Annotated in this window: 111 protein-coding genes, 2 tRNA genes, 3 rRNA genes and 1 pseudogene (2 of these 117 running past the window's edge); 69 read left to right on the forward strand and 48 right to left on the reverse strand. The window is 37.3% G+C overall.

Features of this window, described 5'->3' with window-relative positions:
- The 3 genes from F981_RS05565 to F981_RS05575 form a co-directional block, all read right to left on the reverse strand.
- Positions 1-853: the 5' end (the start) of a sensor histidine kinase gene (locus tag F981_RS05565; protein ID WP_004719401.1), read on the reverse strand. 1,088 nt of this gene lie to the left of the window's left edge; the window shows 853 of its 1,941 coding nt (coding positions 1-853); it begins with the start codon at positions 851-853; the stop codon falls past the left edge of the window.
- Positions 799-1,491, reverse strand: a complete 693-nt coding sequence (locus tag F981_RS05570; RefSeq protein WP_004719404.1) for a LuxR C-terminal-related transcriptional regulator — start codon at positions 1,489-1,491, stop codon at positions 799-801. Before F981_RS05570 ends, F981_RS05565 begins: the two co-directional genes overlap by 55 nt.
- Positions 1,492-2,261: 770 nt before the next feature.
- Positions 2,262-3,713, reverse strand: coding sequence for a SulP family inorganic anion transporter (locus F981_RS05575; RefSeq protein ID WP_004719405.1), 1,452 nt, complete (start codon positions 3,711-3,713; stop codon positions 2,262-2,264).
- Between the two features lie 214 nt (positions 3,714-3,927).
- Between F981_RS05575 and F981_RS05580 the strand changes: the two genes are divergently transcribed.
- From F981_RS05580 to F981_RS05590, 3 genes are all read left to right on the forward strand, one after another.
- Positions 3,928-4,539, forward strand: a complete 612-nt coding sequence (locus tag F981_RS05580) for a glutathione binding-like protein (protein ID WP_004719407.1) — start codon at positions 3,928-3,930, stop codon at positions 4,537-4,539.
- Between the two features lie 201 nt (positions 4,540-4,740).
- Positions 4,741-5,322 carry an NAD(P)H-dependent oxidoreductase gene (locus tag F981_RS05585; RefSeq protein WP_004719408.1) on the forward strand — a complete coding sequence of 194 codons (582 nt, stop codon included), beginning with the start codon at positions 4,741-4,743 and terminating at the stop codon, positions 5,320-5,322.
- A 49-nt stretch (positions 5,323-5,371) separates the two neighbouring features.
- Entirely contained in the window at positions 5,372-5,686 is a 315-nt protein-coding gene (locus tag F981_RS05590) for a putative quinol monooxygenase (RefSeq protein ID WP_004719410.1), read from the forward strand.
- A gap of 109 nt (positions 5,687-5,795) precedes the next feature.
- Here F981_RS05590 and F981_RS05595 read toward each other — a convergent pair whose 3' ends face one another.
- From F981_RS05595 to F981_RS23215, 8 genes are all read right to left on the reverse strand, one after another.
- The gene (locus tag F981_RS05595; RefSeq protein ID WP_004719411.1) at positions 5,796-6,503 is read right to left on the reverse strand and encodes a hypothetical protein; all 708 of its coding nucleotides are present in this window, start codon (positions 6,501-6,503) and stop codon (positions 5,796-5,798) included.
- A 182-nt stretch (positions 6,504-6,685) separates the two neighbouring features.
- Positions 6,686-7,390, reverse strand: coding sequence for a hypothetical protein (locus F981_RS05600; protein ID WP_004719414.1), 705 nt, complete (start codon positions 7,388-7,390; stop codon positions 6,686-6,688).
- Entirely contained in the window at positions 7,390-8,070 is a 681-nt protein-coding gene (locus F981_RS05605; protein WP_004719417.1) for a hypothetical protein, read from the reverse strand. The genes F981_RS05600 and F981_RS05605 overlap by 1 nt, the downstream gene beginning before the upstream one ends.
- A gap of 77 nt (positions 8,071-8,147) precedes the next feature.
- A complete protein-coding gene (locus F981_RS05610; RefSeq protein WP_004719418.1) occupies positions 8,148-8,948 on the reverse strand; it encodes a thiazole synthase in 801 nt (266 codons plus the stop codon).
- A gap of 14 nt (positions 8,949-8,962) precedes the next feature.
- Positions 8,963-9,160: a sulfur carrier protein ThiS gene (thiS, locus tag F981_RS05615; protein WP_004719420.1), complete on the reverse strand. Its 198-nt coding sequence runs from the start codon at positions 9,158-9,160 to the stop codon at positions 8,963-8,965.
- Between the two features lie 50 nt (positions 9,161-9,210).
- Entirely contained in the window at positions 9,211-9,576 is a 366-nt protein-coding gene (locus F981_RS05620; RefSeq protein ID WP_004719421.1) for a DUF423 domain-containing protein, read from the reverse strand.
- Positions 9,577-9,752: 176 nt separating this feature from the next.
- The gene (gene rpoH / locus F981_RS05625; protein ID WP_004719424.1) at positions 9,753-10,622 is read right to left on the reverse strand and encodes an RNA polymerase sigma factor RpoH; all 870 of its coding nucleotides are present in this window, start codon (positions 10,620-10,622) and stop codon (positions 9,753-9,755) included.
- 138 nt (positions 10,623-10,760) lie between these two features.
- Positions 10,761-11,000, reverse strand: a complete 240-nt coding sequence (locus tag F981_RS23215; RefSeq protein WP_004822372.1) for a sulfurtransferase TusA family protein — start codon at positions 10,998-11,000, stop codon at positions 10,761-10,763.
- 382 nt (positions 11,001-11,382) lie between these two features.
- Between F981_RS23215 and F981_RS05630 the strand changes: the two genes are divergently transcribed.
- Together F981_RS05630 and rhlB are read left to right on the forward strand one after the other, a co-directional pair.
- On the forward strand, positions 11,383-11,574 hold the full coding sequence (locus F981_RS05630) for a cold-shock protein (RefSeq protein WP_004719427.1): 192 nt from the start codon (positions 11,383-11,385) through the stop codon (positions 11,572-11,574).
- A gap of 106 nt (positions 11,575-11,680) precedes the next feature.
- Positions 11,681-12,832, forward strand: a complete 1,152-nt coding sequence (gene rhlB / locus F981_RS05635; RefSeq protein WP_004719428.1) for an ATP-dependent RNA helicase RhlB — start codon at positions 11,681-11,683, stop codon at positions 12,830-12,832.
- Positions 12,833-12,925: 93 nt separating this feature from the next.
- Here rhlB and F981_RS05640 read toward each other — a convergent pair whose 3' ends face one another.
- The gene (locus tag F981_RS05640) at positions 12,926-13,306 is read right to left on the reverse strand and encodes a hypothetical protein (RefSeq protein ID WP_004719430.1); all 381 of its coding nucleotides are present in this window, start codon (positions 13,304-13,306) and stop codon (positions 12,926-12,928) included.
- 324 nt (positions 13,307-13,630) lie between these two features.
- Here F981_RS05640 and F981_RS05645 point away from each other — a divergent pair, with 324 nt between their 5' ends.
- The 9 genes from F981_RS05645 (at position 13,631) to F981_RS05685 (ending at position 22,799) form a co-directional block, all read left to right on the forward strand.
- The gene (locus tag F981_RS05645) at positions 13,631-14,206 is read left to right on the forward strand and encodes a nitroreductase family protein (RefSeq protein ID WP_035371016.1); all 576 of its coding nucleotides are present in this window, start codon (positions 13,631-13,633) and stop codon (positions 14,204-14,206) included.
- A 74-nt stretch (positions 14,207-14,280) separates the two neighbouring features.
- Positions 14,281-15,354 (forward strand): NAD(P)H-dependent glycerol-3-phosphate dehydrogenase, encoded by a 1,074-nt coding sequence (locus tag F981_RS05650; protein ID WP_004719434.1) that lies wholly within the window; start codon positions 14,281-14,283, stop codon positions 15,352-15,354.
- A 91-nt stretch (positions 15,355-15,445) separates the two neighbouring features.
- The gene (locus F981_RS05655; protein WP_004719435.1) at positions 15,446-15,901 is read left to right on the forward strand and encodes a SixA phosphatase family protein; all 456 of its coding nucleotides are present in this window, start codon (positions 15,446-15,448) and stop codon (positions 15,899-15,901) included.
- Positions 15,902-15,939: 38 nt separating this feature from the next.
- Entirely contained in the window at positions 15,940-17,082 is a 1,143-nt protein-coding gene (gene gspL, locus F981_RS05660; RefSeq protein ID WP_004719438.1) for a type II secretion system protein GspL, read from the forward strand.
- A complete protein-coding gene (gspM, locus tag F981_RS05665) occupies positions 17,082-17,561 on the forward strand; it encodes a type II secretion system protein GspM (RefSeq protein WP_004719439.1) in 480 nt (159 codons plus the stop codon). Before gspL ends, gspM begins: the two co-directional genes overlap by 1 nt.
- A gap of 89 nt (positions 17,562-17,650) precedes the next feature.
- Positions 17,651-18,655: a quinone-dependent dihydroorotate dehydrogenase gene (locus tag F981_RS05670; RefSeq protein WP_004719442.1), complete on the forward strand. Its 1,005-nt coding sequence runs from the start codon at positions 17,651-17,653 to the stop codon at positions 18,653-18,655.
- Between the two features lie 3 nt (positions 18,656-18,658).
- Positions 18,659-19,252, forward strand: coding sequence for a CvpA family protein (locus tag F981_RS05675; RefSeq protein WP_004719444.1), 594 nt, complete (start codon positions 18,659-18,661; stop codon positions 19,250-19,252).
- 24 nt (positions 19,253-19,276) lie between these two features.
- Positions 19,277-20,821 (forward strand): amidophosphoribosyltransferase, encoded by a 1,545-nt coding sequence (gene purF, locus F981_RS05680; RefSeq protein ID WP_004719445.1) that lies wholly within the window; start codon positions 19,277-19,279, stop codon positions 20,819-20,821.
- A gap of 85 nt (positions 20,822-20,906) precedes the next feature.
- Positions 20,907-22,799: a M48 family metalloprotease gene (locus F981_RS05685; RefSeq protein ID WP_004719448.1), complete on the forward strand. Its 1,893-nt coding sequence runs from the start codon at positions 20,907-20,909 to the stop codon at positions 22,797-22,799.
- Between the two features lie 111 nt (positions 22,800-22,910).
- Here F981_RS05685 and bioB read toward each other — a convergent pair whose 3' ends face one another.
- Together bioB and queG are read right to left on the reverse strand one after the other, a co-directional pair.
- Positions 22,911-23,900 (reverse strand): biotin synthase BioB, encoded by a 990-nt coding sequence (gene bioB, locus F981_RS05690; RefSeq protein ID WP_004719449.1) that lies wholly within the window; start codon positions 23,898-23,900, stop codon positions 22,911-22,913.
- 290 nt (positions 23,901-24,190) lie between these two features.
- Positions 24,191-25,300, reverse strand: a complete 1,110-nt coding sequence (queG, locus tag F981_RS05695; RefSeq protein ID WP_004719451.1) for a tRNA epoxyqueuosine(34) reductase QueG — start codon at positions 25,298-25,300, stop codon at positions 24,191-24,193.
- Between the two features lie 46 nt (positions 25,301-25,346).
- On the opposite strand from queG, the gene F981_RS05700 reads away from it, so the two are divergent.
- Genes F981_RS05700 through F981_RS05715 form a run of 4 tightly spaced genes read left to right on the forward strand, consistent with a single transcriptional unit; the run spans position 25,347 to position 28,375 of the window.
- Positions 25,347-26,834, forward strand: coding sequence for a bifunctional ADP-dependent NAD(P)H-hydrate dehydratase/NAD(P)H-hydrate epimerase (locus tag F981_RS05700; protein ID WP_004719453.1), 1,488 nt, complete (start codon positions 25,347-25,349; stop codon positions 26,832-26,834).
- On the forward strand, positions 26,834-27,106 hold the full coding sequence (locus tag F981_RS05705) for an acylphosphatase (RefSeq protein ID WP_004719454.1): 273 nt from the start codon (positions 26,834-26,836) through the stop codon (positions 27,104-27,106). Before F981_RS05700 ends, F981_RS05705 begins: the two co-directional genes overlap by 1 nt.
- A 50-nt stretch (positions 27,107-27,156) precedes the next feature.
- Positions 27,157-28,041, forward strand: coding sequence for a hypothetical protein (locus F981_RS05710; RefSeq protein WP_004719457.1), 885 nt, complete (start codon positions 27,157-27,159; stop codon positions 28,039-28,041).
- Complete coding sequence (locus F981_RS05715) at positions 28,034-28,375, forward strand: hypothetical protein (RefSeq protein WP_004719458.1); 342 nt, start codon at positions 28,034-28,036, stop codon at positions 28,373-28,375. The genes F981_RS05710 and F981_RS05715 overlap by 8 nt, the downstream gene beginning before the upstream one ends.
- A gap of 130 nt (positions 28,376-28,505) precedes the next feature.
- Here the strand turns inward: F981_RS05715 and ruvC are convergent, their stop codons facing one another.
- A complete protein-coding gene (gene ruvC, locus F981_RS05720) occupies positions 28,506-29,051 on the reverse strand; it encodes a crossover junction endodeoxyribonuclease RuvC (RefSeq protein WP_004719459.1) in 546 nt (181 codons plus the stop codon).
- 311 nt (positions 29,052-29,362) lie between these two features.
- Here ruvC and F981_RS05725 point away from each other — a divergent pair, with 311 nt between their 5' ends.
- On the forward strand, positions 29,363-29,932 hold the full coding sequence (locus F981_RS05725) for an FxsA family protein (protein ID WP_004719460.1): 570 nt from the start codon (positions 29,363-29,365) through the stop codon (positions 29,930-29,932).
- A gap of 144 nt (positions 29,933-30,076) precedes the next feature.
- Positions 30,077-30,706, forward strand: coding sequence for a LysE family transporter (locus tag F981_RS05730; protein ID WP_004719461.1), 630 nt, complete (start codon positions 30,077-30,079; stop codon positions 30,704-30,706).
- Here F981_RS05730 and F981_RS05735 read toward each other — a convergent pair.
- Positions 30,703-30,891, reverse strand: coding sequence for a hypothetical protein (locus tag F981_RS05735; RefSeq protein WP_016539348.1), 189 nt, complete (start codon positions 30,889-30,891; stop codon positions 30,703-30,705). The two genes, F981_RS05730 and F981_RS05735, sit on opposite strands and share 4 nt — an antisense overlap.
- Positions 30,892-31,187: 296 nt before the next feature.
- Here F981_RS05735 and F981_RS05740 point away from each other — a divergent pair, with 296 nt between their 5' ends.
- Positions 31,188-31,439: a hypothetical protein gene (locus F981_RS05740; protein ID WP_004719463.1), complete on the forward strand. Its 252-nt coding sequence runs from the start codon at positions 31,188-31,190 to the stop codon at positions 31,437-31,439.
- Between the two features lie 256 nt (positions 31,440-31,695).
- Here the strand turns inward: F981_RS05740 and metK are convergent, their stop codons facing one another.
- Positions 31,696-32,862 carry a methionine adenosyltransferase gene (gene metK / locus F981_RS05745; protein WP_004719464.1) on the reverse strand — a complete coding sequence of 389 codons (1,167 nt, stop codon included), beginning with the start codon at positions 32,860-32,862 and terminating at the stop codon, positions 31,696-31,698.
- A gap of 568 nt (positions 32,863-33,430) precedes the next feature.
- Here metK and tkt point away from each other — a divergent pair.
- The 5 genes from tkt to F981_RS05770 all read left to right on the forward strand — a co-directional run bounded on the left by tkt (position 33,431) and on the right by F981_RS05770 (position 40,597).
- Positions 33,431-35,419 (forward strand): transketolase, encoded by a 1,989-nt coding sequence (gene tkt, locus F981_RS05750; RefSeq protein ID WP_004719465.1) that lies wholly within the window; start codon positions 33,431-33,433, stop codon positions 35,417-35,419.
- Between the two features lie 2,108 nt (positions 35,420-37,527).
- Entirely contained in the window at positions 37,528-37,755 is a 228-nt protein-coding gene (locus tag F981_RS05755) for a hypothetical protein (protein ID WP_004719466.1), read from the forward strand.
- 232 nt (positions 37,756-37,987) lie between these two features.
- Complete coding sequence (locus F981_RS05760; protein ID WP_004719467.1) at positions 37,988-38,245, forward strand: hypothetical protein; 258 nt, start codon at positions 37,988-37,990, stop codon at positions 38,243-38,245.
- Between the two features lie 984 nt (positions 38,246-39,229).
- Positions 39,230-39,787, forward strand: a complete 558-nt coding sequence (locus tag F981_RS05765) for a recombinase family protein (protein ID WP_228129036.1) — start codon at positions 39,230-39,232, stop codon at positions 39,785-39,787.
- Between the two features lie 594 nt (positions 39,788-40,381).
- On the forward strand, positions 40,382-40,597 hold the full coding sequence (locus F981_RS05770; protein ID WP_004719469.1) for a hypothetical protein: 216 nt from the start codon (positions 40,382-40,384) through the stop codon (positions 40,595-40,597).
- 207 nt (positions 40,598-40,804) lie between these two features.
- Here F981_RS05770 and F981_RS05775 read toward each other — a convergent pair whose 3' ends face one another.
- Positions 40,805-41,215 carry an OsmC family protein gene (locus F981_RS05775; RefSeq protein WP_004719470.1) on the reverse strand — a complete coding sequence of 137 codons (411 nt, stop codon included), beginning with the start codon at positions 41,213-41,215 and terminating at the stop codon, positions 40,805-40,807.
- Between the two features lie 310 nt (positions 41,216-41,525).
- Here F981_RS05775 and F981_RS05780 point away from each other — a divergent pair, with 310 nt between their 5' ends.
- A complete protein-coding gene (locus tag F981_RS05780) occupies positions 41,526-42,104 on the forward strand; it encodes a YceI family protein (RefSeq protein WP_004719471.1) in 579 nt (192 codons plus the stop codon).
- 232 nt (positions 42,105-42,336) lie between these two features.
- On the opposite strand, the gene F981_RS05785 is transcribed toward F981_RS05780, so the two are convergent.
- From F981_RS05785 to F981_RS05805, 5 genes are all read right to left on the reverse strand, one after another.
- Positions 42,337-43,020, reverse strand: a complete 684-nt coding sequence (locus F981_RS05785) for an Lcl C-terminal domain-containing protein (RefSeq protein ID WP_004719474.1) — start codon at positions 43,018-43,020, stop codon at positions 42,337-42,339.
- 204 nt (positions 43,021-43,224) lie between these two features.
- A complete protein-coding gene (locus tag F981_RS05790) occupies positions 43,225-44,259 on the reverse strand; it encodes a DUF6670 family protein (protein WP_004719476.1) in 1,035 nt (344 codons plus the stop codon).
- Between the two features lie 33 nt (positions 44,260-44,292).
- On the reverse strand, positions 44,293-44,916 hold the full coding sequence (locus F981_RS05795) for a sterol desaturase family protein (protein WP_004719477.1): 624 nt from the start codon (positions 44,914-44,916) through the stop codon (positions 44,293-44,295).
- Positions 44,917-45,030: 114 nt separating this feature from the next.
- Positions 45,031-46,029 (reverse strand): AraC family transcriptional regulator, encoded by a 999-nt coding sequence (locus F981_RS05800; RefSeq protein WP_004719480.1) that lies wholly within the window; start codon positions 46,027-46,029, stop codon positions 45,031-45,033.
- A 210-nt stretch (positions 46,030-46,239) separates the two neighbouring features.
- Positions 46,240-46,632 (reverse strand): helix-turn-helix domain-containing protein, encoded by a 393-nt coding sequence (locus F981_RS05805; protein ID WP_004719481.1) that lies wholly within the window; start codon positions 46,630-46,632, stop codon positions 46,240-46,242.
- 66 nt (positions 46,633-46,698) lie between these two features.
- Between F981_RS05805 and F981_RS05810 the strand changes: the two genes are divergently transcribed.
- Entirely contained in the window at positions 46,699-47,931 is a 1,233-nt protein-coding gene (locus F981_RS05810) for an MFS transporter (protein WP_004719484.1), read from the forward strand.
- Between the two features lie 75 nt (positions 47,932-48,006).
- On the opposite strand, the gene F981_RS05815 is transcribed toward F981_RS05810, so the two are convergent.
- Together F981_RS05815 and F981_RS05820 are read right to left on the reverse strand one after the other, a co-directional pair.
- Positions 48,007-48,561, reverse strand: a complete 555-nt coding sequence (locus tag F981_RS05815; protein ID WP_035371850.1) for a lipocalin family protein — start codon at positions 48,559-48,561, stop codon at positions 48,007-48,009.
- Positions 48,562-48,636: 75 nt separating this feature from the next.
- Positions 48,637-48,846 carry a hypothetical protein gene (locus F981_RS05820; RefSeq protein ID WP_016539352.1) on the reverse strand — a complete coding sequence of 70 codons (210 nt, stop codon included), beginning with the start codon at positions 48,844-48,846 and terminating at the stop codon, positions 48,637-48,639.
- A 250-nt stretch (positions 48,847-49,096) separates the two neighbouring features.
- On the opposite strand from F981_RS05820, the gene F981_RS05825 reads away from it, so the two are divergent.
- Positions 49,097-49,351 carry a hypothetical protein gene (locus F981_RS05825; protein WP_151027080.1) on the forward strand — a complete coding sequence of 85 codons (255 nt, stop codon included), beginning with the start codon at positions 49,097-49,099 and terminating at the stop codon, positions 49,349-49,351.
- Positions 49,352-49,409: 58 nt separating this feature from the next.
- Here the strand turns inward: F981_RS05825 and F981_RS05830 are convergent, their stop codons facing one another.
- The 4 genes from F981_RS05830 to F981_RS05845 all read right to left on the reverse strand — a co-directional run bounded on the left by F981_RS05830 (position 49,410) and on the right by F981_RS05845 (position 52,063).
- A complete protein-coding gene (locus tag F981_RS05830) occupies positions 49,410-49,928 on the reverse strand; it encodes a ClbS/DfsB family four-helix bundle protein (RefSeq protein ID WP_004719493.1) in 519 nt (172 codons plus the stop codon).
- Between the two features lie 201 nt (positions 49,929-50,129).
- Positions 50,130-50,399 carry a putative hemolysin gene (locus tag F981_RS05835; protein ID WP_004719494.1) on the reverse strand — a complete coding sequence of 90 codons (270 nt, stop codon included), beginning with the start codon at positions 50,397-50,399 and terminating at the stop codon, positions 50,130-50,132.
- A 313-nt stretch (positions 50,400-50,712) separates the two neighbouring features.
- Positions 50,713-51,429, reverse strand: a complete 717-nt coding sequence (locus F981_RS05840) for a glutamine amidotransferase (RefSeq protein WP_004719497.1) — start codon at positions 51,427-51,429, stop codon at positions 50,713-50,715.
- A gap of 67 nt (positions 51,430-51,496) precedes the next feature.
- Complete coding sequence (locus F981_RS05845) at positions 51,497-52,063, reverse strand: TetR/AcrR family transcriptional regulator (RefSeq protein WP_004719498.1); 567 nt, start codon at positions 52,061-52,063, stop codon at positions 51,497-51,499.
- 95 nt (positions 52,064-52,158) lie between these two features.
- On the opposite strand from F981_RS05845, the gene F981_RS05850 reads away from it, so the two are divergent.
- Together F981_RS05850 and F981_RS05855 are read left to right on the forward strand one after the other, a co-directional pair.
- On the forward strand, positions 52,159-52,905 hold the full coding sequence (locus F981_RS05850) for an SDR family oxidoreductase (RefSeq protein WP_004719501.1): 747 nt from the start codon (positions 52,159-52,161) through the stop codon (positions 52,903-52,905).
- 155 nt (positions 52,906-53,060) lie between these two features.
- The gene (locus F981_RS05855; protein ID WP_004719504.1) at positions 53,061-53,654 is read left to right on the forward strand and encodes a 2-hydroxychromene-2-carboxylate isomerase; all 594 of its coding nucleotides are present in this window, start codon (positions 53,061-53,063) and stop codon (positions 53,652-53,654) included.
- A 162-nt stretch (positions 53,655-53,816) separates the two neighbouring features.
- On the opposite strand, the gene F981_RS05860 is transcribed toward F981_RS05855, so the two are convergent.
- Positions 53,817-54,734, reverse strand: a complete 918-nt coding sequence (locus tag F981_RS05860; protein WP_004719505.1) for an AEC family transporter — start codon at positions 54,732-54,734, stop codon at positions 53,817-53,819.
- A gap of 147 nt (positions 54,735-54,881) precedes the next feature.
- On the opposite strand from F981_RS05860, the gene F981_RS05865 reads away from it, so the two are divergent.
- The 3 genes from F981_RS05865 (at position 54,882) to F981_RS05875 (ending at position 56,656) form a co-directional block, all read left to right on the forward strand.
- Complete coding sequence (locus F981_RS05865; RefSeq protein WP_016539355.1) at positions 54,882-55,754, forward strand: LysR family transcriptional regulator; 873 nt, start codon at positions 54,882-54,884, stop codon at positions 55,752-55,754.
- Positions 55,755-55,806: 52 nt separating this feature from the next.
- Positions 55,807-56,226 carry a hypothetical protein gene (locus tag F981_RS05870; RefSeq protein ID WP_004719511.1) on the forward strand — a complete coding sequence of 140 codons (420 nt, stop codon included), beginning with the start codon at positions 55,807-55,809 and terminating at the stop codon, positions 56,224-56,226.
- 91 nt (positions 56,227-56,317) lie between these two features.
- Positions 56,318-56,656 carry an immunity protein Imm33 domain-containing protein gene (locus F981_RS05875; protein WP_004719512.1) on the forward strand — a complete coding sequence of 113 codons (339 nt, stop codon included), beginning with the start codon at positions 56,318-56,320 and terminating at the stop codon, positions 56,654-56,656.
- Between the two features lie 129 nt (positions 56,657-56,785).
- Here the strand turns inward: F981_RS05875 and exaC are convergent, their stop codons facing one another.
- Positions 56,786-58,297, reverse strand: a complete 1,512-nt coding sequence (exaC, locus tag F981_RS05880) for an acetaldehyde dehydrogenase ExaC (RefSeq protein WP_004719517.1) — start codon at positions 58,295-58,297, stop codon at positions 56,786-56,788.
- A 349-nt stretch (positions 58,298-58,646) separates the two neighbouring features.
- On the opposite strand from exaC, the gene F981_RS05885 reads away from it, so the two are divergent.
- On the forward strand, positions 58,647-59,828 hold the full coding sequence (locus F981_RS05885; RefSeq protein WP_004719519.1) for a sigma-54-dependent transcriptional regulator family protein: 1,182 nt from the start codon (positions 58,647-58,649) through the stop codon (positions 59,826-59,828).
- A 58-nt stretch (positions 59,829-59,886) separates the two neighbouring features.
- On the opposite strand, the gene F981_RS05890 is transcribed toward F981_RS05885, so the two are convergent.
- The 3 genes from F981_RS05890 to mdh all read right to left on the reverse strand — a co-directional run bounded on the left by F981_RS05890 (position 59,887) and on the right by mdh (position 63,108).
- Positions 59,887-60,849, reverse strand: coding sequence for an alpha/beta hydrolase (locus F981_RS05890; RefSeq protein WP_004719521.1), 963 nt, complete (start codon positions 60,847-60,849; stop codon positions 59,887-59,889).
- 40 nt (positions 60,850-60,889) lie between these two features.
- Complete coding sequence (locus tag F981_RS05895) at positions 60,890-61,732, reverse strand: SDR family oxidoreductase (RefSeq protein ID WP_004719524.1); 843 nt, start codon at positions 61,730-61,732, stop codon at positions 60,890-60,892.
- Between the two features lie 203 nt (positions 61,733-61,935).
- A complete protein-coding gene (gene mdh, locus F981_RS05900; protein ID WP_004719526.1) occupies positions 61,936-63,108 on the reverse strand; it encodes an iron-dependent methanol dehydrogenase in 1,173 nt (390 codons plus the stop codon).
- Between the two features lie 673 nt (positions 63,109-63,781).
- Between mdh and F981_RS05905 the strand changes: the two genes are divergently transcribed.
- Positions 63,782-64,900 carry an OmpW/AlkL family protein gene (locus tag F981_RS05905; RefSeq protein WP_004719529.1) on the forward strand — a complete coding sequence of 373 codons (1,119 nt, stop codon included), beginning with the start codon at positions 63,782-63,784 and terminating at the stop codon, positions 64,898-64,900.
- Between the two features lie 177 nt (positions 64,901-65,077).
- Here the strand turns inward: F981_RS05905 and F981_RS05910 are convergent, their stop codons facing one another.
- Positions 65,078-66,616: an acetyl-CoA C-acetyltransferase gene (locus F981_RS05910; RefSeq protein ID WP_004719531.1), complete on the reverse strand. Its 1,539-nt coding sequence runs from the start codon at positions 66,614-66,616 to the stop codon at positions 65,078-65,080.
- A gap of 311 nt (positions 66,617-66,927) precedes the next feature.
- On the opposite strand from F981_RS05910, the gene F981_RS05915 reads away from it, so the two are divergent.
- The 3 genes from F981_RS05915 (at position 66,928) to F981_RS05925 (ending at position 70,711) form a co-directional block, all read left to right on the forward strand.
- The gene (locus tag F981_RS05915) at positions 66,928-68,319 is read left to right on the forward strand and encodes a 3-oxoacyl-ACP reductase (protein WP_004719532.1); all 1,392 of its coding nucleotides are present in this window, start codon (positions 66,928-66,930) and stop codon (positions 68,317-68,319) included.
- A gap of 191 nt (positions 68,320-68,510) precedes the next feature.
- On the forward strand, positions 68,511-69,365 hold the full coding sequence (locus tag F981_RS05920) for a MaoC family dehydratase (protein ID WP_004719535.1): 855 nt from the start codon (positions 68,511-68,513) through the stop codon (positions 69,363-69,365).
- Positions 69,366-69,445: 80 nt separating this feature from the next.
- Positions 69,446-70,711: a serine hydrolase domain-containing protein gene (locus F981_RS05925; RefSeq protein ID WP_004719536.1), complete on the forward strand. Its 1,266-nt coding sequence runs from the start codon at positions 69,446-69,448 to the stop codon at positions 70,709-70,711.
- Between the two features lie 115 nt (positions 70,712-70,826).
- Here the strand turns inward: F981_RS05925 and F981_RS05930 are convergent, their stop codons facing one another.
- The gene (locus F981_RS05930; RefSeq protein WP_004719539.1) at positions 70,827-71,414 is read right to left on the reverse strand and encodes a TetR family transcriptional regulator; all 588 of its coding nucleotides are present in this window, start codon (positions 71,412-71,414) and stop codon (positions 70,827-70,829) included.
- Positions 71,415-71,528: 114 nt separating this feature from the next.
- Between F981_RS05930 and F981_RS05935 the strand changes: the two genes are divergently transcribed.
- The 5 genes from F981_RS05935 (at position 71,529) to F981_RS05955 (ending at position 80,352) form a co-directional block, all read left to right on the forward strand.
- Positions 71,529-73,016, forward strand: coding sequence for an MFS transporter (locus F981_RS05935; protein ID WP_004719541.1), 1,488 nt, complete (start codon positions 71,529-71,531; stop codon positions 73,014-73,016).
- Positions 73,017-73,340: 324 nt separating this feature from the next.
- On the forward strand, positions 73,341-75,575 hold the full coding sequence (gene dnaX, locus F981_RS05940; protein WP_004719543.1) for a DNA polymerase III subunit gamma/tau: 2,235 nt from the start codon (positions 73,341-73,343) through the stop codon (positions 75,573-75,575).
- A gap of 525 nt (positions 75,576-76,100) precedes the next feature.
- The gene (locus F981_RS05945) at positions 76,101-76,823 is read left to right on the forward strand and encodes a hypothetical protein (RefSeq protein WP_004719545.1); all 723 of its coding nucleotides are present in this window, start codon (positions 76,101-76,103) and stop codon (positions 76,821-76,823) included.
- A 49-nt stretch (positions 76,824-76,872) separates the two neighbouring features.
- Positions 76,873-79,620, forward strand: a complete 2,748-nt coding sequence (gene mgtA / locus F981_RS05950; RefSeq protein ID WP_004719547.1) for a magnesium-translocating P-type ATPase — start codon at positions 76,873-76,875, stop codon at positions 79,618-79,620.
- 12 nt (positions 79,621-79,632) lie between these two features.
- On the forward strand, positions 79,633-80,352 hold the full coding sequence (locus F981_RS05955; protein ID WP_004719550.1) for an MgtC/SapB family protein: 720 nt from the start codon (positions 79,633-79,635) through the stop codon (positions 80,350-80,352).
- Between the two features lie 65 nt (positions 80,353-80,417).
- Here F981_RS05955 and F981_RS05960 read toward each other — a convergent pair whose 3' ends face one another.
- From F981_RS05960 to F981_RS05970, 3 genes are all read right to left on the reverse strand, one after another.
- A complete protein-coding gene (locus F981_RS05960) occupies positions 80,418-80,849 on the reverse strand; it encodes an acyl-CoA thioesterase (RefSeq protein ID WP_004719551.1) in 432 nt (143 codons plus the stop codon).
- Between the two features lie 226 nt (positions 80,850-81,075).
- The gene (locus tag F981_RS05965; protein ID WP_004719553.1) at positions 81,076-81,879 is read right to left on the reverse strand and encodes an OmpW/AlkL family protein; all 804 of its coding nucleotides are present in this window, start codon (positions 81,877-81,879) and stop codon (positions 81,076-81,078) included.
- 630 nt (positions 81,880-82,509) lie between these two features.
- The gene (locus tag F981_RS05970) at positions 82,510-83,664 is read right to left on the reverse strand and encodes an iron-containing alcohol dehydrogenase (RefSeq protein ID WP_004719554.1); all 1,155 of its coding nucleotides are present in this window, start codon (positions 83,662-83,664) and stop codon (positions 82,510-82,512) included.
- A 120-nt stretch (positions 83,665-83,784) separates the two neighbouring features.
- On the opposite strand from F981_RS05970, the gene F981_RS05975 reads away from it, so the two are divergent.
- The 12 genes from F981_RS05975 (at position 83,785) to F981_RS06030 (ending at position 96,691) form a co-directional block, all read left to right on the forward strand.
- On the forward strand, positions 83,785-84,288 hold the full coding sequence (locus F981_RS05975) for a low molecular weight protein-tyrosine-phosphatase (RefSeq protein ID WP_004719557.1): 504 nt from the start codon (positions 83,785-83,787) through the stop codon (positions 84,286-84,288).
- Between the two features lie 40 nt (positions 84,289-84,328).
- A complete protein-coding gene (gene murB / locus F981_RS05980) occupies positions 84,329-85,357 on the forward strand; it encodes a UDP-N-acetylmuramate dehydrogenase (RefSeq protein WP_004719558.1) in 1,029 nt (342 codons plus the stop codon).
- 13 nt (positions 85,358-85,370) lie between these two features.
- Positions 85,371-86,519 carry a YdcF family protein gene (locus F981_RS05985; RefSeq protein ID WP_004719561.1) on the forward strand — a complete coding sequence of 383 codons (1,149 nt, stop codon included), beginning with the start codon at positions 85,371-85,373 and terminating at the stop codon, positions 86,517-86,519.
- Positions 86,519-87,550: an alpha/beta hydrolase gene (locus F981_RS05990; protein WP_004719563.1), complete on the forward strand. Its 1,032-nt coding sequence runs from the start codon at positions 86,519-86,521 to the stop codon at positions 87,548-87,550. Before F981_RS05985 ends, F981_RS05990 begins: the two co-directional genes overlap by 1 nt.
- 413 nt (positions 87,551-87,963) lie before the next feature.
- Positions 87,964-89,502, forward strand: a 16S ribosomal RNA gene (locus F981_RS05995).
- A gap of 59 nt (positions 89,503-89,561) precedes the next feature.
- Positions 89,562-89,638 (forward strand) — tRNA-Ile (locus F981_RS06000).
- A gap of 44 nt (positions 89,639-89,682) precedes the next feature.
- Positions 89,683-89,758: transfer RNA gene (locus F981_RS06005), tRNA-Ala, on the forward strand.
- A gap of 337 nt (positions 89,759-90,095) precedes the next feature.
- Positions 90,096-92,986, forward strand: a 23S ribosomal RNA gene (locus F981_RS06010).
- Positions 92,987-93,221: 235 nt separating this feature from the next.
- Positions 93,222-93,336: ribosomal RNA gene (gene rrf / locus F981_RS06015) — 5S ribosomal RNA — on the forward strand.
- Together the 16S, 23S and 5S rRNA genes with 2 tRNA genes alongside form the textbook arrangement of a ribosomal RNA operon.
- 404 nt (positions 93,337-93,740) lie before the next feature.
- Positions 93,741-94,133 (forward strand): putative signal transducing protein, encoded by a 393-nt coding sequence (locus F981_RS06020; RefSeq protein WP_004719566.1) that lies wholly within the window; start codon positions 93,741-93,743, stop codon positions 94,131-94,133.
- Between the two features lie 502 nt (positions 94,134-94,635).
- The gene (locus F981_RS06025) at positions 94,636-95,835 is read left to right on the forward strand and encodes a leucine-rich repeat domain-containing protein (protein ID WP_004719567.1); all 1,200 of its coding nucleotides are present in this window, start codon (positions 94,636-94,638) and stop codon (positions 95,833-95,835) included.
- 292 nt (positions 95,836-96,127) lie between these two features.
- Positions 96,128-96,691 (forward strand): DUF4256 domain-containing protein, encoded by a 564-nt coding sequence (locus F981_RS06030; RefSeq protein ID WP_004719570.1) that lies wholly within the window; start codon positions 96,128-96,130, stop codon positions 96,689-96,691.
- A gap of 337 nt (positions 96,692-97,028) precedes the next feature.
- Here the strand turns inward: F981_RS06030 and F981_RS06035 are convergent, their stop codons facing one another.
- The 5 genes from F981_RS06035 to F981_RS06055 all read right to left on the reverse strand — a co-directional run bounded on the left by F981_RS06035 (position 97,029) and on the right by F981_RS06055 (position 101,129).
- Positions 97,029-98,141: a porin gene (locus tag F981_RS06035; RefSeq protein ID WP_004719573.1), complete on the reverse strand. Its 1,113-nt coding sequence runs from the start codon at positions 98,139-98,141 to the stop codon at positions 97,029-97,031.
- Positions 98,142-98,362: 221 nt separating this feature from the next.
- Positions 98,363-98,779, reverse strand: coding sequence for an HIT family protein (locus F981_RS06040; RefSeq protein ID WP_004719575.1), 417 nt, complete (start codon positions 98,777-98,779; stop codon positions 98,363-98,365).
- A 28-nt stretch (positions 98,780-98,807) separates the two neighbouring features.
- A complete protein-coding gene (locus F981_RS06045) occupies positions 98,808-99,074 on the reverse strand; it encodes a YARHG domain-containing protein (protein WP_004719576.1) in 267 nt (88 codons plus the stop codon).
- 81 nt (positions 99,075-99,155) lie between these two features.
- Complete coding sequence (locus tag F981_RS06050) at positions 99,156-100,028, reverse strand: NAD(P)-dependent oxidoreductase (RefSeq protein WP_004719579.1); 873 nt, start codon at positions 100,026-100,028, stop codon at positions 99,156-99,158.
- A 9-nt stretch (positions 100,029-100,037) separates the two neighbouring features.
- Positions 100,038-101,129, reverse strand: coding sequence for an alpha/beta fold hydrolase (locus tag F981_RS06055; RefSeq protein ID WP_004719581.1), 1,092 nt, complete (start codon positions 101,127-101,129; stop codon positions 100,038-100,040).
- 141 nt (positions 101,130-101,270) lie between these two features.
- Between F981_RS06055 and F981_RS06060 the strand changes: the two genes are divergently transcribed.
- The 11 genes and pseudogenes from F981_RS06060 to F981_RS06110 all read left to right on the forward strand — a co-directional run bounded on the left by F981_RS06060 (position 101,271) and on the right by F981_RS06110 (position 112,527).
- A complete protein-coding gene (locus F981_RS06060) occupies positions 101,271-102,458 on the forward strand; it encodes an O-succinylhomoserine sulfhydrylase (RefSeq protein WP_004719584.1) in 1,188 nt (395 codons plus the stop codon).
- Between the two features lie 112 nt (positions 102,459-102,570).
- Positions 102,571-102,900 carry a YbaB/EbfC family nucleoid-associated protein gene (locus F981_RS06065; RefSeq protein WP_004719585.1) on the forward strand — a complete coding sequence of 110 codons (330 nt, stop codon included), beginning with the start codon at positions 102,571-102,573 and terminating at the stop codon, positions 102,898-102,900.
- A gap of 10 nt (positions 102,901-102,910) precedes the next feature.
- Entirely contained in the window at positions 102,911-103,507 is a 597-nt protein-coding gene (gene recR, locus F981_RS06070; RefSeq protein ID WP_004719588.1) for a recombination mediator RecR, read from the forward strand.
- A gap of 347 nt (positions 103,508-103,854) precedes the next feature.
- Positions 103,855-104,997 (forward strand): annotated as a pseudogene (locus F981_RS06075) (ribonuclease D).
- Positions 104,998-105,181: 184 nt separating this feature from the next.
- Positions 105,182-105,487, forward strand: coding sequence for a YcgL domain-containing protein (locus F981_RS06080; protein WP_004719593.1), 306 nt, complete (start codon positions 105,182-105,184; stop codon positions 105,485-105,487).
- Complete coding sequence (locus F981_RS06085; protein ID WP_016539240.1) at positions 105,480-105,893, forward strand: hypothetical protein; 414 nt, start codon at positions 105,480-105,482, stop codon at positions 105,891-105,893. The genes F981_RS06080 and F981_RS06085 overlap by 8 nt, the downstream gene beginning before the upstream one ends.
- 20 nt (positions 105,894-105,913) lie before the next feature.
- Positions 105,914-106,765: an AAA family ATPase gene (locus F981_RS06090; RefSeq protein WP_004719598.1), complete on the forward strand. Its 852-nt coding sequence runs from the start codon at positions 105,914-105,916 to the stop codon at positions 106,763-106,765.
- Between the two features lie 15 nt (positions 106,766-106,780).
- Positions 106,781-107,968 carry a vWA domain-containing protein gene (locus F981_RS06095; RefSeq protein ID WP_004719601.1) on the forward strand — a complete coding sequence of 396 codons (1,188 nt, stop codon included), beginning with the start codon at positions 106,781-106,783 and terminating at the stop codon, positions 107,966-107,968.
- A gap of 123 nt (positions 107,969-108,091) precedes the next feature.
- Positions 108,092-109,300 carry a tryptophan synthase subunit beta gene (gene trpB, locus F981_RS06100; RefSeq protein WP_004719602.1) on the forward strand — a complete coding sequence of 403 codons (1,209 nt, stop codon included), beginning with the start codon at positions 108,092-108,094 and terminating at the stop codon, positions 109,298-109,300.
- A gap of 220 nt (positions 109,301-109,520) precedes the next feature.
- A complete protein-coding gene (locus F981_RS06105) occupies positions 109,521-110,954 on the forward strand; it encodes a molybdopterin-binding domain-containing protein (protein WP_004719603.1) in 1,434 nt (477 codons plus the stop codon).
- Positions 110,955-111,093: 139 nt separating this feature from the next.
- Positions 111,094-112,527, forward strand: coding sequence for a molybdopterin-binding domain-containing protein (locus F981_RS06110; protein WP_004719604.1), 1,434 nt, complete (start codon positions 111,094-111,096; stop codon positions 112,525-112,527).
- A gap of 88 nt (positions 112,528-112,615) precedes the next feature.
- Here the strand turns inward: F981_RS06110 and F981_RS06115 are convergent, their stop codons facing one another.
- From F981_RS06115 to F981_RS06125, 3 genes are all read right to left on the reverse strand, one after another.
- Positions 112,616-113,047 carry a CBS domain-containing protein gene (locus tag F981_RS06115; protein WP_004719605.1) on the reverse strand — a complete coding sequence of 144 codons (432 nt, stop codon included), beginning with the start codon at positions 113,045-113,047 and terminating at the stop codon, positions 112,616-112,618.
- A gap of 147 nt (positions 113,048-113,194) precedes the next feature.
- Positions 113,195-113,572, reverse strand: a complete 378-nt coding sequence (locus tag F981_RS06120; RefSeq protein ID WP_004719606.1) for a DUF2750 domain-containing protein — start codon at positions 113,570-113,572, stop codon at positions 113,195-113,197.
- A gap of 181 nt (positions 113,573-113,753) precedes the next feature.
- Entirely contained in the window at positions 113,754-113,987 is a 234-nt protein-coding gene (locus F981_RS06125; protein WP_004719607.1) for a hypothetical protein, read from the reverse strand.
- 222 nt (positions 113,988-114,209) lie between these two features.
- On the opposite strand from F981_RS06125, the gene F981_RS06130 reads away from it, so the two are divergent.
- Positions 114,210-114,566, forward strand: a complete 357-nt coding sequence (locus F981_RS06130) for a hypothetical protein (RefSeq protein WP_004719608.1) — start codon at positions 114,210-114,212, stop codon at positions 114,564-114,566.
- Between the two features lie 278 nt (positions 114,567-114,844).
- Positions 114,845-115,171 carry a hypothetical protein gene (locus tag F981_RS06135; RefSeq protein ID WP_004719609.1) on the forward strand — a complete coding sequence of 109 codons (327 nt, stop codon included), beginning with the start codon at positions 114,845-114,847 and terminating at the stop codon, positions 115,169-115,171.
- Positions 115,172-115,181: 10 nt separating this feature from the next.
- Here the strand turns inward: F981_RS06135 and F981_RS06140 are convergent, their stop codons facing one another.
- Positions 115,182-115,343 carry the 3' end of a M16 family metallopeptidase gene (locus tag F981_RS06140; RefSeq protein ID WP_004719610.1) on the reverse strand. The gene runs 1,449 nt beyond the window's last position, so only the last 162 of its 1,611 coding nucleotides appear in the window; its start codon lies off the right edge, out of view; it ends in the stop codon at positions 115,182-115,184.

Below are 115,343 nucleotides of genomic sequence, written 5' to 3' on the forward strand. Positions count from 1 at the left end.
ATAAACAGAGGCAGTAGGTATATCCAACTAAAAACACCAGATTTAGACGTGCTGTTAAGATACTGTCGGTAAAAGGAATAGGAATGGTCGAAATAATATTATAGGCAAACAATACCCATAAAAATGAAGTTAAACCAAACCACCCAAAGGCTTTTTCTTGGCGTCGAAATAGCCAAATGGTAAAACCTGTAGTTCCCACCACAAAGGTAATAATAATATTGATAAAAAATAAAGTTCGCCGTTCAAAAACCAACTGATCTTGTTGAATGGCGATATCTTCGGCCTGACCAAATTTAATTTTTCCTAGACCTGAATGTTGTGATGCAACCCCTACAACACGGACTAAAATTTCATTTTGTTGGTTTTGAATAGATGTAGCCGGAAGCACCCAATACCTTGGCATATTCCAACTTCTAGACAATGGCTCTACTAAGGATTTGTCTTTCCATAACAGTTCATTATTGCTATAGACAGCTCCTGCAATATTGATTCGTTCAATCAGTAAGGCGACAGGTTGATTTTCCTGATCACACTGATATTGCCATTTGATTTTATACCAAGCAGTGCCTGTGTAGTTTTTCCAGCGCGTTTCCCAGTCATCTGGCAAGGTGACTGTTTTCCATCCCTGTTGGGGAACCTGTTCAAGATTTGCAAGCGCTTGAGCAACTTGTATGCTTTGGATTTGAAAATGACAGGCTGCATCTGTTGTATTGGACTGAGCTGTTAAGGCAGCACCAGCAAAAGCAAAATGCTGGGTCAAACTTAGCATAAGACCGAACAACCCGATTAATTTTAGAATTAGTCGAGTAATCCTAAGTTGCGTGCTGTATCGATGGCTTTGGCTCTGTTGCATACCGCAAGTTTCCGATAAATATGTTTAATATGAGATTCAACGGTATAACGGGATAAATTGAGTTGATCTGCAATTTCCTTATTGCTTAAGCCTTGAGAAACCAGTTCTAAAATTCCCAATTCTCTTTTGGATAATACACTGTCCTGATCAGTGACTCTCTGGCAGGGTGCAGTTTTATTTGAATTATTTTTTTCATTAAAATGTAGTTGTTTTAAAATTTTTTGGGCAATAAATGGATCAATCGGCGCTCCACCGCGTAAGACACTTTTGATCGAAAGAGAAACTTCTAAGTCATCTCTTTCTTTGAGCACATAGCCTGTTGCACCAGCACTTAATGCATTGAGGATCGCATCCTCAGTGCTCCATGCAGAGATCACTAAAATCATGATGGTTGGATCATAGTTTTTTAAAATTTCAATAAACTCAATTCCATTTCCATCAGGCAAGCCTAAATCAACCAATGCAAAAGAGGCTGAGTGTATACTGAGTTGTTCTTTGGCTTGAGCTAAACTTTGGGCAAAACGTAAATCTGAAATTGAGTATCCTAGATTAATTAATATGTCAGTCAGTCTTTTTTGTATAAGCGGCTCATCTTCTACGATGATGACTGGAACAGGTAAACTTAACTCATTGTTCATGATGTAAAAAACTCGCCCATGTCTATTGGACTTAGTTTTTCAGATATTGATGGCTTTATCTATACCTGATAATAGGTATTTTTAGTATTTAATAAGGGTCTGTTGATATTTCATAAATGGCTTGCGTTGTAGGTTAAAATTGAGCAGGCAAGGCGTGAAACGAAGAGAATAGCGAGACTATTTTCAAGTTTCATAACGAAGGCTGAGATAATTTTAACCACAACCCTGAGCAAGAACAAAGCACAGCTTTGTTTGCAGCGCAAGGCGCAGCGGGGACTAGAGTGTTTTTGCCGCTACGTTGTTACCTTGCGAAACGATGTTTCTCATCATTTAGAATGACTAAATTTCATATTTCGCGCCTAGTATCACCTAAAAAACACACGTAGTCGCAAACATAGACGAATTGTCAACAGACCCAAAGTGATTAGGAATGAATATTCAGTTTATTACAATCGAGTTTTAACGCACTTACTGAGTATCAAATAATGCCTAAAGTCAATTTATTGAGACCAAGTTAACTTTTTAAGATAAGGTTATTGAGACAAGTTAAGTAAATATTCAAATTTTAGTAGATAAAAATCACAATTTAACAGCAAAATATCGGTTATATTCGCTGAATAATGGATTATTTTTATAATGGATGTAGCTTACGATGATTAAATTCCTTAGAAATTTGGCAGTGATACAATGTATTGCGATTACCATTTTGGCTATTGCTCTTTACCTGTATTAAATGCTGATCATCACTGCCTTAAGAAAAATAATGCTGTTTATTTTACCGCACTATATTGATCAACTAAGCTACGACTTGCTTCATTCATCCCTATAATTTCAACCTGAATGTTATTTTGCAGAAACTTGTTTTGTACCTGATTGAGCATACTGACAGAGGTAATATCCCAAATATGGGCATGGGTTAAATCGATAATGACATGATCAACAGATTTATTAAAATCAAAAAACTGAAAGAATTTTTCTGAACTGCTAAAGAAAATTTGCCCATAAATTTCATATTTTCGGGTCGTGCTGTTCAAAAGATGAGATTGGACACGTACTGCATTTTCTAATTTATTGACCAAGAAAAGTGCAGATAAAAGTACACCAATCAACACGCCTAAAGCTAAGTTATGCGTCATCAGTACAATGACCACCACCGCAAGCATCACGCTATTGCTTTGTTTGGGATGTTTTGAAAAGTTTTTGACTGAGTCCCAGTTGAATGTAGTAAAAGCCACCATAATCATAATTGCCACCAGTGCAGCCATTGGAATATAAGACAGCCATTCTTTTAAAAAGACCACTAAACACAGTAAAAAAACACCAGCAACCAAGGTCGATAAGCGAGTTCGTGCACCAGAAGACACATTGATAATTGATTGCCCAATCATGGCACAACCTGCCATACCCCCCATAAACCCACTGACCATATTGGCGATGCCTTGACCACGACATTCTTTATGACGATTGCCTTCTGTTTGCGTCACTTCATTAACAATCGTGGTGGTCATCATGGTTTCGAGTAAACCTACGGTTGCCAAAGTGATGGCATAAGGAAAAATAATTTTTAAGGTATCCAAGTTAAGTGGAATGTCTGGAATTAAAAACAGCGGTAAAGTGTCTGGAAATTTTCCTAAATCACTGACTGTACGCATATCTGCACCCAAAAATAAGGTAGCTAAACTCAGTACAATAATGCATACCAAAGGTGAGGGAATGAGTTGACCAATTTTGGGAATATAGGGGAAAAGATAAACCACCCCTAAGCCAAAGGCGACAAATAGATAAGCCATCAGATCCATACGTTGTAATTCAGGAATCTGTGCCACAAAGATAAGAATAGCCAATGCATTGACAAAACCATAGACGACAGACTGTGAAACAAAGCGCATCAGTTTTGCAACTTTAAAATAGCCAGCAAGAATCTGAAGAATTCCAGTCAAAATTGTGGTGGCAAATAAATACTGTAAACCATGATCTTTGACGAGAGTAACCATCAGCAACGCCATTGCGCCCGTGGCTGCGGAAATCATTGCGGTACGTCCACCAAAGAAAGCAATGCTCACTGCAATACAAAATGATGCATACAGGCCGACTTGTGGATCTACGCCTGCAATTGCAGAAAAAGCGATTGATTCAGGAATAAGTGCCAAGCCTACGACCATTCCAGCAAGTACATCTGTACGAATATTGGAAAACCATTCCGCTTTTTTTAGACTAATCACTATAAACCTTTCATCATTCTTTAAAGATGCGTATGTTAAAACATCTCTTAGTGAAAAAGCAGTTAACTTTGACTTGAAAAAGTCTTCATTTTGTTGAATATTCAAGTTATAGCTGATTTTATAAATTTATGCTTTTTGCAATTTTATGTTTTACGACTTGAAATTGTGATCTGAGCCATTTACAACTTAAACAGTCATATAACAAGGATTAGATATGAAATTATATTATTCACCAGGTGCATGTTCTTTAGCTGCCCATATTTTACTCAACGAAATTAATGTTGATTTTGATCTAGAACGTGTTGATTTAAAAACGCATAAAACAGAAAAGGGCGCAGATTATTACGAAATCAATCCAAAAGGCTATGTACCCGCATTAGAAATCAATCCGGGTTTACTTTTAACTGAAAATGTTGCAGTACTGCCTTTTATTGCACAACACGATCCTAAACAGGATTTGATCCCACCATCAGGTTTGGGACGTGCTAAAGTTTTAGAATGGTTGGGTTATTTAAACTCAGAGTTGCATGATGAATACGCCGTCTTCTTTGACCCAGCGATCACTGAAGATGAAAAAGTACGTGGCTATGCAACCATAGATAAAATGTTGAAATATATAGATGACTATCTTGCAGAGTCTGAATACGATTATTTGGTCAATGACCGCTTTGGTCCTGCTGATGCGTACTTGTTTGTACTGACAAATTGGTCGAATTCAATTCATCATGATCTAACCCCATTTACCAATATTGTGGCATTACGCAATAAAGTCGCTGAACGTCAATCTGTACAGATTGCAATGCGTGATGAAGGTTTAATTCCTTAAGTATGCTTGAATCGATATACAAAAGCACCTACGGGTGCTTTTTTATTGAATTGATTAATGTGAAATGGGCAGAAAGAGGGAAAGATATTTATTGTTGATTTTTAGTCAATAATGTTTTGCTTATTTTTGCGTTTTTTGCGATAAAAATAAGCTCTATAGTTGCGCCATAAATCAAGCGTATTGGTAAAACATAGGTAAACAATGAGTAATATCTTAATCGTAAATGGTGCGAAACAGTTTGCACATTCAAATGGTGAATTAAACGATACCCTAACTGCTTTGGGTGAAGACGTGCTTAGCGATTTGGGACACAGTGTAAAAGTGACACGTACCGATGCAAATTACGATGCTCAAGAAGAAGTAGAGAAATATCTCTGGGCGGATGTTGTGATCTATCAAATGCCAGGTTGGTGGATGGGTGCGCCGTGGACCATGAAAAAATATATTGATGATGTTTTTACCACTGGTCATGGCAGTTTATATGCCAACGATGGTCGTAGCCGTTCTGATGCTGCCAAAAAATATGGCTCAGGTGGTTTGATTCAGGGGAAAAAGTATATGTTGTCGTTAACTTGGAATGCACCCTTACAAGCGTTTGATGATCCTGAGCAATTTTTCCATGGTGTTGGTGTAGATGGTGTGTATTTACCTTTTCATAAAGCCAATCAATTTTTAGGAATGCAAAGTTTAGAAACGTTTATTGTCAATGATGTGATTAAAGCACCACAAATTGCGCAATATGAACAGGCATATCGCCAACATTTACAGCAGCTTTTTGCTTAAGCAAATTGGAATTTTGAATATCTCGTTTAAAAAATTTAAGGAGTCTAAAATGTTGACTATTGTGGCTGAAATCCGTGCATATCCAAATGCATTACACAAAGATAAAATTATCCAAGCATTTAAGAAAATTACCCCGACAGTATTACAAGAGCAAGGCTGTCATGGTTATCAGCTATTGGTTGATGCTGGTGTTGATGTGAGTTATCAAAGCAAGGATTCTGATTTGATCGTGATGCTTGAAAAATGGGAAAGTATTGAACATCTCAATGCCCACTTGCAAACTGAGCATATGCAAGCGCATCAACTTGAAGTAAAAGAGCATGTTGCTGATGTTAAAATCCGTATTTTAGAACATGGATTTTAAAGCTAATTTATTGTTATAAGCTTCTTTCTCGCTTTGGGAGAAGGCTAGGGTGAGGGATTCTTTTATGTTGAATTATTGTTTTTAAAAAATAATTTATAAAAGACATCCATCATTGAACATAACGCTCAAAGTTGATTTGCTCAAGTTTGGGCAAAGGTGCTTTCTTTAATTTTGACCAGAATATCTTTGGTGTATTTTTGCGATCAAGTTCTTGCGTACTGGTGACATTTTTGATTTTCCTTGTTAAAAAATTAGTACTTTCAGTTCGACTGTCACCTGATGGTATATCGAAATAATGTAAATCATAGCCGATCAGATCGAATGATGGGTTTTGATAGCGGAAAGTATAAATATTATTAAAGACCTCCCATGAATTACAACGAAACGAGTAATTTAATGTGATCTTAAGTTGTCCATTCTGGATGATTGGTGAATTGTCTACAATCAATGGATCGATAAGGCAAGGGCGTTCATTGTTGCTTTCTCTAGGGAGTGAAGAATTACTGGTGATAAGGCGATAAGTTTGAGCGTCTTTAAATAGAACTAATAATTTTCGCTCATTTTGGTTAAGTAGAAGATTTGCTGGCTTTTTATGATTGAATTTATTTTTAACAATATTTACGGGATCCGTATTTTCAATAATCAGCACCATATCGGCCTGTTGATCACCATTTAAGTCACCTTGAACTTTGCTAAGTATTTTCCAATCTTTAGGAATGAAAGCTTGAACATCAGCTTCAGTATTGGTTTCTGCCCACACTAAGCTTGAGCAGACTGTTAATGTAAAAAATAGAAGTAATAGATTGTTATTCTTCATGGTTTTCTTCCAATTCACTGAATTGTAAATTTATGCCTATTTTTAGGCATGTCCCCAAACTATCACTTTTGATTACCTTGTCTTAGCTAATTTTTTATGGCAAATATCGAGTCCTCTTCGACACCTTTATTCTCAGAATAATATGGCATATTTATGAATTGTTGGTAGATACGAAACGCATTTTATTCAAACTCGCCGTAGTCTTTAAAATTGATCTGCTCAAGTTTAAGTGAATAACTGTTCTTTAATTTGGACCAAGAAACTTGCTTAGCTTGATCCTGATTTTCAAACTCACCACCACCTGTAGTGTTTTTAATTTTACCTGTTAGAAAATTGATACTTTTCGCACTGGTTTCACCAGATGCACGATGGAAGTAATCTGTATCGTAACCAATCAGCTTAAAAGACTGGTTTTGATAACGGAAAGTAAAAGCATTGTTATAGACAGACCATGAACCACAACTGAGCCAATAATGTAAATTAATTTTAACTAATCCATTTTTGATGGTGAGTGGATCGCCTTCACCTAGAGGGTCAGCAAGACAAGGTGATTCTTTATCTCCCTCAGTAGGAAGCGAGTAATTACTTGCAACAAGACGAAAGCCTTGAGGGGCTTTAAATAAAATTAATAACTTTCGATTGTTTAAATTCAGCTGGGGATTACCTAATCCATCATTTGTCACAATATTTTTTGGATCTGTATTTTCAATAATTAAGGCAAGATCTGTTTGCTTATCACCATTTAAATCACCTTGTACTTTACTCAACACTTTCCAGTTTTTAGGGATAAATGATTGATAGTCAGCTTTGGTGCTGGTGTCTGCCCAAACCAAAGCTGAGCATGTGGTTAATGCACAAAATAAAAGTAATTCAGTTTTGTTTTTCATTATTTTTCTCCAATAAATTGAACGCTAAAGTTATGAATAAATTGTTCGTTATCCCAAGGAATATTCTCCAAGGTATAGCTTGTCGATGTTTTCAGCGTTTTCCAAACAATTTTGGCTGGCGTTTCAACTTCTGCAAAGATATTTGGCGTTGTGGTCACTTTGGCTTTGTTGCTTAGAAAGTTAAGGCTAGTTTCTTTTTGTTTGCCACTAATTTTATCTAAATCATAAGCATCAAATCCAATCAGGTGGAATTGATTGTTTTTTAGTTTAAACCCATAGGTATACATCAAGCCATACGTATTGCTACAGGATGACATGGTATTGAATAACACATCTAAGCGTTGATTTTCGATCGTCAATGAGGAGTCATCTAGAGCATCTTCGATACAGAGTTCTTCTGAACGATAGGTCCAGTTAGGGATTTGTCGACTTAGCTTAAGTTGTAATTGTTGGCCTTTTTGAAAAAGCACTAAAAGCTTTCGATTGTGCTGACTTTCATTTTTAGGTTGGATGATGAGGGCAATATCCTTTTTACCATCTTGATTCAAGTCACCTTCTGCTTGAGCAAGAATTTCCCAATTGTTTGGGACAAATTTTTGTAATGAGGTAGAAGGCTGACTTGCAAAGCTTAGCGATGAATAAACGCTCAGGAGCAGGGCGGTATTTATTATTTTATTCATGACCTTTCTCAATGAATTTATCAAGATATTTTAAGCCTAAAAGGACTTCAAGAAATCCTTTTAGGCAATTCAAACGATTATTTAAAGAAATAACCTGTTTCTGGTGAACTCGCATTTGCCATTCGTTTACGTGGCATACGACCCGCCAAATAGGCTTCACGTCCAGCTTCAACCGCTTTTTTCATTGCTGATGCCATTAAAATTGGATGATGTGCAGCGGCAATCGCGGTATTCATCAATACGCCATCGCAACCTAATTCCATTGCGATTGCGGCATCGCTTGCAGTACCTACACCAGCATCAACCAAAACTGGCACTTTGGCATTTTCTTTAATAATTGAAATAGTATGCGGATTTAAAATGCCTAGGCCAGAACCAATTAAGCTACCTAAAGGCATGATCGCAACACAACCCATGCTTTCAAGTTCTTGAGCCACAATAGGGTCATCCGATGTATACACCATTACTTCAAAGCCATCTTCAATCAATGTGCGAGCTGCATCAAGTGTCGCTGTTACATTTGGATAAAGGGTTTTCTCATCACCTAATACTTCCAATTTGACCAGGTTATGGCCATCTAAAAGTTCACGTGCAAGCATACAGGTACGTACTGCGCTATTGGCGTCAAAACAACCCGCTGTGTTCGGTAAGATGGTGTATTTTTCAGGTGGAAGGATTGACAGTAAGTTAGGCTGATCTGGATTTTGCCCAATGTTTACTCGGCGAATCGCCACTGTCACAATTTCAGCGCCACTGGCTTGAATTGCTAAATCAGTTTCTTGCATGTCTTTGTATTTACCCGTACCCACGAGAAGACGAGATTGAAAAGTACGAGAACCGATAATAAGAGGGGAGTTTTCAGTAGGAAAATCTAGCATGGGAGAGCTCCAAATTAGCCGCCACCGACAGCGTGAATGATTTCAATACGGTCTTTTTCAGCAATAGGGGTAAGTTCAAGTTTACTTTTGGAAATGATCATTTCATTCATTTCTACGGCAAAGCGTTTACCTTCGAGTGAAAGTTCCTGAACCAGTTGTAAAAGATTTTGGCAAGCGGTTTCTTGAGGCTCACCATTTAAGAAAATTTGCATATACATTCCATTCGATTGCGCAAATTGTGATGTCTAAAATCAAAATAATTTTATTTAGCGTATTTCAATGCATTCCATGCAAGGACCAGCCAACCTGCAATCATCAGTGCTCCACCAATGGGTGTAATTGCACCTAAACCTCGTGGTAAACCCAGTGCCATGACATAAAGCGAACCGCAGAAAAATAAAATACCGATTTGGATGAGTAAGAAGCTGGCTTTGATTGGAAGTTGAGGGATGACTTTACTGAGAATAGCCAGTGCCAATAGGCCCAGTGCGTGGTAGAAAAAATAATCAGTTGCTGTTTGCCACCATGCCAACTGGGCTTCAGTTGCGTGAGCTTTTAAACCATGTGCGCCAAATGCACCTAAGATTACTGCAAGCGCTAAATTCAGTGCTGAAATTGCAATCCACATAAGCCAGTCATCTGCATAAATTTGCGCATAACATTAACACAATTTCGAAGCGGGATTAAAGGCAAAATCTATTAAGAATAAAGATTTGACAAAAATATCAGGCAAAATAAAAGGGCATGTCGCCCTTTTATTGAAAATATAAATTATTGGTCTGGTATACAGACCGTTTTGAAGATTTAGTTGGATGACATGGCAACTTTGATTTTGTCCATGGCATTTTTTTCTAACTGACGAATACGCTCAGCAGAGACATTGTACTCTGCAGCCAGTTCATGCAAGGTCGATTTATCATCATCTAACCAACGGCGCTGTAAGATGTTGCGTGAGCGATCATCCAACTGTTCCATAGCATTATGCAAAGCTGAAGTACTTTGTTCTTCGTAATCTTCTTCTTCGACTAAGCGAGCAGGGTCATAGCGGTTATCTTCGAGATAAAGCGCTGGTGCAACATGAGTTGAACCTTCGTCATCGTCATCACCTTGAGCTTCAAAAGCAGCATCATAAGCGGTTAAACGACCTTCCATTTCCAAGACTTGTTCTGCTGTTACATTTAAGTCGTTGGCAATTGATTGTGCTTCTTCAAGTGTAAGTTTTTTACTTGATTTTTTTAGGCTACGTAAATTAAAAAACAATTTACGTTGCGCTTTGGTGGTCGCAATTTTGACAATACGCCAATTGCGAATCACATATTCATGAATTTCAGCCTTAATCCAGTGCACAGCAAAAGACACCAAACGCACGCCCATATTGGGGTCAAAGCGTTTAACTGCTTTCATTAAACCGAGATTACCTTCTTGAATTAAATCACCTTGTGGCAAACCATAGCCCGCATAGCTGCGCGCAATATGCACCACAAAACGTAAGTGAGACATCACTAACATTTTCGCAGCATCTAAATCTTGATCGTAAAAATAGCGATCAGCTAACTCTTTTTCTTGTTCAGCTGTCAAGATTGGAATCTGATTTACGGTGCTGATATAAGCACCTAAGTTAACACCTGGTGCAGATAAGGACAGGGGCATCAACTGATTGCTGCTGTCACTCATGGGTTCTCCTTATAGGAATTTCGTTGTATAGCTAATGCATTCATCTTAATTCGAATATTGTACATAAGTAAGGAAATTTGGGTATCGAAATGTAAAAATATATGCAAATTTGCAAAAAATAATTTGAATTGAAAATAATTAAGATTCAATTAAGTAATGAAATTCATGCTCTGATCGTTTAGTCAATTGGCAAGAAATCTTGTTGATCTCGCAATAACGCGTAATATCAATTTCACTGTGCGGATCAGAGGACATTAAAAGAAATATTTGATGAGGCAATGCTCTTTTTAATTCACGCTTTAACATTAATAGAGGCATTGGACAGGGTTTACCCATACAATTTATTTCAATCGCTGTCTGGCCTAAAGGTTCATTCATTTTTTGGCAAGGTAACAACAGGGTTATGGAACACATATTTTACCAAGTTTATTGAAACACCCCAACAAAAATTGGAAGATTCTTCAACAAATAAAAAATAATCGTGAAGCTGTTTAAAAAACACGCTTGATATCGAAAATAATTATCAAAAAAAATTCTATTAATTGTCATAAACCCATGTTAAGCTCGTTGCGTATTTAGGATTTATCAGAAACAATTCTTGTTTTGAAACCCTATTACAAGATGGATGTAACCGGGATTTTGTTAATAGTTTTACAGAATGATTACAAGCTTTGAAATTAGAAAATATTTTAAAACTTTGTTTGCTCTGCTGTTTGCAACACCGGGTGGTCCCTTTTTCTTAATAACTGAGGATTAACTTATGACAGCTCGTGAACAAGGCGTAGTTAAATGGTTCAACGACACTAAAGGCTTCGGCTTTATCCAACGCGCAGGCGGTGATGACGTATTTGTTCATTTCCGTGCTATTCAAGGTGACGGTCAACGCGTTGAATTCAGTGTTGTGCAAGGTCAAAAAGGTTTTCAAGCTGAAGAAGTTCAGCCTTTAGACTAATCTTAAATTTTTAAAATTTAAGTGGCGCTCCAATTTCTTATAAATTGGGGCGTTTTTTGTTTATAATGGGCGCAATTAAAAGTGTCTACAGTTAGAGCTCGTATTTATGTCATCAGGTTTCGAAACCCTTAATTTACATCCGCAACTTAAACAAGCGATTGATGCTTTAGGGTTTAAAGAAATGACCCCAATTCAGCAAAAAGTATTGAAATATACTTTAGCAGGTCATGATGCAATTGGTCGTGCTCAAACCGGCACAGGTAAAACAGCGGCATTTTTAGTCAGTATTATTAATGATTTGCTCACAAACCCAATTAAAGAACAACGTTTCCGTGGTGAACCACGTGCATTGATTCTTGCGCCAACACGTGAACTTGCAATTCAAATTGAAAATGATGCAAAAGATTTGGTCAAATATACCAATTTAAATGTCGTGACTTTGGTTGGCGGCGTAGATTTTGATAAGCAAAGAAAACAACTGGATCAAGGTTTTGTTGATATTTTAGTGGCAACCCCTGGTCGTTTAATTGATTTCACAGAACAAAAAGAAGTTTGGTTAGATCAAATTGAATTTTTAGTGATTGATGAAGCTGACCGTTTATTAGACATGGGCTTTATCCCATCAGTTAAACGGATTGTGCGTTTTTCGCCACGTAAAGAGCAACGTCAAACCTTAATGTTCTCGGCAACATTTAGCTATGATGTTCTCAATCTTGCCCAACAATGGTTATGTGAGCCAGTTACAGTAGAAATCGAGCCTGAAAAGAAAACCAATGCTGATGTTGAACAGCGTGTATATGTGGTCGAAAAGAAAGATAAATATCGCTTATTGCGCGAAATTTTGGCAGATGAACCCATTGAAAAAGTGATGATCTTTGCCAATCGCCGTGATCAAGTGCGTAAACTTTATGATCATTTAAAAGCAGATGGTTATAAAGTGGTGATGCTATCAGGTGAAATAGCGCAAGATAAACGTTTGAAAATGTTGGATCAATTTAAAAATGGTCAACATAATATTATGATTGCAACAGATGTTGCAGGTCGTGGTATTCATGTTGATGGCGTATCTCATGTGGTGAATTTCACTTTACCTGAACAGTCAGATGATTATGTACATCGTATTGGTCGTACAGGTCGTGCAGGTACACAGGGTGTAAGTATTAGTTTCTTGTCTGAAGATGATGCATTTAATTTACCGACTATTGAGAAAGCGATTGGGCAAAAATTGCCTTTAACGCGATTAGATGGTTATTGCTAAGTTTTTTGTTTCTTTATCAAATTGTGTTTAAAAAACCCACTTATTTAAAGTGGGTTTTTTAATGACTATTTTTAGTTTAGAAGGCTAAACGGATTAACTTGCTTTACAGCTAAAGGTCAGTGTTGTTTGATAGTCCGTATCTTTTTCAATACCGTAGTTTTTGCCCATTACTGAACCTAATACACCGGCTGCTGCAGTGATCATTTTTCCAGTCTGTTCATCGACCACACCTTTTAAACTGCCATGGTATTCAGTTTTTTCATCCACCAAGACCGGTGCACCTTTTTTACCGCAAGCCTTGTTTGCTGCAGTAATGGCATTATTTTTTGCGGTAATTTGGTCTTTACCTAAGCCAGTGACTTCATACTGGTTATCTGCTTTTTGAATCGCTAAAGTTTGTGTTGGATTTGATGCACACGCAGTGAAGAGTAACGCTGAACTAGCAAGTAAAGTGATCGTTGTTAATTTATTCATATTGATTCTCAAATTCCTGTACTAAAAATTAAAAAGATACTGCTTTTAAATTAGTTATAATTTGAGCATAGAATGTGGGCTAAATATTGAGAAACATGTATAAATTTTGCAGTTTTTTTTAAGTTTATTGATGATTTGGCTTTATTTTCGAAGCCAAAGGGTATCGAAGGTATTTTTTGTGAGCAATCATGCTCATTGATAACCTAACAATAAGTTGTATGTAATATTGACAGATGCCAAGTAAATTTTGTCGGAGATAGCTTAATGATTTTAGATTATGCTAATCTTGAAACAAGTGAAATTAACCAGATAATAGATAGGTCAATGTCAGATTTAAACTTCAAAGCAGTACATGACAATATTCATCAACGTCAATCGATTGGCCATTTGGTTGAACCTGCACCTTCACACGCACAACTGAATATTGCATTTAAAGCCGCTTTAACAGCACCCGATCATCATCGTTTAAAACCCACACAATTTATTGTCGTGGATGTTGAGCAACGTGAAGCATTTGGTGCATTACTGGCACAATCTATTGCTGACTTAGGTGAATTAGATCCAGCCCAAGTTGAACGGGTAAAACTTCATCCTTTTAGAGCGCCTATTTTGGTGCTTGCCGTGACTAAATTTCAGGATCACCCTAAAGTGCCTTTTTTTGAACAAACGCTGAGTTCAGGGGCTGCAATTGAAAACTTTTTATTGTCGATGCAGGCACAAGGTTTCGCAACCATGTGGAGGAGTGGGGCGGTTGTTGAATCTAAATTATTAAAATCAGCACTGGGTTTAGCTGAACGAGATTTAATTTCAGGCATTATTTATGTTGGCACAGCGGCAAAAGCAATTGCCCCACGTGCAGAGATTGAAACAACACAATATGTTCATTTTTGGCAAGCTTGAGTCAAAAAGTTATTGATATTTTCAGATTGAAAAATCATTGGGTTATTAGGACAAGCATTTTAGGATAACAATAAATGTCGGATTTACAATTTAAAGATTTAGTTGAACCTATTGTATTGGGTCAGAAAACAGCGTTGCGTGTGACTGTACTGGGTGGTGGTAGTTTCGGTACAGCAATGGCAAATACAGCAGTACGTAATGGTTGTGACACCATGATTTGGATTCGCGATGAAAGTATCGCAGCTGAAATTAATGCGACTCATGTCAATAAACGCTATTTACCTGATTTTCAATTGGAGACGGGTTTACGTGCTGAGTCAAATTTAGAAGATGCAGTGCGTGATCGCGATATTATTTTGGTGGCAATCCCAAGCCATTCTTTTCGTGATGTTTTACGTCAAATTAAACCGTTTATTAGTGCACAAGCCGTTGTTTCATTAACCAAAGGCATCGAAGCAAAAACCTTTAGCTTTATGAGTGACATCATTCGTGAAGAGCTTCCTGAAGTTCCTTATGGTGTTCTTTCAGGACCTAACTTAGCCAAAGAAATTGTTGCAGGACAACCAGCAGGTACAGTGATTGCCAGTGATAGTGAATTAGTACGTTATGCCGTACAACAATCACTACATAGTGCATTGTTTCGAGTGTTTGGCAGTGACGATGTACATGGTGTTGAGCTGGGTGGAGCACTTAAAAATATTTATGCTGTTGCAATGGGAATGGCTGCTGCTTATAAAGTAGGTGAAAATACCAAGAGTATGATTTTAACCCGTGCTTTGGCTGAAATGAGTCGCTTTGCAGTTAAGTTGGGGGCAAATCCTTTAACATTCTTAGGTTTGTCTGGTGTGGGTGATCTTTTCGCAACCTGTAACAGCCCGTTGAGCCGAAATTATCAAGTTGGTTTTGCCTTAGGTTCTGGAAAGACACTGGAACAAGCAACCTCTGAATTGGGGCAAACTGCTGAAGGGATCAACACTATTGTACAAGTCAATGCACGTGCAAAGGAGTTGGATGTCTATATGCCAATTACCACTGCATTGTATGAAGTTATTTTTGAAGGTGCGCCGCCACTGAATATTGCCGTTTCTTTGATGAAGAATGGGCATCGTAGTGATGTAGAGTTTGTGCTTCCGCATAACGAAGTTTAATCGTGTGTTGTTGGCACAATATTCAAAACTTTAGAGATGGATTTGTAACAAAGCCTCGTTATAATCAGTGCAGTATTAAAAAGGAAATCTTATGCAACTGACTTTGGTGCGTCATGGTGAAGCAGCTCCACCCGTCAATGGGGTGGATAGTAAACGGCCTTTAACACAACGTGGGCATTTACAAGCACAACAAACGGCTAATTTTTTAAAAGAAATCGTACAGCCGGATGTATTTGTTGTCAGCACTTTATTGAGAGCACAAGAAACATTGGCGCACATACAGACTTACTTCCCGAATGTATCTGTATTGGTCTGTGACAAAATAAAGCCAGATGATGATGCAAAATTAGCAATCGAATGGTTGTCACAATTGCCATTTGAACGTATTGTGGTGGTATGTCATATGAATGTTGTGGCACATATTGCAGAACAACTGACACATGAGCATTTTAATCCTTTTGCCTTGGCAGAGGCTCGTATTTATGAGCAAACTGTGATTGCAAATGGTCTATCTACACAAGATAAAGCCTTTATTCCAACTGTATAAAAGCATTGTTAAAAGAACTTAACGGCAGAAAACGATAAATGTTGTACTTATGGATGCCTGAAGCCAATGGGGTTTGGCAGTGGTCTCGAGGAAGTGATTGGACTAAATCTTCGAGCCTAGAACAATTAATACAAGATATTAAACTTTACCAAGGTGAAGAAGCTGTGGTTTTCTTCCCAAGTCGTGAAGTGCAAATTCTTCAACAGAAATTTAGTAAAACTCAATATAAACAATTGGGTGTAGATGGTGTCAAATATTTATTAGAAGAATATGTGATTTTGCCGATTGATCAGATGAAAGTGTTTTCACACTTTCAACAACCCGATCAGGTTTCAATATTGGGGATTCATCAATATGCTGTCACCACAATGCAGCATTCCTTGTCATTGATTCCGTTAAAAATCGTCTCTTTATTACCTGACTTTTTGATGCTGCCTGTACCAGAAGTCGGACAGACGATTTTGGCCAATGTCAACGGACAGTTATTGGTTCGAGAAGGCGAGTTCCTTGGTAATTCGATTGATGATCTGAATGTATATTTGGATTTCGCTGATCGAGAGAAAAGCTATTTATATAGCGGATTGACAGATGAGCAAGCGGTCAGCTTATTTGCCATTGCTACAGCGGATCAGCGTGAGCCTTTTGATTATCAATTTAGTGAAATAAAAAAACCGAAACTACATCCTTATAATGTATTGCCAAAAGCCAAGCAAGCCAATCAAGGTGTTTCCCGTTATTGGCAAGCCTGTGCAGTTTTGGTGGTTGTTTTGATCATTGCGCAATTGAGTTACGATGCTTTGCGTTGGATTAAGCTGAAGAAAGTTGCGGATCAAACAGCTTTGATTGCAGTGGATCAGTACAAAAAATGGTTTCCAAATGAGCAACGGATTACAGAAGAGTCTGTAGAACGTCAGTTTAAAAATAAATTGGCTTTAAGTCAGAGTGCAAATACCCAAGCTTTACAATTACTCAGTCGTGTTGGGCCAATTTTAATGCAGCATCAGATTATTGCCAGTCGTGTAAATTATGATACAGCAGTGTTAAATATGGATCTGGTGGCGAAAAATGCTGAAGGCTTACAAACCTTGGTGACGCAACTCAATCAACAAGGCTTTAAAGCAGAATTAGGCAATGTTCAGACGCAAGGTGCATCTGTCGTTGGTTTGGTGAAGATACAATAATGAAAACAATGGAAAATGTGCAAAATCGACTGGATGTATGGTCTGAGAAAATCGCAGAGAATTTAGAAAAAATATCTCCACGTGAACGTGTCATGGTTATTTTCACCACGATTTTTGTCATTGTGGCAATTGTGGGTGCGGCGTTGTGGTACACCCATAAAGCTGCCGAAAAACAGCAAGCACGTTTAAATCAGATGAAAGATCTTGTGGTGTGGATGCAGAGTAATGTAGTGACCATGAAGCCCGCAGATGATTTGGCCTTAACCACTGCAGATAAAATTCAGCGTGTGGCACAACAACAAGGGCTTTCGGTTGCCTCGCAGCAAGTGGGTGAGCAATTTCAGATTATTGCACAACATCAAAACTATGCGGTTTTAGCTAACTTTTTAACCCAAATTGCCCAAATGGGTGTGAGTTTGGAAAAGATGGAGTTAGCCAAAGAAGGTGGGCAGATTAAATTAACAGCGACGGTACAGTAGTAGTGAAAATAAACACAGTTCAAGCATAGCCTTTTCAACATACTGTGCCTATAATATGGCAACTTAAAAAGCAGTAGACTTTTGTAGCTATGATGTATTCACTTGCTCGCCCTTTGTTGTTTTCTTTAGCACCAGAGCGTGCACATGAACTCACATTATCCATGCTTAAATCTGCCCATAAAATGGGGGCGATTCGTCAAACTGTAGCTGCCAAACCAGTCACTTGCATGGGAATTGAGTTTCCAAATCCAGTTGGTTTAGCAGCGGGACTGGATAAAAATGGCGCTTATATCGATGCCTTAGCGGGTTTAGGATTTGGTTTTATTGAAATTGGAACCATTACGCCTAAGCCACAAGAGGGCAATCCCAAGCCACGCCTTTTCCGTATTCCTCAAGCCAAAGCAATTATTAACCGTATGGGGTTTAATAATGATGGTGTGGATCAATTGGTTGAGAATGTTAAAGCCGCAAAATTTAAAGGCATTCTTGGTATCAATATTGGTAAAAATGCCACAACACCAGTTGAAGATGCAGTTTCTGATTATTTAGTTTGTCTTGAAAAAGTTTATAACTACGCATCTTATATTACTGTTAATATCTCATCTCCAAATACCAAGAATTTACGTTCTTTACAAAGTGGTCATGCGCTCACTGAACTTTTGGAAACACTCAAAAAACGTCAGTTAGAGTTGGCAGAAGAATTGCAACACTATGTTCCTTTAGTGTTGAAAGTTGCACCAGATCTAGAAGCTTCAGATATCGAATTTATTGCATCACAATTGTTGCAGTTTAAAATTGATGGATTGATTGTGACCAATACAACATTATCCCGTGAGGGTGTTGAAGGTTTGCCATTTGGTGATGAAGCGGGTGGTTTGTCAGGTGCGCCCGTATTTGAAAAGAGCACGGCATGTTTGGCGGCTTTTTCAAAAATTTTACAAGGTAAAATTCCTTTGATTGGTGTTGGTGGAATTTTATCTGGTGAACAAGCTGTTGCAAAACAACAAGCCGGTGCAAGCTTAGTCCAAATTTATAGTGGTATGATCTATACAGGTCCTACACTCATTAAAGACTGTGTTGACGCTATGATTTAAAATATGAATACCTTAGACATTATTATTCTGATTCTATTGCTCATTGGAGGGCTAAACGGTTTGCGACAAGGATTCGTGAAAGCCTTTGCGAACTTGATAGGATGGATTTTTGCACTGATTGTCGGTGCTAAATATGCCAATATCATCGCACCTTCAATGTCTGCACTCAGTCAGGATCCTGTGGTGCAGAAAATTGCTGCATTTGCTTTTATTGTCTTGGTCATTATTGTTTTAACATGGATTGTCACCGCCTTACTCAATCAGATTTTAAAAACTTTAAAACTCGGGCCGTTAAATCGTTTAGCTGGAAGTGCTTTAGGGACCTTGAAAGGTTTGTTCATCGTCCTCATTACTATGCAAGGTTTGGGACCGTGGGTTGAAAGTTCTCCAACGTGGAAACAATCCAAATTCATTCAGACGCTGTTACCATTTGCACCTTTGGCATCTGAAATCTCTAAAGATGCTGCAAATGAAGCATTACATCATATACATTCAGAAGATCGTTCCGATGATACTTCTGTAACTAAGGCTGATCGATCATCGGATACTCAAAGCGATGAAAAATCAGCACATTCGACAAAGAATCCGTTTTATTAGTCCTAGCTGGTCTGCGAGGTAGTTATGTGTGGAGTCGTTGGTATAGCAGGTAAAGCACCTGTAAACCAAATGTTATTTGATGCGTTGACGATGTTACAACATCGTGGGCAAGATGCGGCTGGGATTGTGACTTGTCATAATGGACGTCTTTTTCTAAGAAAAGATAATGGTATGGTACGTGATGTATTTCATACTCGCCACATGCGCGCATTACTCGGTAACTATGGTATTGGTCACGTGCGTTATCCAACTGCTGGTTCTTCAAGTAGTGCAGAAGCGCAGCCTTTCTATGTAAACTCACCTTATGGGATTACATTGGCGCATAATGGTAACTTAACCAATGCGGCTGATATTCACGATGACTTATTCAAAACTGACTTACGTCATATGAATACGGACTCAGACTCAGAAGTATTGCTAAACGTTTTTGCTCATGAATTGCAAAAATGTGCATCATTAACGCCAATGCCTGAAGATATTTTTCATACAGTTAAACGTGTGCATGAGCGTTGTAAAGGTGCTTATGGTGTCGTTGCAATGATCACAGGGCATGGTATCGTAGGTTTTCGTGATCCCAATGGTATTCGTCCACTGATCTATGGTTCACGTTTAACTGAAAATGGTGAAACAGAATATATTATCGCTTCTGAATCTGTTGCGATTACCGCGTTAGGTTTTAAAGTAGAACGTGATATTGAGCCTGGTGAAGCGATCTTTATCAATTCAAAAGGTGAGTTCTTTTCACAACAGTGTGCGGCAAATTCGCGTTACCGCCCATGTATTTTTGAATATGTCTATTTTGCGCGTCCTGATGCAACCATCGATGGTATTTCGGTATATAAAGCACGCTTGAAAATGGGTGAAACCCTTGCGAAGAAAATTCTTCGTGAATGGGGCGATATGCATGACATCGACGTGGTGATTCCAATTCCAGATACGAGCCGTACTTCTGCTTTAGAATTGGCGAATATGTTGGGTGTGAAATTCCGTGAAGGTTTCATGAAAAACCGTTATATCGGTCGTACCTTTATTATGCCGGGTCAGCAACAACGTACCAAATCTGTTCGTCAAAAGCTTAATCCTGTAGAGCTTGAGTTTAAAGGCAAGAACGTTTTGTTGGTTGATGATTCGATTGTACGTGGTACCACTTGTAATGAAATCATTCAAATGGCACGTGATGCGGGTGCGAAAAAAGTCTATTTTGCTTCTGCTGCACCAATGGTGAAATATCCAAATGTGTACGGTATTGATATGCCAGCAAAAGCAGAGTTGATTGCTTCACATCGTAGTGTTGAGGAAATTCAGGAGATCATTGGTGCTGATCGTTTAATCTTCCAAGACTTGGATGATTTAAAAGCAGCAGTAAGAACCAGTAAAGTACCTGTCATTCAAGATTTTGATTGTTCAGTATTCGACGGTGTTTATGTCACAGGCGATATTGATGAGCAATATTTAACTGATCTTGAGCAAAGTCGTAGTGATACTGCGAAAAAAGAAAAAGATGGTTATATTGATGTCAATATCGATGCAGCATCTGTGGATTTAAGCGGTATCAAAGAAGAAATGTAAGCAACTTTGATTTACTTTGAGAAAAAGCGGGAAGTTCCCGCTTTTTTCATTTATAGTATTTTGCAATGTAATGAGGAATTTTACATTGAAAGATGTCAGTCATTATTTGATAAAAAACAAGAATATGTTGTGGTCTGCAAGTATTTGCTTACTTGCGGTCATTTTGACCATTTTTATTCTAAATACTGTTTTAGGATTGCTGGTTCACTATGTGGATCCAGATCAAGAGATCTGGTGGAATATCCTCAGTCCTTACTGTGTCGGTTTGATCATTGTCATCATTGGTTGGTCAATCGCATATGAATTTTATGTGTTCCGTACAGGTGGTCACTCACTTGCAAAGCAATTAAAAGCCCGTCGTTTAAGTCAAATTGAAAGCACTCCGGAAGAAAGTGTGGCCTTAAAACTCGCAGATAAATTTGCAGAGACTTTTGAGATTGATGCACCTACATTATATGTATTGCCAGATGAAGTTGGGGTTAATGCTTTAACTGCTGGGTTTCATCCAAGAGATACGGTGATTATCTTGACTTGGGGCGCATTACAGAATCTGGATGAATTAGAACTTTATGGTTTATTAGGGCATGAGTTTAATCAAATTCTATCCGGTGAAGCACGAGAAAATACCCGACTTAAAATTTTATATAGTGGTTTAATTACCTTTAGTCAGTTGGGAAGCAAAATCGCAAAGCAGGGCTTTAATCGTTATAACGCCAAGGGAAATCAGCATAAATTTGAAACCAGTTTTGTCGCAGTGGGTGGGGTAATTTGGCTACTCGGCAGTATGGGGGTTTTAATTAATCGTTTGATTAAATATTTCACTTTGGGTGGGCGTACTTTTTATAACGATTATAAAACTAAAAAATTATTGCTCAATAATGCCAATGTACAAACCTTATTGCGTATCTATGTCCATCATGCAGGTTCTCAAATTCATAGTGAGTTTTCTGAAGCCATTGCTCATATGTGTTTTGCCAATTCCTTAAGTCCGCAAAGTTGGTTAAATATCCATCCAAGTATTGAAGACCGTATTTATGAGTTAAATCCGACACTGTTACAGGATCTACAGCTGGAAAATTTAAAAAAATTACGTAGTCAGCCTTTATTTAGTTTGTTACGCCCTTTGGAAGAATCAACAGGGGACGTTTATAACCCGTGGGTATCTCCACAGCCTTTACCTTTATTACGCTTATCCCCAATTAGTTTTGCCTTAAACGATGCAATTAAACCTTTAAATCCAGAAGTACGCCGTCAAATTGAGCGTTCAGAATTGATTCAGCGTGCTATGCAAACGGCAACGGGTTCTCGTGAGGTAATGGTCGCCATCTTAATGATTCGACAGTATCGCGAGTTTATTCCGTCTGATGCGGAGGTAAGTCGTGCCATTATTGACTCACTTTTAAATTTAGATGGTCGGGTACATATTCAAATTTTCCATGATGCCTGTGAAAACCTTGGTAATATGCCTGCGACCAGTGCACGTCAATTTGTCACCAAGCTTGCGAAAATTATTCAAGAAGATGGTGAGATTGGTTTGTTGGATGCATTGCTGATTGAGCGTGTAAAAGCTGAATTGCATTTGTTGCCGATGCATACACCGTCATCCTTGGAAACGGTGAAGCCGCAAATTGTGCGCTTGATTGATGCCTTGCTGCATGTACAGCAAATTAACAGTGCCAATCAGCTTGATGTCCGTTATGAGATTTTAGAACGGGTTTTGTCTAAGGATGAGTTAGAACTGTTTGAAGAAATCTCAGATGAACCTATTGATTTGGGTGAAATCTTAAATGATATTGCAGGGTTATTATTACGTGATCGCCTGAGTATTTTGGGTGTGGCTGAAATTTGTTTGTGGAATGATCGAATTATTACCCAAGATGAATTAGATGTACTGCAATTGCTGTATTGGCGACTTGGCTTTGCCACAGATGATATCGTAGATCAAATGCAGAAAAAGAACAGTGTGATGATTATTTAACAAGGGTAAAGTGAGTCGTAGAAAAAGTAATCATAGCAATGATAATAAAAAGAATTAGCTGGGAAGTGCTAACACCACTTGATCTCAAGTGGTGTTAGAAAAAACGCTAAATTAACTCGCCATCGCATCTACAGAAAGCTCAGCCACGGTTGGCTTGGCTTTTTCTGCTTTTAGACCTAGCTTATTAAACAATTGTTTGTCTTTGCCTTCACCAGCATTTGGTGTGGTTAATAATTTTTCACCACTAAATAGCGAGTTTGCACCGGCCATAAAGGCTAAAGCTTGATCTGAGTCTGTGAGAGATTCACGTCCAGCAGAAAGACGGATATAGCTGTGTGGCATAATAATACGCGCAACCGCAATCGTACGAATCCATTCTGTGACATCAAGTTTTTCAACATCTGCAAGAGGCGTGCCTTCAATTGGAACAAGCATATTGATAGGTACAGATTCAGGATGAACAGGCAGGGTTGCTAATTCATGTAATAAACCAATACGATCATTACGATTTTCACCCAATCCAACAATACCGCCACTACAGACTTTCATCCCCGCATTACGGACATGATCCAAGGTGTCTAAGCGATCATCAAAAGTACGGGTGCTGATGATATGTGAATAGTATTCACGCGATGTATCTAAGTTATGATTGTAATAATCTAGGCCTGCTGCATGTAAACGTTCAGCTTGTGATTGGTTAAGCATACCCAGTGTCATACAGGTTTCTAAACCTAATGCTTTAACTTCGCGCACCATTTCGAGGACATAAGGCATATCACGCTCATGTGGGTTTCGCCATGCTGCACCCATACAAAAACGTGAAGAACCTGATTCAATGGCTTCTTTTGCTTCACTGATCACTTTATCAACTGCAATACGTTTTTCAGCTTCTAATTTTGAATCATAGCGTGCAGATTGCGAACAATATTTGCAATCTTCAGGACACTTACCAGTTTTAATTGAAAGTAAAGTACTGACTTGAATGGTATTGGCATCAAAGTGTTCACGATGAGTTTGCTGTGCTTTGAAAACTAAGTCTAAAAAAGGCTGTTCATATAAAGCTTGAATTTCTTCACGAGCCCAGTCATTACGTACTGTCATTAATTAAATCCATGATAATCATTATCTATCCCTGTATATAATACATAATTCATGCCAATTCCATAGGGCAAAAAAGTCCAAATACGATGGTATCTTACGATTAAAAAGATCAAGAGTATAGAAAACTAAAATTATAAATATAGTTGCAAAGTTAACCACATTCCTTGTGATTTACTCACAAAATTTTAACTTTAATTTTTATTAACTTCAGTGTATTGGTGATTAAAATATTCAAAAATTACGAACTTTGCAACGATCTGAAAATTATCACTCGGCACAATTTAAGGGCATCAATGGGCTGAAATTTGGTGTTGTTTAGCGTTTTGCTCGGTAATTGCCCAATCAATATGGACTTGCACAACTTCATCATGTAAGGCTCTATTTTGGGTCAATGCTGCAATAATTTGAGCTGAATACGGTGCATTACCTAAGCCAATTGCAATATTGCGCATAAAACTTTGAAAGCCTGTACGTCGGATGGGGCTACCTTCAGTACAATTGAGGAAGGTTTGTTCATCCCATTGCCATAAATCCAATAAGTTAATATGGTCTAAGCTATGACGTGGGTTAAAGTCTTCAATCGAAGCTTTTTTGGCAAAACTGTTCCAAGGACAAATCAGTTGACAGTCATCACAGCCAAAAACACGGTTACCAATACCACGTCTTAACTCTTCAGGAATGATTCCTTTATATTCGATGGTTAAATAGGCGATACATCTGCGCGCATCCAGCATATACGGCTCAACAATCGCCTGAGTTGGGCAAATATCGATACAGGCTGAGCATGAACCACAATGATGCGTTGCTGGTTCATCAAAGGGCAAATCAAGTGAAGTAAATAATTCACCTAAAACAAAAAAAGAACCCGATTTTTTATGAATCAATAAAGTATGTTTACCAGTCCATCCCATACCCGCACTTTCTGCCAATGATTTTTCAAATACCGGCGCTGAGTCGGCAAAGGGACGGGATTCAAACGGACCAACTTTTTCTTTAATGAGGGTTGCCAAGGTTTTTAGCCGACCACGCATGATTTTATGATAGTCACGTCCACGTGCATAACGGGCAATAATTGCTGCATTGGGCTCATCTGGTACATAACGCGGTTTTGGTGTTTCCACCAAATAATTCATTCGTACACAGATGATACTTTTTGTGCCTGGAATCAGTAGTGTTGGATCCGCTCTTTTTTCTAAATTTTCTTCTAAAAACTTCATATCGCCATGGTATCCGCGTTTTAAATATTCTTTAAATCGTGGTAATTCAGCTTGAGCATCAGGACGAGCAATGACACAATCAGCAAAGCCCAGTTGCAAAGCCTGTTGTTTGATCCAAGATTTTAGTTCTTGAAGATCAAGCTGTTGCAAGGGAATGGATTGCGAAGTTAAAGTTGCCGACATAATGAATCAATGCGCTATAAAATAGTGAGAAGAAAAGGACAGAATGATGCATCAGCAAGTTTATCACAGCCGTGAAATACAAGCATGGGAAGCGCGTTGGTTTGCTCAGCAAAATAGCGTTTTTGGTTTAATGCAACAGGTGGCTTGGTCGATTGCGCAACGCTTAAATATTTTGTTTCAACAAGCTTCTCCCCAAATTACCACTGTTGCGCTGTGGTGCGGTGCAGGAAATAACGCAGGTGATGGCTATTGTGTTGCCCATTATTTGCATCAATACGGTTATCAAGTCGAAATATTTGCAACTGAAGCAGGGCATTCTCAGCAGTTAAAGGCGGCAATTGAGTTAGTACAGAAAGATAAAATCAAAATCCACCCACATTTTAATATCCAAAAGCGCTTTGATTGTCATATTGATGCACTGTTTGGTATTGGTTTAAACCGTGATTTGGATGATGCATTGCAAGCAATTATTCAACACTATAATGCTCAATCAGGTTTAAAAGTAGCGATTGATATTCCAAGTGGTTTAAATGCTAATACAGGACAACCATTACCTCTGGCGGTAAAAGCAGATCAAACATTGACTGTTTTAGGTCTTAAAGCGGGCTTGTTTACAGGACAAGGTCGAGAATATGCGGGTCAAATTGAGCTCATTTCAATTGTTCCTATAGACCCACAATTAAAAGCGGTCGCACAGTTGTCACCCACCCAGATTCAATTACCACAACGCCAAGCGTTCGGTCATAAAGGCAGTTATGGGCATGTTTTGGTGGTCGGTGGGCATGCAGAGATGGGCGGTGCAGTCATGTTAGCTGCTGAATCTGCATTTAGTGCGGGTGCTGGAAAAGTCACGATTGTATGTCATGCCAAACATCACACTGCAATTCTGGCACGCTCTCCTAACATCATGCTGAGAGATATCAACGCTTTAACTGATGTGGATATTCAAAATTTATTAAGCCATGTGGATGCTGTCAGTTTTGGAATGGGTTTAGGGCGTGATGCTTGGGCGAAACAACAATTTTCAAAATGGTTTTCACCCATTCATTTAACCCCACAGCTGCAAGTGGTTTTAGATGCTGATGCTTTGTGGTTTTTAGCTGAACAAGCTGTTCAACTCAATCAACGAACTTACCTGACGCCTCATCCAGGTGAGGCTGCTAAATTATTAAATTGCTCAGTGGCAGAGATTGAAAATGATCGTATTGCTGCGATTCAAAAACTTCAGCAAAAATATTCAGGACAATGGGTACTTAAAGGTTCTGGAAGTTTGATTTTAGAAAAGCATCTATGGATCTGTACTGCGGGGAATGCAGGCATGGGCACTGGTGGGATGGGAGATGTTCTTGCAGGAATGATTGCCAGTTTAAAAGCACAATTTGATGAAAATATTCACTTACATGAAATTGTCACCTTACATGCTTTGGCAGGTGATAGGCTCGCAAAAAACGGTATGCGTGGTTTACAGGCCCAGCAAATGCGTGATGCTGTGTATTATGTGGTCAATCTTTCATTGTCAGGAGTGAGTATGTGATGAAAGCGGTAAAATTGTTAATTCGTGGTAAAGTTCAAGCTGTAGGCTATCGTCGTTGGTTTGAAAAAGAAGCCTTACAATTGAATTTAAAAGGCTATGTGAAAAATCTAACTACAGGCGAGGTTGAAGCTGTTGTGGTCGGAGATGAACAAGCGATTTTAAGTTTGATTCGTCATTGCTATGTTGGGCCTTTACGTGCTGATGTTACTAGTATTGAACAACAAAACCTGAATCATGATTTAGACTATACTGATTTTAAGATGATCCGTTAAAGAGATCATTTAGAATAGCAACCACATACTGATATAAATCAATATTATCTATGATGATCAACAAAATTTTATTAAGCTGTATTTTGATGTGCGGTATTCATACTGAGCTTGTCGCACAACCAGTAGACGCTGTGACGAATAAGAATAAGATTGCTTTAAAAGATTTGGACTTTAAAACTGTGATGAAATCTTTTTATCAAAAACAGATCCAATATGTCAAAATCCCTCAATTAGATCAGAGCAATATACAGTATGTCGGGATTAAAAATGCCGAATATACCCATGTCTTTGATCGTAATGATGCTGTGATTGTATTTAGTCCTGCGAGTGCTTATCAAAATGCTCAAAATGAGTTGCGCTATCTTATAAGTACAACAGAAGTTTCGATAGATAAAAATAATGAATTACTAAACTTTTGTGGTGTATGCGCAACATTTACTAAAATCTACCTATTTAAGAAAAATGCTTTAGGTCAATTTGAGTTAGTGAGCCAGAGTCAGGATGAAAATAGTTGGATGAATGCAGATTTTAATTCTTTGCCTTATCCGACTGAAAATATAGTTAAAAATATTCGAAAAATTGGTCCGAGAATAAAAGGCTATGTTGAAGAACAAGCGTATAGTCGACAAGGCTATTCAACTAGCACGCTCTATATCATCCCATTTGATGAAAACCCTGCAATGGTCAAATTGGAAGTTGCAGAAATTGGGAATGACAATGAAGTGATAGGAAGTGATAAAATCTACAATACACAAGCTGATTATCGTTTTTTAAGCACTGAGCATGATGGTTTGTATGATATTGAAATTCACTATTCTGGTACGCAACAAATCTATGTTGGTGATATCGCTAAAATTGTGCCTATAAATGAAACCCATGTTTATCAGTATAATGAAAAACAGCAGAAGTATATTCGAGTGAAATTACATGATTGATAAATATTTAGTTGTTGGAATTGTATTTGCTGCGTGTTTGGTATTGATCATTTATACCCAACTCGATAGTGGAAAAAAAGAAGATAAGTCTTTGTCATTCAAAGCGAAGTTACAAAAGGAATTTCCAAATTATACTATTCTTGAACGGAATCAAAACTTTATAATTTGTCGTGAAGGGAGTAATCCACGTATCCCTGAAGAGTTGGTATTGATTCGTGTTGATTCTGAACAGAAGAAAAATCTAAGAACTTCTGGAAAAATGTTAATTGCAACCTATACGAAGCAGCCAAGTATTCGTGAGATTCGAAAAGATACTTTGCCTTATCTCACTTGAGATGGGCTCTACCATCTCAATAAATAGAAACCCTTTCAGATCATCTTGGTGATAGCGATAACTTGTTGATGATTGCAATAGCTTGGACTTTGACATGGGTAGAGTGAGGCGTTTTGGTGGTGTATATAAATTAACGTCGACGACTACTATTGCGACTCCGCCCACGAGCCATACCGCCTAAAGCATTCAGTACAGCTAATTTGCTCATACTGCCAGAAGCATGGGCATGGCAAATTGCTGCAGCGAGTGCATCGGCAGCATCTTGTTGGGGTTGGATTGATAAGTTAAGTAACTTCATTACCATCATCTGAACTTGTTCTTTGTCTGCAGCACCATAGCCCACAACAGATTGTTTAATTTGACGGGCCGTATATTCTGCAACTTGTAAGTCTAAATTGACCAATGCTGCAATTGCCGCGCCACGCGCTTGTCCAAGTTTTAAAGCGGAATCAGGGTTTTGTGCCATAAATACTTGCTCTACAGCAGCTTCTGTAGGGCCATGAAACTGAACAATACGTTCAACTCCAGCAAAAATTCGTTTGAGTCGCTCAGGCATTTCTGTTGTTTCAGTGCGAATTGTACCAGCATCAACAAAAGTAAGTTTTTGACCATCTTTTTCAATGATGCCATAACCTGTTAAACGTGAACCGGGGTCAATTCCAATAATTAAAGGCATAATACTGCTTATCGTAAGTCTTGCTTCAATTATATGATTCTAAAAATGAATTGTAAGTAAAATTTTAACTTAGTTGTATAATCAAAGTACACAACAGTATTATTTCCCTTAAGCACAACGCTAGGGTACTCATTATTTATAAAATCTTTGTCAATAAATCGCACAAATACATAAAATCGCTGTCAGAACACAAAATTACCCTTTAAAAATTTTTAACTGCCCATATAAATGATAGAAGCAACGAAATTCATTGTTTTTATATGTGAATTTTCAAGCTCACTTTTAATTTATCTTTGAGATGCCTTGTTTCGATGAAACTTTTTCCTATTATTTTAATTGGTACGATTCTTGAAATTGCTGTATGGATTGGTGTAGCCCAATTCATTAGCGGTTGGTACGTATTTTTCTGGTTTATCATTGCTTTTGTAATTGGTTTAAACTTGTTGCGTTCAAGTACCGCAACAATTATGCCGCAATTACAACAAATGCAAATGACAGGAATGATGGGAAATGATCCTGCAATTGCCAAAAAAATGGCGACAGCATTTGCGGGCATTTTGTTGATGATTCCAGGTTTAATCACCGATGTCTTGGCGTTACTGGTTATTCTTCCACCTGTACAGAATGCAATTAAAAATGCAGGTATGAAATATATGGCGAAAAAGCAACAAGCCATGATGAACAATATGATGGGTGGAATGGGGGACATGGGTGGTGCTCAAGGTCAAAATCCATTTGCAGATTTGATGCGTCAAATGCAGGATATGCAAAACCAGCAATCTGGTGGGCAATATCCTGATTCAACCATTATTGATGGTGAGGCGCATGAAGTTGAACCGCAGCATAAACAAATTGAATTGAAAGATGTAAATAAAAAGTAAAATATAATCTACGATATTGAATAGAACGCTGAATCAATGATTCGGCTTTTTTATGTCTGAAATCAACGGAAGCAAGCATAATTTCTTAAACATATTTTTGATCAAACGATATAATCACTGAGTCACAATTTCTAAGATTCTATTATGTCGATGTTATTGACCATTTGTGCACTACACTTTGTTGCACAGTTGAGTCCTGGTCCAGATGTATTACTTGTCGCTAAAAGCTCAGCATCGACAACACGTGCCAATACTTTAAAAATCATTCTAGGCATCTCTGCTGGTGTGGTGGTATGGGTTGCATTAACTTTGCTTGGTTTTACGGTTTTATTGGAACAATGGCCGTGGATTCAACAAGTCTTGATGCTGATCGGGGGCTTATTCCTTGCTAAAATGGGCTATGCAATGTTGAGAGGCGGCATTGCAACAGTTAAACAAAATACCAATTTAGATGGCGTGATAGAGCAGCCCCCTAAAAACTATTTTCTATTGGGGCTTTATACCAATTTAGCTAATCCTAAGATTGTGATTTATTTTAGTAGTGTTTTTTCATTGGCATTGAGTTCAACAGCAGGTGCAAATTTAAAACCGCAGTTGGCAGTGATTATTCCAATACAAACATTTTTAGTTTTCAGTCTGTTGATGATGATCATGTCAATTCCTAAAATTAAACGCGTTTATCAAAAATCAGGAAGTTATATCGATATTGTTTCAGGAAGCTTTTTCTTATTATTTGCCATTTTCCTTTGGGTCGATGTCTTGAAAATGTTTTAGTGGTCGGGATGTTGTTGAGGATTTACGGGTTGTTGTTGTGACTGTTGATCATTGCGACTATCGTTTTGATCTTGAGTGGTATAGCGATGTGGATCTAAGGTTTTAATATTATTTTCAGATTGCGTGTATTTACGACTGCGATTTGCACGCTCTCTTAAACCGCCTTTTTTAATCAGCTGTACCAAAATAATCTCCAAAACAATATCTTTCACTTTACAGATTATAGCTTGAATCAATGTAATACAGAATATTGAATGAATGATCCACAATTTGATAGGTGTTGATTTATAATCAATTATTTTTAGTATATAAAGTTAAGTTATTGAACTTACATGAGAATATATTGAAACAAATTTATCTTGTCAAAAGATACGAATCATGTACACTAAAAAAAGAAACAGATTTTTTGCATTACATATATGGATATAATTGTAGTGTAATAATTAAAAACAATAATAGCGCCATAAAAGGAGATCTGAATATGATTCTACAATATCATTGTGCTTGTTGTGATGAAGCGGTCAGTTCAACACAAAAAGTTTGTCCAAAATGTGGCTCTCAACATATTAAAAGCCCATATGGATTATGGACGTTTTGTCTGGCTGCTTGTTTGATTGCAGCAGTAACGTTTAAAGTGGGACATATTTATTTGCAAAATCACAATACAGAAACGCCAGCGCAAGTTTCTTTATTGAGTGTGTTACAGCCAGATGCTAAATCAGGTGGTCAATAAGTGCTGTAAATGATTGGTTGAATTGTGTAAAGGTTTGATTGGGCTTTGAAGAACAATAAAATTACATCATGCTAATGATTAAAATAAACAAACCATTAGATATGTTTTAAAGCTATAAATATCGATAAGATATTTAAGATATAGATATTAAGTGGAGTAGAGGAGGAAAAATTTTGAGGTATTCATCCCGATAACATTAATTCAATAAAAAAGCTCGCATTTGCGAGCTTTTTTAGATTTAGATCTTAGGCTAGAATTACAAATTTGCAGAAGCTTTAAGCGCTTCAACTTTATCTGTTTTTTCCCAAGTAAATGCAGTATCTGAACCTTCACGACCAAAATGACCATAAGCAGCAGTTTGCTTATACATCGGTTGAATTAGGTCAAGCATACGGGTGATACCGTATGGACGTAAGTCAAAATGCTCACGAACCAATTGGATAATCAATTCATCAGATACTTTGCCTGTATTAAATGTGTTGATCGAAATCGAAGTCGGCTCAGCAACACCAATTGCATAAGACACTTGAATTTCACATTTATCCGCCAAACCTGCTGCAACAATATTTTTTGCAACATAACGGCCTGCATACGCAGCAGAACGGTCAACTTTTGATGGATCTTTACCCGAGAAAGCACCGCCACCATGACGCGCCATACCACCGTAAGTATCGACAATGATTTTACGACCGGTTAAACCACAGTCACCCACTGGACCACCAATCACAAATAACCCTGTTGGGTTGATGTGAAATTTAGTACCTGCATGGAACATTTCAGCAGGGATAATCTTTTTCACGATTTCTTCAATCACAGCTTCTTTAAGATTAGCTTGTGAAATTTCAGGATCGTGCTGAGTTGAAAGAACAACTGCATCTAGGCGAACAGGTTTACCATTTTCATAGGCAAATGTTACTTGGCTTTTTGCATCTGGGCGTAACCACGGTAGTGCGCCGTTACGACGTAATTCAGCTTGTTTTTCCATTAAGCGATGCGCATATGAAATCGGTGCTGGCATCAACACATCAGTTTCACGGCTTGCATAACCAAACATTAAACCTTGGTCACCTGCACCTTGGTCTTCTGGTTTTTGACGGTCTACACCTTGTGCAATTTCAGGTGATTGTTTACCCACCATGTTAATCACAGCACAAGTTGAACCATCAAAACCTAAATCGGTATGGTGATAGCCAATTCCATTTACGGTATTGCGGACAATAGTTTCAAAATCGACATTTGCAGTCGTTGTAATTTCACCTGCAAGAACGACTGCACCAGTTTTTACTAATGTTTCGCATGCAACCCTAGCGTATGGGTCTTCTTTTAAGATTGCATCCAAGATAGCGTCACTGATTTGGTCAGCCATTTTATCTGGATGGCCTTCGCTCACAGATTCCGAAGTAAAAACAGCATACTCGCGCATGAAAGTCCTATCACAGTAATTTATAAAGACGCAATATGTTACATCGACTTCAGCCTGAGGACTAGCATTACCTGACTAAAATGCATGAATTAAATTCATTTTCATGTGTTTTTAATTGATATGCTCATTAGAAAAATTGATAAAAGATTACGATTGAGTCCTGTTTCTTGGAAAATTTGCAAAAGCAGGGATATTTGCATTCAAGTTATCATGACTTTTTATCGCGTGAAACGCTTTAGCAAGATCTTGTTCTATTGAATATTGATCAGCATGAAATTTTCAATATTTAGACTGAATAGGGTGGTGAAAGAATATCCGAATGTAAATGCATCGCTTAAACATAATCAAATTTGTTTTGCTGATGTTGAGATGTTCGATGTGAATAAGAAAAAAGACCGTTTTTAACGTTGATTTAAGACTATTCGGTATATTTTTTAATTAATTTGCAACCTAAGCGGATAAATATAGACTTAAGTCTTTACCCTGATCGCTTTTTTTAAGACAATACATCCCAGTTTTTGAATTTTCTATTCATCTTCCTATATTTTAATTTATTGGACTCTGATTTATGACAACCCCGCTGAATGAACGTCGTATAGCTAACGCAATTCGTGTATTGGCTATGGATGCTGTGCAAAAAGCTAATTCTGGACATCCAGGTGCTCCAATGGGGATGGCAGATATCGCTGATGTCGTATGGCGTGAATTTTTAAACCATAATCCAAGCAACCCACAATGGGCAAACCGTGACCGTTTTGTATTGTCAAATGGCCATGGTTCAATGTTGCAATATGCTTTGCTTCATTTAACTGGTTATGATCTTTCTATTGAAGATATTAAACAATTCCGCCAATTACATTCTAAAACTCCTGGTCACCCAGAATTAGGTTATGCACCAGGGATTGAAACGACAACAGGTCCACTTGGTCAAGGTGTTGCCAATGCTGTAGGTTTTGCACTTGCTGAGAAAACTTTAGCGGCACAATTTAATAAAGAAGATATTCAAGTTGTAGATCATTTCACTTACTGTTTCTTGGGTGATGGTTGCTTAATGGAAGGTATTTCCCATGAAGCATGTTCACTTGCTGGAACATTAGGTCTCGGAAAACTCGTTGTTTATTATGATGACAACGGTATTTCTATTGATGGTGAAGTAGAAGGCTGGTTCTCTGACGATACAGAAGAGCGCTTTAAAGCATATGGTTGGCAAGTACTTCGTGCAGACGGTCATGATGCAGATGCAATTCGTGCTGCAACAGTTGCTGCGCGTGCAGAAAGCTCGAAACCAACGTTGATTATCTGTAAAACGATTATTGGTTTAGGTTCGCCAAACAAACAAGGTAAAGAAGATTGCCACGGCGCACCATTGGGTAATGATGAAATTACATTAACTCGTGAAGCATTGGGTTGGAAAGAAGAGCCGTTTGTTATTCCTGCTGATGTTTATACAGCTTGGGATGCAAAAGCAAAAGGTTCAGCTTCTGAAGCTGCTTGGAATGACATTTTTGCAACCTATGCTGCAAAATACCCAACTGAAGCAGCTGAGTTAAAACGCCGTGTGAATGGTGACTTGCCTGAAGAATTTTTGGCACAAGCGGATGCTTATATTGCTGAAGTGAATGCAAAAGGTGAAACCATTGCAACGCGTAAAGCAAGCCAAAATGCGATTCAAGAATTTGCACCTTTACTACCTGAAATCTTAGGTGGCTCTGCTGACTTGGCTGGTTCAAACCTTACACTTTGGAAAGGCGCGAAAGGGGTTGAGTCTGATCCTGCGGGTAATTACGTACATTATGGTGTGCGTGAGTTTGGTATGACTGCAATTGCCAATGGTGTAGCATTGCATGGTGGTTTCATTCCTTATGTAGCAACCTTCCTTATGTTTATGGAATATGCTCGTAATGCAGTTCGTATGTCTGCATTGATGAAACAACGTGTGATCCATGTTTATACTCATGACTCAATTGGTCTAGGTGAAGATGGTCCAACGCATCAACCTGTTGAGCAAATTGCCTCTTTACGCGGCACACCAAATTTAAATACATGGCGTCCATGTGACACAGTTGAAGCGTCTATTTCTTGGAAATCTGCTTTAACACGTAACGAAGGTCCTACAGCGTTAATTTTCTCTCGTCAAAACTTACCATTCCAAACACGTACTCAAGCTCAGATTGAGAATGTTGTGAAAGGTGGTTATGTATTGGCTGAAGAAAAAGGCGAATTAAAAGCGATCATTATTGCGACTGGTTCAGAAGTTTCATTGGCGATGGAAGCATATGCACAACTTGATGGTGTACGTGTAGTGTCTATGCCATGTGCGGAAGAATTTGTGAAGCAAGATGCTGCATATCGTGAAGCAGTTTTGCCATCAAATATCCGTGCACGTGTTGCAGTTGAAGCTGGACATGTAGATTACTGGTGGAAATTTGTAGGTTTAGACGGCAAAGTCATTGGTATGTCAACTTATGGTGAGTCTGCACCAGCTAAAGATTTATTCCAATTCTTTGGTATTACCACTGAAGCTGTTGTTGGCGCTGTACAAGAATTAACTGCTTAATTCTTGTATCGTTTTAAATATGGAAACGCTCCGCTAGGGGCGTTTTTTATTGTTTTCTATTATAATATTATTTATTAATTTGATTAAAAATAGTGATTTATAAATTATTTTTCAATTGATTGAATTTAAATTACAATGAATTATAAATTCTAGTGCAACAAAATTGCAACTTTTCAAAAGAGAAATGGCAGGGTAATAGTTACCGTTAAAATAAAAGATCATCCACTAAAATTAAAGACTTTTAAATTAATACATGGGGCGAAGGTATGGATATAGTACAAACTAGACTTCAGTTAAAAGTGAAAGAGTAAAGGTCTATATATATTTAATTTTTAAAGATGTTCCATGCTAAGTACAGTTGACACTTTCTAAACTTAAATTTGGAGAGTTTAATTAAAACAATACAGCGGGATTACAGCTTCGCTTTTAAATTATCTGTAGTTAAAAAGGTAAATCACTTATAAAAAAGCTCAAAAAATATGGAATACAAGGTTGTATTACTGTTTTAGTTTGGTTTGGAAAGAATGATAGATTAGAGTCAAGGGCTTATTTCGTCATCAGGAAAAGTAAATGTTTGATCCTTTATTTATATTGAATAATGTTGCAAATCAAAAGTAATGATGTCAAGGCTATTGTAAGAAAATATTAAGTCAGATTATCGTATTTACCTGCATTGCAGTCTTAATCTAAATTCGATAGAGAAGGTGTTTTATTCTAAAGTAAAAGTCAGACATATAGAGGGTTCATATAATCAGAATATGTAACAAGCCTTAATAGGTCGTATTTAGACAAATGTAGTAAACTTTCTCTAATGATCTATAGTCTTTATTTAATTAGCTATAGTTTGGTATTAAATTCTTATGAGAAATGACGAATGTTAAATTATATTAACAGCATCAATAACATTCATACAGTTTTTATTCTATATGCTGTTTTTATTAGCCATCGTGTTAGGCCTAAATTATTTATAATCGATTTTATGGACTGATCGCATCAGGCTTCAACTGAGAAAAAATCATGAAAACCTCCAGTTAGAGGTTTTTTACCTTATATGGATCTTTGGTATGTATTTTAATAAAAAATGGTTTTTAAACTATGTGTTTTTAGTCATAAAAAATTGAAATAGTGATTTTTGTCATGTATTGTGAAAATGAAAATGCTTATTAGAGTTTATATACCCATCTTTCCCCAAAGTATGGGTATTTTTTTATTAACCGCATGATATCTTTAGAGGGACTGATTTTGATCCAATATTTAAAATGTATTTTTGGCTTTCATCGTTTAATTGATACTCATTATTGTAACGATGGGAAATTAAAGGTTTGTCGTCATTGTTTAAAAGTCATTAATGAATATTCAAATACTGTATAAAATATACAAATTTCTCCAGATAAGATCATTTTCTGATTGTAAATTGAACCAATTTTATTAAGCGAGCAGTGATATTTTTGAAAATGATATAAATAAAGTAGTAGTTCCATTTTATTGATTGTGAGAACAACAATTTTTTTATGTGGAATAGTTATTGAACGCAGTATAGTCAGATATGATGGATATAACACTACTGACAATGTTATATCTATATTTATGCATGCTAGTTGTGCTGCTAGAGTAGAGAAAGAATGATTGTTGAGGGTTTACTCAATTGAAGATAATTTTTTTATTAGAGAAGTGATTTAAATTTATTAAAATGTTACACAATTCACATAAATTATTGAAAATGTGATTGCTAAATTATTATGGAGTATTAATATGTAATTGTCCTTAATCTTCGCATAATTAAGGACACGCCCTACAGGGATGTAGGGTCTGTTAATGTAAAATTTACTTAGCCTAATCGTTTTTTGGTTGGGCTTTTTACTTACTAAAATAAAAATTTTAAAAACATAGTTTTTAAAAGGTTGTATTTAAAATTCTAATTAAATTAAATTCTAACCCTCTTTTTCAGCATTCTAAAGAGGTATTGGTTTCATGAAAACAGAAAGTCTTGATTGGAACAGGAAAAAATTGATGTGATTTAATTTAAAGACAAGCTAATCATAATTCATCGATTGAGGCATAGTTAATTTTAAATTTATCCATAGTTGAAAATTTGAGTATTAAAAATAATGAATAAAGAGCAACTCTTAAAAGCTTTGGAGGAGTCCAAGCAAGAAATTGGCTGTCTTCGTTATGAGAATGAACAGCTTCTTACAATTGTAATTGACTCCACACAACATGTAATAAGGGCTAATGAGATGGAGGCGAATTATCAAAAAAAAATTGATCAGATGATCTCTCTCATAAGAAACAGATATGATGCTAATTTTAAAATTGAAAATATCCATGAATTTTAAAAAAATAATTTCAAATTATAATCTGAGATTGTTATGTATTTTAATGAGAAATAGTTATTATAATGTGTATTTTAACTAAAATAAAATTGAAAAGAGTGGGTGTGGTGTATATCATTAAATTCAATAAAAATATTTATTGAATTTTATTTACCTGTCTTTTTCTAAAGTGTAGTTGTTTTTTTAATGCTGGTTATTTTTTAATAAATTGTGCTAAATTTAGTGAGATTGAATTGTGATAATAATTCCAGCATCTGAGGCCAAAAAAATATCAGAAGCATCAAAGATAAATCCTCTGCATCAACTTAATATTAACCTGATTAATAATATTATAGTGAGTGCTGGTCGTGGTGAGAAATTTGCCAATGAATATATTACAAACGAAATACCCTCTTCTGAAATCAAGACTTTAATAAAAGAATTTCAAAGAGAAGGCTATAATGTTAAGATTACTGATGTCTCTAATCAAATAATTTTTTCGATTTCATGGTAAGGTTTTTTATAATTATACTTTAAATTTTCGTTGGTAATTATATATTGGAGATAAATTAATAAAATTTAAAAAAAGAAGCCAATTTAAACTCAATCAACAACAAGATCGCTATTAAAAGCCATAGAAACATTATTGAACGGCATTTTAAGGTTTTGGATTTTCTCTAAATATATTCGAAATTAAGTATGAAAAAGTATTTTATTTCAAATCAAAAAATCATAGGTGTTTAGATGTCATCTTATTGACGATAAGGCATGGTGTTGAACTAGGTCAGATTTAAATTCCAGTTCAGGATCGATAATCAGCTTGGGCTTTGCCTGCTTCCTGTTTATGGTGAAAAGAGATATGCTACCAATATATTTTTTTATGGAGATTTTTAATCTATTATGAAAATTATAACTTCAAAATCGAGAGTCTAGAGCGGCTGTCCGCAAACCAGCTAAGATACTATTGTAGTAAAATAGTGTTAGTGTCAAGAAAGGGGATACTTGCACAGTAGAACAAGATAAGCCATACATTGCTCAAGATGAAGAAATTTGAAAATACTATAGAATCAATTTCATTAAATCAAAATCAGTCAGATATCTTAGTATTGGCTATATTTAATTAAATAATATTTTTTATTAAAATTAATTAGCATAAAATTGTATAAATATTTCATTATTTAAGATATGTGGTTGCTTTTGAGGGTTTATAATTTAAATGATACGGATTGATTTATAATTTTTTTGAATAAATGTTATAATTGTAATTAATTTAATAATTTTTACGTTATTGATATATAATTTATAATCTGAAAATAGTTTTAATCCCCCTAATTTTTAATGATTTTATTTAGAAGTGATTAAGATTGATGATAAATATTTTTCACAATATAAAGATGTTTTTAATATTATTTTTTATTTTGAATAATGCTGATTTAAACTGATTTTGTGTGTGTGGAAGCGTATGAGAACTTATGCTTATTTAAGAACTGATTGTATAATGACTGATAGAATAACAACATATCACTCCTATTTGTGTAGTAAAGGGTATGATGTTCAAATGAATAGAGTAATTGTTGAGCTAGTTAATGCTGATAAGTCAATATTGTATAGAGACAAATTTATGGGGTTAATTAACTATGCGCTAGAACAAGGTAATTTACTTATCGTAAAAGGCATTGACTGTTTAGGACAGGATTACCTTGAAATATTGAACACTATAGATATTATTGATCAAAAGAAAATTAGACTTATATGTTTAGATTATTCTTTGGAAGAATTAACAGGTGGTATTAAAATTACTTTTTTACATATTTTGAAATTGTGTAGAGATTTTGAAAATATGAAAATCAAAAAAGGTGAAAATCTTAATAAGATAAATTTACATAAAAAGGCTGGGAGGCCTGAAAAACTTAGTAAGAAAGAGATAATTGAAATTAGTGAAAAACTTAAATTAGGAATGAGTATATATAGTTTAGCTAAAGATTATACAGTTTCTGCAACGGTTATAAGGCGTATTATGAGAAATAACATGAATTTTAATGTATCTTTACAATAGGTTTTATTAAAGATAATTTACTAAAATTGGAGTTATTATGAGTGTGTTTAAAAATTAGAAACTTGAAAATGATTCAGTTTTTTAAGTGAGTCATACAATGCAGATAATCCTTACATAACTGACTCTAAGCTTCTAAAACTAGAGTCAGTCTAGGTTAAAGAAATTATGCATTGGATTATTAATAATATTACCAAGTAAATTTAATGTAGCACTTTAAATGATGCAAAGAATAAAGTATTCAAATGAAGACTAAACTTTAATCTCCACAGCCCCTAAAACAGTTGTCATTTTTAGCCTTTACAATTGTGTTTTTGATATAATTTTAACCAATAGTTTTACAGGAAGGTACCTAGATTGTGAATGTCAGAAGCAAAGTTGAAATATTTAATTCCTTAAAATTAAATATGTAATAATATGAATTGTAAGCTATTGAATTATATATGTAGTAATCCCTCCAGCAAGGGGTTAATTTTATGAAATTTGTTTGTAAATTAATTAAATTTTAGTAGCAGTTTTTTACAATAGGTATATAGTTGTGCCATTCATTGGGTATTCATGAAACATAGTGATACATATCCCAGAAGTGAGGAAAATATGAGCCTTTATGAACAAATTAGTGATGAAATTACCTTGATGGACGCAGGTGAGCAAAAGTGGATTGGGCAGGATTTGCCGCTTGAATCTATGGTTGCCGTTGAGTTGCTGTTACAAGATTTTCAAGAAGACAAGTTGATTAAGATCCGCCGTAAAAACCATGAAAAACAATCTGGTTTAAAGCAAGTCGATCGTGTCTTGGTTGAGAAGTTATAAGTTTAAAAGCCCCGAAAGGGGCTTTGATTTTTATCGTTTGTAATTTTAAGAATTAATCTTCATCTAAATTAACAGCTGAAAAAAATTATAATAATACAATTTATGATCAAGGAAATGCTAACTGGGGCAGAAAATGGATAGAGGGCATTGAGCGGGGTATTTATTAATAAGAATACCTGATCCTCTTGTTAAAAAATGAGGGAATTCTTATTCAATACCCAACTCTGTCTGAATTTGGATATTTGAAGTCAATAATTTATGAACAGGGCAGCTTTCTGCAACTTTTAGCAGTCGTTTATGTTGCTCCTCGGTGAAATCACCTTTAAGAATAATTTTTCTTGAAATATTATTTTGACCTGCTTCAGGATCACCCTCAGGATTTAAAACTAAATCTAATTGTACATGTTCAATTTTAAGCCCTTTATGATTTGCATACATTTCTAGGGTGACCACAGTACAAGCACCTAATGCAGATAATAAAATTTGAATCGGGTTCGGTGCGGTATCTTGACCACCTTTATCGCTAGGTTCATCGGCATACCATGTATGTCCTTGGGGATTGGTGAGTGTTACACGATAAGGTGTTTGTGTACTTTGTGCTTGAGCAATATTTGCCATAAAACATTCATCAGATAAAAAAGACCAGTACCATAAATATAAAATTTCCCTAAAATGGTCTAGTGTAATTTATTGCTTTATAAATTTTAGCTTTGAATTTAACCTATGGTCTATGCTTTGCTTAATTAGATTCTAAAAAATTAAATAATTATAAAACAATGCTTTATATTGATTTTTAAGGTTTTGATCAAGTTTTAAAAATGGTCATTATAGAATCGTTGCATATATGCAACATATCGTATTATCAATAACAATGAATTTATACGGGAAGTGTATAAACTAATATCCATTCGATAGCGAGAATATAAAGATGAACTTCAAAGCATTAACATTGGGTTTAGCCGTAGCATCAGTAGCAACTTTTAGCATGGCAAAACCTGTAGATTACAAAATTGATCCAACGCATACTGCAACAGTATTTACTTGGAATCATTTCGGTTTTTCAACACCTTCAGCAAACTTCAGTGACATCCAAGGTACAATCTCTGTTGATAATGCAAAACCAGCAGACTCATCTGTCAATGTAACTATTCCATTGTCTAGTTTAAATACCAATGTTGCAGCATTAGATGAGCATTTAAAAAATGCAGATTTCTTTGATGCTGCAAAGTATCCAAACATCACTTTTAAAAGTACGAAAGTTCAAGCTTTAGGTAAAAACAAATACAAAATCACAGGTAACTTAACTGTGAAAGATGTGACTAAACCTGTTGTTTTAGATGCTGTTTTAAACAAACAAGGTGAGCATCCAATGACTAAAGCACAGTCAATTGGTTTCAATGCAACGACATCATTTAATCGTTCAGCATTTGGTGTTGGAGCATATGTCCCGAATGTAGGTGATAAAATCACTGTAAATATTACAACAGAAGCTTCTGTAGCGAAGTAATATTGAAATAGATCAAAGGCCTATAAAGTTAGTTTAACTTGCTTTATAGGCCTTTTTTATCGTCTATTCCTTATCCAATTTAAGATATTTAAATAATCATTACTCACTATGATTTGCTCTATAGGCAAAATCAGCTATTTTTCAGTCGTTGCAATTCTTTCATATTTTTAAATTTTTTCTAACATTATCATGATACTGCCTATATAAAATGCTAGACAATACTGCTGGGATACTAGCGACTATTTCGAACTGCTCTAGAAAAACTACCGTCGTCTGTGTAGTTAATGGTCGGTGCAAAAAAACCAGTCTTAAAGTTGACTTTCCATGCCTTATATTTGTAGCCTATAGGTTTCCATGGGGATAATGAACTTGACCAATATTTACCATTAGATGGGGTATTCGGAAAAATATGAGTATCTAATGTAGGGCTAGTTGAATCATCAGCACAGTTAGTCGGAGCTTTTTGCCCATAAGGTAATTTTTTCATTTCAAGTTCATGATCTTGTCCATATTGTCTCCGCTCTTGTTCTGGTAATTGTATTTGTCCTATTTTCCTCCAGCCAGTACTACATTTACGAATTGTTATTAATTCTTTTATTTTGGGAACACGCCAGTTATTTTTACCTTCAAATCCACCATTTTTATTCATTTGATCAAGATAATCTTGTGCATCTTCCCAGTTTTTAAATTCCAAAGGATCACCCTTACAAGTTGAGCCTGTCCATGATTGCCCAATTGAACAACGCATCCATATTAGACCTGTTGCAGGGTCACGCCATTGCCCAGATTTGCTTAATTGCTCATCCGTTTCTGCGTAAACACTCATAGCGCTTGTTGAAAATATCAGTAGCAAGGATGCTGGAATTAAGCTTTTACGTTGCTCAATACAAAGTTTAAATTGGTTAAAGATATTCATTTTGTCTTAGTAATTAAGGAATAGTTCTCTTTAATTTACTTTTACTTCCCTCCAATGTAAATGTAGAAAAGACCGAATTCCGTATTATCGTTACCTTGATATCTTTCAAAACTACATTGGTGAATATCGAGCAATGGTAAAGTGGATGATGTCTATATCTGTTTTAACTAGGCTTTTTATCACCTAGTTAAAAGTTGAATCGATCTAATCAGTACGGATATCTAAATATTCAATATAACCAGTACCTTCAACCGCACGACCCTTGAATGTACCTTTGTACTGATAGCTCCCTGCATAGCCTCCCGCCATGCCATATTGAAAATCAGCATTTGTTAGACCATCAATATGTATTAACGGATTTCCATTATCATCATTCACGCTCCAGGAGAAGGTACGAGGTAAACGCATTGATAAACCATTCGGGGTTATAACGCGCTGAGCTTCAAATGCATGGACATTAAAATTAAATCCATTTGAATGAATACTGCCATGATCATCTGTAGAACGAATATATACTCGACGTTGCAATACCAGATTTAATGGACCAAGAACTTCTACAAGTAGGACTTGAGTTTTCTCATCGATATTTAAAATATGATAAGTAAAATAATTGATATATAAGTTTACATCTACTGCACGAGCATATTCATAAGTACAAAGACCCTGAACCTTGGTTTTTTTACCTTGATATTCAAGAAATCCTTCATATGTACATAATAATGCCCAGTGATCATATAAACCCAATGACATTTGCGCAAAATGGGCAATTTTATCAGTCGCACGAATCTTTAAATCAAAATTGAAATCATGACCTTCACGATGCGCATGAAAATTTGGATATGAGCCTTCGAGTAACACGTCACGACCAAAGCTTAAAGATGAACCATTGCTTTCCAATACACAGTCATTTTCTACACTATAGCCATTAAAGTGTTCTTTTGTACCTACTGCAGTACCGATTAATACATTTGCAGTATCAAGCGCAGTAGTTTGGATCAAATGTTGATTCCGAAAAATTTTTACACGAGGTTGGCCAACCACAATTAATAGATTCAAAAAATTAAATGGTGCTTCAAGATTCGGAATCATAACCCCATAATGAACGCAAGAATACTTTCCTTTTGGTGTATGCGTTGGCGTATTCACATCAAAAGGTCTTCCGTTGATTGTCTCTGAACGATCGATAAAATTATGTAAAAACTTTGGCGCAGCAATGTGTTTGGGCAATAATCGTTTCATCTAAATGATCCTTAATACTTTATTTGTTAAAATTTACAGTTCTAATGAGATGCCTTGACGAGCACTTTTTATATCCAATGCACTCTTAGAGGTAATTTTAAGATATGATTTTGCAAATATTTTCTGTGATGTCTTGTTTAGGATTATTTCAAAATTTTTAGGTAGTTTTATTCCTAAGGGATTGCTTTCTTTAATCGAAAGCTCAGTAAAAACACGTGTTCCCATAATATAATCAAACCACGGACGTGTAACACACCAATTGGCATTTTGATTACTTGCCATATGATGATCATAGTGCCAAGGGATTCGTTTACGTGCATATTCAGGGTCTAGATGAGATTTTGCATGTACTCGCCAATAATTCCAAATCCCATAATATAAGCCGGCAGTAAAAAATGGTGCAATGGGTAAAAATACAGTTGAAACCGCGGCTAAACCTAACAATGCGGTTTTTTCATTATAAATTTCTGCATTTTTAAACATAGATTCACGATATCCTTCATCATGAAACACATCTGTTCTGGCACGTTTATGATGTGCTATATGTGTGAAGAAAGGGCTATTACGGTGTTTACTTGGAAACTCATGCAACCATACCTTATGTGCATACCATTCAAATCCATTCGCAACTAAAAGGCCAATTGGAAAACCTAACATCTCTGATCCTTTTCAATTAAGAAATAAGCATCAGTGTAGAAAAGAACAGCTCATTTTTTTTGACCGAAAAGCTAACTCGTTAAATGTCATTAGAATCAAGTTATAGCTAAAAACTTATTTTTGCTTGCGCTGGCGATAATGGGATGGCGTTTCATTTGTCCAACGTTTAAAGGCACGTGAAAAGGCGGAAGGCTCAGAAAAACCAAGTAAATATACAACTTGATCTATGCTTATATTGGGATTCATCAACAGCTTTTTTGCCATTTTTTCACGATAAGTTGCCAAAACTTTTTCAAAAGTCGTATTAACTTCTTTAAGATCTGCACGAAGTTTTCGGGGCTGTAGCCCTAAATGTTGGGCAATTAGTTTTAAATCTAATTGCCCTGATTCTAATAAACCAGAGCTGAGTAAGTTTTCTATATCATTAATCAAATAATATTTATCGACAACTTTCACCTGATGTTTAGCTACATGCTCATGTATTTTTAATAGCATTGGTTCAGCCGATGCTGAAGCTAAACTCAATATTTCCGCATCAAAAATTATACAGCCGTACTGCATACCTAAACGAGTCGGGCATTTCCAGATACGTTGATATTCATCTAAACTTGCGCCTTCTTGGTAAGGCAACCATATTTCTTTGGGATAAAAATGATTGTTACTGATATAGTTTAAAAAATTAAGCATAACGCTTATGGCACATTCTAGATAATGACGAACTGGGTGCTGAAGATTCGTGATCATTGCATTTTGATTTTCAATGTGTAAATGAGCCACAAAAGCATCGGTAAAAATTTTCTGATAACGCAACGCTCTTTGTAAGCCGTCCCCAAATGTAGGGCTACTCATAAAAATGTATTCTAATATTTCGCCTCTAAAAATGGGGAAATGTTCACCTACATGAAGTCCGATATCCTGATCAGCACTGATTTCTTCAGCTATTTCCCAAAAGCGTTGTTGGGTCGAATTATCTCGCCGAATTGTTCTGTCAGGTGGTTGTTCAGATAATCTTATTTGTGAAAATATCCGATTTGCGTCCAAATTCATTTTATTAAGCGTGTGATATGTTAACCAGAGGAAAACACCAGAATCACTAGATTTGCTTTGATCCATAAATCAAAAATACCGATTTCAACAGATACAATTTATATTCGTAGATCAGGCTACAAACGTATAAAAGTCATCAAAATTTAAGCTTGTTTTATCATCTTAGAGAAAGCCATTTGACTGTTCAATGTCATTGCGTGCTAATTTTAATTATTGTTCTACAATCTAATTTAGCTATTCAGCAAATACTCATCAAAAATCTTTTAAAAATTTCTTTTATTTCTGAGCTGCCTTCTCAACTAGTCGCTTAAAACTAGGACATTGCAAATGCGATGGTGCAGGGCAGTCACCTACGTGACGAAGTATGTCACGGAGTGCGATCAATTTATGAATTTGAAGATCGATCTCATCAGCTTTTTGGTGAATAACACTTGGGGAAAGATCAAGTGCGCCATGACTATCGAACATTGCTGCGATCTCTTTAAGCGAAAAGCCCGCCGACTTCCCCATTGAAATCAAAGTGAGTCGTAACAGAACTTCCGAAGAGAATTGTCTACGTAATCCATGACGAGAAATTGAGAAAATCAAACCGATTTCTTCGTAATAGCGTAGTGCCGAAGGTTTAATTCCGCTTTTTGCTGAAACTTCACCAATATCAAGAAATTTCATACTTGACCTCAAGTCAACTTGAATTAGTAGTATGTGATTAAACACCACTGCTGACAAGAGCGCAACATGACAGAGCAGACAGAATCATTAACATTGACAAACAAGACCCAAACTGGAATCACCATCACTTTGGGGTTATCCATCTTATTGGCATCGTTGGGAACAAGCATTGTCAATATCGTATTACCCACACTTGCTGAGGTATTTCTACTGCCATTTATTCAAGTACAGGCAGTTGTAATTGGATATCTTATCTCATTGACGATCACGGTTGTGATTGCTGGACGCTTAGGTGATCGATATGGATGTAAGTCTATGCTGATCGTTGGACTGGTTATATTCAGTTTGGCTTCATTGCTATGTAGTGTTGCACCTAGCTTATGGATATTGGTTGCTGCACGATCATTTCAAGGAATAGGTGCAGCATTCTTAATGACACTTGCAATGGCACTTACACGTCAGACAGTCAGTAAATCACAGTTAGGAAGAGCAATGGGAATGCTTGGAACGATATCTGCTTTAGGTACAGCACTTGGACCTGTATTGGGTGGGCTTCTGATTGCCTTGAGCGGTTGGCAAAGCATTTTTGGATTACAGTTTATACTTGCGAGTATCGCGATTATTCTGGCTTGGGTGTTGTTGCCTAATGATTGCATTAGAAAACAAATTCCTACGTTAAGTTCATGGCAACCAGACCAGAACATAACGCCAAACCTAATGGTTAATTTGTTGGTTGCCGCCGTTATGATGACCACGCTCGTCATTGGACCTTTTTATCTGAGCCTAGGTCTAAGCTTGAATCAAATACAAGTGGGTTTGATTATGGGAATTGGACCAGTGGTTGCTATTTTAAGTGGGATTCCATCGGGTCGACTTGTCGATCGTTGGGGCAGTCGCTATATCGTCGCTATAGGGTTGATTTTTCTGATTATCGGTAGCTTTATGCTCGCTATCGTACCGAAATTGATGGGTCTAAGTGGCTATATTTTCCCTATCATTATTTTGACTTTAGGTTATCAACTGTTTCAGGCGGCCAACAATACTATGACTTTGGCGGATGTTCCCAAAGCTCGACAAGGGATGGTATCAGGACTTCTTAGCTTATCTCGTAATATGGGCTTAATTATCGGGGCTTCTGTGATGGGAACTATTTTTTCATTCGGTGTCGGCACAAATCAGTTCAATCAGGCAACGGCTTTAGCAATCATTGATGGGATGCAATTTACCTTTTTGTGTGCTGGAGCATTGATGATTGTGGGCTTGCTCATCAGTTGTGTCTCATTTCGTAGACGATATTGATCAGAAGGGCTTGTAGTGCAATCGTATAAAATGAGCTAGATCCAACAAGCCCTCAAAAAGAGGGCTTTTAAGTTTTTATTTTTGTTTGGTTTTAATTAAATCACTTAAATCATAGCCTAAGCTTTTAGCATAATTTAAATATTCTTCAGTCGTGGCTGGATCAAGCTGTTGAGATCGACTGAGTAACCATAAATATTTTTTATTAGGAGTACCGATCAATGCAACTTGATAATTTTCATCCAGCTTTAAAATCCAATAATCACCACGTCCTACAGGCAGCCAACGAAGTACTTTTGGTAAAAAACTCACTTTTAATTTGGAGTTCGTAGGCGCGTTTTGTACAGATGCTTCGCCAATCGATTGTTGAAGCTTGCCATTTTTATCATAACAACGATTATCCACTTTGATTGAGCCATTTTCATTTAAGGAATAATCAGCAGTAACGTTGTAATCACATTTCTTTTGAAAATACATTGGTTTGCGCGCAATTTCATGCCAAGTACCCAGATATCTCTTTAAATCTACATTTTTAACGGTTTGAATCTTTTCATTTCCTGCATAAGCAAATGCCGCAACACTAAGTAATGCTATTCCACCGACGAGCGTTAATATTTTAAACTTGTTGTTCATGACATAGCCCTTATTTAAGTATTTAATATATATATTCATTATGTCGCGCCTGATGTGGGGGTATTGTAATTTTGCTTACAAGTCATGTAGTTTTTTCATGTAAAAATCTCTTCTAAGCAGTCCAAGTTGTCTTTTTCTTGCGATAATTTCATCATGCTGGTAAGGCAGTATTTCAACCAATTGATCAACAGTTAAATGGTTGTTTTCAATGAGAAAGCAATCTTGATCTGTTGACCAAGCAGAGGATAACAATTGTTTTGTGTTTGGCTTATTTCTACGGAGCATGGATTAAATTCTTTACACCTTAAATGGCTGACAATCAATAAAATTGCGAGTGATTGAATTTTAACGCTCAGCACTTTTAGTTAATTAGATTTGATCTGTTTATATCAAATCTTGATTTTGTTACTTAATCAAAATTTTAATACGTACTTTAGAAAAACTCAAATTTTAATTGTTATCGATAAATTGAGAGGGTGATATAAGATATAAATAGTTTATGGTCAGCTTAACCTAAGAACGATGAAGCAAGTTTATGAAAAAAATAACAATGATATTGTTGCTTATGCTTACAGGTTGCATTACTCCAAATCCGCATAGTTTGGTATTGATCCAGCAAGAAAAACCAATTGAAGTCATGCATGAGCAACTGGATGATGAAAATACCAGTACTGAGATAAATAGAGCATTATTCTGTGGTGAATATGAGCGTGTCTATAAAACAGAATACCTGCCTACTTTTAATCCTTGGGACAAGAAAAACCCAAACAGTATTATTTGGACGAATTAAATAACACCAGTACTCAATACTTAGATCTGAAAAAGATAACCTGTTAAGGCTATTTGGTTTATTCAGTATTTATGTTGAGTTTCTTCCATTTTCTAATTTGAACTCTAAAGTTGGTAAAAGGGGCGACAGTGTTGATATGAATCCATTTATACAGTGGCCAGTTGGCAGGTGTGGTTGCCCATTTACGTTGATTTATTTCAAATAGTTCTTCATCTGTTAGATTTTCAATCCAGTCTGTGACTTCTTTGACCCGTTTAGACAATAACTGAGTATTTTCTTTTAATGGATGCTGGGCATGGGTTTGATAAAAATTTTGATATAGACTTGCTAAGTTATTCCATTTATAGCCTTCTTTCGGCATTGAAACAGGGAAACCTGCAAGTTCTTTGCTTTCCCATTCTAATAATAGATTTACCCATCCCAATTGATAGGCTAAATTTTGGGCAGGGGTTTTATCTACAGCTGCAACTTTATGATTTTTTAAGTCTTCGGATATTTCTACAAATTCTGTTAAATATTGATTTAATGAATTATTGATTGCAACAATCAGTTCCTGTTTAGATTGATAGGTTTTCATCTATTCAATATTCCCAAAATAAATACAATACTGTTTATATTTAGTGCAAGTTTAGATCTAATTTATTTTAACTATGAAAAGGGTGGAGCAACTCATTACCGTAGTGAATATACAGTAATGAGTCTGAAATTTCTGCCAATAGAAAATCAGTTACTCAAAGAAGGCTTGTCTATTGTTTATATTCCTAGCGATTATTCAAAATTATTTAGCAGCAGCTTGCTCATCGCCTTGTGCACTTCTAAACAACTTCCATTCATCAACCACTGTTCCATTTGGAAGCTTACAATATCCAGCTTCATTTCCTAATGCATCTTTTTTAATCTGAGACTCGCCTCCCATTTTTTGACAATACACACTTGCAGGATTGGCCATGCCAAGCGGTTTTGCATTTTGAGTATTTACTTCAGGGGTAGAACAGGCAGAAAGAAGTGTTGTCATGAGCACAGATGCGCCAATATATATTTTATTCATTGCAAACAAAGTCTTGGTTTTAAAGTATGCAGTATAAATAAATCAGCAAGCTTTAATGTATCTACTCTGTATAATCCTGTAGCTCAAAAATAATGATCAGGTACGACTTAGTATAAAATATTAAGTATGATTAAATAATATTGTGTGAGAATAAAGAATATCTTTTTAATGTAAACGGTATAGTCAGTTAAATATAGGCAATGCAGTATTGATATTATATTTCGAGCAACGCTGTATTTATGGGGGAAGAGTAAATAAGATATAAAAAGCACGAAACAGAAAAGTCTATTTCATGCTGATATAGATAAACAGATTATACATTTAAGTGTTTGATAAAATGCTCTAAAACCAGTGGTGATTTTAATTCAAGATTTGGTGCATATTTTTCATTTTCAGCTCGTAAATGAGGAATATTTAAGCCAGCTTTGCGTAATTCACAAGTATGACCAATCAGCCATTTTTCCATATCATCTGCCGCAACTTCGACATGGAATTGTAACGCCAAGATATTTTGCCCGACTCTAAATGCCTGATTTGTATAAATTGCTGAACTGGCAAGTAATTCAGCCTGTACAGGCAAGTCAAAGGTATCACCATGCCAATGTAAAACTTCGGTATTAACGATTGGCAATAACGGATTATTTTGAGCCAGATTTAGCTTCAATTGACTCCAGCCTATTTCTTTTTGATGGCCTGCATAAACCTTTGCGCCTAAAGCATGTGCAATCAATTGTGCACCTAAGCAAATGCCAATCGTTGGTAAATTCTTGGCTAAACGTTGTTTAAGATAAGCAATTTCATCATTTAAAAAGGGATAATCTTCAGTTTCATAAACACCAATTGGGCCACCTAGAATGATAACTAGACCTTCAAATTCAAATGCTTGCTTTAAATCATCCATACCCGCTTCAAAATAACGTATGCGATAGCCCAAATCATAAAAAGTGTCTTCAAGAATACCTAAATCTTCAAATGCTAAATGTTGAATGGCATAGATTGTCTTCGGCAAAGCGTGTGTGGAGGAAGTCATGGTTTTATAATGATTTAACGAGAATATTGCTAATTTATACTAGATTGTATTGGGTTGAAAACTAAATTTATGCTGTGATTTGCAACATAGAATAAATACAGTGTTTGCTTGATTCCAAAATGGTCAATTTAACCGAATCATCAGAAACACTTCTTGCTATCAGTATAGCACCCACCAGTTGACATAAGACGCCCCAAGCTTTTTCTTCACTTCCGAGGCGTTGAGTAAATAGGGCATGACCGCGTTGTAATTCTTGCTGATAGCGTTGTTTAATCTCATCATCAGAACGTGCGACTTCTGTAGCGAGCGTTGGCAATACACAACCATAATCTGGATGTTCAACATGCGAGAGGGTTAAGTAACGATTAAGTTCAAATTCAATCCATAACTCAGCCTGATCATGAGGGTTGTTTTGCCACATCTGAATGCTATTTTTGAGTTCGTTTTCAACCAATGCTTTAAACAAATCCTGCTTGGAAGAAAAATGTGAATAGAATGCACCACTGGTCACACCAGCAGCTTTCATAAAGCCATCTACACCGGTTGCAGCAAAACCATCTTTTTTGGCAAGCTGTCCACTGATTTTTAATAGCTCTTTTCTTTTTTCTTCTTTATAGCCAGATTTGTATCGCATATTTTCCTCGATCAAATTTTTCCTTGACGCTCTAGTAAAACTATAACATAGTAATCGTTATAATAACGATCGTTATGCAAAAAGGGAAGCATGATATGCAAGATGAAATAACAACATCAAATCAGAAAGTTGCATTGATTATTGGAGCAGGTGATGCAACAGGTGGCGCAATTGCGAAACGTTTTGCCAAAGGGGGATATATTAGTTGTATGACCCGTCGCAATGCTGACAAGTTACAACCACTGATTGATGAGATTGAACAGGCAGGTGGAACAGCATATGGTTTTGCATCTGATGCTCGAAAAGAACAGCAAGTTATACAATTGATCGAAGAAATTGAAAGCAACATTGGCGAAATAGAGGTACTGGTTTTTAATATCGGTGCGAATGTTCCCTGCAGCATTCTTGAAGAAACAGCGCGTAAATATTTTAAAATATGGGAAATGGCGTGTTTTTCTGCTTTTTTAACTGGTCGTGAAGTGGCGAAACGAATGGTAAGCCGACAACGCGGGACATTGATCTTTACTGGCGCGACTGCTGGTCTACGTGGTGCTGCTTATTTTTCAGCATTTGCAGGGGCAAAGCATGCACTTAGAGCTTTGGCACAGAGTATGGCGCGTGAACTTGGTCCACAGAATATTCATGTGGCTCATGTGGTAGTTGATGGTGCAATTGATACAGATTTTATTAAAAACAGTTTTCCTCATCTTTATGAGAAAAAAGACCAAGATGGTATTTTAAATCCTGAACATATTGCTGAAAATTATTGGCATCTTGCCCAGCAACCACGTGATGCATGGACGCATGAGCTAGATTTACGACCTTGGATGGAAAAATGGTAAGTCACTTTATATTAGTAAGTTGGTTTGTGTGAGTAGGTTAATATAGCTAGATGACTTATCTCGATATAGCGAGATTAAGAAGTGATGATTTAAGTTTTTTCTAGAATCATTTTTACAGTAAAAATATGATCAGTACAGTTAAGGAATAACACTAAATGAAACAGGTAGAATTTTATTTTGATTTGGGTAGTCCATATAGTTATTTAGGCTTTTATCAGATTCAAAAAATTGCAAAACAAAATCAAGCACAAGTGATCTGGAAACCAATCTTGCTTGGCGGCATTTTTAAAGCCACAGGGAACAGTAGTCCAATGGCTGTGCCAGCAAAAGCCAGTTATTCGATGATCGATATGGGGCGTTGGTCAAAACTCTGGAATATTCCAATACAAATGAATCCCTATTTTCCTATTAATACTTTAAATCTGATGCGCGTGATTACAGCGGTTCAGCTTTATCAAGCTGAAAAATTCTTAACAGTGTTAAACGCTTTATTTGATGCAATGTTTGGGCATCCGCGTAATTTAAATGATATCAATGAACTTATTACCTTGCTTCAATCATTGGGTTTTAGTACAGAGCAGGTTCAAACTTGGCTTTCAGATGAACAGGTTAAAGCCCAACTAAAAAATATGACAGAAGAAGCCATTGGGCGTGGTGTTTTTGGTGCACCGACATGGTTTATTGGCGATGAAATGTTTTGGGGCGTTGATCATCTTCATTTTGTTGAGATGGAATTGGCTAAATCTTGATAAATAAGCTTATAGATTCTGATTCCATTATTTAGACTGCTAGCAGGAGAGAATCGAGTTGTGTTGTACCTTGCCATGCAGCACAGCTATTCTATACAAAGCAAAACTACATTGAATCAGCAAAATATTTGATGAACAAACACGAATCAAAAATATAATAGATTAAACATAATAATGCTGTAATAGTGCAAGGATCAGTGCCAAAGTGAATACGGATAAAAGTGTTTGCATGCTGATGCTTGCTGCCATTAATTGATGATCGCCGTTTAACAGTTTGGTTAAGATATATGCGGAAGATGCGGTTGGGATAGAAAAGAAAATCATGATAGCAATCACCGCGGCATGACTTAGCTCAAAAAACTGCAAACAGATAAAGGCAATAAGCGGGATCAGCAATAATCTGAGTAGGCTAATGAGCAAAGACTTTTTCAGATAAACTCTGAGCGTCGAAAACTGAATTGCTGTTCCTACACATAATAAGCCCAACATCAGGCTACTACTTGAAAAAGCATTTAACAGATTTGCAAAGCCAGACCAAATAGGGATGTTTAAAACATTAAATGTAATTCCCAATATACAAGAGCTGATCAGTGGATTTTTGATTAGAGACCAGAATATATTTTTAATGTTCAGTTGATCTTTATCTGTCAATGAAAGGATCGAAACAACATTAACCAAGGGAATTGCTATAGCAAGGATATTTACCAAGATACTTTTGATTTCAGCATGATTGAGTGTCGTGGCAATCGAGAGTCCGAGATAGGTATTAAAACGAATCAAGCTTTGGACATATACACCGATCTGGGCAATAGGTGTGCGGTTTAACTTTGCAAACAGATAAACGCCAGCAATGATCATGGCCATAATTAAAAAAATGACCGTAAGAATGCTGTTGAGATGCCCCATATTCATATCTGCATTTGCAAGAGAGCTAAACAATAAGGCTGGAAATAAAATATAGTAATTGAGCTTTTCTGCGCCATTCCAGAATTTCTCTTCCAATATACGCGACTGGAACAGATAAAAACCTAAACCAATCAGGGCAATGGATGGGAAAAGAATAGTAATCATTTGTAGCATGCTGAACGCTCTATGCAGAACCTAATTCGACCAAGTCCCAGCCACTGATTTTTTCATCTGTAAGCTAAACCCAAGTAAACTTTAATCAAGAATATGACTTATGCCTATTCATGGTAAAATGAGTCTTTACTCATGGATAGAGTGGCGATGACATTTACTCAACTGACTATTTTTGCCATGTTGGCTGAACAGAAAAGCTTTACTGTTACAGCACAGCGTTTGCAAATTTCTCAATCTGCGATTTCTCATGCAATTAAAAGCTTAGAACAAGATTGGTCGGTCAAATTGTTTTATCGCAATCATAATGAAGTTGAGTTAACTGAATCGGGTATACTGCTTTTAGTGCATGTGAAAGAAATTTTGAATATTTCCAATGTCCTAAAGCAAGAAATCTCCGATATACAAGGATTTCATTCTGGGACTTTAAGAATAGGATCTTTTGGTGCTTCATCTTCTAATGTACTGATTCCCTTAATTCTAGAAAAATTTAGTTTAAAATATCCAAATATTGAAGTGTTTATTAAAGAAGGAACGGACAAAGATATTACTCAATGGATTCATGATCGTACTATTGATGTTGGATTTGTGGTTTTACCTGAAGAACGCTTTGATACTTTTCCTGTGATTGAGGATATCTTTGTAGCACTTATTCCTAAGTCCTATACACGATCACAACAAAGTGCAGTTCGATTGGATGAATTGGTAGAACATCCTTTTTTAATGACCTCAGCAGGCAGTCAAAACCATGTGACAGAGATGTTTAGAAAAGCCAATTTGAGTCCAAAAATTAAATGTTATTTTTCTCAAATTTTGACCATTATTAATATGGTGAACAATGGTGCTGGTGTTTCAATTGTCGCAGATATGGCCTTGAATAAAGAGTTGATGACACTGTTTCCCAATGTTCAAAAATTACCTTTATCACCGAATATTAAGCGGTCTATTAGTCTGGCAGTGAAGAATAAAAAACAGATGAGTCCAATTACACAGGCATTTATTGATATTGCACAAATGGTTTAGCATTTTATCGTGAGCGTTTCGCAGAAGAATAAAAGATGAGTATAAGCACAGCATGAATGATTTGATTTATAAACTCATAGGACGTCCTAAAACAGCATTTATACTATGTGGCTGTATTGCTAACCTATCCTTATGGGCAATCAGCCATATCAAAAGCTTTAGTATTTTATGGGTACTCGGCTTCTTCGTTTTTACCGCACTTTCTGCATTATCTTTGTCTGTATATTTGATGGAAATTGTTGAGAAAAAGCCAAGATACAAAATCTACTTTCAACTGTTGTTTTACACACTTTTGATCATTTTATATTTAGCATTGAATACTTACAAATCTGTTTTAGATCAGAAATTTTTTCCACGAAGTTTGGTGATGTCTGTGATTGTATTTTTCACAATGTTATTGATGATGAATTTAAGAGTCGTGGTTGGATATAGTTTCGAAAATATTAAAATGTTATGGAAAAGACCGAAATAATTTTACTGCTGATCTCAGTATATCTGATTTAAACGTATTGGTTTATTTAACTAAACAGACAATACTAAACAGGCAATAAAGGAATGTGTTGATGGATTTAGAAACATTACAACGGCAAATCTGCAAAAAATATGAGTCAAAATATATCGAATTTAATCCGTCGGATAGGGTTGCAATTGCATTACAGAGTCTAGGTCAACAACCGATTTATGCAGTTCGAGTTGCGCTACAAAAACAAGACAATGTTTCTTGGTTTATTCACTGTGGAGAATATTCTTCAGCTGATGATTTTTATCAACCGCTGCATGCCTCGCATTTACAGCAATATTTACCTGAAATTTTACCTTATTTAGCGCTTGAGCACGGTTATCATGTCATTATTGATAAGGATGGCTATGAAGATGTTTGGTTGAATCCAACAACCGACTAAATTTAGCGAATCATCGCAATCTGTATAAAATAATGAATTGATTGTGATATGAGTTAAAAAGTATCGTCATCACGACCAAAAAAAGCGAACCGAAGTTCGCTTTTTTAAAGTGTAAATTAACTACAGGACTTAGAAGAAGCCCATTGCTTTGGTTGAATAGCTAACCAATAAATTCTTGGTTTGTTGATAATGATCAAGCATCATCTTGTGGTTTTCACGGCCAATACCTGATTTCTTATAACCACCGAATGCAGCATGTGCAGGGTAGATATGGTAGCAGTTGGTCCATACACGACCAGCTTCAATCGCACGACCCGCACGATAAGAGGTATGCGCAGAACGCGACCATACACCAGCGCCTAAGCCATACATCGTATCATTGGCAATTCGGATTGCATCGTCATAATCTTTAAATGTTGCGACAGAGAGCACTGGTCCAAAAATTTCTTCTTGGAAAATCTTCATACTGTTGTCGCCTTTGAAAATGGTAGGTTCAATATAGAAACCTTGACCGACTTCCTGACGATCGCCGCCACCTGTAAGCAATTGAGCGCCTTCAGCACGACCTGTTGCGATACAACCCAAGATTTTGTCTTGTTGCTCTTGAGATGCCTGAGCACCAATCATGGTGTCTGTATCTAGAGGATGTCCAGTTTTGATGCGTTTTACACGTTCAACTGCCATTTCTAGGAATTTATCGGCAATACTTTCTTGAACCAAGGCACGTGATGGGCAAGTACATACTTCACCTTGGTTTAAAGCGAACATGGCAAAGCCTTCAAGCGCTTTGTCTAAATAGTCATCATCTTTATCCATGACATCTTCAAAGAAAATGTTTGGTGATTTACCACCAAGCTCAAGTGTCACAGGAATAATATTTTCAGTTGCATATTGCATGATCATTTGACCAACAGCAGTGGAGCCTGTAAATGCAATTTTAGCAATGCGTGGATTTGTTGCCAGTGGGCGACCCACTTCAACGCCGTAACCATTGACAATATTTAAAACGCCTGGCGGTAAAATATCTTGAATGAGTTCAGCAACAACTAAAATACTTGATGGAGTTTGTTCAGCAGGTTTAAGCACAATACAGTTACCCGCTGCAAGTGCCGGTGCAAGTTTCCATGCTGCCATAAGAATAGGGAAATTCCATGGAATGATCTGACCAACTACACCTAAAGGCTCATGGAAGTGGTAAGCAATGGTATCTTCATCAATTTCAGAAATACCACCTTCTTGTGCACGTAAACAACCTGCAAAATAACGGAAATGGTCAATTGCTAAAGGAATATCGGCTGCCAATGTTTCACGAATTGGCTTACCGTTTTCCCATGTTTCTGCAACTGCGAGTAATTCTAAATTTTCTTCTAAACGATCTGCAATTTTCAGCAGTACATTTGAACGTGTTGTTGGAGAAGCTTTGTTCCATGAAGCTTTGGCTTTATGTGCTGCATCTAATGCAAGTTCGATATCTTCCGCAGAAGAACGTGGAATTTTGGTAAAGGCTTTACCATCTACAGGAGAGACATTATCAAAATATTGCCCTTTAACCGGTGCTACCCATTTGCCATCAATAAAGTTTTCATATTGGGCTTTGAACTGTACTTTTGAACCAGGCTGATTTGGATCTACATAACGCATAAGAGTATCCCTTTACTTATATTCATGATGTGTTTAATATGGCATGTATGAACAATGATTGTTTACATGATGGTTTGAGCATAGAGAGTCAAAGGTAGGGAAAAGGTTGGATGAAATCCAAGACATATTTGCGCTATGCTTTAATCTTTGGCAATATTTTCTTGTTTATTGGAAAATTGCTAAATATTGGAAAAAATTGGTTTTATTCTACAGCTTTGGTATGAGTTGTGTTGACTCAGGTTAAGCTCACTATGTTAATGTGGTAGAGTAATTTATAAGCAGGTACGCTGGATAAAAACAACAGAGAAAGGATAGGATATTTTTTAACGAATTACAGAGGAAGTAGCGTATGTTAAGCCAACAAGAGTTATCAAATAAACGGAGTTTAATTGAGCAATTACGCCAAAGCAGTAGTTTGTCTTTAAAACATGCTGATCAACTCGGGCAGAGTATTGCAAGTTCATGGCAACGTTCCAACTCAGCTGCGATTCCCAAAGATCGTGATGCTGCACCCTTGATGAATGTAAAACAAGAAAGAAAAACACTGTTAGAAAAAGCAATCGAACATTGTCGTGATGAATTAACCCATATCGCAGAACAGTCTGCAATGGTTGCTGCGGTAGGGGATATTGGCAGTACCATTATCTGGTCAGCCGCAAGTGGGCAAATGCGCAATGCCGCAGAACGTGTTCATTTTATTGCTGGTGGGCAATGGCGAGAAGATTTGGTGGGAACCAATGCTTTGGCACTGTCATTAAAAACCCAACAATCCAGTTGTGTGTTTTCTAATGAACATTTTATGTCTTCGGTGCATGACTGGGTTTGTTATGCCTCTCCAATTATAGATCCATATTCCAAACAAGTTTTAGGGGTAATTGATCTTTCAACCACATGGAATCATCACAATAGTTTGGGATTACTGGCTGCTGAACGCTGTGCCTCAATTATTCAATCGGCATTGCTAGAGTTTCAGCAACAACATTTATTTATCCGGGCTTTTGCTGTGCCACAAGTGTTGTTCAATGGCAAGATCGTGGTACTGACACCACGACAAATTGAAATTTTGACTATTCTTGCGTTGTGTCCACAAGGGATGAATCTGGAAAATTTACATCAAGCGCTGTATGGTGAACGAAAAGTGAGTGTCGGCACATTAAAAGCTGAAATGTCGCAGTTGCGTGATATTTTGGGCGGCATGCTGGGTTCACGGCCTTATCGTTTATTGGCACATGTTGAAGCAGATTTCTTGCAAGCAGAGAATGCTTTAGATGCGGGCTATACCGAATCCGCTTTAAAATTATGCAAAGGTGTATTTTTAGCTAAAACTGAAAGTCCTTTTTTATCGGCATGGCGAGACTGCCTTGAATCACGCCTGAGTGAAGCGATTTTTAAAGCCAATGAAACAGATGCTTTATTAAAACACCTTGCACATTTTCCAGAGGCGATTGATGCCGTTGAACGTTTGATTGAACTTACACCAGTCGGGCATCCTGCTCATCAAATTCTAATGAAATATAAAGATGAACATTGATTTTGCAGGATACTTTTTAACTGATCATTCGCTTGTAAAGAAGAATGAATTGGCGCTTTTAAAGCTGTTTTTGGGCTAACCAAGAAAAAAGTTGATGATAAACTTCTTTTCTGACTTCTGGTGCCGATAAGACCAAGTCATGAAGTCCATTTTGAATGGTCATGACATTAACGTCGCCCTGTATTTTACCTGCATCCCTGATGATGTCTTTGACCTCTAAAATAACATCAGTGCTTTGAGCATCTCGGTTAAATTTCTTAGGATAGGTTGTTTTGTGAGAATGCATCACCAAGGTTGGTACATTGATCTGTACGCCTGCATGAATTTCTTTTTGCGCTTCAAAAATTGCATGCACAAAGCTTAAATATACTTTGGGGTAAGTTGGTTTTTTCCACTCTAAGCTGAAATCCCATTCGCCTTGCAAATCTTTATGCAGACTGGTGACATACCATTTATTTAATTCACTTGGAAACTTTAAATTAGGTAAGCGTTTACCCAATGCGCTGAGTTTGGGGAGGGCTAATTTTTTCTTCCAAGCAGGCATATTAAAGTCATAAAAAGGACTATTGCACCATAAGGCTTGAATAAGGGGGTGTTGTGGATAATGTGCTGCATATAATGTTGCGATCAATCCACCTGTAGAATGTCCTGCCAGTAACACCTCAGTGTGGCCTTCCTGACCAATAATCTTTAATGCTTGCGTGATTTCTTCATCATATTCATTCAAATTTAGAACATAATAATATTTTTGATGTGGTAGGTAAGAACGACCATATTTTCTTAAATCAAGTGCATAAAAATCATAATCATGTTGATTAAATTGTTCAGCCATTTCTGTTTGAAAGAAATAATCGATAAAACCATGGATATAGAGCACTGCTTTCTTGGTCGCTTGAGCTGCTTGTTTGCGTACCAAAGTCGCAATGACTTTACCATCATAGTCATCTGCTAAGTTTAAGGTTAGTTTTTCATAACCTGTACCAAGGATATCAGGTTGATATTCAGTAGATTGAGTGGTCATAGCATATTCCTGAATTTATTGAAAAATGAAATCCGAAAAATTACAGATAGTCTTTTACCAGCACATAGGATTCATCATATAGTTTTTGTGCCAACTGTATATCTTTGGCTTTGCCTGATTTAAATGCAGGGGTTTGCAAACTCACATAATCACCATTGCGCTTTTCCCATGATGGATCAAAAGCAATTTTTTTAATTAATTCGGCAGGCTTAGATGGTGGAATAAGGCCAAATTTAATTATTGCATATTGCCATTTGGGTAATTCACGATAAATCTCAGAATCTACGCCACCTGGATGTAATGCATTGCTGGTGACATGACTTCCATGTAGTTGTTTGGCGAGGATATTACTAAAAAGCAGATTGGCTAATTTACTATTGCCATAGCTCAAAACACCATTGTATTTTTTCACTTGATCCGCGTTAAAGTTTTCAGGTTGGATACGACCTAAAAGATGCATCATTGAAGCCAAATGAATTACACGACCTTGTTGGGCTTTTTGAACCAATGGAAGAAGTTTCAATGTCCAAAGAAAAGGCCCAAGATAATTTACCCCAAACTGTTTTTCAAAACCATCAGCTGTGGCCTCAAGATCAGGTGTCATCATGCCAGCATTGTTGACTAATACATCAATTTTTTCATATTTGGCAATAATTTCATTGGCTGCTTGGTTAATTTGTTCAAGACTATTTAAATCAAGGCGAATCACGTCTACTTGACCTGTACCGAATGACTCTAAGTGTTGTTGTGCTGTTTTTGCTTTTTCAGGATTACGACAAGCAATGATCACATGGTGACCATCCTTAATAAATGTTTCTGCAGTTGCAAGCCCGATTCCAGTGTTTGCACCCGTGATGATGATGGTTTTACTTGTTGTTGTCATTGCTGAAATAATCCGCTGATGTTTTAAGCATCATAGTCATAGATTGTGACTTTATCAATATATCTGACAATAATGATTGTCATTTTTTGATAAGCGTATAAAAAAGGAATACTACCAAAGTAATATTCCTGAGTATCAAGCATACTTCATTGTATTTGGCCTAAAACAGTTGTCAGGCTGAGTAGAACCAAAGGGGATCGTTTTTACATTGCTGATTCAAAAATTTTAATGACTTGAGCATCAGTTGCTTTACGTGGATTGGTCAACATACAGGCATCTTTTTGCGCATTTGATGTCATCACTGCATGATCTTCCGCTTTGACACCCAGTTCAGCTAAGCCAGAAGGGATACCAATAGATGATGATAACTCACGAATTGCATCAATCGCAGCAAAGGCAGCCTCAGTAACGGTTAAACCCTCAGTATTGACACCCATTAATTGGGCAATTTTTGCATAACGGTCTGGGCAGGCAATTAAGTTAAACTCACACACATGCGGTAATAGAATTGCATTACATACGCCGTGTGGAAGGTTATAGAAGCCACCTAATTGATGAGCCATTGCATGTACATAACCTAAAGATGCATTGTTAAATGCCATACCTGCTAAATATTGTGCATATGCCATTGCATCACGTGCTTCAAGATTTTCACCATTGGCTACCGCAGGGCTTAACCATTCACTAATCATCGAAATGGCTTTTTCTGCACATGCATCGGTAATTGGGTTTGCAGCAGTTGAAACATAAGCTTCTACAGCATGAGTTAAAGCATCCATACCCGTTGCAGCAGTTAAAGCAGCAGGTTTTGCAATCATGAGTTTAGGATCATCAATTGCAACAAGCGGTGTACAACGCCAGTCAACAATCGCCATTTTTACATGGGTATCTGTATTGGTGATAATACAGAAACGAGTCATTTCGGAAGCAGTTCCCGCTGTCGTATTGATTGCGACAAGCGGTGTCATTGGGACTTTACTTTGATCAATCCCTTCATAATCACGAATATGACCGCCACCTGCGGTGACTAAGCCGATTCCTTTTGCACAGTCGTGTGATGATCCACCACCTAATGACACAATAAAGTCACAGCCATTATTGTTATATTCGTTTACGCCATTGTGTACATTAATATCTGTCGGGTTTGGTTCTGCACCAGAAAAAACATGACTGTCTACACCAGCTTCTTTGAGATAGTCAACAATAATGTCTGCAACACCAAATTTGAATAGGCCAGCATCAGTGACGATGAGGGCTTTTTTTGCCCCTAAATTTTGTGCTTTAGCGCCGACTTCTTTGGCACAACCTGGACCAAAAAGTGAGACGCAAGGGATGTAAAAACCGTTTGTTTGATCTGCTATATTTTTAAAAGCCATGGTGCGATTCCTTCTACCATTGTTATTTCATCATTCCAGAAAGGTGATGATCACCTTGAAGTTGAGTATCAGTTTTGAGGGCTGGGTTGAATACCTACTAAACACCTACCAAATTTAAATCATGCAAACTTTAAATTAAGTATTTGATATTTCTATTTAAAATAAAATGATGAAGTTTTTCTTTATAATTTTAAGCTGAAAATCGGGCTTTAACGCAAGTTTTGATTAAAAACTACAAAAACAGATTTTATTTGGTATTTTTTGCTTTGACAGATCATTTTATTTTTAAAAAGTGAATCGTTGAGTTAAATTTTGGGGATAAATTTTAAAATCCATCAAAATAGAATAAATTATCAATTTATGAGAATGTGTGTTAATAATTAAAAAGTGAAAATTATGTGAAAAATTTGATATTTCTATACTAGGTCAGCAGGGGCTTAAATAGACTTTTTAAATATACCTGTACTGTTAATTTATGCTAAATGATAAAAATAACATAATGATATATATCATTAATAAGTATTATAAAAAATTTAAAAATAAAAGTACCAATATTTTTTACGGATGAGTGTAAATGCTATTGATCATAATTTTATACATAAATATTGTTTTTTATGTATGTTTTTTAAACAGATTGCCACGGTTCGGTAATCTCATATTTTAAGGATAAAAAATGAAAAAAATATTAACGTTAAAAAATATTGTCATAGCAAGTTCATTGTTCGCGATTACTAGCATGAGTTTTGCGGGGGAGTATAAACGCTTTTCAGTATCTGCAGGCTGGTTACATGTCATGCCTCAAGGAAAAGCCAATCCCTTTAATATTAATACCAGTGTTAAAAATGGTACCAATGCAACAGTCGGAAGTATCTCTACAACCAGTTTTTTAAACTCAGTTGATCCTAATGCGATGGGGGAAGACTTAGGTGGAGTGCCATTTAATCAGAAAGAGGTGTTAACCGAATTTCTCAATGATGCCATTATGCAAACCTTATTGACTGATGGTAAGGGTAATATTTTGCCTGAGGTCGCAGGAACCGCAAATATTCATGGCTTGGAAAATTGGCAAGCAAAGGGTACAGGGCTCGAAGTCGATGACGTGGATACGCTGGGCTTGATGCTAAATTATTACATCAACGACAATGTTTCTTTGCAACTCATTGGTGGGATTCCTCCAAAAGTTGATATTAAAGGTAAAGGGGAAATCTTGGCACCCCTCACAGGATTAGCCACCTCGCCAAGTGACCTAGTCGAAATTTTATTTCCAGATGGCATTGATTTAAACCAAGCAATTCCAATCACCAATTTAGGCAACAAATCTAAAGCAGCATCAGTGCGTGCATGGACACCAGCGCTTGAAGCGCAATATCAATTTGGTCAATCTGGTGTCAACAAATTACGTCCATATATTGGGATAGGAGTGATGTACTCTCATTTCACGGATATCAAGTTGAACTCACAAATCAAAAGTGATCTGGTTGCAGCGGGACATATGATCCAAAATGTTTTAGATGGAAAAGCAGGGGCTGCGTTGGATGGTAAACCTTCTAGTGCAAATCCTTATGTTAGAGTTAAAACGACAGATGCAATTGCACCTATTGTAAGTCTGGGTGCAACCTATGATATTAATGAAAACTGGTTTGGTGTGGCTTCCGTTTCTTATGCCAAGCTCAACAATCAGGCTAAGATAGATGTCGTTGATGCGAATACTGGTAAGCGACTGATTAATTCAACGACAAAAGTTGATATAGATCCTTTGATTACTTATGTTGGTGTGGGGTATCGCTTCTAAAATCAACACTATTTTCCCTAAGAATAGTGAAGATTTTAAATGGTTAGCTTCGGCTAACCATTTTTTGTGTTGAGTAGAGATCTATGTAAAAGCTTTTTAGCGACATGTAGATTGACGAGCAATAAAAAAGCATCCATGAAGGATGCTTTTTTGAAAGTGCTGTACAAATCAGAGAACTTATTTCTCTACGATTGCAGTTACACCTTGACCACCAGCAGCACAAATCGAAATGAGTACACGACCTGAACCTTTTTGGTTAATCAATTTTGCAGCAGTTGCCAAAATACGACCACCTGTTGCTGCAAATGGATGACCAGCAGCTAAAGAAGAACCTTTAACATTGAGTTTGCTACGGTCAATTGAACCCAATGGTGCATCTAGACCTAAGCGTTCTTTACAGAACTTAGGATCTTCCCAAGCTTTTAAAGTCGAAAGAACTTGTGATGCAAACGCTTCATGAATTTCATAGTAGTCGAAGTCTTGAAGTTTAATACCCGCACGAGCCAACATACGTGGAACAGCATAAGCAGGTGCCATCAATAAACCTTCTTTCTTATTGACAAAATCTACAGCAGCAGTTTCAGTGAATGTTAAGTACGCGAGTACTTCATGACCATTTGCTTTCGCCCATTCTTCAGAGGCTAAAAGTACAACTGAAGCGCCGTCTGTAAGTGGAGTAGAGTTACCTGCAGTCATTGTTGCAGTATCACCTTTACCAAATGCAGGTTTAAGCTTAGCCAATTTTTCAACTGAAGAATCAGGACGTAAGTTATTGTCTTTGTCTAGACCCATAAATGGCGTGATCAAATCATCGAAGAAACCTTCTTCATATGCTTTGGCCATTTTTTGATGTGAAGATGCAGCAAGTTCATCTTGAGCTTCGCGAGGAATACCCCATTCTAAAGCAGTAATCGCTTGGTGATCACCCATAGATAAACCTGTACGAGGTTCACCATTTTTTGGCGCATCCATCAAGTCTTTAACATTGATTTTAGCTAAGGCTTTTAAACGGTCTTTACCTGTTTTTGCAATGTTTAATTCAAGCAATGCTTTACGTAAGCCGTCACCAAATGCGATCGGTGCATCAGAGGTGGTATCTACACCACCAGCAATACCCACTTCAATTTGACCTAATGCAATTTTGTTTGCAACAAGGAAAGCTGCTTGTAAGCCAGTACCACATGCTTGTTGAATATCATAAGCAGGAGTTTCAGGGGCAAGTTGAGTATTTAAAACACATTCACGTGTCATGTTGAAATCGCGGCTATGTTTTAGAACTGCACCAGCAACAACTTCACCTAAACGTTGACCTTGAAGGTTAAAACGTTCAATTAAACCGTTCAAAGACGCAGTAAGCATGTCAATGTTTGACGCTCGGAAATAAGGGCCATTTGAACGTGCAAAAGGAATACGGTTACCTCCAATAATTGCTACGCGACGTACAGTGTTTTGACTCATAATTTTATCCTGCTGACCAGAAGTTTGAGTTTTAGAAGATGAAGCTGTTGTAACTTTTTTTGCCGTCGATGCCGTTGCTTTGCTACGTGAAGCAGCTGCTGGTGCACGAGTCGGTTTTTTAGTCGTGTTGGCTGCATTGGCATTTGTAGAATTTGTGTTGCTACTTTTACTCGTACGAGTACGAGCTTTTGATGTATTTGACACAGTTTCTTGTACAGTGCTTTCAGCGTTTGAATTTTCTTGAGTTGTTTTGCTCATAAGGCTTTTCCAAGCATGTTCGCAATATTCTTAGTGCTTACATTAACATAATTGGCTATGACTCGAATTGACTATAATGACATTTGCATATTCTTTCAGGTCAAGTCATCATTTTGGCAACTCAAGTATGATTTAACTGAAACTTATGGGTCATAGAGATGATAGCGTTGTTGACGATTCCTCTAAGCCTTGCGCGAAGAACAACGCAAGCCATTTAAGAAAGCGCAACACAGCTAAATATCTGAGATTATACTGCAGTTAAAAGATAGCTTAAGCCCCATACAAAATTAATTTGATGAGAGATAAGAAACATGTCTGACCAATACCAAGCATTTGCTAAATCTCCAATTGGTAAATTTGTCATAAAAAATTTAGGTTTACCATCACCCATCCAGCTAGACCGCTTTGAGTCAGCCACTCCTGTCGTTAAAGGTGCTGTATTATTCGGTGCGGCTCCAAAGAGTCATTTTACTGGTGAAGTTGCGCAGGTTCTTAGTAATATTCATGCCAACACTTATGCAGGGAATAACGCAGAGTTACAACAAGCTGCGGCAAAATCTGGTTTGAATGTTGGTGCTTTTAATGAAGGCGATAAAGAATCAAAATTCAAAGCAGTGATATTTGATGCATCAGGGATTCAAAATTCAGAACAATTACATGAACTACACAAGTTTTTTAATCCTGTTGCTCGTCAAATTGCAACATCAGGTCGTGTAATTATTATTGGTTTAACACCTGAAACTGCACCAACGATTAAGCAAGCGATTGCACAACGTGCATTAGAAGGGTTTGTTAAATCGGTTGGTAAAGAGTTTAAGAAAGGAATTGCTGCTGATCTTATTCTGGTTGATGCAGATGCTGCACAAAACTTGGAATCAAGTTTACGTTTTGCAATTTCTCCACGTTCAGCATACGTATCGGGTCAAGTGATTCGCGTATCTAAAGGTGATGTAGTTGATATCGATTGGGCAAAACCGCTTGCAGGCAAAACTGCGCTTGTTACAGGTGCAAGCCGTGGTATTGGTGAAGCGATTGCACATGTATTGGCACGTGATGGCGCACATGTAATTTGTTTAGATGTTCCACCACAACAAGCAGACCTTGACCGTGTTGCAAGTGAAATCGGTGGTTCTACGCTCGCAATTGATATCACGGCTGCTGATGCTGGTGAAAAAATCAAAGCTGCGGCAGCTCAACAAGGTGGTTTAGATATCATCGTACATAATGCGGGTATTACACGTGACAAAACTTTGGCAAATATGAAGCCAGAGATGTGGGATCTGGTGATTAATATCAACTTATCTGCTGCTGAACGTATTAACGATTATTTATTGTCAAATGATGGTTTTAATGCAAATGGTCGTATCGTTTGCGTATCTTCAATTTCAGGTATTGCTGGTAACTTAGGTCAAACCAACTATGCTGCATCAAAAGCAGGTGTCATTGGTTTGGTGAAATTTACTGCGCCTGTGTTAAAAAATGGTATTACCATTAATGCTGTAGCGCCAGGTTTCATTGAAACTCAAATGACCGCAGCAATTCCATTTGCAATCCGTGAAGCGGGTCGTCGTATGAACTCAATGAGTCAAGGTGGTTTACCTGTTGATGTTGCTGAAACAATTGCTTTATTTGCATCTTCAGCATCTACAGGATTAAATGGTAATGTTGTGCGTGTTTGTGGTCAAAGCTTATTGGGTGCATAATCACGCATAAGTGAAGTCCTGTTTCGTTTAGGGGATTACCGCGAAAAGATTTTTGAGTATTTAAATTATCGCTCTCGCTGGCTTTCTCTTGAACGAAATCAGGATCTTTAAGCTGTATCATCCGTTAATTTCCAACTGAAATGTTGGATTTTTTAAATGTTGAATAAGAATTAATTTTTCAAAGGTCCAGTATGAATACTCGCCATTTTAGTCAACTTCCTAAGCCATATTTAGCTTATCCAAAAGTGATTCAGGGTTTAATTTTTAAAAAGCCAAAAGGTGAAAAAGTTCTACCGCAAGTTGAATATGTGGTTGATTCATTCAAAATTGATCCAAATCATTTAAAAGCATATAACGAAGTGTGTGGCTTTAAAAATAATGGGTATATTCCCGCAATTTATTTAGCTGTTTTATCGCAAAGTTTACAAATGCATATGATGACCTCTGAAGCATTTCCTTTTGCAATTTTAGGCTTGGTGCATATTCGCAATCAAATTAAGCAAACACGTAAAATTGGCGTCAATGAACAGCTGACTTTATCTTGTCAATTTGGTGAGTTAAAGCCCCATGATAAAGGGGTTCAGTTCGATTTCATCACAACAGCCAAAGTTGGTGGTGACGTGGTCATGCAAGGATTAACCACCTATCTAGCACGTCAAAAGACCGATGGTTCAGTTACAGAAAAACCAAAAGATAAAAAAGAACCAAATTATCAAGTTCAGGCGGTTTGGGAAGTTTCTGAAAATACTGGTCGTCGTTATGCTATGACATCAGGCGACTTTAACTTGATTCATATCCATGCATTAACCGCAAAAGCATTTGGTTTTAAACAAGCGATTGCTCATGGGATGTGGAGCAAGGCTCGCGTTCTCGCTGGGCTCAACTTACCAGAAGCTTATGAAGCCGATGTATTGTTTAAATTGCCGATGTATTTACCTTCAACAGTAGAATTTTTAACTGCACAAGATGGTACAACAACTGACTTTTTGATTCGTAATCAAAAATCACAAAAACCTCATGTTTCTGGTGTGGTTAACGCTTTATAAGATAAAATATAAAGCCTGAGTCGAGATGATTCAGGCTTTTTTAATTAAAAAAGTTATGATTAAAAAAATAGGATAGGGCAATGAGCAGTTTAACGGACATTATTTTTGCGAATACGAAAAATTATCAGGGTTATGTGGATGAGCGTTTTCAAGATCTCGCTGTTCAATTTAGTCGTTTGCAGGATGGTCGTAGTGAAAATGGTGGTGCTGCTTTAACTGTTTATTTTCAAAATGAAAAAGTTGTCGATATATATACGGGTAAAAAATCAAAAACTGAGCAATGGGATGAGCAAACTTTGTCAGTGTGTTATTCCACAGGGAAAGGTGTATTGGCAACACTCGCGCATATTTTGGTGAGTGAAGGTTTCTTAGACTACGATACGCCTATAGTCAATTTTTGGCCTGAATTTGCTCAAAATGGTAAAGAGAATATGACACTGCGTCATATTTTAAGTCATCAAAGTGGCTTATACGATATTCGAAATATCATTGCTGGTGCCGTTGAAATGGCCGATTGGCAGCATATGCTCAAGGTGATGGAGCAGGCCACACCTCGTTTTGCTGTAGCAACCGATATTGCATATCAGGCATTAACATTTGGCTGGTTGGTGGGGGGTGTTTTAGAGAAAGCAACGCAACAATCTTTAACAGAGTTAATGCAGAAGTATTTGGTTGAACCACTACAACTTGATAGTGCCTATTTTGGTGTGCCTGAAGCTGAGTTAAATCGTGTGGCGCGTTTAATTCAAAAAGCAGCACCTGTACAAAAAACAGAAACAAAATCCAGTAAGAGCAAAGCCAAGAAGCATCATAAAACGTCATTTTCAGATAAATTGGTTGAATTAACTGGACAAAATCCGCAAGACTTTTTAGATGCCATGGTACCAAAAGGGATGCGTGATTTTAGTTTCTTTAGTGACCAAGGGCTTCAAGCAATTATTCCAGCGGCGAATGGTGTATTTAGCGCCAATAGTCTTGCAAAAGTTTATGCCATGATGGCAAATAAAGGGGTTTGGGAAGGAAAAGTTTTAATTCGCCCTGAAATATTTACAGAGTTAAGTCAGATCCAATCGATTAAACGAGATCGCGTGATGCCAATTCCTATGAAATGGCGTTTAGGCTACCACCGTGTGATTAGTATGGGTAAACGTGCTAAGCAAGGCTTTGGTCATATTGGATATAATGGCTCTGGGGCGTGGTGTGATCCGCAACGAGGGCTTAGTTTTGCCTATACTCATAATTTTGCCATTGGTTCAATCACAGGCGATTATCGTCTTTGGGGATTGACCCAAGAAACATTACGTTGCGCTGATGGTTTACTTAAGGGAAGTAAAGGCTGGTTCTAAATATTAAGATCAAAGAGATTGAAATTTTATAGAAGGTTAGATGGCTGAGTCTTATTTTGCAAAAGAATTAAAAATAAGGATTTTAAACAGCGGCATATAGATCCCTCAATATTTTCTAGGCAAATAACTCCATTTTTAGGATGGTTTCGACATGATGTTTAAACGAGTGTTGGTCTAGACCTTTTAAGCCAAGTTGATAGATTCCTTCTAAACCACAAACAAAAGCAATCAGCCGCCAAGCAATGTCTTGGCTACTGCTGGCTGTAGCAATTTTAAATTCTTGTTGGGCGATGCCATGTTCAATCGCTGTAACCAAGGCAACATGCCATTGTTCCATCGTAATATTATAAGCTTTTTTAATTTCAGGATCTTGGTCGATTAAAATCTCAGCTTCATTCCAGAGTCGTAAATAGGGTTGAGTTTGTTCAATATTTTCAAAACCCAGTAAAAGAGATAAACGTTCAAAACTACTGTCGGTTTTAATTTGATCTTCTACTTCATTGAGTTGATCCATTAATTCAATAAAAACTTCGGCCTTTAAATGCGAACTTGATTCAAAGTGATGATGTACTTGTCCTGTTGAAACTTGTGCTTCTGCGGCAATACGGCGCACTGTTAATCCATTCAATCCATCTTGTAATGCAACACGCTTTGCTGCATCCAAAATCATATTACGACGTTGTTCTCGGTTTAAATAGTTCATCACTTTTAATACAACAAAATTTACAAAACAAATATTAAACAAAGTTGGACGTTTGTTCAAGTCTGGTTATAATGACGAAACTTGAACAAGTGTCCAACTTTAATTAGGTGTGTTATGTACCGCAATTGGGTGATTTTGGCAATCATCGTTTTAATTTATTTACCGGTTTCAATTGATGCAACGGTTTTGCATGTTGCCATCCCAACATTGAGTGCTGCCTTATCACTATCCAGTAATGAAATGCTCTGGGTGATAGATATCTATTCACTGATCATGGCAGGCTTGATTTTACCCATGGGGGCATTGGGGGATCGTATTGGTTTTAAACGGCTGATGCTGATTGGTGCTGGTATTTTTGGTGTGGCTTCTCTCATGGCTGCTTTTGCGAGTTCAGCCTATATGTTGATTGCTGCCCGAGCATTTCTTGGTGTAGGCGCTGCCATGATTTTACCTGCAACCTTGGCAGGTGTTCGAAATACCTTTTTAGATGAAAAACAACGTAATTATGCTTTAGGTATTTGGGGAACTGTTGGCGGTGGTGGAGCCGCTTTTGGTCCACTTTTGGGTGGTTTTATTCTGGAACATTTTTCATGGGGAACCGTTTTCCTGATTAACGTGCCAATTATTATTTTGGTCTTGGTATTGACGACATGGCTGGTGCCAAAGCAAGCAGTACAAACCAAACAACCTTTAAATCTATTACAAGCGCTCATTTTGGTCACTGCAATCTTAATGCTGATTTATTCGATTAAGACCTCTATCTATGCGTTTAGCCTAGGGATGATTTTGATTTTTGTGCTTGGATTGGGATTGTTAGTGGGATTCATCCGCCATCAATTGAAAACAACGCAACCGATGATTGATTTTAGTCTGTTTAAGAATCCTGTGATCTCAACCAGTATTGTGATGGCAATGGTGGCTATGATTGCATTAGTTGGTTTTGAGCTACTCCTTTCACAAGAATTACAGTTTGTGTATGGATATAGCCCATTGGAAGCGGGTTTGTTTATTTTACCCTTTATGATAGCAATCAGTATTGGTGGACCTTTTACTAGTATTTTAATGAATCACTATGGTTTAAGACCTGTTGCAACTGTTGGGATGCTGATGTGTGCCTTATGTTTCTTTGGTTTGGCCATGACCAATTTTGACATCGATTATTTTCAAGCTTGGGTGTGGATGGTGCTGATGGGGATCAGTGTTGAAATCGCATTATTATCTTCCACGGCAGCTATTATGTCTGCTGTACCTCCACAAAAAGCAACGGCTGCTGGTGCAATCGAAGGCATGGCGTATGAGTTAGGTGCAGGTCTTGGGATTGCGATTTTTGGACTATTGTTGTCTATATTTTATGCGCATTCGATTATCTTGCCTGATCATTTACCGCTGAATATCGCAGCTCAAGCAAGTTCTTCTATTGGTGAGGCATTATTGCTGAGCAAACAATTAGAACCTGCATTGATGCAACAGGTAAAACAAGCTGCCTTTGAAGCGTTTATTCATTCGCATAGTAAAGTCTTGGGTATTTCGGGTGTGATGTTCCTAGTTTTATCTGTATTTGTTTGGCGCGCTTTACCTGCAAAGAAACAGCTAGCAGTCTAGAATATTGCGCATAATTTAAATTATGCGCTTGTTTTTACATTTAGATTTTACAGTGTGAAAAAATGAGTTTGGTGAAGCGATTGAAAAACTTTAGCAAACTCAAATTGTGATTTAATCAACACTGCCACGGCAGTGTTTTTTTAGTAAATTTGCTAGTGTATATTTTTAAATCTATTTAAGAGATAGATAAACTTTATGTTGTAGAGCACAGTGTCAAATTAGAAGAAATTGATCGAATTATCTCTAATAAAAAATAACTCTACAGTTCTTCATTCACTAATCAGCAAAAAAACAGTATCCTTAGACCTGTAACTAGGAGCTTCCATGTATCAGGTACTTGCACGTAAATATCGCCCACGTAACTTTAATGAATTGGTCGGACAGAATCACGTTTCACGTGCACTGACCAGTGCTTTAGATCGTGGACGTTTACACCATGCCTATTTATTTACTGGAACACGTGGGGTGGGGAAAACCACAATTGCTCGAATTTTAGCGAAATGTTTAAATTGTGAAACAGGGGTAACCTCTACACCTTGTGAAGTTTGTGCAACTTGTAAGGCGGTAAATGAAGGGCGCTTTATTGACCTTATTGAAATCGATGCTGCATCACGGACTAAAGTCGAAGACACACGTGAGTTGCTCGACAATGTACCTTATGCACCGACCCAAGGGCGATTTAAGGTATATTTGATCGATGAGGTACATATGCTGTCGACGCATTCCTTTAATGCGTTATTGAAAACATTAGAAGAACCGCCTGAACATGTAAAATTTTTATTTGCGACAACAGATCCACAAAAATTACCAATTACGGTGATTTCACGTTGCTTGCAATTTACATTACGTCCATTGGCTGTAGATGAAATTACTCATCACCTTACAGATATTTTAAATAAAGAAGAAATTTCATCAGAGCAAGATGCGATTTGGCAAATTGCTGAATCTGCCCAAGGTTCATTACGTGATGCGTTGTCTTTAACTGACCAAGCAATTGCCTATGGTCAAGGTGCAATTCAGCATCAAGATGTCAAAGAAATGCTGGGTTTGATTGATAGAACCATCATTTATGATTTGATCTTGGCAATTCATCAAAACCAAAATGCACGTGTCAGCCAATTATTACTACAATTTAGGCAACAGGCTTTAGATGTTTCATTGGTTTTAGATCAGTTTATTTCGACTTTGCATGAGTTGGCAATGTTGCAATATTTGCCTGATTTAAGTCTAAAATACAGTGCTGAAATTAATCAAAAAATTATGCAGTTATCAAAAATTGTCTCTGCACAAGATTTACAGCTTTATTATCAAATTGCCAGTAAAGGTAGAGCGGAGCTACAACTTGCAGTAACACAAGAGCAAGGCTTTGAAATGACAGTATTGCGTTTACTGGCATTTAGACCGATGCAAATCAATGAAATTGTAGTCTCTCAAGCTCAACAACCACAAAACAATCAGAATATCGATCAAGTTGTTATTTCACAGCAATCGCATCAAGCATCTGTTCAAACAGGGCTTGTGCAACAAGCACAGATTCAGCAAGCGCAAATTCAGCAAGAGCCAGCTCATCAACAGCAGGCTCAGAAAGTGCCTGTTGAAAAAAACAGTGAACAACAAAATGCTACTTTGAATGTGAGTTCACAACCAGAAACTGACGCGCCATTAGCGGAGACACAGCAAGCGCAGGTTGAGGTCAATTCGCAGCGTATAGTGAGTGATTTAGCTCCAGCTTTTGACCAAGTTGAAGATCAGCAAACTCAACAGCAAAGTGTTGACCATGAACCGAGCAGTGATGACTATTTAGATGACTTTGCTGAGGAAGTACAACAAAGCGCTGTGGTTGAAGCAACGGCTCATAATAGTCAAGGTGTTGAAGCGCAGCCTCCAATTGTTCAAGAGAAAATTGACGTAGAAAATGCAGAACCAAGTTTAACCTTGTTTGGTGCTGAGTTAAGTCAACCGAAAAATACCACGCCTCAGTCTAGTCCAAATCAAGATGTATTCTTTTTAGCACCTGAAAATCAGGATCAAAATGTTGAAATTGATTTGGTTGAGCCTATTCATTCTCAAACAGATACTCCAGTTCAAGTTTCTAATATTATCCCTGAAATAGAACACGGATCTTGTTCTGAGGAACAAACGCCACAACAGATACTTGCCTTAAAATTACAGGTCTTAGAAGGTGAGTGGACAGTTGATAAATGGGAGTATTGGTTTAGAAATAGCTCACTTTCTCCAGCTGTTCAAGAACTTGCACAGCATGGGTTAATGACTGGGGATGTGAATGGTCAATCTATTTTTCAAATTTCACAAAAATATGAAAAATTATTGAACCAAGCACAACATGATCTTGAGGCGAAATTAAAACAGCAGTGGCCGAGTACTTTGTTTACGGTGCAATATGGTGAAGTTGAATCGACTACACCTTATATGATGCAAAACGAGCGTAAGCTTCGAGCTTATGATCGTGCCAGTGAAATGCTTCAAAAAGAGCCTTTAGTCAAAAGCTTAATTGAAGCATTGGATGGAAAGTTGGAAAATATTCAGCTTAAAGCCTAATTTTAAAAAACATCTAGATTAAATAACGTTTTAAATAAGCTCAATTTCACTGGAATTGGGCTTGTTTTTATTCCACTGTATTTTGCCGAAATTTAGGCAATATTCACAATCCTTTTCTGCCTGTGCCAAGGTAAATCATTTTAAAATCTCATCAGGTTCTCAATTTATATAAGAATTTTAATTCAAATTATGATGATCAATCTAGCATTTATGGGCGTTGTTATGCTGAAAATCACTTGTTTTAAATATTTTTATGGTTATAATTACGGCAACTTTAATTAGCGGAGACCCTAAGTGGCAAATTGTTCATCGAGGCGCTGTAGTTTATATACAGCCATTATTCGTATCTGAGCAAGAGAGCACTGCCTTTAGGAGAGCTGTCTTGCAATGAGACAGTTATAATCTGATTTTAAACTACATCCCCATTTTGACGTGAAACAGCTCAATTTTGACTTTAATCAGTTCAATTTTGGCTTGTTTTTGTGCGCACTTAGATTCATACCGCCTCAGCAATGAGGATTACGTATGGTAATCAATCAACTTTGTATGATAGAAACAGTACTGATTACGGGCTGCTTTTTATTACTTATTATTCATAAATCAGCATATGCCGATCCTGTATTAATTACAGATGATGCAAGTGTTGCTGATCTATATACTTGCCATTTTGAAAGTAATATAAACTTTTATAAACATCAGGAGGTTAATTCCAGTTTTTCTCCAGTATGTGGCATTGCCAAAAATTTGGAATTAAGTTTTCAACTGGATGATCATGTTCAAAATAAGAATCGTCATGATGTGATATCAGGTCAATTCAAACGTAATTTGAAAGTAGTGGAGTCAAATAGTTGGGGCGCTGCCGCATCCTTAACAATAAGCCGAAATATGTATGGTGATGACCACTCTAGTTGGAAAGTGAATCTCCCCGTAACTTATTTATTACTGGATGATCGGTTATTTTTAAATGGCAATATCTCCTATGAACATCAGGGCAATACTCAGTATGTTTTAGCTGCAATTTCAAGTAATTATTGGATCAATGCTAAAACTTCGCTCAGTGCAGAAATCTTTAATCAAGATCATCAGTCTGTATTTTTTCAAACCGCATTTGGTTATGAGTTGATTCAAGATTTTGTCAGGGTCCAAGTGGCTTATGCAGATCGATTTGACCACCATCATGATCGCTGGTTTGGGCTGGGAGCTGAGTTTCTCACCAATTTTAAGCTCATAAAAAAATCATCTAATTAAATTCCTGTTCAATAGGAAGAAGTCTTTATTGCCAAAAAAGGAGAACATTATGCTTCATAATCTATGGCAACGTTTATTTTCTAATTTCATCAAAAAATATCATATTCAACACTTATTTGAACGTCATCGTTCATTTAAAGAATTACATCAAGCCAGTTATGCCAGTGAAATTAGTAAAAAGCTTTCACAAAGTTTGATCAATGCTTCCTATGTAGCTTCAGAGCAATTGCTCAATCATTTAAATACAACAGAGCAAGGCTTGTCAGCAAAGCAGGTTGAACAACGACAAGAACAATTTGGATTAAATGAGCTTGCACATGAAAAACCACTGCCGTGGTGGAAGCATCTTTGGTATGCCTATCGTAATCCATTTAATATTTTACTTACCATTTTGGCTTTGGTGGCTTTCTTTACCGATGATATAGAAGGCACAATCATTATTACAACCATGGTTGTACTTTCTACGGTACTGCGCTATTGGCAAGAATTTAAGTCAAATAAAGCAGCCGCTGCATTAAAAGCAATGGTAAGTAATACAGCTACTGTGATTCGTCAAGTTGATTGGGATGATCCAGACCTTGAAACCTTGCAATATGACCTAGATCAAGGATCTCAACAGGTTGAACTTGCGATCCAAGATTTGGTTCCTGGTGACATCATTTTATTGTCTGCCGGAGATATGATCCCAGCGGATTGTCGAATTATCTTTGCAAAAGATCTGTTTGTTTCACAAGCGTCGATGACGGGTGAATCAATTCCTGTAGAAAAGTTTGCTGATCAAAAAGATCATACCCTGCAAAATGCATTGGAACTGGAAAATATTGTTTTTATGGGAACCAATATTGTGTCTGGTTCTGCAAAAGCGGTGGTGGTGAATACTGGGACACAAACCTATTTTGGAGCATTGGCACACCGAGTATCCCATGCAGATCGTGCAACGACTTCATTTCAAATGGGGGTAAATAAAGTCAGTTGGTTATTGATTCGATTTATGTTGATCATGGCGCCAGTTGTATTATTTATCAATGGCTTTACCAAAGGCGATTGGAGTGAAGCATTGCTATTTGCTTTATCTGTAGCTGTGGGTTTAACACCTGAAATGTTACCGATGATCGTGACCTCAACATTGGCCAAAGGTGCAGTATTTTTATCTCGTAAAAAAGTTATCGTTAAACGTTTAGATGCGATTCAAAATTTTGGCGCAATGGATGTTTTATGTACAGATAAAACAGGTACCTTGACTGAGGATAAAATTTGTTTATCACAATATGTCGATGTAAATGGCAAGACATCACAACGTGTATTGGTACAGGCTTACTTAAATAGCTATTACCAAAGAGGGCTGAAAAATTTACTGGATGCTGCAATCTTGGACCATGCTGCACAAGACTTACAGGATCTAAATTTTAAATTTAAGAAGCTTGATGAAGTACCGTTTGATTTTGTGCGTCGACGTATGTCAGTAGTAGTCAGAACCTTACAGGGTAACGCACGTATTATCACTAAAGGTGCGGCAGAGGAAATGCTGAAAGTCTGTTCACATGTAGAGATAAATGACAAGATTGAGTTATTAACACCAGACCATCTTGAGGCGATTCAAGAAAAAATACGCCAATTTAATCTTGAAGGTTTACGTGTTATTGCCCTCGCGTATCGAGATTTTAGTGGTAGATCAGATGACTTTTCTGTCGCAGATGAAAGTAATTTGATTTTAACTGGATATCTAACTTTCTTGGATCCACCTAAAAAATCCGCTGCACCTGCTTTAGCTCAATTGGCAGCGCATGGCGTCAAGGTCAAAGTGCTTACAGGTGATAATGAGTTTGTTACTCAAAAGGTCTGCAAAGAACTTGGTCTGGACTGTGAACATGTTCTTTTAGGTGGGCATGTTGAGAACATGACTGATGAAGAACTAAAATTTGCCGTTGAATATACACAAGTATTTGCCAAATTAAGTCCTGTTCACAAAGAACGTATTGTGATGCAGCTGAAAGAAAATGGGCATGTGGTTGGATTCCTAGGCGATGGAATTAATGATGCGGCTGCGATACGCAGTGCTGATATTGGAATTTCGGTTGATACAGCAGTGGATATTGCCAAAGAGTCAGCAGATTTAATTTTACTTGAAAAAAGTTTAATGGTACTTGAAGAAGGCGTGCTGGAGGGACGACGTACATTTGCCAATATGCTGAAATATATCAAAATGACGGCAAGTTCAAATTTTGGTAATGTTTTTTCGGTATTAGTAGCTAGTGCTTTTATTCCGTTTTTACCAATGCTACCGATTCATTTGCTGGTACAGAACTTACTTTATGATGTATCACAAATCGCCATTCCATTTGACAATGTTGATGATGAGTTGATTGAAAAACCGCAAAGCTGGAAACCAAATGAAATTGGACGTTTTATGATTTTCTTTGGGCCACTCAGTTCGATCTTTGACATTTTGACCTTTGCTCTCATGTGGTTTGTATTTCATGCAAATTCACCAGAACAGCAAACCTTGTTTCAGTCAGGTTGGTTTGTCGTAGGCTTATTAACACAAACGATTATTGTGCATATGATTCGTACAGAAAAAATACCATTTATTCAAAGTCGTGCGGCAATGCCTTTGATGGTCATGACCTTGGTCATCGTGGCTGCTGGTATTTTCTTACCAATGGGGCCATTTGCTGAGTACTTAAAATTACAAGCTTTACCATTAACTTATTTCTTATTTTTACCTTTCATCTTGCTTGGCTACATGCTGGTTGTGCAACTGATGAAAAAAATTTACATCCGTCGTTACGGCTGGTAATGGAGAACTCCAATGCAACTCCAATTCATGCAACATCTAGAATTAGCGAATATGCTAGATACCTTGATTAGTTTACTTGGCGCTTTTATTTTAGGGGGATTGATCGGGTTTGAGCGACAGTATAGGCAGCGTACAGCAGGTTTAAGAACCAATGTATTAGTCGCACTTGGCGCTGCTATATTTGTTGATATTGCCAATAACTTAACAGGTGCTGATGGTTCAGTACGGGTGATTGCTTATGTGGTTTCTGGCATTGGATTTCTTGGCGCAGGGGTAATCATGCGCCAAGAAGGCAATATTCAAGGACTCAATACTGCTGCGACCTTGTGGTGTTCTGCTGCTGTCGGTGCTGCGGCAGGTTGTGACCGTTTGGTGGAAGCAATATTGGCGACGATATTTATTTTAGCTGCCAATACTTTATTACGTCCTATTGGACATATTATCGACCGTAAGCCGTTAAATGTTGATTCGGAAATGCAACATGAAATTTATGTGGTTTGTCAAAAAGAGCACAGCAAATATGTCATGGATGAGCTGAATAAAGCTTTAAAGCGTTATCATTTTCCTGCTAAAGATTTTGATGTAGAACCGTTTGGTGAACAGGATGTGGAAATTAAGGCGATTTTGATTGCGAACTCCGTTGAGGAAAAAGAAATTCAGCCGATTATTGAAATGTTAAATCAAATGCCTGAAGTGAGTCAGGCTTTTTGGGATCAAAATACCTTGGCTTAAAATGATGTTTTATTTTTATGCTATCGGTTTTAAGCTATTTTAAGCGTCGATTTTTAGCTTTAGGCTTAAAGCATATAGTTTTGCAAAGCATCTCGCATTTTTTGTGGAATCGGGGTGCTTTTCTTTGTCTCACGTTCTACGAATACATGTACAAATTGACCTTGTGCTGAAGCTTCAGTTTTACCCTGTTTGAAAATAGCCAGATCATAGCTCAGTGATGAATTACCAATTTTTGCAATGGCGACCCCAACTTCAATAATTTCTGGATAGGTGAGTTCTTCGAGAAAATGACACGAAGAATTTACCACCAAACCAATGATGGGTGAGTGATGTATATCAAAGTCGGTTTTTTGGATCAAGAGTGCATTCGCTGCAGTATCAAAATAACTATAATAAGTCACATTATTCACATGACCATAAATATCGTTGTCTGCCCAACGTGTTTGGATGGGGAAGATAAAGGAGTATTTGGTACGTAATTTTATTTCTGGTTTCATTTGGATTATTCATTCGAATAGATAAAAAATTAACAGTGCTTTTGTGATCAATCACCAAGCCAAGGCTTTGCAAAGCTTTATAAACAAGTAACTTTATAGATGAATTTTGCATGTGTTTACAAGTGTTTTAGCACAGCGCAACTATATTCAAGTGAAAAAATAAAAAAGCTCATTAAGTTTAACCTAATGAGCTTTTACAATTTAGAACTGATTAAGTCCAAATTGATTAGAAACGATAACCAAGACCTAAATAAGTCACGATTGGTTTAATCTCAATGCTGCTTTGGCCTGAAATTAACGTTGTTTGTCCAGCTGGCGTTGTACCATTAACATTTAATTTTGCTTTTGTTGTTAAATGCGCATATGAAACAGAAGCAGTTGCATACCAATTTTTGTTGATATTGAAATCTGCGCCAAGGATTGCAACAGGTGCAAACGCGTCATCCACTTTAACTTTACCTAGTTCTGGCTTGAACGGGCCGATAGGTGAAGCTTTTAATGCATCATTGATTGCTGGATCAGTCTCAACATTTGAGAAATGAGCATACATCAAGCCTGCACCTACGTAAGGGCGGATCTTGTTGTTAATTGAACCAAAGTGATAACGAGCAGAAAGTGTTGGCGTATAAGCATCTGTTGTTGCCGCTTTATCAAATTTATTTAGATCAACGACAGTAAGACCATGAACTTTAATGCTACCTTTACCAGCAAGTTCCATTTCAGGAGGAGCGCCTAAAGTTAATTCAAGTGAAACATTGTCATTGACAAAATAATCAAGCATTAAGCCTGCTGTATCCGCATTTTGTACTTCAAAACCTGCATCTGGGTTATTGGCTTGTATATTCGCCAAAGGACCTAAGTAAGGACTATTACCAGTTTTACCATTTACGCCTTGTCCTTTACTTTGAGGCATAACATGTAACCAACCAGCAGAAACACCAAAAGTTTTACCATCTGAAGTTGCTGCGTGAGAAACGTTGCTTAATCCAAATGCTGCTAATGGCAGAATTGCTAATGTAAGTTTTTTCATAAAATCATTTTCCAATACTAGTTGTCTTAATTTTCCGATTAAGATCTGGCGCGATTTTAGAGTAATTATTTTAAAAATTAAATAAAAATTAAATAAAAACTAATTACTAGCTAGTCATTAAATAGTCACTTAATAGAGTAATATTTTGATAATTAATAATTTTTAAATAAATTTTTTAAAAAAACTTTAAGTTTGATTGATTAAAAAATATAACAAAACGACGCAATAAGATTGTTTTTTTCATATTTTGAGAATAACCAAGTTTAATTTTAATCTTGTATTTTTACAAGATTATAAATTTTTTTTAAAATTTAGCCCAATTTGATCTGATGCAGGCCGCATATTTCAAACACAAATTATAGGCCATATGATGGGCATTTTTATACTTAAAAATAAAACACTCAGCGAGTATGTATCAATTGTGCTTTATGTTGATTAAAGATCTTTTCATAAATCAAAAAATGATCATGTGGAGTGATTCATATTGTTATTGAAAGTGCCTTCTCCCACTGGGAGAAGGCTAGGATGAGGGTGCTTTTATGTTGATTTATGGTTTTAAAAAGGACTTATGAAAGAAGTCTATTTAAAAGCGCATTCAATAAATCAGTGCACTATTAATGCTGATAAATTTTAATAAATCGCCTGATAAATTTTTAATGCATCTGCGTGGAGTAGAGGCCTCGGATTATTTTGTAAAAGACGTGTTTGTAGCATTGCATCGGATGCCAATCTATCGAGTTGCTGCTCTTGTACATTTAAATCGCGTAATTTCAATGTCAAACCACTGTGATCCAAGTGTCTCTGCATATGATCTATAAATAAGTCACATAAGCCTTCTGTACTGCCTTTACTATAGGGATCAAGCCATTGCATTAACTCTGCATAATGTGCTTTTGCATTAGGCGCATTGAATTTTAACACTTCCAATAAAACCAAAGCGTTAGTATGCCCATGTGATAAATGAAAATGACCACCTAAGGGGTATGCTAAAGCGTGTACAGCACCTACAGGAGCGTTGGCAAAAGCCTGTCCTGCAAGCATAGAGCCAACCAGCATATTTTGACGAGCTGCTAAATTTGTACCATCCGCCAAGACCAATTTCAAATTTTTATTTAAAAGTTTAAGGGCTTGTTTAGCAAGCATGTCTGCATAAAAATTCTTTTTAATTTTAGAGGTATAGGCTTCAATGGCATGCACCATCGCATCTATACCTGTTGCTGCTGTGATATGTGCAGGTAGGCCTGAGGTAAATGTTGCATCTAGAATTGCCACATCGGCATATAAAATGGGGGAAACGATACCTGTTTTGGTGGTTTCACCTGTAGTGACAATTGAAATGGGGGTGACTTCAGAGCCTGTGCCCGCCGTGGTTGGAATAAGAATTAAAGGAAGGCGAGGGCCTTTGACATTATTGACCCCATAGATTTCCTGAATACTTTGTGATTGCTTTGGATTTGCCAATATCGCAATGAGTTTGGCAACATCCATGGAACTACCACCACCAAAGCCAATAACCACATCTACTTGATTGTCTTTGGCGAATTGAACTGCCGATAAAACAATCTGCTCTGCTGGATCTGCCTGTACATCAGCATAGATTTCATAGTCTAAATTACATTGCGCTAAAATTTTTAATAGTGGCAAATGCAGTGCATGTTGAATCATGCCTGCATCTGTCACGATTAATGCTTTGTGGTATTGATTGCCTAATACTGTGCTGAGCTCTTGGATTGATCCTAAACCTGAAATAATATTGGCTACAGTTTGGAATTGAAAATGACTCATATGTATTATCCTTAATCTATCATCACAAATTAAACATTATTGTTTTAAGGTTCTATAGGATTCGCCTGCTAAATAACTTAACATAAGACTTTATAAAAGAAATGATCATTTGAGGTTGTTATGTCATCCAAAATGCCATACAAAGTTTTATGTGTGTGCTTAGGAAATATTTGTCGCTCACCCACAGCAGAGGTGGTTTTACGACACTATTGTGATGAAAAACGATTAAATGTAGTTGTGGATTCAGCTGGAACGAGCAATTATCATCCAAATAAATCACCTGATAGTCGCAGTCAAAAACATGCAATAAAAAGAGGCTATGATCTTTCTGGGTTACGTGCTAGACAATTAAAAATACAAGACTTTTTAGAGTTTGATTTGATTCTTGCCATGGATCATCAGAATTTTGCGGATATACAGCATTTGTATAACCAAGCCAGTAGCCAATTTGGTCCTGCTCAAATCAAAGCTAAAATTGCTTTAATGAGTGAGCATGATCACGTTTATCCACAACAGGCGCTTCCAGATCCTTATTACGGTGAAGCTGATGGATTTGAACGTGTACTTGATCAGTGTGAATCAAGCAGTTTGGCTTGGGTACATGTGTTTCAACAACAGTTTTAATGCAAGTGATTGAAATATTTTTAGGAAATAAATTTAAGTTATGAATATTGAATCACAGGTTCAGCTCAAACCCTTTAATACATTGAGTTTGAACTCGATTGCATCACATTATGTCAAAATACAATCTATCGTAGATCTTCAACAAGCGTTGCAGTTTTCTAAAGCACACGATTTAAACGTTTTACTGCTTTCAGGGGGCAGCAATATGATGCTGCCTGAGCATATTCATGCGCTTGTAGTTGCTATAGATATACAAGGTATTGAATTTTTAAGTGAAGATGCCGAAAGTAAAACAATCAAAGTGGGTGCAGGGCAAGTTTGGCATGACTTTGTATTGTGGACGACAACGCAACAACTTTATGGTTTACAGAACTTGGCTTTGATTCCAGGCTTAGTCGGCGCATCGCCTGTGCAAAATATTGGCGCGTATGGTGTTGAAGTCGGTGAATTTATTCAATCTGTAGAAGTCTACGATCGTCAATCAGCACAGACACTTTCAATTCAAGCACAAGATTGCCATTTTTCTTATCGACACAGTATTTTTAAAGATGATCCAGATCGTTATGTGATTACCCATGTGATTTTTAAATTACTTAAACATGCTGATTTAAAAGTAAATTATGGGGATTTAAAAGATGCAATGATGGATGATATGAGTGCTGAAAACTTACAAAAGCAAGTGATTCATATTCGTCAAAGTAAACTCCCAGACCCAAATGAATATCCAAACGTGGGAAGTTTCTTTAAAAATCCGATTATTAAGCAACAAGAGTTTTCACAATTAATTGCAAAATTCCCTAATATTCCACATTATCCTCAAGCAGGGAATCACGTTAAAATTGCAGCGGGTTGGCTGATTGATCAATCAGGTTGGAAAGGTAAACAGCTTAATCAGGTGGGAATGTTTCATAAACAAGCTTTGGTGTTGGTGAATTATGCCGATGCAACATTGACAGATGTACGCGCAACGTATCAGGCAGTACAAAAAGATGTTTTTGAGAAGTTTGGTGTGCACTTAGAACCTGAACCTGTGCTTTATAATGAACTAGGCTTAATCGAAAACCATTAAATTGAGTAAATATATGGTCAAACTGCATTGGATGGTCAGATTTCTACGAATAATTGCCATATTATTTGTATTATTCGGCTGTTTGGTCGTTTTTTGGTACACGCCATTTTATTCGACAATGATGGTTAAAATCCTGAATAGCATTGTTCCAGTTGAAGTCAATCAGGTGGCAGCAAAGAGCCAGCAAAACGCTGCTCTTTCGGAGGCTGAAAACTTAGAACCTGGTTCTGATTTATGGATTGCTCGACAAGCCTATCTTAAGCTGATGGATGAAGCCATTAAGAGTAAAAATGCTCAGGATTTATTGCTACTCCAGTTACGATATAAAGCCTTGCAAGAAAAAATTGCTGAAGATCAAAAAAATGATGATGAAGAACAAAACAAACCAGTAATTCCATTGGTGTCTGAACATGCTGCATCAGAGGTTGTTGAGAATCAATCGAACGATGTTGTTAAAAACTTATTGGATTTAAATAGTGAAGACAATAAGGCTTTAATGGATGAATATTTAACATTCTTAAAAAAACATAAAATTGATGAAAAATTACTTCAAGAAAATTCACACACATTGGCAAATGAATTGTCTAGTTCACAAGTACAAGAAGATCTTGAAAGTTTGCCTACGAAAATCAGTGAACAACCGAAGCCAATCAGTCAACCTTATGCAATTGTAGTCTTGGGCGGTGGTTTAACTTTAGATAAAAATCAAAAAGACATTATTGTGAATGACTATACCAAACTAAGACTTGAAACAACCTTAGCCTTAGAAGAGAAGGTTAAACTTCCTATTGTGCTGAGTGGTGTAGAAGCACCCTATATGCAAAAATGGTTATCTGAGCGCGGTGTTCAAGCAAAACTATTAGAAAATAGAAGCATGAACACCTGTGAAAATACACGCTTTAGCTCATTACTTTTACAGAAGAAAGGTGGTGCGCCTACAGTCTTATTAATTACCGATCGTTACCATATGCCAAGAACACGTCGTTTATTTGCATTAAATGGTATCGAAACAATTCCTGTCAATGCACCAATGCCAACTCAATTAACAGCATGGCAGCCGAGCAAACAAAATTATGATCATAGTCGTAGAGCCAATTATGAAACTTTAGCAACAATCAGAGATATGTTGTTTGGTTCGAGTGGCTGTAGAGAGGTGCCTTAATGGCAGATATTCCATTTTTAAATCCAACAATTCTAAAGCAACTTGACTTACCTATTCCAAGTCGAGATACAACACCACAACTATTAGAAGCTTTAAACTTAAATCGTGAATATATTCCAAATAAAGAAATAAAATCTTACCAACGTCTTTATGGTTTTGATCAACTGGACTGTGTGCAATGGCAGGGTTTTATTGATATGCCGTTGTTTAAACTCCATGTGCAAGTATTTAAACCCAATATAGATAAAATAAAAGGCACTGTGTGTTTGTTGCATGGCTATTTAGAACATAGTGGTATTTACCAACCGATTGTAAAAGAAATTCTTGAACAAGGGTTTAGTGTGATTACTTATGATTTGCCTGGGCATGGACTAAGTAATGGTTCTCCTGCAAATATTCAAAATTTTGACCATTACCAACAAGTGTTACATGCGGTCTATCAATATGTAAAAAATGCAGAGCAGCTTCCTAAGCCGTGGTTGGGAGTAGGGCAAAGTACAGGTGGTGCAATTTGGATGCATCATTTACTTGAGTATGCACAAAAACGTGAAAATCCAATTGTGGATCGGGTGTTACTGCTTTCACCATTGGTACGACCTGCAAAAACAGCGTGGTGGCATAATTCTATTGGTTTAGGAATTATTCGCAGAATTAAAAGAGAAGTTCCTCGTCACTTTAAAAGAAATAATCACAATCCTGAGTTTTTAAGATTTGTACGCCTTAAAGACCCGTTACAACCTCGAATGATGGGAATGGATTGGATTTTGGCAATGTCAAAGTGGATGCTGGAAATGGAAGCCTATCCAAAGTGCCGCATTCCGGTTTGGTTGGCACAAGGTGCACAAGACCAAACTGTAGACTGGAAATATAATATTGATTTTGTACGTCGACAATTTAGATTACAGACCTTATTGATTCTTGAAGAAGGCTCGCATCAATTGATTAATGAGCGTGCTGATATACGTGCAGCTTTAACTGGATTAATTCCTGCGTTTTTACATGCACAATCTTCTGGTGACTATTTTGAATAATAGATGTAGCTTACTTTTAGGCTGAATTTCTCAAAAATGCCTAAAAAATAGGTGAATTATGCGGTTTTTTGAATATTTAGATTAAAAAATAATCACACGATGCATTTTGTTGAAAATAGGGCTTGCGCTGGTTTAAAATCTGTATAGAATACGCAGCATCCCGACGCGATACAGCAAACGAACTTAGCTTAGAGGGTTAAGTTGTTAAATGTTTATTGCGTCTTATTTATCACTGACGAAGTGATAAATTAATCATTAAGAGAATATGAAGAACAACTTGTGTGGATTTTTACTGATTGATTGATCGAAATATTATCATTGATTGATTGGTTTAAATTACTCGAAGTTTATTTGAGAGAATTTGTCAGTACATTGATGAGCCAGAATTGTGACCTTAAGTCACTAATGATTTTTAACTGAAGAGTTTGATCATGGCTCAGATTGAACGCTGGCGGCAGGCTTAACACATGCAAGTCGAGCGGGGGAAGTTGCTTCGGTAACTGACCTAGCGGCGGACGGGTGAGTAATACTTAGGAATCTGCCTATTAATGGGGGACAACATCTCGAAAGGGATGCTAATACCGCATACGCCCTACGGGGGAAAGCAGGGGATCACTTGTGACCTTGCGTTAATAGATGAGCCTAAGTCGGATTAGCTAGTTGGTGGGGTAAAGGCCTACCAAGGCGACGATCTGTAGCGGGTCTGAGAGGATGATCCGCCACACTGGGACTGAGACACGGCCCAGACTCCTACGGGAGGCAGCAGTGGGGAATATTGGACAATGGGGGGAACCCTGATCCAGCCATGCCGCGTGTGTGAAGAAGGCCTTATGGTTGTAAAGCACTTTAAGCGAGGAGGAGGCTCTCTTGGTTAATACCCAAGATGAGTGGACGTTACTCGCAGAATAAGCACCGGCTAACTCTGTGCCAGCAGCCGCGGTAATACAGAGGGTGCGAGCGTTAATCGGATTTACTGGGCGTAAAGCGTGCGTAGGCGGCTTTTTAAGTCGGATGTGAAATCCCCGAGCTTAACTTGGGAATTGCATTCGATACTGGGAAGCTAGAGTATGGGAGAGGATGGTAGAATTCCAGGTGTAGCGGTGAAATGCGTAGAGATCTGGAGGAATACCGATGGCGAAGGCAGCCATCTGGCCTAATACTGACGCTGAGGTACGAAAGCATGGGGAGCAAACAGGATTAGATACCCTGGTAGTCCATGCCGTAAACGATGTCTACTAGCCGTTGGGGCCTTTGAGGCTTTAGTGGCGCAGCTAACGCGATAAGTAGACCGCCTGGGGAGTACGGTCGCAAGACTAAAACTCAAATGAATTGACGGGGGCCCGCACAAGCGGTGGAGCATGTGGTTTAATTCGATGCAACGCGAAGAACCTTACCTGGTCTTGACATAGTAAGAACTTTCCAGAGATGGATTGGTGCCTTCGGGAACTTACATACAGGTGCTGCATGGCTGTCGTCAGCTCGTGTCGTGAGATGTTGGGTTAAGTCCCGCAACGAGCGCAACCCTTTTCCTTATTTGCCAGCACTTCGGGTGGGAACTTTAAGGATACTGCCAGTGACAAACTGGAGGAAGGCGGGGACGACGTCAAGTCATCATGGCCCTTACGACCAGGGCTACACACGTGCTACAATGGTCGGTACAAAGGGTTGCTACCTAGCGATAGGATGCTAATCTCAAAAAGCCGATCGTAGTCCGGATTGGAGTCTGCAACTCGACTCCATGAAGTCGGAATCGCTAGTAATCGCGGATCAGAATGCCGCGGTGAATACGTTCCCGGGCCTTGTACACACCGCCCGTCACACCATGGGAGTTTGTTGCACCAGAAGTAGGTAGTCTAACCGTAAGGAGGACGCTTACCACGGTGTGGCCGATGACTGGGGTGAAGTCGTAACAAGGTAGCCGTAGGGGAACCTGCGGCTGGATCACCTCCTTAACGAAAGATTGACGATTGGTAAGAATCCACAACAAGTTGTTCTTCATTGATGTATCTGAGGGTCTGTAGCTCAGTTGGTTAGAGCACACGCTTGATAAGCGTGGGGTCACAAGTTCAAGTCTTGTCAGACCCACCAAGTCTACTGAACACAGAAGAGCAGATATATTAAGATCTTAAGCTGGGGACTTAGCTTAGTTGGTAGAGCGCCTGCTTTGCACGCAGGAGGTCAACGGTTCGACTCCGTTAGTCTCCACCACTAATTAAAGACTAAGTGATTACAGAACTTAGTAAGCAGATAGCTTATTAAGTTCTGTGATTTATCACAGTTAACTACTCGCTGACGAGGCGGTAGTGAATCATTAACAGAATATATTTGAGTTGAAATAATTGTTTAAACTCGTTTTAGTTGATATTAGCAAGTAATTGTTAATGTTGAGTGAAATGAGCACTAGCGATAAAACTGAATCAAGCGTTTTGGTATATGAATTAAATTGAAGCTGTATAGTGATTAAGTTCACAGGCAACAAATAGAAGTGGTTAAGTCCACATTGTTGATCCTCCTTGTAGGGATTAACGACTGTTTGGGGTTGTATAGTCAAGTAATTAAGTGCATGTGGTGGATGCCTTGGCAGTCAGAGGCGATGAAAGACGTAATAGCCTGCGATAAGCTTCGGGGAGGCGGCAAATATCCTGTGATCCGGAGATTTCTGAATGGGGAAACCCACTTACCATAAGGTAGGTATCGCATGATGAATACATAGTCATGCGAGGCGAACGAGGGGAAGTGAAACATCTCAGTACCCTTAGGAAAAGAAATCAATTGAGATTCCCTCAGTAGCGGCGAGCGAACGGGGATCAGCCCATTAAGTTATATGTGTTTTAGCGGAAAGCTCTGGGAAGTGCTACCGTAGAGGGTGATAGTCCCGTACACGAAAGGGCACATATAATGATGACGAGTAGGGCGAGGCACGTGAAACCTTGTCTGAATATGGGGGGACCATCCTCCAAGGCTAAATACTCCTGACTGACCGATAGTGAACCAGTACCGTGAGGGAAAGGCGAAAAGAACCCCTGTGAGGGGAGTGAAATAGATCCTGAAACCGCATGCATACAAGCAGTGGGAGCCAACTTGTTTGGTGACTGCGTACCTTTTGTATAATGGGTCAGCGACTTATATTCAGTAGCAAGGTTAACCGTATAGGGGAGCCGTAGAGAAATCGAGTCTTAATAGGGCGTTTAGTTGCTGGGTATAGACCCGAAACCGGGTGATCTATCCATGAGCAGGTTGAAGGTTGGGTAACACTAACTGGAGGACCGAACCCACTGTCGTTGAAAAGCCAGGGGATGACTTGTGGATAGGGGTGAAAGGCTAATCAAACTCGGTGATAGCTGGTTCTCCCCGAAAGCTATTTAGGTAGCGCCTCGGACGAATACCATAGGGGGTAGAGCACTGTTTCGGCTAGGGGGTCATCCCGACTTACCAAACCGATGCAAACTCCGAATACCTATGAGTACTATCCGGGAGACAGACTGCGGGTGCTAACGTCCGTAGTCAAGAGGAAAACAATCCAGACCGCCAGCTAAGGCCCCCAAATTATAGTTAAGTGGGAAACGATGTGGGAAGGCATAGACAGCTAGGAGGTTGGCTTAGAAGCAGCCACCCTTTAAAGAAAGCGTAATAGCTCACTAGTCGAGTCGGCCTGCGCGGAAGATGTAACGGGGCTAAAACTATATGCCGAAGCTGCGGATGTATACTATGTATACGTGGTAGGGGAGCGTTCTGTAAGCCGATGAAGGTGTATTGAGAAGTATGCTGGAGGTATCAGAAGTGCGAATGCTGACGTGAGTAACGACAATGCGAGTGAAAAACTCGCACGCTGAAAGACCAAGGGTTCCAGTCCAACGTTAATCGGGGCTGGGTGAGTCGACCCCTAAGGCGAGGCCGAGAGGCGTAGTCGATGGGAAATTGGTTAATATTCCAATACTTCTGTGTAATGCGATGAGAGGACGGAGAAAGTTAAGTCAGCCTGGCGTTGGTTGTCCAGGTGGAAGGCAGTAGGCATGCATCTTAGGCAAATCCGGGGTGCTCTATGCTGAGAGCTGATAGCAAGCTAGTTTACTAGCGAAGTGGCTGATACTATGCTTCCAGGAAAAGTCTCTAAGCTTCAGTTACACAGGAATCGTACCCTAAACCGACACAGGTGGTCAGGTCGAGTAGACCAAAGCGCTTGAGAGAACTCTGCTGAAGGAACTAGGCAAAATGGTACCGTAACTTCGGGAGAAGGTACGCTGCTGACGGTGATAGGACTTGCTCCTTGAGCTATTGGCAGCCACAGAAACCAGGCCCCTGCAACTGTTTATTAAAAACATAGCACTCTGCAAACACGAAAGTGGACGTATAGGGTGTGATGCCTGCCCGGTGCTGGAAGGTTAATTGATGGGGTTAGCGTAAGCGAAGCTCTTGATCGAAGCCCCAGTAAACGGCGGCCGTAACTATAACGGTCCTAAGGTAGCGAAATTCCTTGTCGGGTAAGTTCCGACCTGCACGAATGGCATAATGATGGGGGCGCTGTCTCCAGCAGAGACTCAGTGAAATCGAAATCGCCGTGAAGATGCGGTGTACCCGCGGCTAGACGGAAAGACCCCGTGAACCTTTACTGCAGCTTGACATTGAACTTTGATCTTACTTGTGTAGGATAGGTGGGAGGCTTTGAAGTAGTGACGCCAGTTGCTATGGAGCCATCCTTGAAATACCACCCTGGTAATATTGAGGTTCTAACTCTGTCCCGTTATCCGGGACGAGGACCATGTCTGGTGGGTAGTTTGACTGGGGCGGTCTCCTCCTAAAGAGTAACGGAGGAGTACGAAGGTGCGCTCAGCGTGGTCGGAAATCACGCGTAGAGTATAAAGGCAAAAGCGCGCTTAACTGCGAGACCCACAAGTCGAGCAGGTACGAAAGTAGGTCTTAGTGATCCGGTGGTTCTGTATGGAAGGGCCATCGCTCAACGGATAAAAGGTACTCTGGGGATAACAGGCTGATACCGCCCAAGAGTTCATATCGACGGCGGTGTTTGGCACCTCGATGTCGGCTCATCTCATCCTGGGGCTGAAGCAGGTCCCAAGGGTATGGCTGTTCGCCATTTAAAGAGGTACGCGAGCTGGGTTTAGAACGTCGTGAGACAGTTCGGTCCCTATCTACCGTGGGCGTTGGAAATTTGAGAGGATCTGCTCCTAGTACGAGAGGACCAGAGTGGACGAACCTCTGGTGTACCGGTTGTGACGCCAGTCGCATCGCCGGGTAGCTATGTTCGGAAGGGATAACCGCTGAAAGCATCTAAGCGGGAAGCCTACCTCAAGATAAGATTTCCCTAGGACTTTATGTCCTCTAAAGAGCCGTTGAAGACTACGACGTTGATAGGTTGGATGTGGAAGTGCGGTGACGCATGAAGCTGACCAATACTAATTGCTCGTGAGGCTTGACTATACAACACCCAAGCAGTTGTATATGAAGCATCATTTGATTCATAAAAGATCAAACATACTTGATTTAGTTGTAAAGCTAGTTACATGAGCGAGGAATAAACAAACATTAATTATGTTTGTCCGAGCGCAAGACATAAAGCTATGCTTTATGTTAAAATCAACTCAAATGTTCTGTTAAACTCATTTGGTACGAAGTAAGGCATTTAAATAAGACCCGAACAAGTCCATAACAGTTTGCTGGCGACAATAGCAAGAGTGAACCACCTGATCCCTTTCCGAACTCAGAAGTGAAACCTCTTAGCGCTGATGGTAGTGTGGGGTTACCCATGTGAGAGTAAGTCATCGCCAGCTTTTAAATCTAAAACACCCCGATCTCTAACGAGAGCGGGGTGTTTTTTTATGCGCGGAGAAAAATAATAAATAGTAAGAATAAGATGTAAATTTTGTTGTTTTACTTCCTCATCAAAATATTGCAAAGTAGGATAGAGTGAAGACTAACTATAGTTACTGGTTGCTTAGGCAGAATAGAAAGAAGAATGACATTTAACGGAAAAAGAAGAATGACATTTAACGGAAATAGATAAAATGCACTGCTTTAAAACCTAACTATACTTCAACGTATTTCCTTATTCTTATGAAATTTTCTTTCCTTCGTTATAACTTGAAAAATGGAAGCATCAATTGAATAAATTTATGCAATATACAGTTAAATGAATTGAGCTTAAAATCCATTTTTATTTCTGTTAGGTGTTCTTATGCAATGGGTGGTCGCTGAAACATATTCATTTCCTTACGAGGCTCAGATTGCCAAAACGCAATTAGAAGCAGCAGAAATTCCAGCACGTATTGAAAATGAACATACTATTAATATGGATTGGCTTTACTCCAATGCTTTGGGTGGTGTGCGACTGTTAGTTCCTGAAAGCTATGCAGAGGAGGCTAAAGCATTACTTGCCCAAGATTTTAGCCAAGAATTAGAACAACAGTTTGGAGCAGGTGAAAGTTGCCCTCATTGTGGTAGTAGTGATATACAGCCATATACCGAAGGAAAACGTCCCGCTTATTTGGTTTTTCTATTGCTTGGTTTTCCGCTCTTTTTTTATAGAAATGGAACGAAGTGTAAACAGTGCCAACATTTTTGGAGTTAGTACTCTATTGGAAAATCGGCAAGATATTTTAAATAAGCAAACTTTAGATCAAATAAATTACTTACTAGAAAATATCGTAAAATTTGATTAACAAAAACAACGAATCATTCAACAGGATTTTGAAGTTGAAGGAATAGTCAAAGACTATGTGGATTTTCATATTAAAGAATTAGGTGATGATTGCTTAGAAAAAATTGGGATTTCTAATCCATCCACTGATTGTGGTCAAAATAGATCATCAAGGTTTTAGATCATCTAAGTATCTAAGTATCTAAGTATCTAAGTATCTAAGTATCTAAGTATCTAAGTATCTAAGTATCTAAGTTGGGAAAGTTGAAATATAGAGCTAAATCTAACATGTTCATATTTTGCTAAAATGAAACAAAGACTAAGCTTTAAGCTTGATATATTCTGTGTTGAGTTTATATGTTTATTTGCATAAGTATAAGTAATTAATATTTGCTGAAATCTGAATCGTACAATTTACAATTAATGGATCAACATGGATAGAAATACTCCCATTTATGTTTCTTTAACAGGTACAAATAGCCATCAGATAAAAATTCCAGCTGGGCAAGGAAGCTTCTCAATTGGTCGAATCGGCATGGACAAGAAAAAGTTTGATGTTCTTGTTGAAGAAAATGCTGTAATTAATTGGGATGCTTTTAATACTTTTTATACGCCAAATGGTCAACAAAATGCGCATTTGCATCCTTATGGAGATTGGCCAAGATTTTTTTATTATTGGGGAAATGATCAGGGTTTTACTGAATGGTCGAAAAAAAGAGTAATAGAAGATTTTTCTTGGCGACCTACGCAAGCAATTTGTCTAGATTTAAGTCATGCTCAAATTCATAACTTTTCAATCAAAGCAGATCAACATCCAATCACATTAGTTTTAAATCATGCTGATGGTGAGAATAAGAAGGGGTTATATTCGCTTCATTTGGCTGGTCATATTGAGCATTTTGAAATTATTACCACAGCAGCATATCCCCATATGAGAATAAAGCCAACGACATACAAAGATCCAAGGGTATCGGCATACCATCTTCCTGTTATGAAAAATTTAGCGGCAATAACTTCGTTAGATTTAGCTGTTAAACCTTTAGGTCAAGCATTTGATTGTGAAAGCTTATTGCAGTTTCCTAATTTAAAAAATCTAAACTTAACTGGGAATATAACCAATACAGCAAGTCTAAAACAACTTCAGCAACTTGAACGTATTGGAATACGCTATGCTGTAAATTTGGAAGGCTTTCCAGCTTTAAATACATGGGAAAACTTAACGTCCTTCATTGGATGGAATGTTGATGAAAAAACAGGGAAAAGGTTAAATGCTGAATTAAAGCATTTAGTTAAAGAAAAACAATTGGATTATTCGTCGGTGTCTAAACTGAGGAGTTCAATATGGTTTACCACTGAATATGGAATTCCATTTGAAAACTGGGAAAGCAATAATGCAAAAATTGCGATCAAAGCATATAAATCTGCTTTAAAAGAAATCTCCAAGGCGAAGACAAAACAAGATGTGAAAGGGGCAATTATTGAACTTATTGAGATAATTAATACATTGCCCAATATTGAAACTGTTGAAAGAGAAGATACTGGTCTTGCTGTACTGCAACTGGTTGAAGCTTCAACATTCGATATAGATCAAGAAACAGTGAATGCTTGGTTTGATGAAATACGAGATTTTTAAAATATTCTGTTGTTAAGTAAAAAACGGCAAGATTTCTTGCCATTTTTTAAATTAGGATTAGAAGCTATATCCCGTAACTTACGATCGCCACGACGATTTTTCTGTCGTTGCAAAATATATTCAGCTTTTAGTTGGATCGGTGTGGAAGGAATTGCATATGCAGAGGAATCTATTGAATTATCCGTGCCACACTATTTAATCAATCCACTTCAGTATACCTAAAAAGCGGATTTGGTTGCGCTTGATGGATAATGTTATGCTAGTAAAGGCTTAAAGTCAGGCAGTAAAATAAATGATAAAACAGCAAGAAAAATTGAGTCCATTGCAAGTTGAAAACCTATTAAAAACCTTAGCACAGCGTTTTCAGCAACATACGGAACGACATGCACAAATGAGCTGGGATTTTGTTGAAAAACAACTTTTGTTTTGTCCTGAAAAGTTATGGACTTTACAACAAATGGAAATGACTGGCGGTGAGCCTGATGTGGTTGTTTTACCGAATACAGAAGGTGTGTATTTTTTTGATTGTGCAATTGAGTCACCAAAAGGGCGGCGTAGTCTGTGTTATGACCGAGAGGCATTACTCAGTCGCAAGGATCATCCTCCTGAAGATACGGTGATCGATTGGGTAAATAAGCATGCCTTAGCACTAATGACTGAACAACAGTATTATGCTCTACAGCAAATATTCAATTTTGACTTAAAAACATCCAGCTGGGTCGAAACACCAACGATATTACGTCAGCAAGGTGGGGCGATCTTTTGTGACCAGCGTTATGGGCGTACATTTACCTATCATAATGGTGCTGGCTCATATTATGCGAGTCGTGGGTTTCGAACCTATATCAAACTTTAATTGTTAAAAATTGACAGCGTGAAATCCTAAGATTCTGTCGAGCTTGCTTGTATTTTTGTATTTAGATATAACTACTGTTCTATCCTACATATTGATATTTAAATTAGTGATTTTTAATTTTGGTTTGGGGTGCTGTATGCCTATCCAACCATGACATTCATATTGCTACAAAAGATCTGTCATAGATGATGAAATGATAGTGCGATATTTATAAAGGCGCTAAATTTATATGATGGTTACTCAGCTAATGAATATGTATTTTATAAAATGAGCTTTTGAATTATTGAGTCGAAAAAAAACGGCAAGATCACTTGCCGTTTTTTATTAAAGGGTCGGATTAGAAGTTATATTCCATACCTAAACCAATAACAGTTTTCTTTTTCTCTGGTGTAGATGTAGTTGACCAATCACGCTTTTGTTGACCAACAACACCGTAGAAACGAGCTTGCTTATTGATGTTATAATCAGCGCCAATCCCGTAAAGGTCTTGTTTACGATCATCACGGCCATCTAGTTCTGTCGTTGCAGAAATATATTCAGCTTTTAGCTTAATCGGTGTAGATGGGATTACATATGCAGCAGTGATGCCATATGCATTTTCTTTTAAGCCTTTTAAAGATGTAACTGTTGTACCAGATGTTGTTGTAACTGTGTCATCAGTTGGTTTAGCAGTTTGCCATAATGCACCAAATACTAAGCCATCAATACCCGCTGGTTTTAAGTCGATAGAACCTGTAACACGAATTGCATCAGAATAAATTGTGTTACTGCTACCGATTTCAGCACCATATGCATTATATTTAGATGCTACACCAAAGTTACCTGCTACAGCTGCTGCCAAGCCGTAGTCTTTGTTGTCATAGGTAAGTGAGGTCGAGATACCATCACCAAAACTATCACGACTACCTTTTTGACCTTTTGATGAGTTGTTCACTGCAGATGATTCTTCACCTTGCTGGAACATGATGTTGAAAGCTAAACCAGCCAATAATTTTTTATCAGTTTCAAAACCAATCACGTTTTTTAAACGATCTTCACCAACTAAAATCGCAGTCATATCGAGTTCGTTGTGATCGTTGAAGATATCTTGGTTGTTACCAGCAGCATTTTTGAAATATGAATCAAACTGACCAACTTTTAAAGTTGCGATACCGTCTGATTTAATCCCCACGAAACGGTTACGGTTAGTGAAAGAAGATTCACCATCACCATCAGCATTGAATTGCCATTCTGCCAAGTAAACAGCAGATAATTTATCTGTTAATTTCTCTTCGCCTTTAACACCAATACGAGAAGCGTTAGAGTTTACTTTAGTTACGCTTTCGTCTTTAAAGCCATTCTTATCAATTTGATCTAAAGTTACGTTGAATTTACCATACAATGTTGGCGCTGCTTGAGCTGCGCTTATGCTAAGGGTGGCGATTGCTGCAGCGAGTAGCACTTTTTTCATTGAGATTTCTCCAAAACATGTTCAATGGGTTTGCAGTTACTTTTTTTATTCAGTAAGTGTGGGTTTGTGCACTACTTACTAACTTGCATGCAGTATCTGTAAACTTTGTTACATATCAGTGAAGAAAAAATGACAATTTAATGACGCGAATTTAACATTTGTGTAATTTTAATAAAAAAATGAGGCTTGATTAGCCCCATTGATTCTAAAAAGGTTTTTAATTAAGCCAGTGCAGCCTTAATTTTTTCAGCAAACCCTTTAATTTTTTCCTGATCGCCCATTTGAATAGCATGACGACCTAATTCATGCACCGAGCTCGGAATCAAATGAAAGTGTACATGAGGTACAGTTTGTCCAGCAGCAGCTCCAGAAAGTTGCATCAATACAATACCTTGAGCATCTAAAGCTGTTTCAATGGCTTGCGCTATTTTTTGCACAATCTTGATTGTATAAGCAGCAATTTCAGGATCTAAGTCGAGCAATGTCACTGCTGGAGTCTTCGGAATAATCAGGGTATGCCCATCGGCTTGCGGCATGATATCCATAAATGCAAGCACATGATCATCTTCATAAACTTTAATTGCAGGAAGTTCACCACGTAAAATTCGTGCAAATATATTCTGATCATCATAAGCCATGTTTATTTCCTTGAAGGTGTGAATGTGATTATTTACAGTTCAATTCTTTCTGACGTTCCTTGATAGAGTCAAGTTTTTGCTGCTCTTTTTCAGAAAATTTAGGCTTACTTGTATAACAATTGTCATTATTATATTTTGCTTTTGCTTCAGGATCTTTAAAACAGAACCCTTTTGATGCATAAATGACATTGTAATCATCTTGCAATTTTTTACATTCTTGGGTGTTATCAGCAAAAGCGTGACTAGCGACTAAAATAGATAAACTAGAAAGTGTAGCAATTACATATTTATTCATGATACGACCTCGAAATTGACATATTTACATGTCACTTAATGTGATTATAAGGTTTAGTTGTGATTATTCAATGACGAAAAATTAATCTAATGTAATTTTGCTCCATGATTCGTACATTTTTACCGCGGTAGAAAAATCGCTATCAGGCTCTGAAAGACTATTGGCTGCGGTAATTAAGCTTTGTGTTAAACCAAGAATAGGTGCTGATAATCTTGCATCACGAACTAAATCAATGGCAATACCTGTATCTTTTGCCAATAAGGGTAAAGCAAAGGTCAGTGGAAAGCTACGATTGAAGATACGTTGCGGTAGTGCAGTTTCAGTCACACCACTTTTACCACTGGATGCATTGATACAATCAAGCGCTTCATTTAAATCTACCCCATGTGCTTTCAGGGTGGTAAATCCTTCAGCGGCAGCACATAAATGAACCGCCATCATCATATTATTTACAGCTTTTACAGCAAAGCCTGCACCTGAGTCACCGACACGTTTAATTAATTTACCCATCGCTTGCATTGCAGGTAGGGCGATTTGAAACGCTTCTGCCGCACCGCCGACCATAAAAGTCAGCGTTGCATTCTCAGCACCAATGGTTTGACCACTTACAGGTGCATCTAAGAAGTGAATATTATTTTTGAGCAGATACTCAGACTGTTTACGCGCAGCATCAGGTACACCACTGGTACAGTCGACCCAAATCGCGCCATTTTTGATCTTTAAATCTTGGATTAAATCATCGATATCTTGGCTAGTCGGTAAACATGAAAAAATAATATCAGCTTGCACCGCTTGATCGAGTTCGACAGCTTGAGTACCAAACTCAGTTGCATGTTGCTTGGCCTTTGCAAAATTTCGATTCCATACATATACGGTATCAAAATGTTTGGGTAAATGTGCTGCCATACGATAGCCCATTGCGCCTAAACCAATAAATGCAACTGTAGTCTTCATATCTATCTCTTAAATTTTTGTCGATCTTTGTTCTAACCATCTGGACAGTGTAGGCCAAAATTCATCTGCACTTTTTTGACTAGACATTAGCCCTAAATGTCCCCCAGGAATAAGAGTAAACGTGACATCACTACTCTTTGTCAATTCGCTTAAAGGCTTAACTGCATCTGCGGTGACCATTTGATCATTTTTTCCAGCCCCAATCATCAATGAACAGTCGATATTGCGAAGTTCAATTTTGTGGTTACTGAGCTGAATTGCTCCATTTTTCAGTGGATTTTGTAGCCAAACATTAAATAACATGTCTTGATTGACACCACCGGGGTAATCCACCATGTGATTTAAAAAATTTCCAAGGGTAGCGTGTTCATGTAAGAGCTCTTTGTCGTCTAAATTTAGCAACAATTGTTTATGACCCTCATACCAACCCTTTGGATCTAAAATCTTAAAACCAATGGCATTGAGTAAACCCGGAGTATGGATCAGTTTTTTCGGTAAACCACCTTTATATAAAGTATCTTTCAGTTTTTGATTCTTTATAATCAGATTATTTATTTTTTGATAAAGTTTACCGATACCGCCCGATGCATAACTGTCAATTGGGCTGGCCAGTATAATTAAGTTTTTAACATAATTAGGTTGACGTAATGCCGTGTAAAGTAATACAAAAATGCCGGCCATGCTCCAGCCATGCAATGAGATTTGCTCACTTTGAGCATGTTCTCGGATTTTATTAATGCATAACGGCATAGCTTCATCAATAAAATATAAAAAGTTTAAGTTGCGATCCTGATAACTGAGTTTTCCCCAGTCCAATAAATACACATCATAGCCTTGTTTGGTAAAATATTTGATAAGTGAACGATAAGGGTAGAGGTCGTAAATAGCCATATTGATCGATAATGGTGCTGTAAAAACCAAAGGTTCCTTAAATTTTTTTTCAGCAGCTGCGTAGTAACGCACTTTGGTTTGATGATGCTCTGCAATAATTTCATAAGGGGTACTTTGAGATAAAACCAATGACTTACCATTGAAGATACGTGTGGTTAGATTCTTCAATTTGGATTTGCGCTGTTGGAACTTAGCTGATACTTGTGTCATAAGCGGTGATTGTCTCATTTTTATGCAGATTTAAGCGAAGTGTATGTGATAATTTACGATTTTACCTTGACCTTAAATACATAGGGCGCTCAAAATGTTGGCAATATTTTACAAAGGCAGTTTTTGGACTGAGTAGTTGAAATGAGCCAGCACGACGACATTGAATACCAACTTGATACTTTAGCGATTCGTACAGGTCATACACGCAGTTTTGAAGGTGAACATAGTGAGCCAATTTTCCTCACTTCGTCATTTGTGTATGAAAATGCAGCGGAAGCAGCAGCAAAATTCTCTGGTGCTGAACCAGGTAATATTTATTCACGTTTTACCAATCCAACTATAGCAATGTTTGAAACGCGTTTAGCTGCACTAGAAGGTGGTGAACGCGCTGTGGCAACAAGCTCGGGTATGGCTGCAATCATGGCCGTTGCAATGTCGTTCTTAAAAGCAGGCGATCATGTGATTTGTTCACGTGCTGTTTTTGGTTCTACAGTTTCATTATTTGAAAAATATGTTGCTAAATTTAATGTCGCAGTGACTTTTGTTGATTTAACTGATTTAACCGCTTGGCAAGACGCGGTACGTCCTGAAACTCGATTACTGTTTGTTGAGTCACCTTCAAATCCATTGGCTGAAGTCGCAGATATTCAAGCATTATCAGATTTAGCACATGCAAATGATGCTTTATTGGCGATTGATAACAGTTTTTGCACACCAATTTTGCAGCGTCCATTACAATTTGGTGCAGATTTAGTGATTTACTCTGCCACCAAATATCTAGATGGACAAGGTCGTGCACTGGGTGGTGCTGTGGTCGGTAATCACAAATTACTTGAAGAAGTATTTGGTTATGTTCGTACCACTGGCCCATCTATGAGTCCATTCAATGCATGGGTCTTTTTGAAAGGTTTAGAAACCTTAAGACTGCGTATGAAAGCGCATTCTGAAAGTGCACAAAAAATTGCCGAGTGGTTGGTTGCTCATCCAAAAGTGGAAAAGGTTTATTTTGCTGGCTTAACAGATCATGTTGGGCATGAGTTAGCAGCCAAACAACAAACTGGTTTTGGTGGAATCGTTTCTTTTGAAGTGAAAGGTGAACGAGAAGGTGCTTGGAAAGTTATTGACCATACACAATTTATCTCGATTACAGGTAATTTAGGTGATGCTAAGTCAACAATTACCCATCCAGCAACAACGACTCATGGTAAGCTTTCTCCTGAAGCAAAAGCAGCAGCGGGTATTCGTGAAGGTTTAATCCGTTTGTCTGTTGGCTTAGAAGATGTCGATGATATTATCCGTGACCTTTCTCATGGATTAGATTTAATTTAAGATAAGCAAAATTTGTAAAAGAGTTTCTTTCATTTTCTTCTAGGCTTTTAAAAAACTAGCCATGAAAGTGCAAGACAGAGATTTAATTTAGGACTTTTGTTCGGAGTATTTTATGAACATTAATATGCTTATGCAGCAAGCGCAACGTATGCAGAAAGATATGGAAAGCAACGTTAAAAAGGCAAAAGAACAACTTGCCCAGACTGAAGTGAATGCTGAAGCTGGTGGCGGTTTGGTAAAAGTAACAATGACTTGCCGTAATGTTGTTAAGCGTATTGAAATCAGTCCAGATTTGTTGCAAGACGATCCAGATATGATTGAAGACTTGATTGCAGCAGCAATGAATGACGCGGCTCGCCAAGCTGAAGTCATTACAGAAGCGAAGATGAAAGAAGCCAATTCAGGTATGGGTTTACCACCAGGTCTTTCAGGTTTGTTCTAAGGAATCATAGGTGTTTAGCGACCGTTTTGATCAACTCGTACAAGCTTTACGAATCTTACCCAGTGTTGGGCCGAAATCGGCTCAACGTATGGCACTCCATCTGATCATGAAAAATAAAGAAGGTGCTATTGGTTTGGCGCATGCGCTAAACGAAGCAACTTCCTATATTCATGAGTGTAGTGTTTGTCATTCTTTAACTGAAAATGAAGTCTGTGATATTTGTTGCTCAAATGATCGGGATGATCAGCTGCTTTGTGTGGTTGAGTCTCCTGCAGATGTAATGGCAATAGAACAGTCTGGTAGCTTTAGAGGCAAATATCATGTATTGGGTGGACATTTGTCGCCTTTAGATGGTATTGGTCCTGAAGAAATAGGTATTCCATATTTAGTGCAGCGTTTAACCGATGGTAAAATTACTGAAGTAATTTTAGCCACCAATGCAACTGTAGAAGGACAAGCGACTGCGCATTATCTTGTAGAAGCGACAAAACATTTGTCTTTGCAAATGACGCGGATCGCACAAGGTGTGCCACAAGGTGGTGAATTGGAGTATGTGGATAGTCATACGTTGAGTCAGGCTGTTCATAATCGCATGAGAATGAAATAGCGATCTTAGACTTGCTACCATTTAGAGTTTGTTGAGCTTGGAAGTTTTGCGTAAATGCGATAACGATTAAAAGATCAACAAACTCTGTCACATTTAAAAATTATTTACATTCAATCTAAAATTTTTAGGTAAACTCAAGCTAAAGCAATGATTAGCCATGTTATTTATTACTTTAAAATATACTTTTATTAAGTTGTAAAACCTATATATAAAATAAATATTCACAAGAAACTTTATTGAAAAATAAGGTGTTTACGGAGAATTAGTTTAAAAATATTATATTTAAATTTTATATATTAAGGTAAAATCATATTTCATTTGAATGTAACATTTTGACTTAAACTGACATGTTTCAATTTATTAATCAACAGACCGATCTCGAACATGTGTTGAATTTGATGCAACATACTTCGACTTATGGTCTAGACACTGAATTTATTAAAGTCGACACACTTTGGCCAAAACTCGGTGTATTCCAAATTAATGTCAATGGTCAAGTATTTTTGCTCGACGGCACAACCTTAAATTTAGATCGTTTTTGGTTTCAACTTTTTCAAGCGCAGCAAAATATTTTTCATGCTTGTGGAGAAGATATTGATCTCATTTATCATTATGCAGATCAGAAAAATCTGAAAAATGTCTTCGATACCCAAGTGGGGTTGTCTTTTTTAGGACATGGTCTACAAGTCAGTTATCAAAATGCATTGAAATTGGTGTTAGAGATTGATATTGATAAAGATCAAACACGTTCAGATTGGCTGGCTCGACCGTTAACAGATGAACAAATGAATTATGCCGCTAATGATGTTTTATACATTATGCGTCTGGCTGAAAAAGTAAAAGCTGAATTGGTCGAGAAAAGCTTATATTCACATGTGCTTGAAGATTGTCAAAATTAAACCTTTGAAATCGCTTCAGAAACACCAAAAGAAAAATTATATTGTGATATTGGTAATTATCGTCATTCCAGAAAACAATTGATGCAATTGCAACAATTAAGTGTTTGGCGTGAAGAAATGGTCAAAGCACTCAATCAACCACGTAGCTTTATTCTAAAAAATGCCACGATGATTGATTTGGTTGAAGTCAATCCTAAAAATAATTTTCAATTGTCCTCTGTGAAGGGAATACGTCCAAATATTGTGCGTGAACATGGAAAAACAATTTTAGATTTATTGAAGTTTCTGCCTGAAACCGATGAGTGGCCACTGCGTATTGCACGACCAATCAAGCATTCTTCTCAGGGAATCACCCTTGAAGTAGATGAGTTAATTTCTCAGGTTTCATTTGAAATGCAAGTACCTAAAGAAGTACTTATGCGTAAAAAATGGTTAAATGCCTTGTATCATCATGTGGTATTTCATGGCAATGAACAGGATTTACCTGGTTATTTGTTGGGGTGGCGCTATGAATTGCTTACCCAGCCACTTATCCATCTGTTACAAGAAGATATTAAGTTTTTAAGTATGCAGATGAAGGTCAATGAATAGCGGCTGTTGCTGCTGTTGTTTAGATGAATAATCACCAATAGCCAAGCAAGCTTACTGTGTTATTGTTGATCAAAGATTTAGCAATTGGACATAAATAACGACTGATGCGTTAACTTTCGATAATGTATCCGTCGTTTTTTTCATGTATGCTGTCAACTAAGTTTTACTGAAGCTGTTGTTTAAAATGCATTGTGATATTTATAAATCGAGCAAAAAAGATGAAATGTATCTTTATGTGGCTCGCCCAAATCATCCAAATACAGACGAAAGTGCAGATCCCTTAGTGGCTCTTTCTGAGCCACTACGTGTTGCCTTTGGTCGTGCAACGCATGTAATGCATCTTGAACTGAGCGAAGCTCGACCTTTGGCACGTGTAAATGTGTTACATGTAATCGATTCACTCAATACAAAAGGCTTCTTTATTCAAATGCCGCCAGAAGGTTTAATTAACCCAAATGCGGTTGAACCAGAGGGATTACGTGGTGCTTGATCAGTTATCAGGAATATGGGCAAATTTTTTAGATCTATTTGATGCTATCCCAGAAGATAATATCGCAATAACCGTCTATATTCTTGGGACGCTGTTGATTTTATGGTGCTGGTATTCGATTTCAAAACGATTGCCATCGCCACTTGGCGGTATTACATGGATCATTGTATTTGCCGTTCTTGCAACCCCGACCATTTCTGAAGGACCAAACTCAGCGATTGCGCCAGCAATATTTGGACTGTTATTTGGTATTCTTACCAAGGATTCACCATTGATTTGGTCAAATCTTGCCTTAATTACATTTGTCATGGGTATTGGTTTAGTCATTGGATTTTTTTGGTCTAAATACAAAACCACGAAAAATACCCAAGCAAGCGCTGTAGCAAAAAATATTTCACCACTTTAAATAAAAAATAAAGGTAAGTTATGTCTGTCGATTCTCAACAATTCACAGGTACTGAACAGTATATCGCAACGGATAGTTTAAAACTGGCTGTAAAAGCAGCTCGAGCATTGCAAAAGCCATTATTGGTGAAAGGCGAACCTGGTACAGGTAAAACCTTATTGGCTGAACAAGTTGCTGAGAGTCTAGGTCTTAAATTAATTACTTGGCATATTAAATCTACAACCAAAGCACAGCAAGGTTTGTATGAATATGATGCAGTTTCTCGTTTACGTGATAGCCAGTTGGGTGATGACCGTGTTTACGATATTAAAAACTACATCAAACCAGGTAAGTTGTGGGATGCATTTACCAGCGAAGAACGCTGTGTATTGTTGATTGATGAAATAGACAAAGCAGATATTGAATTCCCAAATGACTTGCTACATGAATTAGACAAAATGTCATTTTTTGTCTATGAAACAGGCGAAACCATTACTGCAACCCAACGTCCAATCGTAATCATTACTTCAAATAATGAAAAAGAACTGCCAGACGCATTTTTACGTCGTTGTTTTTTCCATTATATTGAATTTCCTGATGAAGCAACGATGCGTGAAATTATCGCAGTTCATTTTCCGAATATCTCTGGAACACTGGTTTCAGAAGCATTACAAGTCTTCTTTAAATTACGCCAAGTGCCTGGCTTAAAAAAACCACCTTCAACATCTGAATTGATTGACTGGTTAAGCTTGTTAATGGCAGATGATATGCCAGAAGATATTTTGCGTAATCATGATAAATCAAAAGCGATTCCACCTTTATATGGTGCATTGATTAAAAATGAGCAAGATGTACAGTTGCTTGAACGCTTAGCCTTTATGTCACGTCGTTAATGAGGAGATCGCAACATGTTTGTGCGATTATTTTATACCCTCAGAAAATATGGTGTTCCAGTTTCAACACGAGAACTCATTGATCTCAACCAAGCAGTTAGTGAAGGCTTGGTTTTTGCCGATCAAGATGATTTTTATCAATTAGTAAAGACTGTCATGGTCAAAGATGAACGCTTCTTTGACAAATTTGACCGTGCCATGAAAGATTATTTTGAAGGTATCCATACTTTTGATATCGATGATCTGCTCAGCAAAGTTCAAAAACTTCCCAAAGACTGGTTTGATTTAGAGTTACTTGAAAAACATCTCACACCTGAACAGCGTGCTGAATTGCTGAAAGCAGGTTCGCTTGAAGAACTGATGAAGATGTTGGAAGAGCGTTTGCGTGAACAACACAAAAAACATCAAGGTGGCAACCGTATGGTTGGCACAGGTGGAACTTCACCGTTTGGTGCTTTTGGTGACCATCCTGAAGGCGTGAGAATTGGTGGCCCGAGCCGTAAAAATTCAGCAGTAAAAGTTTGGGAACAGCGTAAATATCAAAATTTGGATGATGAACAAATTTTAGGTACTCGACAAATGCAAATGGCTTTACGTCGATTACGTAAGTTTGCTCGTCAAGGCGCTGCAGAAGAATTAGACATTAACAGCACCATTTATGAAACTGCCAAACAGGGCATTTTAGATGTACAAATGGTGCCTGAACGGCGTAACCGAATTAAAGTTTTGATGTTGTTTGATGTGGGGGGATCGATGGATTCACACATTGCTCAATGTGAAAAATTGTTTAGTGCGGCAAAAACTGAATTTAAAACCTTAGAATATTTTTATTTCCATAACTGTCTATATGACTATGTGTGGAAAGATAATCATCGTCGTTCTTCTACCCGAATGAATACATGGGATTTATTTAATACCTATGGTAAAGACTATCGTGTAATTGTGGTGGGTGATGCAAGTATGGCACCTTATGAGCTGAAATCGGTCGGTGGTTCTGTCGAATATATGAATGATGAAGCTGGAGATGTATGGTTACGTCGCTTACGCAATCATTTTGAAAAAACAGCATGGTTAAATCCAGAAGAGCAAGGTTATTGGCATTACACGCAAACCATCGCATTAATTAAACAATTATTCGACGATCATATGTTTCCAATGACCCTTAAAGGCATTGAGGATATGACGAAATATTTGTCACGGTAAATTAGGGTCTGTTGATATTTTATAAATGGCTTGCGGTGTAGGCTAAAATTGTCAATAAACCCTATTCTCAAGCAAAGTTGTTATTCATAAATTCAACGGCTGATTTATTAAATAGGGAAAGAAATGGATCATCAAATAAATGGTATTGCATTACCAAATGAACAAGGCTTTTTTGGTGAATATGGTGGTCAATTTATTCCACCTCATTTAAAAGAAGCAATGGATGAAATCAATGTCGCATATGAGGAAATTCGTAAAACGCCTGAATTTCAAAATGAATTGGCTGATTTATTTGCCAATTATGTAGGTCGCCCTAGTCCTTTATTTCATGCAAGACGTCTTTCTGATCAATTGGGTGGTGCACAAATCTATTTAAAGCGTGAAGATTTAAATCATACAGGCGCACATAAAATTAACCATTGTTTGGGCGAAGCTTTGCTTGCTAAATATATGGGTAAAACCAAAGTAATTGCAGAAACAGGTGCTGGTCAACATGGCGTTGCACTTGCAACCGCATGTGCTTTGGTTGGTATTCCATGTGAAATTCATATGGGACAGGTGGACATTGAAAAAGAACATCCCAATGTCGTGAAAATGAAGATTTTGGGTGCAAAACTGGTTTCAGTCACTCAAGGTACTGCAACACTGAAAGATGCTGTAGATAGCGCATTTGAAGAGTATTTGAAAGACCCTAAAAACTTTATTTATGCGATTGGTTCTGTGGTTGGACCGCATCCTTTCCCAAAAATGGTACGTGATTTCCAATCTATTATTGGCAATGAAATTAAAGTTCAAACCCAAGATCGCTTTGGCGCACAACCTGATTATGTGGTTGCGTGTGTAGGCGGTGGCTCAAATGCAATTGGCGCATTCACGGCATTTTTAAATGATGTAGAGGTTAAACTGGTTGGTGTGGAACCTGCAGGTCATGGTTTAGATACTCAACAGCATTCAGCAACATTGACTTTAGGTAAACCAAGTCAGATTCATGGTATGGCTTGTTATGTACTGGAAGATGAACAGGGTGCACCATTGCCTGTGCACTCGATTGCATCTGGTTTGGATTATCCGGGTGTAGGCCCTCAACATAGCTTCTTAAAAGATTTAGGCCGTGTGGAATATTCCACAGCAACAGATCAAGAGTGTTTAGATGCGTTTATGACCCTTTCGCGAGTAGAAGGGATTGTTCCTGCATTGGAAAGTTCTCATGCTGTGGCGTGGGCAATTCGTGAAGCGCCTAAATTAGCGAAAGAAATCAAAATTGTTGTAAACCTTTCAGGGCGTGGTGATAAAGATGCCGACTATGTTGCTGAAAAGTTAAATCTAAACTGATAAAAAAATGATTTGATCTAAAAACCTAGCTTTGGCTAGGTTTTTATTTGTCTTGTCATAAATTGTTAGGCTTAAACTAAGATAGCGAGTTGAAATACATCAGCATAGACAACAATAGGTTAATATATATTATAAAAATTATACCAATTGGTATAATATCAAAGAAAACTTTTAATCATCATAGATTATTTATTACTTTATAAAACGTTGAGATGTTACATTGGAAATCAAAAACCGAAAATATATAAATTATAATTTGTGGCAGCAAGAGCAAATCGCTAACGTAATGCCTATTTCCAAATTAACTGAAAAAGTACCTTTAAAAGAAAGTTTGGGTAGAAAATCTGCAGTGGTTATTTATGCTACTTGTGCATACCCTAGTGTAGCTCTATCAAAAATTAGTGGTATGATGTTAAACATTAAAGATGACATTACTACACTTAAACAATATAAAGAGATTAAAACTATATATTTTCTTCAAAGTTTAATGAATGGTGAAAACCCTTATTTAATCAAAGAAAAAAATGATTATATTTCAAGTATTGCCCCATATATAAAAATAGGCAGTATAGCGAATACGGTGATATCCTTAGAACAACATTCACCTTGGTTTAGAGCATCTTATCTCATTCCTGAAAAAGGTGATATGTTGATAGATATTAAAAAAGGAACTGGTGTTGTCGATATTGGAGCTGATTATCATGAAAAAGATTTAGTTTTAAAAAAAGATCATATTATTACAAATGCAAAAAAAGCCTTATTGAGGCAGGCAGGTATAAATGAAATTGAAGTTTATAAAAAGATTCGGTTTGCTGTATTTTGTGTTGATTATGAGCTTGAAAATTTGAATAAAAATTTTGAATTAGAATATATTCAGGATTGCATGCAAAGTTGGGGTTTTGATTTTGAAGTAATTAAAGTTAAACCATTCAAAAATGTCCCTCCCAATAGTGAAACTACGGATGAAAGCGTTGCTAATAATTTCGAAACCTATTCAAGAAATATCAAGCAAGTAACACAAAACTATGACTATATTGTTGCATGTGGGCTAGCAAATAATAATTATTTCAATCAAGTAGGCTTATTAAGATCCCTTAATGAATTAAGAAAGCTATATTCGCAAGGTGCATATAATCAGAAGGTACAACTGATAGGGAATCATTTCACATTATTTTCAGGGTATTTACGAAGCCCTGTGTATCGAGAAGATATAAAACTCTATAATGATCAAGGACATTTGGTAGTTCAAAGGACGATGACTTATGAAGATAAATCCGTAATGAGTTATATACCAGGTTATATTCTTGACATCATTGTAAATATGCATTTATTGGTAAAACCAACTATATTACAACGGATGTATCGAAAGCCTACTTTACCTGAATGGAAAATAGGAGTATTAAGCCACGATTATAGTTTTGATATCGTCCAAGAGTATAAATACAAATTTTTATGGGCTTATGTATCACATACAACTTATGATGAAAGGCTTAGAATTGTAACCAAAGAAATTCCAGAACTTAAAATTATCAAAGTAGAAAATGAACGTCCCGATATGCTGAGTTTCTTTAGTGAATGTAATTGTTTTATCCCCGTGATAAATGAAGACATGCAACTTAAAGCTGGTGATTATTTCTATTATCTTGAAATATAAAACACGAATAATAAGATTTTAGGCACGAGTTGATCAATTTTTTCTAGAATTTTAATAACCAAAAGTAACATTAAAAGTTCAGCAGTACACACTGTTGAACTTTATTTAAAATAAATTTGACGTGAACGTAAGGTAGCCAATGAATATAAAAAATAGTGACTATGTAGGAAAAATTTTTAGCAAATTGGTAATGATAAGTAAAATAAAACCAAATTCTACTTTAACTGAAACAGTTTTACTTGAAAATTGTTTAGATAGGAGATTATCTGAAAATGTATGTGCGAATCAAAATTATCCATCGGTAGAATTATCCGCAATTTGTGGAAAAATGTTAAATATTCATCAAGATATTACCACAATTGAACAATTTAAAAAGATTGATTCGGTCCATTTCTATGGCGCATTACGTAACGGTAAAGATCCGTACAAGATAAAAATAAAAAATGAATATGAAACAGGTATTCCTCAATACATCAGGATGGGAACAATTGGGAATACAGTCATAACAACCGAACAGTTTCAGCCATGGTTTGATGCGGCTTTTCTAAGCGTTCAAAAAGATAATGCGTTGACTGAGATAAACAAAGGTAGTGGAGTGATTAAAGTAGGTGATGATTATAAAGAACAAGATATCATTTTAAAAAAAGACGATGTCATTACCAACACAAAAAAGGCTTTGCTGAGACAAGCTGGCATTGAATATGTACAGGTTTATAAAAATACACGATTTGCAATATTGTGTGTAGATTACGAGCTTGATCATTTCAATAAAAATTTTGAATTGGAATACATTAAAGATTCTATGAAAAGTTGGGGGTATCGTTTTGAAGTGATAAAAATTAAGCCATCAAGATATGAGTCAAATAATCGTTCAATAGAAGATTTTGAAATCACAACTGATATTGAAACATATATTCAGAATATTAAAAAAGTTACAGAAGACTTTGATTATATCGTTGCATGCGGTCTGGCTGTAGATCAGCATCTTGTCCAATTGGGGCTATTTAGATCCATTAATGAGTTAAACGTATTAACTGAACAAGGTTTAGTTCATCAAAAAAGTTATTTGATTGGAAATTCTTTTAAGATGATGGTCGGCGGTTTAAGAAGTCCAATAAAAAAAGAAACGATTAAATATCTCAATGAAAAAGGAATTCCATTTTGCACGAGGACTAAAACTTATGAGGATCGGGCTATCGTAAGTTATATACCTGGCTATATTCTTGATATTATTATCAATATGCATATTTTTATAAAACCAACGATTCTCAGCCATCTATATAACAAACCCGTTCAACCTGAATGGAAAATTGGCGTTTTAAATCATGATTTTGACTATCAAGGAATTGCTGACAGTCAGCATAGATTTTTTTGGGGGTATGCGAGTGATGTGCATTATGGTAAAGATGGGGAAATGAGCACTACGAAGATTGCAGAAATTAAAATTATTAAAGTAGAAAATGAACGTCCCGATATGCTGAGTTTCTTTAGTGAGTGTAATTGTTTTATCCCCATGATAAATGAAGACATGCAACTCAAAGCAGGTGATTATTTCTATTATCTTGAAATTTAAAATGGTTTTACATGCAAGCTGAGCTGCCAATTTTCTATACACAATAAAAAAACCCTCCACATGGAGGGTTATATTTTTATAATGTCACTTAACCTGAAATATATTGTCTTAATTGTTCAATCAATTTCCGTTGATCTTCCATCGTAGCTTTGACTAAATCGCCAATAGAAACAAATCCAACCAGCGTTTCACCTTCAATCACAGGTAAATGGCGTAAGTGTCCGTCAGTCATTAAATTTAAACATTCTTCAACCGTATGGCCACGTGTCACAGAAATCACTCTAGACGTCATAATTTCAGCGACCGTTGTATGGTCAGAGGTACGCTGCATAAGGGCAATTTTACGCGTATAGTCGCGTTCTGAGAGGATTCCGACGACCTTTGTATCTTTAGTGACAACCACAGCACCAATACCTTTGTTTGCCATAAGTGTAATGGCTTCTAATACTGTGGCAGAGGGTGAAATCGTATAAATTTCACGACCAATCTTATCTTGGATTACTTGTGCTACTGTCGTCATAATTATTCTTCCTTTTCTAGGGTGCTTACCAATCTGCACACCTTTAACTTAACTGTATTTTTTAACTTTGCAAATACTTTGCAGTCATAAAAATATAAAGTTTATTTTTTACAACAATTTTAAACTACTAAAAATATATCTTCGCCTTTAAGCCGGTTGAAATTGAACATGACTATGGAAAAAGAAATGTTCCATTTGAGAAGTTGAGAGTTTAAATTTTCGAGATGAAGAATTAAACAATGCAGGCATGATATTGAGCCGTGTTAATGTAGGTAACAGCGATTCTCTAAAATCTTTAGGTGTTATTCTGCGAGGGGTGTAGTGAGGCCAATGAATCTTTGCATACTGATGGGCTTGAACAGCGTTTAGCCAAAAAGGAAAATAAACTTCATTTGAACCAGACTTCATTGCCCAGCCATCATGGTAAAGTCCCCAAAGTACACCACAATACATGAGTGATTTTAAAATAGAAATTTTAATAAACAATTCATTCGAAATGGGCTGAAGATGAATATACTTTTTCATAATTAACAATCTTATTTAGTACATTGCCTATTGTAGTTGAAATTCTTATAAGAACTGTTGGTGCTTTATGCTCAATCGTAAGCATTTATTAAAACAATAAAAAATGTATTGAAAGCGTAATGATTTATTAAAAAATAAAAAGAATAGGGGTTAAAAAAAACGCCACCTAGGTGACGTTTTATTATGCTTGCATGGTTGCCATCTTTTGCCAATATTGGGCTTTTAGAGAATCACGTTCAACACGGAAACCTTGGTAGTAAAGTTCTGCAAGAAACATTGCCGCTTTACCATGACCCGCTTTCGCCGCATCTTCTAATGCTTTTACCGCTTCTACAAAGTTCATTTCACACTGGATTGTATTTACAGCATCTGCATAAACATGTTCTAAGTCTTGGTGAGAGATTTGATGAATCATATATAACTCCTTATTGTAATTATGATCTTTTAACATAGCTCCCCAACGGAGCTTATACTTAACTAATCTAACTTAACTTTATTAAACTAATATTACAATTAGCCTTTTTTGTCAAGCGATTTGAAATCTATGCTTGACGAAGATAAGATTACATGATTAAACATTAATCAGAAATAATATTTATTAAAATCAATATGAGAATTAAGACAAAGGGAGAGCAAAATGACAAACACTATAGATGGCTTTATTTTTGATGTACCCGCTGCTGAGTCTCAGATCGTAGAATTAGCTCAGTATCACCGTAAACAACTGGATGAGGCAATTTATCATCAAGAAATCCATCTTGGGGATTATTGTTTAGCCCAGCGTAAACGCGTGTACGATTATACCCGAAACTTAAATCCAGTGCAAAAAGCAGGCTTTTACCGGATCTATGATGGTGAATTAAGGCGTCTTGCTGATGATGATGATTTGCATCCAGCGCATGCAGAGGGTGGAGTGAGTATCTTTGCTGTCAGTATTGCATTGGCAATTATTGCGATTATTTTGTATTTTGCATTTTTGAGAGCAATTATTTAATCATGTAATTTATGCGTTAAGCGCTATTGTTCTCTAAACATTCATAAAGCTCTCGTCTTTTATTAGAGGAGAGCTTTCATTTTGTCGATAAATTATTTTTGCTGTTGCAGAGTTTGTCGGTTACGGTTTGGTTGTTATCGTGTGCTTGGCATATTTTCTCAAGATATCAATGACGATTAAAGATGGCTGTATACTTGAGAATACAGATAAAATGTAGCTTAGAAAGCGCTATATTTTTATGATCAGAGTGATAAACTATCCATAATTAGAGGTAGTTCATGCGTAAATTCAAAGATTATTTTCAAAAATTGTATAGTTCTTTTCCTGTGGAAAAAATCTTGAATTCTTTTGTTGTTGTGGTCATCGCACTGATGATTTTTCTTGCAACATTGGCTTTAACACGGCCAATTAATCCAGATCAATACAAATATGTGATGCAATATTCACAACAAGCCGCCAATCCTAAGACGCAAAAAATTGCCAATCAATTGCGCCGCCAAGATCGTATTTATGTGGTTGAGTATTTACGCCTACTACGTGCCTATCATTTTGAAAATCAACAAGTAAAACGATATCCTGCGGTGGATAGTAAAGATCCGCAATAACTGATAATACTCATTTGGTTGATTCCGCTTGCGGGCGAATTGTTTTTTGAATGATCAATGTCGGGACATTTGGCATGGCTTGCGTATCCACTTGCTTGTTTTGATTTGTACTGGATTGATCTGGGTTGGCTAAATCAGCACTCAACATGTCTTTTAATGCATTCTGGTCCAA

The organism is Acinetobacter guillouiae CIP 63.46 (genome assembly GCF_000368145.1).
Classification (GTDB): Bacteria; Pseudomonadota; Gammaproteobacteria; order Pseudomonadales; family Moraxellaceae; genus Acinetobacter; species Acinetobacter guillouiae.

Excerpts from the sequence above, each read along its gene's own strand:
- F981_RS05590 (WP_004719410.1), top strand. The coding sequence starts at position 5,372 with ATGTTGACTATTGTGGCTGAAATCCGTGCATATCCAAATGCATTACAC.
- dnaX (WP_004719543.1), top strand. The coding sequence starts at position 73,341 with ATGTATCAGGTACTTGCACGTAAATATCGCCCACGTAACTTTAATGAA.
- F981_RS06040 (WP_004719575.1), bottom strand. The coding sequence starts at position 98,779 with ATGGCTTATGATGATCAGAATATATTTGCACGAATTTTACGTGGTGAA.
- F981_RS06120 (WP_004719606.1), bottom strand. The coding sequence starts at position 113,572 with ATGAAAAAGTATATTCATCTTCAGCCCATTTCGAATGAATTGTTTATT.
- F981_RS05885 (WP_004719519.1), top strand. The coding sequence starts at position 58,647 with ATGTTAAGCCAACAAGAGTTATCAAATAAACGGAGTTTAATTGAGCAA.
- F981_RS05580 (WP_004719407.1), top strand. The coding sequence starts at position 3,928 with ATGAAATTATATTATTCACCAGGTGCATGTTCTTTAGCTGCCCATATT.
- F981_RS06050 (WP_004719579.1), bottom strand. The coding sequence starts at position 100,028 with ATGAAGACTACAGTTGCATTTATTGGTTTAGGCGCAATGGGCTATCGT.
- F981_RS05780 (WP_004719471.1), top strand. The coding sequence starts at position 41,526 with ATGAACTTCAAAGCATTAACATTGGGTTTAGCCGTAGCATCAGTAGCA.
- F981_RS05670 (WP_004719442.1), top strand. The coding sequence starts at position 17,651 with ATGATGTATTCACTTGCTCGCCCTTTGTTGTTTTCTTTAGCACCAGAG.
- F981_RS06135 (WP_004719609.1), top strand. The coding sequence starts at position 114,845 with ATGCGTAAATTCAAAGATTATTTTCAAAAATTGTATAGTTCTTTTCCT.
- thiS (WP_004719420.1), bottom strand. The coding sequence starts at position 9,160 with ATGCAAATTTTCTTAAATGGTGAGCCTCAAGAAACCGCTTGCCAAAAT.
- gspM (WP_004719439.1), top strand. The coding sequence starts at position 17,082 with ATGAAAACAATGGAAAATGTGCAAAATCGACTGGATGTATGGTCTGAG.
- exaC (WP_004719517.1), bottom strand. The coding sequence starts at position 58,297 with ATGCGTTATGTAGATCCAAATCAGCCTGGTTCAAAAGTACAGTTCAAA.
- queG (WP_004719451.1), bottom strand. The coding sequence starts at position 25,300 with ATGTCGGCAACTTTAACTTCGCAATCCATTCCCTTGCAACAGCTTGAT.
- F981_RS05905 (WP_004719529.1), top strand. The coding sequence starts at position 63,782 with ATGAAAAAAATATTAACGTTAAAAAATATTGTCATAGCAAGTTCATTG.
- F981_RS05910 (WP_004719531.1), bottom strand. The coding sequence starts at position 66,616 with ATGAGCAAAACAACTCAAGAAAATTCAAACGCTGAAAGCACTGTACAA.
- F981_RS05605 (WP_004719417.1), bottom strand. The coding sequence starts at position 8,070 with ATGAATAAAATAATAAATACCGCCCTGCTCCTGAGCGTTTATTCATCG.
- F981_RS05955 (WP_004719550.1), top strand. The coding sequence starts at position 79,633 with ATGCAACTCCAATTCATGCAACATCTAGAATTAGCGAATATGCTAGAT.
- F981_RS06060 (WP_004719584.1), top strand. The coding sequence starts at position 101,271 with ATGAGCCAGCACGACGACATTGAATACCAACTTGATACTTTAGCGATT.
- F981_RS06045 (WP_004719576.1), bottom strand. The coding sequence starts at position 99,074 with ATGAATAAATATGTAATTGCTACACTTTCTAGTTTATCTATTTTAGTC.
- F981_RS05810 (WP_004719484.1), top strand. The coding sequence starts at position 46,699 with ATGACAGAGCAGACAGAATCATTAACATTGACAAACAAGACCCAAACT.
- F981_RS05860 (WP_004719505.1), bottom strand. The coding sequence starts at position 54,734 with ATGCTACAAATGATTACTATTCTTTTCCCATCCATTGCCCTGATTGGT.
- F981_RS05795 (WP_004719477.1), bottom strand. The coding sequence starts at position 44,916 with ATGTTAGGTTTTCCAATTGGCCTTTTAGTTGCGAATGGATTTGAATGG.
- F981_RS06055 (WP_004719581.1), bottom strand. The coding sequence starts at position 101,129 with ATGACACAAGTATCAGCTAAGTTCCAACAGCGCAAATCCAAATTGAAG.
- F981_RS05845 (WP_004719498.1), bottom strand. The coding sequence starts at position 52,063 with ATGCGATACAAATCTGGCTATAAAGAAGAAAAAAGAAAAGAGCTATTA.
- F981_RS06035 (WP_004719573.1), bottom strand. The coding sequence starts at position 98,141 with ATGAAAAAAGTGCTACTCGCTGCAGCAATCGCCACCCTTAGCATAAGC.
- F981_RS06090 (WP_004719598.1), top strand. The coding sequence starts at position 105,914 with ATGTCTGTCGATTCTCAACAATTCACAGGTACTGAACAGTATATCGCA.
- F981_RS05920 (WP_004719535.1), top strand. The coding sequence starts at position 68,511 with ATGAATACTCGCCATTTTAGTCAACTTCCTAAGCCATATTTAGCTTAT.
- F981_RS05710 (WP_004719457.1), top strand. The coding sequence starts at position 27,157 with ATGATGATCAACAAAATTTTATTAAGCTGTATTTTGATGTGCGGTATT.
- F981_RS05840 (WP_004719497.1), bottom strand. The coding sequence starts at position 51,429 with ATGACTTCCTCCACACACGCTTTGCCGAAGACAATCTATGCCATTCAA.
- F981_RS05990 (WP_004719563.1), top strand. The coding sequence starts at position 86,519 with ATGGCAGATATTCCATTTTTAAATCCAACAATTCTAAAGCAACTTGAC.
- F981_RS05970 (WP_004719554.1), bottom strand. The coding sequence starts at position 83,664 with ATGAGTCATTTTCAATTCCAAACTGTAGCCAATATTATTTCAGGTTTA.
- F981_RS05835 (WP_004719494.1), bottom strand. The coding sequence starts at position 50,399 with ATGAATAAAATATATATTGGCGCATCTGTGCTCATGACAACACTTCTT.
- F981_RS05830 (WP_004719493.1), bottom strand. The coding sequence starts at position 49,928 with ATGAAAACCTATCAATCTAAACAGGAACTGATTGTTGCAATCAATAAT.
- F981_RS06080 (WP_004719593.1), top strand. The coding sequence starts at position 105,182 with ATGCATTGTGATATTTATAAATCGAGCAAAAAAGATGAAATGTATCTT.
- F981_RS05915 (WP_004719532.1), top strand. The coding sequence starts at position 66,928 with ATGTCTGACCAATACCAAGCATTTGCTAAATCTCCAATTGGTAAATTT.
- F981_RS05640 (WP_004719430.1), bottom strand. The coding sequence starts at position 13,306 with ATGAATAAATTAACAACGATCACTTTACTTGCTAGTTCAGCGTTACTC.
- F981_RS05965 (WP_004719553.1), bottom strand. The coding sequence starts at position 81,879 with ATGAAAAAACTTACATTAGCAATTCTGCCATTAGCAGCATTTGGATTA.
- murB (WP_004719558.1), top strand. The coding sequence starts at position 84,329 with ATGAATATTGAATCACAGGTTCAGCTCAAACCCTTTAATACATTGAGT.
- F981_RS05755 (WP_004719466.1), top strand. The coding sequence starts at position 37,528 with ATGAATAAAGAGCAACTCTTAAAAGCTTTGGAGGAGTCCAAGCAAGAA.
- F981_RS06130 (WP_004719608.1), top strand. The coding sequence starts at position 114,210 with ATGACAAACACTATAGATGGCTTTATTTTTGATGTACCCGCTGCTGAG.
- F981_RS05820 (WP_016539352.1), bottom strand. The coding sequence starts at position 48,846 with ATGCTCCGTAGAAATAAGCCAAACACAAAACAATTGTTATCCTCTGCT.
- F981_RS05825 (WP_151027080.1), top strand. The coding sequence starts at position 49,097 with ATGAAAAAAATAACAATGATATTGTTGCTTATGCTTACAGGTTGCATT.
- F981_RS06110 (WP_004719604.1), top strand. The coding sequence starts at position 111,094 with ATGAATATAAAAAATAGTGACTATGTAGGAAAAATTTTTAGCAAATTG.
- F981_RS05855 (WP_004719504.1), top strand. The coding sequence starts at position 53,061 with ATGAAACAGGTAGAATTTTATTTTGATTTGGGTAGTCCATATAGTTAT.
- F981_RS05850 (WP_004719501.1), top strand. The coding sequence starts at position 52,159 with ATGCAAGATGAAATAACAACATCAAATCAGAAAGTTGCATTGATTATT.
- F981_RS05865 (WP_016539355.1), top strand. The coding sequence starts at position 54,882 with ATGACATTTACTCAACTGACTATTTTTGCCATGTTGGCTGAACAGAAA.
- F981_RS05730 (WP_004719461.1), top strand. The coding sequence starts at position 30,077 with ATGTCGATGTTATTGACCATTTGTGCACTACACTTTGTTGCACAGTTG.
- F981_RS05815 (WP_035371850.1), bottom strand. The coding sequence starts at position 48,561 with ATGAACAACAAGTTTAAAATATTAACGCTCGTCGGTGGAATAGCATTA.
- F981_RS05925 (WP_004719536.1), top strand. The coding sequence starts at position 69,446 with ATGAGCAGTTTAACGGACATTATTTTTGCGAATACGAAAAATTATCAG.
- F981_RS05890 (WP_004719521.1), bottom strand. The coding sequence starts at position 60,849 with ATGACCACTCAATCTACTGAATATCAACCTGATATCCTTGGTACAGGT.
- F981_RS05775 (WP_004719470.1), bottom strand. The coding sequence starts at position 41,215 with ATGGCAAATATTGCTCAAGCACAAAGTACACAAACACCTTATCGTGTA.
- F981_RS05570 (WP_004719404.1), bottom strand. The coding sequence starts at position 1,491 with ATGAACAATGAGTTAAGTTTACCTGTTCCAGTCATCATCGTAGAAGAT.
- F981_RS05770 (WP_004719469.1), top strand. The coding sequence starts at position 40,382 with ATGAGCCTTTATGAACAAATTAGTGATGAAATTACCTTGATGGACGCA.
- F981_RS05585 (WP_004719408.1), top strand. The coding sequence starts at position 4,741 with ATGAGTAATATCTTAATCGTAAATGGTGCGAAACAGTTTGCACATTCA.
- F981_RS05655 (WP_004719435.1), top strand. The coding sequence starts at position 15,446 with ATGCAACTGACTTTGGTGCGTCATGGTGAAGCAGCTCCACCCGTCAAT.
- trpB (WP_004719602.1), top strand. The coding sequence starts at position 108,092 with ATGGATCATCAAATAAATGGTATTGCATTACCAAATGAACAAGGCTTT.
- F981_RS05705 (WP_004719454.1), top strand. The coding sequence starts at position 26,834 with ATGAAAGCGGTAAAATTGTTAATTCGTGGTAAAGTTCAAGCTGTAGGC.
- F981_RS05600 (WP_004719414.1), bottom strand. The coding sequence starts at position 7,390 with ATGAAAAACAAAACTGAATTACTTTTATTTTGTGCATTAACCACATGC.
- F981_RS05610 (WP_004719418.1), bottom strand. The coding sequence starts at position 8,948 with ATGCTAGATTTTCCTACTGAAAACTCCCCTCTTATTATCGGTTCTCGT.
- F981_RS05875 (WP_004719512.1), top strand. The coding sequence starts at position 56,318 with ATGGATTTAGAAACATTACAACGGCAAATCTGCAAAAAATATGAGTCA.
- F981_RS23215 (WP_004822372.1), bottom strand. The coding sequence starts at position 11,000 with ATGAATGAACCTTTAGGCCAGACAGCGATTGAAATAAATTGTATGGGT.
- F981_RS05620 (WP_004719421.1), bottom strand. The coding sequence starts at position 9,576 with ATGTGGATTGCAATTTCAGCACTGAATTTAGCGCTTGCAGTAATCTTA.
- rpoH (WP_004719424.1), bottom strand. The coding sequence starts at position 10,622 with ATGAGTGACAGCAGCAATCAGTTGATGCCCCTGTCCTTATCTGCACCA.
- gspL (WP_004719438.1), top strand. The coding sequence starts at position 15,940 with ATGTTGTACTTATGGATGCCTGAAGCCAATGGGGTTTGGCAGTGGTCT.
- tkt (WP_004719465.1), top strand. The coding sequence starts at position 33,431 with ATGACAACCCCGCTGAATGAACGTCGTATAGCTAACGCAATTCGTGTA.
- F981_RS06115 (WP_004719605.1), bottom strand. The coding sequence starts at position 113,047 with ATGACGACAGTAGCACAAGTAATCCAAGATAAGATTGGTCGTGAAATT.
- F981_RS05740 (WP_004719463.1), top strand. The coding sequence starts at position 31,188 with ATGATTCTACAATATCATTGTGCTTGTTGTGATGAAGCGGTCAGTTCA.
- F981_RS06020 (WP_004719566.1), top strand. The coding sequence starts at position 93,741 with ATGCAATGGGTGGTCGCTGAAACATATTCATTTCCTTACGAGGCTCAG.
- F981_RS06125 (WP_004719607.1), bottom strand. The coding sequence starts at position 113,987 with ATGATTCATCAAATCTCTCACCAAGACTTAGAACATGTTTATGCAGAT.
- F981_RS05935 (WP_004719541.1), top strand. The coding sequence starts at position 71,529 with ATGTACCGCAATTGGGTGATTTTGGCAATCATCGTTTTAATTTATTTA.
- mgtA (WP_004719547.1), top strand. The coding sequence starts at position 76,873 with ATGCTTCATAATCTATGGCAACGTTTATTTTCTAATTTCATCAAAAAA.
- F981_RS05785 (WP_004719474.1), bottom strand. The coding sequence starts at position 43,020 with ATGAATATCTTTAACCAATTTAAACTTTGTATTGAGCAACGTAAAAGC.
- rhlB (WP_004719428.1), top strand. The coding sequence starts at position 11,681 with ATGTCATCAGGTTTCGAAACCCTTAATTTACATCCGCAACTTAAACAA.
- F981_RS05895 (WP_004719524.1), bottom strand. The coding sequence starts at position 61,732 with ATGACAACAACAAGTAAAACCATCATCATCACGGGTGCAAACACTGGA.
- F981_RS05960 (WP_004719551.1), bottom strand. The coding sequence starts at position 80,849 with ATGAAACCAGAAATAAAATTACGTACCAAATACTCCTTTATCTTCCCC.
- F981_RS05805 (WP_004719481.1), bottom strand. The coding sequence starts at position 46,632 with ATGAAATTTCTTGATATTGGTGAAGTTTCAGCAAAAAGCGGAATTAAA.
- F981_RS06065 (WP_004719585.1), top strand. The coding sequence starts at position 102,571 with ATGAACATTAATATGCTTATGCAGCAAGCGCAACGTATGCAGAAAGAT.
- F981_RS05790 (WP_004719476.1), bottom strand. The coding sequence starts at position 44,259 with ATGAAACGATTATTGCCCAAACACATTGCTGCGCCAAAGTTTTTACAT.
- F981_RS05715 (WP_004719458.1), top strand. The coding sequence starts at position 28,034 with ATGATTGATAAATATTTAGTTGTTGGAATTGTATTTGCTGCGTGTTTG.
- bioB (WP_004719449.1), bottom strand. The coding sequence starts at position 23,900 with ATGACAGTACGTAATGACTGGGCTCGTGAAGAAATTCAAGCTTTATAT.
- F981_RS05765 (WP_228129036.1), top strand. The coding sequence starts at position 39,230 with ATGACTGATAGAATAACAACATATCACTCCTATTTGTGTAGTAAAGGG.
- purF (WP_004719445.1), top strand. The coding sequence starts at position 19,277 with ATGTGTGGAGTCGTTGGTATAGCAGGTAAAGCACCTGTAAACCAAATG.
- F981_RS05870 (WP_004719511.1), top strand. The coding sequence starts at position 55,807 with ATGAATGATTTGATTTATAAACTCATAGGACGTCCTAAAACAGCATTT.
- F981_RS05985 (WP_004719561.1), top strand. The coding sequence starts at position 85,371 with ATGGTCAAACTGCATTGGATGGTCAGATTTCTACGAATAATTGCCATA.
- F981_RS05800 (WP_004719480.1), bottom strand. The coding sequence starts at position 46,029 with ATGGATCAAAGCAAATCTAGTGATTCTGGTGTTTTCCTCTGGTTAACA.
- F981_RS05650 (WP_004719434.1), top strand. The coding sequence starts at position 14,281 with ATGTCGGATTTACAATTTAAAGATTTAGTTGAACCTATTGTATTGGGT.
- F981_RS05930 (WP_004719539.1), bottom strand. The coding sequence starts at position 71,414 with ATGAACTATTTAAACCGAGAACAACGTCGTAATATGATTTTGGATGCA.
- F981_RS05595 (WP_004719411.1), bottom strand. The coding sequence starts at position 6,503 with ATGAAGAATAACAATCTATTACTTCTATTTTTTACATTAACAGTCTGC.
- ruvC (WP_004719459.1), bottom strand. The coding sequence starts at position 29,051 with ATGCCTTTAATTATTGGAATTGACCCCGGTTCACGTTTAACAGGTTAT.
- F981_RS05645 (WP_035371016.1), top strand. The coding sequence starts at position 13,631 with ATGTCAGATTTAAACTTCAAAGCAGTACATGACAATATTCATCAACGT.
- F981_RS05975 (WP_004719557.1), top strand. The coding sequence starts at position 83,785 with ATGTCATCCAAAATGCCATACAAAGTTTTATGTGTGTGCTTAGGAAAT.
- F981_RS06095 (WP_004719601.1), top strand. The coding sequence starts at position 106,781 with ATGTTTGTGCGATTATTTTATACCCTCAGAAAATATGGTGTTCCAGTT.
- F981_RS05630 (WP_004719427.1), top strand. The coding sequence starts at position 11,383 with ATGACAGCTCGTGAACAAGGCGTAGTTAAATGGTTCAACGACACTAAA.
- F981_RS06030 (WP_004719570.1), top strand. The coding sequence starts at position 96,128 with ATGATAAAACAGCAAGAAAAATTGAGTCCATTGCAAGTTGAAAACCTA.
- F981_RS06025 (WP_004719567.1), top strand. The coding sequence starts at position 94,636 with ATGGATAGAAATACTCCCATTTATGTTTCTTTAACAGGTACAAATAGC.
- metK (WP_004719464.1), bottom strand. The coding sequence starts at position 32,862 with ATGCGCGAGTATGCTGTTTTTACTTCGGAATCTGTGAGCGAAGGCCAT.
- mdh (WP_004719526.1), bottom strand. The coding sequence starts at position 63,108 with ATGGCTTTTAAAAATATAGCAGATCAAACAAACGGTTTTTACATCCCT.
- F981_RS05945 (WP_004719545.1), top strand. The coding sequence starts at position 76,101 with ATGGTAATCAATCAACTTTGTATGATAGAAACAGTACTGATTACGGGC.
- F981_RS05725 (WP_004719460.1), top strand. The coding sequence starts at position 29,363 with ATGAAACTTTTTCCTATTATTTTAATTGGTACGATTCTTGAAATTGCT.
- F981_RS05675 (WP_004719444.1), top strand. The coding sequence starts at position 18,659 with ATGAATACCTTAGACATTATTATTCTGATTCTATTGCTCATTGGAGGG.
- F981_RS05700 (WP_004719453.1), top strand. The coding sequence starts at position 25,347 with ATGCATCAGCAAGTTTATCACAGCCGTGAAATACAAGCATGGGAAGCG.